Annotated in this window: 105 protein-coding genes, 1 tRNA gene and 2 riboswitches (1 of these 108 running past the window's edge); of the genes, 55 read left to right on the top strand and 51 right to left on the bottom strand. The window is 44.1% G+C overall.

Going from position 1 to position 115,343, the window contains the following annotated elements; translation table 11 throughout:
• Positions 1 to 325: 325 nt before the first annotated feature.
• From ACYVGZ_RS12435 to ACYVGZ_RS12450, 4 genes are all read right to left on the bottom strand, one after another.
• Positions 326 to 1,120 (bottom strand): ABC transporter permease, encoded by a 795-nt coding sequence (locus ACYVGZ_RS12435; RefSeq protein ID WP_460756032.1) that lies wholly within the window; start codon positions 1,118 to 1,120, stop codon positions 326 to 328.
• Complete coding sequence (locus ACYVGZ_RS12440) at positions 1,117 to 2,004, bottom strand: ABC transporter permease (protein WP_460756035.1); 888 nt, start codon at positions 2,002 to 2,004, stop codon at positions 1,117 to 1,119. The genes ACYVGZ_RS12435 and ACYVGZ_RS12440 overlap by 4 nt, the downstream gene beginning before the upstream one ends.
• Positions 2,004 to 3,080: an ABC transporter ATP-binding protein gene (locus ACYVGZ_RS12445; protein ID WP_460756038.1), complete on the bottom strand. Its 1,077-nt coding sequence runs from the start codon at positions 3,078 to 3,080 to the stop codon at positions 2,004 to 2,006. The genes ACYVGZ_RS12440 and ACYVGZ_RS12445 overlap by 1 nt, the downstream gene beginning before the upstream one ends.
• Before the next feature lie 78 nt (positions 3,081 to 3,158).
• On the bottom strand, positions 3,159 to 4,271 hold the full coding sequence (locus ACYVGZ_RS12450) for an extracellular solute-binding protein (protein WP_460756040.1): 1,113 nt from the start codon (positions 4,269 to 4,271) through the stop codon (positions 3,159 to 3,161).
• Between the two features lie 366 nt (positions 4,272 to 4,637).
• On the opposite strand from ACYVGZ_RS12450, the gene ACYVGZ_RS12455 reads away from it, so the two are divergent.
• Positions 4,638 to 6,533, top strand: coding sequence for a methyl-accepting chemotaxis protein (locus ACYVGZ_RS12455; protein WP_460756043.1), 1,896 nt, complete (start codon positions 4,638 to 4,640; stop codon positions 6,531 to 6,533).
• A 67-nt stretch (positions 6,534 to 6,600) separates the two neighbouring features.
• Here the strand turns inward: ACYVGZ_RS12455 and serA are convergent, their stop codons facing one another.
• The 11 genes from serA to tkt form a co-directional block, all read right to left on the bottom strand.
• Entirely contained in the window at positions 6,601 to 7,830 is a 1,230-nt protein-coding gene (serA, locus tag ACYVGZ_RS12460) for a phosphoglycerate dehydrogenase (RefSeq protein ID WP_460756045.1), read from the bottom strand.
• A gap of 138 nt (positions 7,831 to 7,968) precedes the next feature.
• Positions 7,969 to 9,063 carry a tRNA (uridine(54)-C5)-methyltransferase TrmA gene (gene trmA, locus ACYVGZ_RS12465; protein ID WP_460756048.1) on the bottom strand — a complete coding sequence of 365 codons (1,095 nt, stop codon included), beginning with the start codon at positions 9,061 to 9,063 and terminating at the stop codon, positions 7,969 to 7,971.
• Positions 9,064 to 9,148: 85 nt separating this feature from the next.
• Positions 9,149 to 10,123, bottom strand: coding sequence for a hypothetical protein (locus ACYVGZ_RS12470; RefSeq protein ID WP_460756050.1), 975 nt, complete (start codon positions 10,121 to 10,123; stop codon positions 9,149 to 9,151).
• Positions 10,124 to 10,129: 6 nt separating this feature from the next.
• On the bottom strand, positions 10,130 to 10,825 hold the full coding sequence (gene mtnN, locus ACYVGZ_RS12475) for a 5'-methylthioadenosine/S-adenosylhomocysteine nucleosidase (RefSeq protein ID WP_460756052.1): 696 nt from the start codon (positions 10,823 to 10,825) through the stop codon (positions 10,130 to 10,132).
• Between the two features lie 9 nt (positions 10,826 to 10,834).
• The gene (locus tag ACYVGZ_RS12480) at positions 10,835 to 13,408 is read right to left on the bottom strand and encodes a hypothetical protein (protein ID WP_460756055.1); all 2,574 of its coding nucleotides are present in this window, start codon (positions 13,406 to 13,408) and stop codon (positions 10,835 to 10,837) included.
• Positions 13,396 to 14,490, bottom strand: coding sequence for a type 1 periplasmic-binding domain-containing protein (locus tag ACYVGZ_RS12485; RefSeq protein WP_460756058.1), 1,095 nt, complete (start codon positions 14,488 to 14,490; stop codon positions 13,396 to 13,398). The genes ACYVGZ_RS12480 and ACYVGZ_RS12485 overlap by 13 nt, the downstream gene beginning before the upstream one ends.
• A 136-nt stretch (positions 14,491 to 14,626) precedes the next feature.
• Positions 14,627 to 14,711, bottom strand: a tRNA-Leu gene (locus ACYVGZ_RS12490).
• A gap of 99 nt (positions 14,712 to 14,810) precedes the next feature.
• Positions 14,811 to 15,878, bottom strand: a complete 1,068-nt coding sequence (gene fba, locus ACYVGZ_RS12495) for a class II fructose-bisphosphate aldolase (protein ID WP_460756061.1) — start codon at positions 15,876 to 15,878, stop codon at positions 14,811 to 14,813.
• A gap of 273 nt (positions 15,879 to 16,151) precedes the next feature.
• Positions 16,152 to 17,312: a phosphoglycerate kinase gene (locus ACYVGZ_RS12500; RefSeq protein ID WP_460756064.1), complete on the bottom strand. Its 1,161-nt coding sequence runs from the start codon at positions 17,310 to 17,312 to the stop codon at positions 16,152 to 16,154.
• Between the two features lie 73 nt (positions 17,313 to 17,385).
• Positions 17,386 to 18,399, bottom strand: a complete 1,014-nt coding sequence (locus tag ACYVGZ_RS12505; protein WP_460756067.1) for a type I glyceraldehyde-3-phosphate dehydrogenase — start codon at positions 18,397 to 18,399, stop codon at positions 17,386 to 17,388.
• An 89-nt stretch (positions 18,400 to 18,488) separates the two neighbouring features.
• Positions 18,489 to 20,489 carry a transketolase gene (gene tkt, locus ACYVGZ_RS12510; protein ID WP_460756069.1) on the bottom strand — a complete coding sequence of 667 codons (2,001 nt, stop codon included), beginning with the start codon at positions 20,487 to 20,489 and terminating at the stop codon, positions 18,489 to 18,491.
• Between the two features lie 216 nt (positions 20,490 to 20,705).
• Positions 20,706 to 20,781: riboswitch (SAM riboswitch) on the top strand.
• 77 nt (positions 20,782 to 20,858) lie between these two features.
• On the opposite strand from tkt, the gene metK reads away from it, so the two are divergent.
• The 5 genes from metK (at position 20,859) to ACYVGZ_RS12535 (ending at position 26,482) form a co-directional block, all read left to right on the top strand.
• Positions 20,859 to 22,022 (top strand): methionine adenosyltransferase, encoded by a 1,164-nt coding sequence (gene metK, locus ACYVGZ_RS12515; protein ID WP_460756072.1) that lies wholly within the window; start codon positions 20,859 to 20,861, stop codon positions 22,020 to 22,022.
• A gap of 88 nt (positions 22,023 to 22,110) precedes the next feature.
• On the top strand, positions 22,111 to 22,842 hold the full coding sequence (locus ACYVGZ_RS12520; RefSeq protein ID WP_460756074.1) for a 16S rRNA (uracil(1498)-N(3))-methyltransferase: 732 nt from the start codon (positions 22,111 to 22,113) through the stop codon (positions 22,840 to 22,842).
• Between the two features lie 132 nt (positions 22,843 to 22,974).
• A complete protein-coding gene (locus ACYVGZ_RS12525) occupies positions 22,975 to 24,456 on the top strand; it encodes a TolC family outer membrane protein (protein WP_460756077.1) in 1,482 nt (493 codons plus the stop codon).
• 210 nt (positions 24,457 to 24,666) lie between these two features.
• Positions 24,667 to 25,614, top strand: coding sequence for a glutathione synthase (gene gshB, locus ACYVGZ_RS12530; RefSeq protein WP_460756079.1), 948 nt, complete (start codon positions 24,667 to 24,669; stop codon positions 25,612 to 25,614).
• Between the two features lie 7 nt (positions 25,615 to 25,621).
• Complete coding sequence (locus ACYVGZ_RS12535) at positions 25,622 to 26,482, top strand: energy transducer TonB (RefSeq protein ID WP_460756082.1); 861 nt, start codon at positions 25,622 to 25,624, stop codon at positions 26,480 to 26,482.
• Positions 26,483 to 26,543: 61 nt separating this feature from the next.
• Here ACYVGZ_RS12535 and rpoH read toward each other — a convergent pair whose 3' ends face one another.
• From rpoH to ftsY, 4 genes are all read right to left on the bottom strand, one after another.
• Positions 26,544 to 27,410, bottom strand: coding sequence for an RNA polymerase sigma factor RpoH (gene rpoH / locus ACYVGZ_RS12540; protein ID WP_460756084.1), 867 nt, complete (start codon positions 27,408 to 27,410; stop codon positions 26,544 to 26,546).
• 128 nt (positions 27,411 to 27,538) lie between these two features.
• Entirely contained in the window at positions 27,539 to 28,546 is a 1,008-nt protein-coding gene (gene ftsX, locus ACYVGZ_RS12545) for a permease-like cell division protein FtsX (protein ID WP_460756087.1), read from the bottom strand.
• A complete protein-coding gene (gene ftsE / locus ACYVGZ_RS12550) occupies positions 28,547 to 29,218 on the bottom strand; it encodes a cell division ATP-binding protein FtsE (RefSeq protein WP_460756090.1) in 672 nt (223 codons plus the stop codon).
• 41 nt (positions 29,219 to 29,259) lie between these two features.
• Complete coding sequence (gene ftsY, locus ACYVGZ_RS12555) at positions 29,260 to 30,528, bottom strand: signal recognition particle-docking protein FtsY (protein ID WP_460756093.1); 1,269 nt, start codon at positions 30,526 to 30,528, stop codon at positions 29,260 to 29,262.
• Between the two features lie 176 nt (positions 30,529 to 30,704).
• On the opposite strand from ftsY, the gene ACYVGZ_RS12560 reads away from it, so the two are divergent.
• From ACYVGZ_RS12560 to ACYVGZ_RS12605, 10 genes are all read left to right on the top strand, one after another.
• Positions 30,705 to 31,997 carry an insulinase family protein gene (locus ACYVGZ_RS12560; protein WP_460756095.1) on the top strand — a complete coding sequence of 431 codons (1,293 nt, stop codon included), beginning with the start codon at positions 30,705 to 30,707 and terminating at the stop codon, positions 31,995 to 31,997.
• Positions 31,994 to 32,587, top strand: coding sequence for a 16S rRNA (guanine(966)-N(2))-methyltransferase RsmD (gene rsmD, locus ACYVGZ_RS12565; RefSeq protein WP_460756098.1), 594 nt, complete (start codon positions 31,994 to 31,996; stop codon positions 32,585 to 32,587). The genes ACYVGZ_RS12560 and rsmD overlap by 4 nt, the downstream gene beginning before the upstream one ends.
• A gap of 122 nt (positions 32,588 to 32,709) precedes the next feature.
• The gene (gene metX / locus ACYVGZ_RS12570; protein WP_460756100.1) at positions 32,710 to 33,879 is read left to right on the top strand and encodes a homoserine O-succinyltransferase MetX; all 1,170 of its coding nucleotides are present in this window, start codon (positions 32,710 to 32,712) and stop codon (positions 33,877 to 33,879) included.
• Positions 33,879 to 34,469, top strand: coding sequence for a methionine biosynthesis protein MetW (metW, locus tag ACYVGZ_RS12575; protein WP_460756103.1), 591 nt, complete (start codon positions 33,879 to 33,881; stop codon positions 34,467 to 34,469). The genes metX and metW overlap by 1 nt, the downstream gene beginning before the upstream one ends.
• A 19-nt stretch (positions 34,470 to 34,488) precedes the next feature.
• Positions 34,489 to 35,091: an RdgB/HAM1 family non-canonical purine NTP pyrophosphatase gene (gene rdgB, locus ACYVGZ_RS12580; RefSeq protein ID WP_460756105.1), complete on the top strand. Its 603-nt coding sequence runs from the start codon at positions 34,489 to 34,491 to the stop codon at positions 35,089 to 35,091.
• Positions 35,092 to 35,106: 15 nt separating this feature from the next.
• Positions 35,107 to 36,282 (top strand): radical SAM family heme chaperone HemW, encoded by a 1,176-nt coding sequence (hemW, locus tag ACYVGZ_RS12585; protein ID WP_460756108.1) that lies wholly within the window; start codon positions 35,107 to 35,109, stop codon positions 36,280 to 36,282.
• Between the two features lie 269 nt (positions 36,283 to 36,551).
• Positions 36,552 to 38,138 carry a BCCT family transporter gene (locus ACYVGZ_RS12590; protein WP_460756111.1) on the top strand — a complete coding sequence of 529 codons (1,587 nt, stop codon included), beginning with the start codon at positions 36,552 to 36,554 and terminating at the stop codon, positions 38,136 to 38,138.
• 60 nt (positions 38,139 to 38,198) lie between these two features.
• A riboswitch (yybP-ykoY riboswitch) is annotated at positions 38,199 to 38,380 on the top strand.
• A gap of 7 nt (positions 38,381 to 38,387) precedes the next feature.
• Positions 38,388 to 38,951: a TMEM165/GDT1 family protein gene (locus ACYVGZ_RS12595; RefSeq protein ID WP_460756113.1), complete on the top strand. Its 564-nt coding sequence runs from the start codon at positions 38,388 to 38,390 to the stop codon at positions 38,949 to 38,951.
• Between the two features lie 13 nt (positions 38,952 to 38,964).
• Positions 38,965 to 40,818, top strand: a complete 1,854-nt coding sequence (locus ACYVGZ_RS12600) for a DUF294 nucleotidyltransferase-like domain-containing protein (RefSeq protein ID WP_460756116.1) — start codon at positions 38,965 to 38,967, stop codon at positions 40,816 to 40,818.
• A gap of 3 nt (positions 40,819 to 40,821) precedes the next feature.
• Complete coding sequence (locus ACYVGZ_RS12605; protein ID WP_460756118.1) at positions 40,822 to 41,541, top strand: 3'-5' exonuclease; 720 nt, start codon at positions 40,822 to 40,824, stop codon at positions 41,539 to 41,541.
• A 4-nt stretch (positions 41,542 to 41,545) separates the two neighbouring features.
• Here ACYVGZ_RS12605 and ACYVGZ_RS12610 read toward each other — a convergent pair whose 3' ends face one another.
• From ACYVGZ_RS12610 to ACYVGZ_RS12640, 7 genes are all read right to left on the bottom strand, one after another.
• Positions 41,546 to 42,607: a LacI family DNA-binding transcriptional regulator gene (locus ACYVGZ_RS12610; RefSeq protein ID WP_460756120.1), complete on the bottom strand. Its 1,062-nt coding sequence runs from the start codon at positions 42,605 to 42,607 to the stop codon at positions 41,546 to 41,548.
• A gap of 112 nt (positions 42,608 to 42,719) precedes the next feature.
• Positions 42,720 to 44,342: an alpha-glucosidase gene (locus ACYVGZ_RS12615; RefSeq protein WP_460756123.1), complete on the bottom strand. Its 1,623-nt coding sequence runs from the start codon at positions 44,340 to 44,342 to the stop codon at positions 42,720 to 42,722.
• A gap of 76 nt (positions 44,343 to 44,418) precedes the next feature.
• Positions 44,419 to 45,507, bottom strand: a complete 1,089-nt coding sequence (locus ACYVGZ_RS12620) for an ABC transporter ATP-binding protein (RefSeq protein ID WP_460756126.1) — start codon at positions 45,505 to 45,507, stop codon at positions 44,419 to 44,421.
• Between the two features lie 71 nt (positions 45,508 to 45,578).
• On the bottom strand, positions 45,579 to 46,721 hold the full coding sequence (locus ACYVGZ_RS12625; RefSeq protein ID WP_460756128.1) for a carbohydrate ABC transporter permease: 1,143 nt from the start codon (positions 46,719 to 46,721) through the stop codon (positions 45,579 to 45,581).
• A gap of 1 nt (position 46,722) precedes the next feature.
• A complete protein-coding gene (locus ACYVGZ_RS12630; RefSeq protein WP_460756130.1) occupies positions 46,723 to 47,733 on the bottom strand; it encodes a carbohydrate ABC transporter permease in 1,011 nt (336 codons plus the stop codon).
• 95 nt (positions 47,734 to 47,828) lie between these two features.
• Positions 47,829 to 49,184, bottom strand: coding sequence for an ABC transporter substrate-binding protein (locus ACYVGZ_RS12635; protein WP_460756133.1), 1,356 nt, complete (start codon positions 49,182 to 49,184; stop codon positions 47,829 to 47,831).
• Positions 49,185 to 49,531: 347 nt separating this feature from the next.
• Entirely contained in the window at positions 49,532 to 50,503 is a 972-nt protein-coding gene (locus tag ACYVGZ_RS12640) for a carbohydrate kinase family protein (RefSeq protein WP_460756135.1), read from the bottom strand.
• Between the two features lie 189 nt (positions 50,504 to 50,692).
• Between ACYVGZ_RS12640 and ACYVGZ_RS12645 the strand changes: the two genes are divergently transcribed.
• The 9 genes from ACYVGZ_RS12645 to ACYVGZ_RS12685 all read left to right on the top strand — a co-directional run bounded on the left by ACYVGZ_RS12645 (position 50,693) and on the right by ACYVGZ_RS12685 (position 62,989).
• Entirely contained in the window at positions 50,693 to 51,433 is a 741-nt protein-coding gene (locus tag ACYVGZ_RS12645) for a response regulator (protein WP_460756138.1), read from the top strand.
• Positions 51,414 to 52,865: an ATP-binding protein gene (locus tag ACYVGZ_RS12650; RefSeq protein WP_460756141.1), complete on the top strand. Its 1,452-nt coding sequence runs from the start codon at positions 51,414 to 51,416 to the stop codon at positions 52,863 to 52,865. Before ACYVGZ_RS12645 ends, ACYVGZ_RS12650 begins: the two co-directional genes overlap by 20 nt.
• Positions 52,866 to 53,060: 195 nt before the next feature.
• Complete coding sequence (locus ACYVGZ_RS12655) at positions 53,061 to 54,308, top strand: ABC transporter substrate-binding protein (protein WP_460756143.1); 1,248 nt, start codon at positions 53,061 to 53,063, stop codon at positions 54,306 to 54,308.
• A 90-nt stretch (positions 54,309 to 54,398) separates the two neighbouring features.
• Entirely contained in the window at positions 54,399 to 55,328 is a 930-nt protein-coding gene (locus tag ACYVGZ_RS12660; RefSeq protein ID WP_460756146.1) for a carbohydrate ABC transporter permease, read from the top strand.
• Complete coding sequence (locus ACYVGZ_RS12665; RefSeq protein WP_460756149.1) at positions 55,321 to 56,202, top strand: carbohydrate ABC transporter permease; 882 nt, start codon at positions 55,321 to 55,323, stop codon at positions 56,200 to 56,202. Before ACYVGZ_RS12660 ends, ACYVGZ_RS12665 begins: the two co-directional genes overlap by 8 nt.
• 89 nt (positions 56,203 to 56,291) lie before the next feature.
• Positions 56,292 to 57,401, top strand: coding sequence for an ABC transporter ATP-binding protein (locus ACYVGZ_RS12670; protein WP_460756151.1), 1,110 nt, complete (start codon positions 56,292 to 56,294; stop codon positions 57,399 to 57,401).
• Positions 57,402 to 57,705: 304 nt separating this feature from the next.
• Positions 57,706 to 60,246, top strand: a complete 2,541-nt coding sequence (locus tag ACYVGZ_RS12675) for a PAS domain S-box protein (RefSeq protein ID WP_460756154.1) — start codon at positions 57,706 to 57,708, stop codon at positions 60,244 to 60,246.
• A gap of 1 nt (position 60,247) precedes the next feature.
• Positions 60,248 to 61,285 (top strand): HD domain-containing phosphohydrolase, encoded by a 1,038-nt coding sequence (locus ACYVGZ_RS12680; RefSeq protein WP_460756157.1) that lies wholly within the window; start codon positions 60,248 to 60,250, stop codon positions 61,283 to 61,285.
• Between the two features lie 120 nt (positions 61,286 to 61,405).
• Positions 61,406 to 62,989, top strand: a complete 1,584-nt coding sequence (locus ACYVGZ_RS12685; RefSeq protein WP_460756160.1) for a 5'-nucleotidase C-terminal domain-containing protein — start codon at positions 61,406 to 61,408, stop codon at positions 62,987 to 62,989.
• A 60-nt stretch (positions 62,990 to 63,049) separates the two neighbouring features.
• Here ACYVGZ_RS12685 and ACYVGZ_RS12690 read toward each other — a convergent pair whose 3' ends face one another.
• From ACYVGZ_RS12690 to rph, 4 genes are all read right to left on the bottom strand, one after another.
• Positions 63,050 to 63,559: a hypothetical protein gene (locus ACYVGZ_RS12690; protein WP_460756163.1), complete on the bottom strand. Its 510-nt coding sequence runs from the start codon at positions 63,557 to 63,559 to the stop codon at positions 63,050 to 63,052.
• A 111-nt stretch (positions 63,560 to 63,670) separates the two neighbouring features.
• Positions 63,671 to 66,064, bottom strand: coding sequence for a sensor domain-containing protein (locus ACYVGZ_RS12695; RefSeq protein ID WP_460756166.1), 2,394 nt, complete (start codon positions 66,062 to 66,064; stop codon positions 63,671 to 63,673).
• Between the two features lie 18 nt (positions 66,065 to 66,082).
• On the bottom strand, positions 66,083 to 66,844 hold the full coding sequence (locus tag ACYVGZ_RS12700) for a substrate-binding periplasmic protein (RefSeq protein WP_460756169.1): 762 nt from the start codon (positions 66,842 to 66,844) through the stop codon (positions 66,083 to 66,085).
• Positions 66,845 to 67,069: 225 nt separating this feature from the next.
• Positions 67,070 to 67,789, bottom strand: a complete 720-nt coding sequence (rph, locus tag ACYVGZ_RS12705; protein WP_460756172.1) for a ribonuclease PH — start codon at positions 67,787 to 67,789, stop codon at positions 67,070 to 67,072.
• A gap of 142 nt (positions 67,790 to 67,931) precedes the next feature.
• Here rph and ACYVGZ_RS12710 point away from each other — a divergent pair, with 142 nt between their 5' ends.
• On the top strand, positions 67,932 to 68,798 hold the full coding sequence (locus tag ACYVGZ_RS12710; RefSeq protein WP_460756175.1) for a YicC/YloC family endoribonuclease: 867 nt from the start codon (positions 67,932 to 67,934) through the stop codon (positions 68,796 to 68,798).
• A gap of 287 nt (positions 68,799 to 69,085) precedes the next feature.
• On the opposite strand, the gene ACYVGZ_RS12715 is transcribed toward ACYVGZ_RS12710, so the two are convergent.
• Complete coding sequence (locus tag ACYVGZ_RS12715) at positions 69,086 to 70,300, bottom strand: type II toxin-antitoxin system HipA family toxin (RefSeq protein ID WP_460756178.1); 1,215 nt, start codon at positions 70,298 to 70,300, stop codon at positions 69,086 to 69,088.
• The gene (locus ACYVGZ_RS12720) at positions 70,293 to 70,604 is read right to left on the bottom strand and encodes a helix-turn-helix domain-containing protein (protein ID WP_460756181.1); all 312 of its coding nucleotides are present in this window, start codon (positions 70,602 to 70,604) and stop codon (positions 70,293 to 70,295) included. The genes ACYVGZ_RS12715 and ACYVGZ_RS12720 overlap by 8 nt, the downstream gene beginning before the upstream one ends.
• A 191-nt stretch (positions 70,605 to 70,795) precedes the next feature.
• On the opposite strand from ACYVGZ_RS12720, the gene ACYVGZ_RS12725 reads away from it, so the two are divergent.
• Complete coding sequence (locus ACYVGZ_RS12725; RefSeq protein WP_460756184.1) at positions 70,796 to 71,035, top strand: hypothetical protein; 240 nt, start codon at positions 70,796 to 70,798, stop codon at positions 71,033 to 71,035.
• A gap of 148 nt (positions 71,036 to 71,183) precedes the next feature.
• Here ACYVGZ_RS12725 and ACYVGZ_RS12730 read toward each other — a convergent pair whose 3' ends face one another.
• The 6 genes from ACYVGZ_RS12730 to ACYVGZ_RS12755 form a co-directional block, all read right to left on the bottom strand.
• Positions 71,184 to 71,645, bottom strand: a complete 462-nt coding sequence (locus tag ACYVGZ_RS12730; RefSeq protein ID WP_460756187.1) for a hypothetical protein — start codon at positions 71,643 to 71,645, stop codon at positions 71,184 to 71,186.
• Positions 71,638 to 72,165: a type II toxin-antitoxin system MqsA family antitoxin gene (locus tag ACYVGZ_RS12735; RefSeq protein WP_460756190.1), complete on the bottom strand. Its 528-nt coding sequence runs from the start codon at positions 72,163 to 72,165 to the stop codon at positions 71,638 to 71,640. Before ACYVGZ_RS12735 ends, ACYVGZ_RS12730 begins: the two co-directional genes overlap by 8 nt.
• A gap of 9 nt (positions 72,166 to 72,174) precedes the next feature.
• A complete protein-coding gene (locus ACYVGZ_RS12740) occupies positions 72,175 to 72,606 on the bottom strand; it encodes a hypothetical protein (RefSeq protein WP_460756193.1) in 432 nt (143 codons plus the stop codon).
• A 50-nt stretch (positions 72,607 to 72,656) separates the two neighbouring features.
• On the bottom strand, positions 72,657 to 73,106 hold the full coding sequence (locus tag ACYVGZ_RS12745) for a hypothetical protein (protein ID WP_460756196.1): 450 nt from the start codon (positions 73,104 to 73,106) through the stop codon (positions 72,657 to 72,659).
• A 5-nt stretch (positions 73,107 to 73,111) separates the two neighbouring features.
• On the bottom strand, positions 73,112 to 76,252 hold the full coding sequence (locus tag ACYVGZ_RS12750; RefSeq protein ID WP_460756198.1) for a DUF3427 domain-containing protein: 3,141 nt from the start codon (positions 76,250 to 76,252) through the stop codon (positions 73,112 to 73,114).
• 99 nt (positions 76,253 to 76,351) lie between these two features.
• Entirely contained in the window at positions 76,352 to 76,594 is a 243-nt protein-coding gene (locus ACYVGZ_RS12755; protein ID WP_460756202.1) for an HVO_A0114 family putative DNA-binding protein, read from the bottom strand.
• A gap of 781 nt (positions 76,595 to 77,375) precedes the next feature.
• On the opposite strand from ACYVGZ_RS12755, the gene fic reads away from it, so the two are divergent.
• The 3 genes from fic to hepT all read left to right on the top strand — a co-directional run bounded on the left by fic (position 77,376) and on the right by hepT (position 79,580).
• Positions 77,376 to 78,479 (top strand): protein adenylyltransferase Fic, encoded by a 1,104-nt coding sequence (fic, locus tag ACYVGZ_RS12760; protein WP_460756204.1) that lies wholly within the window; start codon positions 77,376 to 77,378, stop codon positions 78,477 to 78,479.
• A gap of 322 nt (positions 78,480 to 78,801) precedes the next feature.
• Complete coding sequence (gene mntA / locus ACYVGZ_RS12765; protein WP_460756207.1) at positions 78,802 to 79,179, top strand: type VII toxin-antitoxin system MntA family adenylyltransferase antitoxin; 378 nt, start codon at positions 78,802 to 78,804, stop codon at positions 79,177 to 79,179.
• On the top strand, positions 79,176 to 79,580 hold the full coding sequence (hepT, locus tag ACYVGZ_RS12770) for a type VII toxin-antitoxin system HepT family RNase toxin (protein WP_460756209.1): 405 nt from the start codon (positions 79,176 to 79,178) through the stop codon (positions 79,578 to 79,580). The genes mntA and hepT overlap by 4 nt, the downstream gene beginning before the upstream one ends.
• Before the next feature lie 158 nt (positions 79,581 to 79,738).
• Here the strand turns inward: hepT and ACYVGZ_RS12775 are convergent, their stop codons facing one another.
• Entirely contained in the window at positions 79,739 to 80,596 is an 858-nt protein-coding gene (locus ACYVGZ_RS12775) for a LysR family transcriptional regulator (RefSeq protein ID WP_460756212.1), read from the bottom strand.
• 86 nt (positions 80,597 to 80,682) lie between these two features.
• Between ACYVGZ_RS12775 and ACYVGZ_RS12780 the strand changes: the two genes are divergently transcribed.
• On the top strand, positions 80,683 to 80,922 hold the full coding sequence (locus tag ACYVGZ_RS12780; RefSeq protein WP_460756214.1) for a DUF2798 domain-containing protein: 240 nt from the start codon (positions 80,683 to 80,685) through the stop codon (positions 80,920 to 80,922).
• The gene (locus tag ACYVGZ_RS12785) at positions 80,915 to 81,202 is read left to right on the top strand and encodes a putative quinol monooxygenase (protein ID WP_460756217.1); all 288 of its coding nucleotides are present in this window, start codon (positions 80,915 to 80,917) and stop codon (positions 81,200 to 81,202) included. The genes ACYVGZ_RS12780 and ACYVGZ_RS12785 overlap by 8 nt, the downstream gene beginning before the upstream one ends.
• A 47-nt stretch (positions 81,203 to 81,249) precedes the next feature.
• On the opposite strand, the gene ACYVGZ_RS12790 is transcribed toward ACYVGZ_RS12785, so the two are convergent.
• Positions 81,250 to 82,188, bottom strand: a complete 939-nt coding sequence (locus ACYVGZ_RS12790; protein WP_460756220.1) for a patatin-like phospholipase family protein — start codon at positions 82,186 to 82,188, stop codon at positions 81,250 to 81,252.
• A gap of 27 nt (positions 82,189 to 82,215) precedes the next feature.
• Positions 82,216 to 82,695 (bottom strand): hypothetical protein, encoded by a 480-nt coding sequence (locus ACYVGZ_RS12795; RefSeq protein WP_460756223.1) that lies wholly within the window; start codon positions 82,693 to 82,695, stop codon positions 82,216 to 82,218.
• Positions 82,696 to 82,836: 141 nt separating this feature from the next.
• Here ACYVGZ_RS12795 and ACYVGZ_RS12800 point away from each other — a divergent pair, with 141 nt between their 5' ends.
• The gene (locus ACYVGZ_RS12800; protein WP_460756225.1) at positions 82,837 to 83,733 is read left to right on the top strand and encodes an AraC family transcriptional regulator; all 897 of its coding nucleotides are present in this window, start codon (positions 82,837 to 82,839) and stop codon (positions 83,731 to 83,733) included.
• Between the two features lie 2 nt (positions 83,734 to 83,735).
• Here ACYVGZ_RS12800 and ACYVGZ_RS12805 read toward each other — a convergent pair whose 3' ends face one another.
• From ACYVGZ_RS12805 to ACYVGZ_RS12815, 3 genes are read right to left on the bottom strand one after another with little or no spacing between them, the layout of a single operon-like run.
• The gene (locus ACYVGZ_RS12805; protein WP_460756228.1) at positions 83,736 to 84,563 is read right to left on the bottom strand and encodes a haloacid dehalogenase type II; all 828 of its coding nucleotides are present in this window, start codon (positions 84,561 to 84,563) and stop codon (positions 83,736 to 83,738) included.
• Positions 84,564 to 84,610: 47 nt separating this feature from the next.
• Complete coding sequence (locus ACYVGZ_RS12810; protein WP_460756230.1) at positions 84,611 to 85,426, bottom strand: hypothetical protein; 816 nt, start codon at positions 85,424 to 85,426, stop codon at positions 84,611 to 84,613.
• A gap of 57 nt (positions 85,427 to 85,483) precedes the next feature.
• Positions 85,484 to 86,659, bottom strand: coding sequence for an alcohol dehydrogenase family protein (locus ACYVGZ_RS12815; protein ID WP_460756233.1), 1,176 nt, complete (start codon positions 86,657 to 86,659; stop codon positions 85,484 to 85,486).
• Positions 86,660 to 87,071: 412 nt separating this feature from the next.
• Here ACYVGZ_RS12815 and proV point away from each other — a divergent pair, with 412 nt between their 5' ends.
• The 8 genes from proV to ACYVGZ_RS12855 all read left to right on the top strand — a co-directional run bounded on the left by proV (position 87,072) and on the right by ACYVGZ_RS12855 (position 95,771).
• Positions 87,072 to 88,262 carry a glycine betaine/L-proline ABC transporter ATP-binding protein ProV gene (gene proV / locus ACYVGZ_RS12820; protein WP_460756236.1) on the top strand — a complete coding sequence of 397 codons (1,191 nt, stop codon included), beginning with the start codon at positions 87,072 to 87,074 and terminating at the stop codon, positions 88,260 to 88,262.
• Positions 88,262 to 89,332, top strand: coding sequence for a glycine betaine/L-proline ABC transporter permease ProW (gene proW, locus ACYVGZ_RS12825; protein WP_460756238.1), 1,071 nt, complete (start codon positions 88,262 to 88,264; stop codon positions 89,330 to 89,332). Before proV ends, proW begins: the two co-directional genes overlap by 1 nt.
• Positions 89,332 to 90,339, top strand: a complete 1,008-nt coding sequence (gene proX / locus ACYVGZ_RS12830; RefSeq protein ID WP_460756241.1) for a glycine betaine/L-proline ABC transporter substrate-binding protein ProX — start codon at positions 89,332 to 89,334, stop codon at positions 90,337 to 90,339. Before proW ends, proX begins: the two co-directional genes overlap by 1 nt.
• 117 nt (positions 90,340 to 90,456) lie before the next feature.
• Positions 90,457 to 92,160: a sensor domain-containing diguanylate cyclase gene (locus tag ACYVGZ_RS12835; RefSeq protein ID WP_460756244.1), complete on the top strand. Its 1,704-nt coding sequence runs from the start codon at positions 90,457 to 90,459 to the stop codon at positions 92,158 to 92,160.
• 86 nt (positions 92,161 to 92,246) lie between these two features.
• Complete coding sequence (gmk, locus tag ACYVGZ_RS12840) at positions 92,247 to 92,870, top strand: guanylate kinase (RefSeq protein ID WP_460756246.1); 624 nt, start codon at positions 92,247 to 92,249, stop codon at positions 92,868 to 92,870.
• Between the two features lie 57 nt (positions 92,871 to 92,927).
• A complete protein-coding gene (gene rpoZ, locus ACYVGZ_RS12845; RefSeq protein ID WP_460756248.1) occupies positions 92,928 to 93,152 on the top strand; it encodes a DNA-directed RNA polymerase subunit omega in 225 nt (74 codons plus the stop codon).
• Positions 93,153 to 93,212: 60 nt separating this feature from the next.
• On the top strand, positions 93,213 to 95,330 hold the full coding sequence (locus ACYVGZ_RS12850; RefSeq protein WP_460756251.1) for a RelA/SpoT family protein: 2,118 nt from the start codon (positions 93,213 to 93,215) through the stop codon (positions 95,328 to 95,330).
• 54 nt (positions 95,331 to 95,384) lie between these two features.
• Positions 95,385 to 95,771: a RidA family protein gene (locus tag ACYVGZ_RS12855; protein WP_460756254.1), complete on the top strand. Its 387-nt coding sequence runs from the start codon at positions 95,385 to 95,387 to the stop codon at positions 95,769 to 95,771.
• Positions 95,772 to 95,799: 28 nt separating this feature from the next.
• Here ACYVGZ_RS12855 and ACYVGZ_RS12860 read toward each other — a convergent pair whose 3' ends face one another.
• Positions 95,800 to 96,651: an NAD-dependent epimerase/dehydratase family protein gene (locus tag ACYVGZ_RS12860; RefSeq protein ID WP_460756257.1), complete on the bottom strand. Its 852-nt coding sequence runs from the start codon at positions 96,649 to 96,651 to the stop codon at positions 95,800 to 95,802.
• 126 nt (positions 96,652 to 96,777) lie between these two features.
• On the opposite strand from ACYVGZ_RS12860, the gene ACYVGZ_RS12865 reads away from it, so the two are divergent.
• The 3 genes from ACYVGZ_RS12865 (at position 96,778) to ACYVGZ_RS12875 (ending at position 100,422) form a co-directional block, all read left to right on the top strand.
• Positions 96,778 to 97,683, top strand: a complete 906-nt coding sequence (locus tag ACYVGZ_RS12865; RefSeq protein WP_460756259.1) for a hydrogen peroxide-inducible genes activator — start codon at positions 96,778 to 96,780, stop codon at positions 97,681 to 97,683.
• 5 nt (positions 97,684 to 97,688) lie between these two features.
• Positions 97,689 to 99,767: an ATP-dependent DNA helicase RecG gene (gene recG / locus ACYVGZ_RS12870; protein WP_460756262.1), complete on the top strand. Its 2,079-nt coding sequence runs from the start codon at positions 97,689 to 97,691 to the stop codon at positions 99,765 to 99,767.
• A 106-nt stretch (positions 99,768 to 99,873) separates the two neighbouring features.
• Entirely contained in the window at positions 99,874 to 100,422 is a 549-nt protein-coding gene (locus tag ACYVGZ_RS12875) for a hypothetical protein (RefSeq protein ID WP_460756264.1), read from the top strand.
• A gap of 7 nt (positions 100,423 to 100,429) precedes the next feature.
• On the opposite strand, the gene lrp is transcribed toward ACYVGZ_RS12875, so the two are convergent.
• Positions 100,430 to 100,906, bottom strand: coding sequence for a leucine-responsive transcriptional regulator Lrp (gene lrp, locus ACYVGZ_RS12880; RefSeq protein WP_460756267.1), 477 nt, complete (start codon positions 100,904 to 100,906; stop codon positions 100,430 to 100,432).
• A gap of 537 nt (positions 100,907 to 101,443) precedes the next feature.
• Here lrp and ACYVGZ_RS12885 point away from each other — a divergent pair.
• From ACYVGZ_RS12885 to phoR, 9 genes are all read left to right on the top strand, one after another.
• Positions 101,444 to 102,466: an amino acid ABC transporter substrate-binding protein gene (locus ACYVGZ_RS12885; protein WP_460756268.1), complete on the top strand. Its 1,023-nt coding sequence runs from the start codon at positions 101,444 to 101,446 to the stop codon at positions 102,464 to 102,466.
• A gap of 107 nt (positions 102,467 to 102,573) precedes the next feature.
• Positions 102,574 to 103,749: an amino acid ABC transporter permease gene (locus tag ACYVGZ_RS12890; protein ID WP_460756272.1), complete on the top strand. Its 1,176-nt coding sequence runs from the start codon at positions 102,574 to 102,576 to the stop codon at positions 103,747 to 103,749.
• A 10-nt stretch (positions 103,750 to 103,759) separates the two neighbouring features.
• Positions 103,760 to 104,860 carry an amino acid ABC transporter permease gene (locus ACYVGZ_RS12895; protein WP_460756274.1) on the top strand — a complete coding sequence of 367 codons (1,101 nt, stop codon included), beginning with the start codon at positions 103,760 to 103,762 and terminating at the stop codon, positions 104,858 to 104,860.
• Between the two features lie 22 nt (positions 104,861 to 104,882).
• A complete protein-coding gene (locus tag ACYVGZ_RS12900; RefSeq protein ID WP_460756278.1) occupies positions 104,883 to 105,662 on the top strand; it encodes an amino acid ABC transporter ATP-binding protein in 780 nt (259 codons plus the stop codon).
• Positions 105,663 to 105,767: 105 nt separating this feature from the next.
• A complete protein-coding gene (locus ACYVGZ_RS12905) occupies positions 105,768 to 107,030 on the top strand; it encodes an HDOD domain-containing protein (protein ID WP_460756280.1) in 1,263 nt (420 codons plus the stop codon).
• 3 nt (positions 107,031 to 107,033) lie between these two features.
• Entirely contained in the window at positions 107,034 to 107,594 is a 561-nt protein-coding gene (locus tag ACYVGZ_RS12910) for a chorismate--pyruvate lyase family protein (protein ID WP_460756283.1), read from the top strand.
• Positions 107,591 to 108,439 (top strand): 4-hydroxybenzoate octaprenyltransferase, encoded by an 849-nt coding sequence (ubiA, locus tag ACYVGZ_RS12915; protein ID WP_460756286.1) that lies wholly within the window; start codon positions 107,591 to 107,593, stop codon positions 108,437 to 108,439. The genes ACYVGZ_RS12910 and ubiA overlap by 4 nt, the downstream gene beginning before the upstream one ends.
• An 89-nt stretch (positions 108,440 to 108,528) precedes the next feature.
• Positions 108,529 to 109,224 (top strand): phosphate regulon transcriptional regulator PhoB, encoded by a 696-nt coding sequence (gene phoB / locus ACYVGZ_RS12920; protein ID WP_460756288.1) that lies wholly within the window; start codon positions 108,529 to 108,531, stop codon positions 109,222 to 109,224.
• The gene (gene phoR / locus ACYVGZ_RS12925) at positions 109,221 to 110,534 is read left to right on the top strand and encodes a phosphate regulon sensor histidine kinase PhoR (RefSeq protein WP_460756291.1); all 1,314 of its coding nucleotides are present in this window, start codon (positions 109,221 to 109,223) and stop codon (positions 110,532 to 110,534) included. Before phoB ends, phoR begins: the two co-directional genes overlap by 4 nt.
• Before the next feature lie 23 nt (positions 110,535 to 110,557).
• On the opposite strand, the gene ACYVGZ_RS12930 is transcribed toward phoR, so the two are convergent.
• A complete protein-coding gene (locus ACYVGZ_RS12930; RefSeq protein ID WP_460756293.1) occupies positions 110,558 to 111,406 on the bottom strand; it encodes a response regulator in 849 nt (282 codons plus the stop codon).
• Positions 111,406 to 112,185: a sulfate transporter CysZ gene (gene cysZ / locus ACYVGZ_RS12935; protein WP_460756296.1), complete on the bottom strand. Its 780-nt coding sequence runs from the start codon at positions 112,183 to 112,185 to the stop codon at positions 111,406 to 111,408. Before cysZ ends, ACYVGZ_RS12930 begins: the two co-directional genes overlap by 1 nt.
• Positions 112,186 to 112,351: 166 nt before the next feature.
• Here cysZ and ACYVGZ_RS12940 point away from each other — a divergent pair, with 166 nt between their 5' ends.
• Positions 112,352 to 112,867 (top strand): putative pterin-binding protein, encoded by a 516-nt coding sequence (locus ACYVGZ_RS12940; protein WP_460756298.1) that lies wholly within the window; start codon positions 112,352 to 112,354, stop codon positions 112,865 to 112,867.
• A 110-nt stretch (positions 112,868 to 112,977) separates the two neighbouring features.
• Entirely contained in the window at positions 112,978 to 113,517 is a 540-nt protein-coding gene (locus ACYVGZ_RS12945; RefSeq protein WP_460756300.1) for a hypothetical protein, read from the top strand.
• A 17-nt stretch (positions 113,518 to 113,534) separates the two neighbouring features.
• Here ACYVGZ_RS12945 and ACYVGZ_RS12950 read toward each other — a convergent pair whose 3' ends face one another.
• From ACYVGZ_RS12950 to pstB, 3 genes are all read right to left on the bottom strand, one after another.
• Positions 113,535 to 114,035: a GAF domain-containing protein gene (locus ACYVGZ_RS12950; RefSeq protein WP_460756303.1), complete on the bottom strand. Its 501-nt coding sequence runs from the start codon at positions 114,033 to 114,035 to the stop codon at positions 113,535 to 113,537.
• Positions 114,036 to 114,193: 158 nt separating this feature from the next.
• Entirely contained in the window at positions 114,194 to 114,904 is a 711-nt protein-coding gene (gene phoU / locus ACYVGZ_RS12955; RefSeq protein ID WP_460756305.1) for a phosphate signaling complex protein PhoU, read from the bottom strand.
• A gap of 15 nt (positions 114,905 to 114,919) precedes the next feature.
• Positions 114,920 to 115,343: the 3' portion of a phosphate ABC transporter ATP-binding protein PstB gene (gene pstB / locus ACYVGZ_RS12960; protein WP_460756308.1), read on the bottom strand. The gene runs 407 nt beyond the window's last position; the window shows 424 of its 831 coding nt (coding positions 408-831); its start codon lies off the right edge, out of view; the stop codon is at positions 114,920 to 114,922.

Consider the following 115,343-nt stretch of genomic DNA (forward strand, 5'->3'; position numbering starts at 1 on the left):
TCTCGTAAGACTTCAATATTTTTTGAAGCCTCCAGCGAGCGCCCACACAAATTATCTGATTATCTATTTTAAAGAGCGTTGCCGTTACACTTAAGCGACTCAATCTCTGTAAGAGTTTAAAGCCCTATCCGTGTCAGCGAGGGCGTATATTAAGGATCTACAGATTTAGTGCAAGTACTTTTTTAAAAAAAAGGGAATTAATTTATAAAACCGTCACATTTGTATGTTTCACAACCAAACATTGGAGTTTTTGCTTATTTTTCATACAGAAACCCATAAAAAAGCCCTTGGAAATAACCCCAAGGGCTTAGCTTACAAGGTGAGGTTAGTTTTCTGCTTGCTCTCTACGGCGTTTCACCTCATACACAATCGCTAATATTACGGTTATCGAGATCATGACCAAACCTAACGCATTGACCGCTGGCGTTAATCCCGTTCTCACTTTGGACGCGATATAGACTGTTAATGTCGTGTCATATCCTTTAACAAATAGCGTAGTGTTGTAATTTTCAAACGACTGTAAAAAAGCAATACCTGCTGCTGAGATAATGGCTGGCTTTAAATAAGGTAGCAATATACGTCTAAAGGCCTGCCATTGCGTCGCCCCTAAACTCAACGCGGCATTTTCCAATGTACGATCGAAACGTTGCAACCTAGCTAACACCATCAACATGACATAAGCGGCGATAAAGGTTGTTTGCGCAACAACAGTAAGAAAGATCCCCCCACTTACTGACATGCTTTTCCAAAATATTAAGGTAGAAATCCCCACAATGACACCAGGCGTTAAGAGTGGTGACATCATAAGCGCATAAATAAAGCTCTTACTACGACCTTGATAGGTTGATAAAAGCAACGCACAGCATATACCAATTGGCACAGCCAATAAGAGCACCCCTAATGCAACAAGACCACTTGTCCATAAGGCTTTCCACATAGCACCATCTTGAGCTAAGGCCTCAAACCATTTAAGTGTGGCACCTTTCCAAGGGGACACTGTAGGGAATCGGCTATCATTAAAGGTGGCTACCCCCATAATGATAAGAGGTGTGAACAAGTATAAGAAAAAGATACCTATGTAGAAGCGAACACCCAAACGCATGATAGATTCTGACTTCATTTTGCAATATCCCCCAAACCAACTTTAAAGACACGCATCACGAAGGCAATAAAACCAATACACATAATAAGTAGAATAAACGCGTAGGCTGCCCCTTGGTTCCAGTTCCCCCCTTCAAAGAACCAGTTATAAATGATTTGTGTAAACCAACGGCTACCGGGTGACCCCAATAAAGCCGGCACAGCATAACTACCCGCCGCCAACATGAAAGTCATAATGCAGCCAGTTGCTATACCTGGTTTAGCGTGCGGCACTATCACTCGAAAGTGGGTTTTTCCCCACCCAGCACCAAGATTACGCGCGGCTTTGATCTGATTTGTATCTAAGCTTTCGATCGCATTATAAATAGGAAACACCATGAAGAGGATGTATGCGTAAACCATACCTATCATAACGCCACCATCTCCAGACAAAAATCGAATCGGTCGATCTATTAAGTTCAGGCTTAGTAGTAAAGCATTTAATGGCCCTTTATAAGCCAAAATGATGTACCAGGAGAAGGTGCGAAGTATCTCATTGATCCAAAAAGGAATAATAAGTAAAAGCAAGCACAAAGCGGCTTGTCTGGGTGTTGCCACTTTCGCCAAGTAAAAGGCAATAGGGTAACTCACCAGCAACGTAAGCAAGGTCACCAGTACACTTGACCAAATTGTCTTAAAGAAGATCGCAAGGTGAATAGAGTTATTGAATAAGGTGTCATAGTTAATTAACGAGTAAACGTCTTTCGGACCACCCTGCTCTGCTGGTAACAGGTTGGGCCTAAAGGAATAATCTATCATCAAAATTTGCGGAAGAATGACCATGCCAATCAACCAAATTGAGACCATCCCAATAATGCCTACTGTTAAGCTACTACCAAATCGTTCGGCAAGTTGCTTATACATTACTCGCCCCCAGCCATTATGATGGCATCTTGCTGATTATAGGAGAAGCCGAGTTCAACGCCTGGCTTAAGGTTATCGCTATACTGATGCGCACCTAATTGAACGGAAACCATTTCGCCACTTTTCAGTTTAGTATTTAGCGTAATGTAAGCCCCCTCGAAGTTAATTTCTTCGATTGTGGCTTTCAATGTATGAGTTGATTCGTTAGCGTGCACCCGGAAATGCTCAGGTCGTATAAATAAGTCTGCAGACGTACCTATGTTGAGGTTCCCTTGTACCTTTCCAGACAAAGTGCCTAGAGCACCACAATCCAATTGAGCATAGCCGTCCTGACAGCTAACAACCTTACCTGTTAACTGATTATTTTCTCCCACAAAAGAGGCTACAAAAGCAGTTTGTGGATCGCGATACAAAGCAATAGGGTTGGCAACTTGCTGAATTCGTCCTGCAGACATAACAGCGACACGGTCAGACATGGTCAATGCTTCACCTTGGTCGTGAGTAATGTAGATAAAGGTAATACCCGTTTTGCGCTGTATTTCTTTTAATTCCGTGCGCATATGTTGGCGCAGTTTTAAATCCAATGCCGAAAGCGGCTCATCCAGAAGTAATACTTGTGGCTCTACGGCTAGTGCCCGCGCAATGGCGATACGTTGTTTTTGACCACCAGAAAGTTCAGATACTCGCTTTGTTCCACTACCGTCTAAGGCCACTAGCTCCAATAAGCGATCTGAGGTTTTTTTACGCTCAGCCTTAGACACACCACGAACTTCTAATCCAAACTCGATATTCTCCGCTACACTCATGAGCGGAAACAAGGCCAAATTTTGGAAAATCATAGAAGTAGGGCGCTTATTCGCAGACACTCCTCGCATTGACTGCCCACCAATTTTTACATCGCCTTGAGTAGGGTCTAGAAAACCACTAATCATGTTCAGAATAGTGGTTTTACCACAACCTGAAGGCCCTAAAAAACTAAAAAATTCACCCGACTCGATGTTTAGATTTGTTTGTTGAATGGCAGTAAAATCACCAAATTGCATAACAACATTATCTAAATGAACACTGCTATCCATATAACTCCCCAATAGATAAAAGAAACAAAAATCCTCGCTGGCGATTAAGCCAACGAGGATTTCTTGAACATACTCAGCTTAAGCTGATAAAAAGCGGTCTTGATATTCGTTACGAAGTGCAACGTACCAAGGTTCTTGAATAGGCCACCACCAAAGGTTAGCGAGATCTTGCTCAGTATAAGAGTCTTGGAAGAACTGTTTAGTCGCTGCTGGCAATAATGCATCTGCTCCTTTTGAAGTAGAGTTGTAACCAGTAGATTCGACAAACATAGCACCCGCTTCTGGTGTGTAGTACCAATTAATGAATTCGTAGACAGAATCCACATTGTTAGCGTTTTTAGGAATGACAAAACCTTCCATCCACGCTAAAGCACCTTCTTTTGGTGCGCCGAAAGCAACCGGCTCACCTTCGGATTTCAGTTTAAATGCCGTGCTATCCCAAGTTTGGCCAATGATTGCACCATTCGTACGGAAAGCACCTTGCGCTTCATTTTCTGTTGACCAGAACTGTGCAATAGATGCTTTATGCTCTGTCGCCACTTTTAGGATCACATCAAAATTTGCGCGCATCGCTTTCTCGTTCTTGTAAGAATCAAGCAACGGGAAAGGCAATTTACCTGCTTTTTCTAGCCATAAACCAATTCCGACTAAAGAAGAGTGACCGCGTACGGTAACACTACCAGCGTTTTCCGGTAACCACAAATCACCGTAGCTCAAATTCTTTGGATCAGCCTTAGCGTAATCTGTGTTGTAAGCAATGGCTTCAGTACCCCAATCTGCAGGAGCAAAGTAACGCTTACCACCAACAACTCCACCTACTTCTGAGCCACTGATAGCGCTATCCAAACAGCCATCCCAGTTAATACGAGATGTATCTAGAGGCTGAACAAGGTCATAATCTACATAACCAGGCACGCGGTCTACGGTAGGCATAATAATATCAAAGCCCGTGCCATCAGTAGCACGCAATGAGTTCATAAGCTCATCGTTAGTACCATAAGGGGTAAAGGTTGCGTTAATACCTGTTTTGGCTTTGAAATCAGCCAGCATTTCATCGGTAATGTAACCAGCCCACGCATAAATGCGCAGTTCTTTATTTGCAGCAATAGCACTGTTGATTGAAAAAGGTGTCGCGGCAACCGCACCGGCGACTGAGGCACTTTTCACAAACTGACGACGAGAGACATTCATGCGATAACTCCTTTGCGTACTTTTGAGTAGTAAATTAATTTTATAGTTCGATAACTCATTTTTTATTAAATAAGCTTTTAATAACAATATCAAATTTAATACAGTTAAATGACCAAATGATGACTAAAATATTTCATTCTCGTGGAGAATTTCACGCTCAACCTCCGTTTACACCAAAAAAATAGATAATGAAACGTTAAACACTCATTAAAAACCGATGATCTTTGTAACGAAACGGTAACAATAGATAGTTATCCTTGCTTCGTAATTTTATGTAACAAGGTGCTCTTTAAGTTGAAAATTTCAAGCGTTACAAGAACAACTACCATCAGTTATTTCATTATTGCAACTCTGTTGGCTGCTCTTATGACTTGGAGCTTAATAAAGTTCCGCGACGCTTTTGATCAAAGCCGGGCTTATAATCAGCTATGGCAAGATGCGGCCGTAGAGCTGAATCAACTTGTAGAAGGTTATTTAACATCCGGTGAAGCTTCGGCATTACAAGAAGCAAGCGACTTTATTAAGCACACGATCTACCCAGCTTTAAAGGATTTGCCAGCCCCCGTACAAGCCCCTATAGAAGAGCAGTTGATTTTAATAGACCAGAGTCTGCAAAGTGATGTGCGGGCCGCCGGTAAATTATCTGGAACCCCCTATGCACTCATTGAAAACAATGAGCTACAAATTCGCTTATCACTCGACACACTGACAACTAAAGTAAAAGCATTCATCACAAACCACTCAAAAGAAGAGGCTCTTGATTACCTAAGCATTCAAGCGGACCTATACAACGCTCTCTCAAATATGAGCCAAGCTAAGCACAACTACCTTAAACAGCGTGACACAAATAATGAGACTCTGCTAACTCAATCCATTCGCCAATTCATACAAAACACAGAACTCTTAAATACCCTACCTGTTCTTGATCTTGATAACACCAACACGAGCAGCACAGAAGACGATTTGTCCGCCCTTATGGGGTGGGCTGATGAGGACAATGAAACGATTGAGGACCCACTAGAAGAAACAAAAAATGAGTTAAGCGCTTGGTCTAACCGTTACTTAAAAGATATCAATGTGAGCTTGGACAACATTGAAAAAGCTGCCCTCGCTCAGCAAACGCTGCGCAGTCGAATCGTCGAGCTTGAAAGTATTATTGAGCAAGGTTCTCATACCATCCAAGATACAATCGCCAGTACACAAAAAAATACCATCATCGCTTTTGCCAGCTTTGTACTAATCATGTTGTTGGTCACTGTTACCGTGCACCAATTTTTAAGTCGAGTCGTTGTGAAGAGTGCCAACAGTTTATATACCGCCGTAAAAGATTTAGTCGATCATGAGAACACCAGCACTATAAAAGTAGGCAACCAACAGAATGAGTTGTCAGATGTCGCTCGCTACTTAAACGTATATTTAGAGCAAATGGCGGTTCAACGCCAGCAAAGGGATACCGAGCTTAAGAATATATCTAGCTCTTTAAATGGCATGCTAGACGCCTTTGGGCAAGTTCACGATTTAAGTGCCTCTTCAAAGCAAGATCTTGAATCTACCCTCATCTTAGCAAACCAAGTTGATATATTAGCCAATAAAGCCGAAGTGCGAGCAAAAGATGTTGAACGCTATGCAATGGAAACTCACAGCGCAATGCAAAACAGTGTTGAGCAAGCAGAATCCCTCAGCCTTGCCCACCAGGCAACGGCAGAGCGCTTAGACAGCAGTAAAAACTCTTTAAAGAACTTGACCAGCTCCGTATCAAATGCCGCTTCCATTGTCAGTGGCATCAGAGACATTTCAGAGCAAACAAATTTGCTGGCATTAAACGCTGCCATTGAAGCGGCCAGAGCAGGAGAACATGGTAGGGGCTTTGCGGTTGTCGCCAGTGAGGTTCGTAATTTGTCGAGCCGTACACAACAGTCTCTTGAAGAAATCACCTCGATATTCTCCTCGTTAACCGCTGCAACCAGTAAGCTTAACGATAACATTGAACTCATTGAGCAAGCATCCATTGAACAAAGGTCTTTAACTCATGACTTAGGTCAATCCGCTCAAGAGGTACTGGAGAAATCAGATCAATCCTCTCTCTTAGCTCAGAAAGCAACAGGTTATGCTGCACAGCAGAAACAGGGAATGAACGACCTTAGCGAAGCTGTAGAAAAGGTTCGCTCACAAGCCGATAAATCTGAATGTTTTATTTCGGAAATGACCCTCAGCACAGAACAAAAAATTCAGCATATCACCACAACACTTGGCATTCATTAAACCACCAAAGCACCATAAAAAAATCCAGCCGAGGCTGGATTTTTAGCAGAGCAGATAGGCAATGTACTTAGAACAAAACACGTGCCTTAATAGTGCCAGAGACTTCTTTTAACTTCTCAAGTGCAAATTCGCCAGTATCCGAATCTACGTCCATCACCATGTAGCCTAGCTTTTCAGAAGTACGTAAGTACTGACCCGTAATGTTGATATTATGCTCTGAAAAGATAGCATTAATATTCGATAGCACACCTGGTCGATTCTGGTGAATATGAAGAATGCGGTGATTATCTGCTTGTGCAGGCAATGCAACTTCAGGAAAGTTTACCGATGCAATTGTGGTACCCACATCTGAGTACTTAATCAGTTTTTCTGCTACTTCCACACCAATATTTTCTTGCGCTTCCATTGTGCTACCACCAATATGCGGAGTCAGAATAACGTTCTTAAGTCCACGTAAGGGTGAAACAAACTCTTCAGTGTTGCCTTTTGGCTCCACTGGGAATACATCCACAGCCGCACCACTTAAGTTGCCAGCTTTAATCGCCTCAGCAACAGCGTCTAGATCTGCCACCGTACCGCGTGAAGCATTAATGAAAATGGCACCTTGCTTCATTTGGGTCACTTCTTTCGCGCCAATCATCATTTTGGTCGACGCGGTTTCCGGAACATGCAAACTGATCACATCACTAGTCGACAACAACTCTTTTAAGCTCTTAATTTGGCGTGCGTTACCTAAAGGAAGCTTGGTGACAATATCATAGAAGCAGACTTCCATACCCAAAGATTCCGCCAAGACACTTAACTGAGTACCGATACTGCCATAACCTACGATACCTAAGCGCTTGCCACGTGTTTCGTAAGACCCTACCGCAGATTTCAACCAGCCACCATCGTGACAAACGGCATTTTTTTCAGGAATCCCTCTCAGTAGCAAAATCAATTGACCAATAACCAACTCGGCCACACTACGAGTATTAGAGAAAGGGGCATTAAATACGGCGATGCCTTTAGCACTGGCCGCATCTAAGTCAACTTGGTTAGTACCGATGCAAAAACAGCCAATCGCCGCAAGCTTATTGGCATGGCTCAAGACTTTTTCAGTCAACTGAGTACGCGAACGGATACCAATAAAATGCGCGTCACTAATTTTACTAATTAGCTCATCTTCAGCTAGTGCAGTTTTATGGTATTCAATGTTCGTATAACCCGCGTCATGCAATGCATCTAATGCTGATTGATGAACGCCTTCTAATAACAAAATTTTGATCTTGTCTTTATTTAGTGAGGTGATGCTCATGGCTGGTTCGACTTCTCTTTGGTGGTGAGGAAAATGTGTGACCTATCATATCACACAACAAATCTAATTCGTGCTTATGGTGCGATCAAGTCATTCATATTATTGAGAGCCATTTTCATTACTGACCGCACGGTTAAGTTACATTCGTTCTAAATACACACCCGTTTCAACATGGTGGGTATAAGGAAACTGGTCAAACATAGCGTAACGAGTTACTTTATGGGTCGACGCTAGGGACTCTAAATTCGCTTTAAGCGTAACTGGGTTACAGGAGATATAAAGGATCTTATCCACTTTTCGAATCAACTCTACTGTCGCATCGTCTAAACCCGCTCTTGGTGGATCGACCAAAACAACAGAGGGTGACAGTTCATCGACTCCTGCTTGAATCAGGCTTTTTGGCAATTCGGCGTCGCCGTTCAGGGCCGCCGATACATCTTCACTTGCCATTTTTACCACTTGGACATTCTTCATCCCGTTAATCGCAATATTCAACTGTGCGGAGTTGACGGATACCTTTGAGATTTCCGTTGCTACAACTCTGTCGAACTGACGTGCTAACGGGATAGAAAAGTTACCATTTCCACAATACATTTCCAACAAATCACCAGAATCGTTAGCAGTAACATCTAGCGCCCATTCCAGCATTTTTTCACTGATGCCAGCATTAGGTTGGGTAAAGCTATTTTCTACTTGTTGGTAATGAAATTTTTGCCCATTGACCGTTAGTGTTTCCATCACAAAATCGCGAGTCAGCACCTGCTTCTTTTTACGGCTACGACCTATAAAGTGGCACTCTGGAAACTGAGCGTACAAAGCTTTTGCCGCATCATGCCATTCTTCATCAATAGGTTTATGATAAAGCAAGCTGATTAACGCTTCGCCAGTAGTGGTCGTCAGAAAGTCGACTTGAAATAGCTTATAGCGCAACACCTGTACATTTCGAACCGCATCGAGCAACCTCGGCATAAGTTGGTTAATTTGCTCTGAGGCCGCTAAGAATTGATCCGTTCGAATGGGAGTCCTAGGATCTTCGGAGTCAAACATGGCATAGAACAGATCGTCCCCATCGTGCCAAATACGAAATTCTGCACGCATACGGTAATATGCAGGCTGGCTAGGGAACACTTCTAAGTCTGGCAAATTCAAGCCAGACATTAATTGATGAAGTTGTGACTGTTTTTCCGCAAATTGGCTTTCGTACAATTCGGGTTGAATTTGATCTGGTCTCATGGTGCTCTCTTCGCGCTGAGGTATGGTCTTGGCGCGAAATTATACGAGTTCCGCATACACAAAGCCAACGCTGGAACGGATATCCTTATTGGTTTAAATATTTCTGCCCGAGCAACACTTCTAGCGATAAGGTAATGGAAAGCTCTGAGTTAAAGTCATTATCCACCTCATGCAAAGTCTGGGGTTTCACATGGCCAACTAACCAGTTTTTAAACAGCTTGCGCTGGTAGTCTACAAAAAACAAATAACTCTCTGCTTTAATGCTCGACTTACCTTCTTGTAAAAAGCTCAACTGATAGGTAAATGCACTTTTATCGTTCAGTTGATGAAAAAAATACAGGTTTTCCCGCAAGTAAAGAGTGTTTTCTTGGTCTAACCAAGTGGACGCAAAGCTAGCACCAATATCATGCTGAGTGCTAAGGCGATGACCTGCCTTTACCTCATAACGCGCGCCAATCCCTTCAGAATAGTAAGCAAAGGCTTCTTGCCCTTGCTGCCAATACCAGCCCTCTTTATAGTCGCCTTGACGTAGACGTAAGCGAATAAAAGGGTCTAATGGAAATGCTAATAGAATCCCCGCATCCAGGTCGGCATGCCATTCTTCTTTTGCATAACGCAGGGCAGCGGCAATATTAGAGTCCAAGGCAGAGTCAACTATACCGGTATTCTCAGACGCTTCACCAGAAAGATTGTCTTGTGTGAGGGTATCACCATCAGACTCAATGATGAGCCGTAAGCGATCCTGAGTATTAGGTAACTTTAACCTTGCTTTGAAATCAAAAAAACCGCTGTATTCACCTTCTTCCTTGAAGGTTGAACCTATCCGCAAACGCGCATAGCTGTCTTCTGATAGCCCGCTCTCTTGCCCAGATAGATAGTCATCAATGTTGCCAGCCCAAGAAGCCACCTTAGAAGACGCTTTCGCATGGTAAGAATACCACCAAGCTTTAGAGTGCTCACTCTGCGCGTTAGGGTCAGGCTCAGTTAACTCTTGCGCCCAACTCGGCATGCAAAGCACACTAACATAACTTGCTAACAGAAAGCGCCCTGTGCTTATCATCTCTAATCAGCCCTGCTTTAACATCTGCTGAATCATTAGAGATGAATTCTCGGCAGCAACTTTCAAGTAGTCTTCAAAGCTCTGTGGTGACTCTTTGCCTGCGATATCAGACAAGGAGCGGACTACCACAAACGGTGTTGAGAATTTATAACAGGTTTGTGCGACTGCCGCTGCTTCCATTTCAACAGCAACCATTGCAGGAAAAGCGGAACGCACTGCGGCCACCCTTTGTGGGTCACTCATAAAGCTGTCGCCTGTACCAATGGTTCCGGCTTTTGCTTTCACTCTATTTACTGCTTGAACGGCATCAAGTGCCGACTTAAGCAAGCCATCGTCCGCCGGAAAACTGGCTGGCATATTTGGCACCTGGCCTAACTCATAACCAAAAGCTGTCACATCCACATCGTGATGAACCACTTTGTCTGAAATAACTACATCCCCGACCTCTAAGTCAGGGTCAAAGCCACCAGCAGAGCCAATATTAATCACATACTCTGGTTGATATTTAGAAAGTAACAGTGCTGTCGAAATGGCCGCATTGACCTTGCCAATACCGGATTGCAGTAACACAATTTCTTTACCTTCAAAGAGGCCACGATAAAACAGACAACCAGCAACTACTTCTTCTGTTACATCTTGCATCCAGCCTTTAATTACAGCGACTTCTTCATCCATCGCACCAATTAACCCGATCACACTCATGCTTCTCCCCTAATTTTCAGTAATACTTTCATTAACTTGATCTACCAGCCTTTTCACTTGTTCAAAAGAGTAAGGGTATTGCAGCTTAAATGCTGTCACGAATGCACAATTAGATAACGTTGACTCCTGTAAAGTAATTAGTCTTAAATCAGGAAAACGCTGTTGAACCTCAGATAAAAGGTCTTCGTCTTGTTCTTCTAAAAGGACCATTGTGGCATTCATGTAATACGACAATATCCCCTCATAGTCGCTAAGGTCATCAAAGCTTTGAGAGGGAATAGAATAATTTGTTAAATGTGCCTGTAGTACCGCTTTTTGAACTCTACTCCCCCCTATCAAAATCCACGCCACGCCTTGGTAGTGAAACGATAAGGGGATAATAGGACTTTGCTGACTCGCGTACACTAGAGCTTGATATACATGGAACTCACTTAAACCATTTTGTAGTGAGAACACACTTGGATCTTGTATTGCATTATTATAACAAGTTAACCAAATCAACGGCATACTCTTTGAACCATACTGATCTTTAATAGATCGAGTTAGCTTCGTCAGTACCTCTTCATTTTGACAAGACACAGCAAACACGGCATCAAAACGACTTGTTTTCTTAGATTGCGCGAAAAACTGCTCCGCATCCTGATAGCAGTTCACGAACACCCCTAGGCCTTGTAATAACTCAAGAAGCTGAGGTGCATATTCATTACTCTGTCCGATCAGTGCAACGCAAAAATCTCCTGGTAGATCTACTTTTGGACTTGCTTTGGCAGTTAAAGGCAAACATATGGTTACCCCTCTGTCGTTCTGCTTACGCTGCTCCCCATCCAACTTATCAAGTAATCGATTAAGTACCCAGTCTAATAAAGGCCGAGATGACAAGTCAGCTTCATGTATGCTCAATTCTAGACCTTGCTGCAAAGGGCTTACCCTCAGCTTACACCCGTCTCCCTGAGTGACCGACAACATGAGAAATAGCCTGACTAAAACTTCCAATGAGCGGCCACAAGGTATTTCTAACAACCCAGTTTCTGTTGAACAATCCAGCTCTAAGACTTGGTTGATAGTAGTAAGCTCTTGTAGAATTTTACTGTGTTCTGAACTAATCAATTCGCCTAACAGAACGTTTTTAGTCTCATCTGAGTGCTCATTTAGATCATCAAAAATGGACAATAATAGCCTAATCCAGCCCTGTAGATCGTCCACGACCGCTTCGCCAGTCAAACTCGATAAATAAGCCATTTCGTTTAGAAGCGACTGACTTTCAATCTTTTCTTGCATATAACCAGATTCAGGGCTCAGTTGCATAAGTTGCCAAGTTAAACTCTCTTTGTCCGTTATATCCTGACCTACCAGCATCAACCCCCGATAAGAGCTCTCATTAATAAATGGACGAACCTGCCATTCAAAAAGCGAGTCACTCCCATCAATACGTAACTTGAATGAAGCCTGGGGGATGCCTTTTAATACGTCACGCACCTCTTGATGAGCTTGTACAGGAAAGAAGTCAAATAAGGTTTTAGCCCTCTGATAACCTGGAAACAATCGTTTTGCTTCTTTGTTTATAATGATAACTTGTGCCACTTCACTACAGAATATCACCGCTCTCTGGTTCATTTCTAATAGTGCTTGAAAACGCCTTTTATCCGCTTCCAGAACTCTTTGGTGGACTAAATGCTGCTGTTGTAAAGGTTTTAATTCGGTGAACGGAATCTGACTTCTTCCACCAGCTCGTAAAGCACTAAGTGGTACCAGCACTTTTGCCTCAATATATTTTGCTACAACCAAATAAAGCAAAACAACGAGCACAAGCCCACTCAAAATAATTAGCAGAACATTGCTATAATTTGATAAATCCTTTTCTCTGCTTTGCCCCACTTCTAAATATAATCCTGCATCAGCTTCGATCTTTAGTGGACTCATAGAGAAAAAGTCCAACGATTCAAAACTCTGGCTTTCCGAAAAGGCTTCTAATAGTGCTTGTGTGTCAGACGGCTCCTTTAAAATACGCAAGCCATCTACTCCCGAGCTATTAATTAACTCACCAGCTAATGTAAGGTTGTCATTGAGTGATACGTAACCGTATAGAAAACCAAGGTTATGCTTTTGATCAGAAACTAATTTTTTCTTGAACACCAATAAATTGGCGTTATCAGACGTCGTCAAACTCGACCACTGATCAATCCTAGCTCCTTGGCTTAAGTTCTCTAACCCTGATCGTGTGTAAAGGCGACTACGGGGGTCCACAGAAAAATCACCGTTCTGCCACGATATATAAAAAAAATCTAAACCACCCAAAAAGAGCACGTCGTGATTTCTAAATAAGCGCTCAAGTGTCCCCATACTTTCCTGCGAACGTAAGCTGATATCTTGAGCAATGAAGTTGACTTCGTATTCAGCACGGGTGAGGTAAGTATTAAATGCCTGCTCTACCGCCTGGTGACTTACTTCCAATTCAAGTTTGGCTTTATCTTTAGCCTGTGAAGCGTCAACATATAAGGTAGTGAGAGCAAAAGCTAAAAACACAATACCCAACACCAACATATACTGTTGGAGTAACCTCTTCTTTAAGCTTATTGTTTCCATACAGGCCCCGTATCTTTATTTGCATCTCGTTGAGTCTGTAATACTAAACTAGTACGGTCTGCGCCTACCCAAAAGGTCACTTTACCTATCATCAACTTCGGAACTCTTCTCCCCAGTAGATCGAGCTTTATCCCTTCCACTAAAGCAATCGTCAGTTCATCACGCCAATAAATCCCACTAACAACAAAGCCATCGGTATTCTGCTTCGCACTCTCACTCCAGTGATTTGTTTTGCTTTTTACCTTGAAAGGCAGCTCTTGTAGAGCCATTTGAATGCCATTGGAAATATTTTGCGTACAGCTAAAAATGAACTCGCTAGGTGTAGTAATCACTTGCTTGGCTTTTAGATAGGTATGCTGAGCATCGTCTTCTACCTCAATAATGTACCTGAAGTGATGGCCTAACCCCACCATTTGATCTAGGAAAGCATTACACCTACGATGCCCCAAGTAACTTGGCGGCAGAACAAAAGCATCCATTTCGGCTTCCGAAGACAGCCGATCATGTAAGATGCGAGCTAGCCTATGGGCAACCTTAGTTTCATCAAACCCCAAATACATTAATGGAGAATGATGTTGCCAATTCTTCAGAGGCATAGATAAATTATAATAAATGACTTTAGGCTTGCCGCGCCGTAAAAAACGCTCAACAAAGCGAAATTGCAAGGGACCAGTATCAGTAATGACCAAATAATCTGGCTGAATTTCTGTAATCCGATCATAGCTACCGATAATGCTTGCTGACGAAGGTGTGGTCGATTCACTATACACATCCAACCGATAGTCTATCCTCAACTCTCTCATTCGACGCTTGAAAATGGCCAACAAAGAGCGGTTGCGCTCACTTGTTTCAGGCCCAGATAATACAATCACTATACGAATAGCCTTCTCCATCCTTCTAGCAAGAGGGACAGGTGGGCGACTGACAATGCTTTCTAATTGCTCTGTTAATAGTTTTTGCTCAGGCGAAGCCGAGAAATAGTCATCAATCTCAATAAAACCAGATTGAAAATTTGCTGCGCTCGAAATACTGCTCATCCAAATTAGACAGAAAAGAGCTAAGCGAGCAATGTGTAGTCTCATCTTTCGGGGCCAACGTTATAAAGAAAGAAACATTTTAATCAATTAGCTAGGATGAAAGAAAGCTTTGAATATTTTAGAGAAGTTTTGCTAACCTGAAGACGAAAAAAAGCCGACATAAAGTCGGCTTTTTTAAATATGGTGCGGAAGGAGAGACTCGAACTCTCACGCCGTGAAGCACTGGAACCTAAATCCAGCGTGTCTACCAATTCCACCACTCCCGCAAGGAATGGCGAGCATTATAGGCAAATCATTCTATGGGTCAAGCATTTTTTAACTTTTTTTAAAATAAAACACAATTCCCTTAAAACATTCCCCTTAGTCTAGAAATTACGACCGTTTAAGTACTCACCATGCTCGTAGCGTACCGCCATTTCTTCTAAGTCTATTGTTTGTATACGTGACGCTTGTCCAGCACATCCAAATGCTTCGTAGCGGTCAATACAAACCGCTTTCATCGCTTTAATGCTCTCAGTTAAGTACTTTCTTGGGTCAAAGTTACCCTTATGCTCTGCAAGGCTACGACGAATCGCCCCCGTTGCTGCTAAACGCAAGTCCGTATCAATATTAACTTTGCGTACCCCGTAGCGAATCGCTTTCACAATTTCTTCTACTGGCACACCGTAGGTCTCAGGAATGTCGCCACCAAACTCGTTAATAATAGACAACCAATCTTGCGGCACCGAAGAAGAGCCGTGCAATACAATGTGCGTATTCGGCAATAACTCAGCGATCTTGCTAATACGCTCTATATCTAGGATATCTCCAGTCGGTGGTCGAGTGAATTTATAAGCACCATGGCTCGTACCGATAGCCACAGCAAGCGCATCAATACCCGTTGCATTAACAAAATCCACCGCTTCTTGTGGATCTGTCAGCATCTGATCATGAGAAAGAATGCCTTCCGCACCGACACCGTCTTCTTCGCCCGCTTGGCCCGTTTCAAGAGAACCTAGGCAACCTAGTTCACCTTCTACAGATACGCCACATGCGTGAGCGAACTCAACAGTACGACGTGTCACGTCAACATTGTATTCATATGAAGCTGGCGTTTTACCGTCTGCTTCCAATGAACCATCCATCATGACCGAGGAGAAACCTAACTGAATAGAGCGCTGACAAATGGCAGGAGATGTACCATGATCTTGGTGCATTACGACTGGAATATGAGGAAAATCTTCAATTGCGGCAGCAATAAGGTGGCGTAAAAAGTGTGAGCCTGCGTACTTTCTCGCTCCCGCTGAAGCCTGCATGATAACAGGGGAGTTAACTTCATTGGCCGCTTCCATGATGGCTTTTACCTGCTCCATGTTATTTACATTGAAGGCTGGTAGACCGTAACTATGCTCGGCGGCATGATCGAGCAATTGACGCATACTAATTAAAGGCATACAAGTTTCCTCTGACTGACAATAGATCTTCTGCCGACACGACAAAAGATAAGATTAGCCTCATGCTAATCTTTAAGTTTATTTATATTTATAGCGGCGCATACAGCTATAAACTGGTGTTACGCCTTTATCGTCATACTTGGCGTTTGCCAAGAAGGTCACTCTCTAGTTTCGTTTTATATTGGCCCGACATTCCTAACATCAGGCCGATATAAGTAGGCTTCATAGCCTTTTATTATGTGGAATGATCTAACGCCATTCTCTTGGTTACTATTATTGCCCGCGGGACTCTAACATCGCAACAGCTGGAAGCACTTTTCCTTCAACAAATTCTAAAAACGCGCCACCACCAGTAGAAATATAAGACACCTGATCAGCAAGACCGTACTTATCAATTGCCGCTAGGGTGTCACCGCCGCCCGCGACAGAGAACGCATCACTCTGAGCAATAGCCTGTGCGACAACTTCAGTGCCCTTTGAGAAATTATCAAACTCAAAAACACCACATGGTCCGTTCCAAAGAATGGTCTTCGCACCTTTCAAAACCTCAGCCAGAGCTTGCGCTGACTCAGGTCCTAAGTCCATAATTTCTTCTTGATCGGTAACCTGGTCAACTGGCTTCACCGTTGCTACGGCGGTTTCAGAGAACTCAGTCCCCACTCGCACATCGGTAACTTCTGGGATATCTAGGTTTGCCATCAGCTTCTGAGCTTGTGGAATCAAGTCTTTTTCATACAGAGATTGACCCACATTGTGGCCTCGAGCTGCGACAAAGGTGTTTGAAATGCCACCGCCTACAATTAGTTGATCACACACTTTAGACAGAGCCTCTAACACAGTAAGCTTTGTCGACACTTTTGAACCGCCTACTACAGCAACCAATGGTCGTGCTGGGTTGTCCAGAGCTTTGCCTAGCGCCTCAAGCTCTGCTGCCAACAGTGGCCCTGCACAAGCAACAGGGGCAAATTTACCAACACCATGAGTTGAGGCTTGAGCTCGGTGCGCAGTGCCAAAAGCGTCCATTACATAAACATCACACAGGGCCGCCATTTTTTTAGACAATGTTTCGTCATCTTTCTTTTCGCCAACATTAAAACGAACATTTTCCAGTAACACCAACTGCCCTTGCGTAACGTCAACGCCTTCTAGCCAATCTTTTACTAACGGTACATCTTGGCCCAGCAATTCAGCTAGATGATTAGCAACAGGTAATAAAGAATACTGCTCATCATATTCCCCTTCCGTCGGGCGACCTAAATGAGACATAACCATCACTTTCGCACCCGCTTCTAACGCCAGCTTGATCGTTGGCAATGCCGCACGAATACGGGCATCGCTGGTTACCTTGCCGTCTTTCACAGGTACGTTTAAATCTTCACGAATTAACACACGCTTATTTGATAACGCCACGTCTGTCATATTAATTATGGTCATTTTGATTCCTCGTCCTATCACTAAAAAATACTTACAAGTCCTAGCAAGTTGATTCGCTAGGACAAACCTATGATCATTCTATAGATGCCCAGTATTTGGTCACATCTAACATTCTATTCGCGTAGCCCCACTCGTTATCAAACCAGCACAGCAACTTCACCATGCGTCCATCAATCACCTTGGTTTGCGTGCCGTCAATTATGACCGAGCGAGAATCGTGGTTAAAATCAACTGACGCATGGGCCTCATTAGTGAATCCCATCAAACCAAAATATTTTTCCACTGAGGCCTGTTGTAGCCAATCATTTACCTGAGCAACCGTAACCTGCTGCTCCGTTCTAAGAACTAGGTCAATCACAGAAACATTCAGGGTAGGTACCCGCACCGCATTACAAGCCATCTTGCCTTCTAATTGAGGCATCATGCGATAAATCCCTTTGGCAAGCCCTGTATCAACAGGAATTATTGAACTAAGTGCAGCCCGAGTTAATCGTAAATCTTTCGTATGATAGCCATCTATCACGGGCTGATCGTTCATCGCTGAATGAATCGTCTGAGTAGTGCCATGCTCAATACCTGCCTGGCACCTAATGGTATCTAAAACCGGTAGTAAACAATTTGTGGTACAAGACGCTGCCGACACCACCCTGTGAGCCGGCGAAATGTCTTGTTGATTAAAACCATAGACAATGGTGGCATCAACATCCGCATCGGCTGGTTGTGACAATAAGATACGCTCAATGCCCGAAGTTAAATAGTGCTCAGCACCTTGTCGGTCTGAAAAACTACCCGAACATTCCAGAATCATGTCTATCCCCAAAGAAGACCAAGATAATGCTTGTGCCTCTGGGCATGAAAAGCACAAGATTTCATCGTCTCCAATAATTAACCTGTTATCTTTGGTTGAAATGGGTTTTGGAAATCGACCGTGGGTCGTATCATAACGGGTAAGATAGCTGATGGTTTCAATATCAGACAGTTCGTTTATGGCCACCACCTGAATGTGGTCTCGATAGCCATTCTCGTAAAGTGCTCGTAACACTGAGCGACCAATACGGCCATAGCCATTTATAGCGACTCGCAACATAATCCTACTTCATCGCACTGGTGGATCTAATATCCAACCTTGGTTGTTACGTAAGAAAGGAGCCACCTAGGTGGCTCCTCTTAATCTTATTATGCAGACAGTACTTTCTCTGCCGTAGCGACAACATTTTCAACAGTAAAGCCGAAGTGCTTCAGCAAATCACCACCTGGCGCTGATTCACCAAAGCTAGACATACCAACTGTTGCGCCTTCGAAGCCAACATATTTAGTCCAGTAGTCAACATGAGCCGCCTCAATAGCAACACGTTTTCTAACAGTCGCAGGCAAGACAGAAGCTTTGTAAGCATCGTCCTGTGCATCAAAAACGCTCGTTGAAGGCATAGATACAACACGTACTTGTTTACCCGTTTCGGCAAGTGCTTGCGCTGATTCAATGGCAAGTGCCACTTCTGAACCTGTCGCGATCAGAATAAGGTCTGGCGTTCCCGCACAATCTTTAAGAATGTAGCCACCTTTCGCAATATTAGCGACTTGCGCATCATCACGTGTCTGAGCAGGCAAACCTTGACGAGAAAATACCAAGGAGGTTGGCCCTTCACGACGCTCAATTGCAGCTTTCCAAGCAACGGCTGTTTCGGTCGCATCACATGGGCGCCATACCGACATATTTGGTGTCATTCGTAAGTTAGCAAGTTGCTCAACAGGCTGGTGAGTCGGGCCATCTTCACCCTGACCAATAGAGTCGTGAGTGTAAACAAAAACGTTCTGAATACCCATTAGGGCCGACATACGAACCGCATTACGCGCATACTCCATAAACATCATGAAGGTTGCGCCGTAATTAATGAAACCGCCATGCAAAGAAGCACCGTTCATGATACCGCTCATACCGAACTCACGAACCCCGTAGAATACGTAGTTGCCTGCTGGATCTTCTTGTATGCCTTTAGAGCCAGACCATAGTGTCAGGTTGGAACCCGCTAAGTCAGCCGAACCACCCAACAACTCAGGCAACATAGCACCGAAGAAACCAATCGCATTCTGCGACGCTTTACGGCTAGCAATGTTTTCACCCTTTGCCTGACATTCTGCAATGTAAGCTTGCGCTTTCGCTTCAAAGTCAGCGGGTAGTTCACCTTTTAGGACGCGACGTTCAAATTCCGCTGCGAGTTCAGGGTAAGCCGCTTTATATGCTGCAAGTTTTTCGTTCCACTGTGCTTCTTGCTCGGCACCAGCAAGCTTTGCATCCCAACCTTCATATACGTCAGCAGGAATTTCAAAAGGAGCATGCTCCCAGCCTAGGAATTCACGTGCTGCGGCAATTTCTTCTTCGCCTAGTGGCGCACCATGGCAGTCATGGCTACCTGATTTATTTGGGGAACCAAAGCCGATAATTGTTTTACAGCAAATCAATGTTGGCTTACTAGTTTCAGCTTTTGCTGCTTCAATAGCTGCTTTAATGGCTTCAGGGTCATGGCCATCAACATCAGCAATAACGTGCCAACCATAAGACTCAAAACGCTGAGGTGTGTTATCTGTAAACCAACCTTCTACATGGCCATCAATAGAAATGCCATTATCGTCCCAAAACGCAACCAATTTACCCAACCCCAAAGTTCCCGCTAAAGAACAGGCTTCGTGAGAAATACCTTCCATCAAACAACCATCACCAAGGAAGCAGTAAGTATTATGATCAACAACTTCATGGCCTTCACGGTTGAACTGTGCTGCTAACGTTTTTTCAGCAATCGCCATACCCACAGCATTACTGATACCTGCTCCGAGCGGGCCGGTCGTGGTCTCTACCCCTTCGGTGTAGCCATACTCTGGATGACCAGGTGTTTTTGAGTGCAATTGGCGGAACTGCTTGAGCTCTTCCATTGGCAGGTTATATCCTGACAAGTGCAATAGTGAGTAAATCAACATTGAGCCATGACCGTTAGAAAGTACAAAACGGTCGCGATCAGCCCATTTAGCATTCGTTGGATTGTGCTTTAGAAAATCGTTCCACAATACTTCAGCAATATCTGCCATACCCATAGGGGCGCCTGGATGACCTGATTTTGCTTTCTGAACGGCATCCATACTCAGGGCACGAATAGCATTAGCAAGATGTTTACGAGACGGCATTGTTATTTTACTCCTAGTAGCTTTGAACTATTTAAGATCCATTTCCTACCCGAAAGCCGGTTGGCTTATTCGCTTTCAGGCAGAATCACGCCCAGTTATAGGGCAGATGCGCAAAATGGCATTAGAATCCCTCCATCCTAGCAAAAAAGAACCAGTTTGGCTCCCTATAATCACTTCTTAAACTTGAACATTACAAAGTTTTAATGCATTATTATCCACCTTAACAGCGTCGATTTGTTTCGGCTTGCGGACGCTATATAAAAGCAGCTAAACAGAAGCGATACACCTGTTTAGCTCATGTTCATGCTAAGCGGGTTTTTTTATGCCTTTTTAGCGCTTATCCATCATTTTGATAGAGGCACTAATTACATGTCAGATTACACTTTATTTACTTCGGAATCCGTTTCTGAAGGCCATCCAGACAAAATTGCAGACCAAGTTTCAGATGCCATTCTTGACGCTATTCTTGCTGAAGACCCTGAAGCTCGTGTTGCCTGTGAAACACTGGTAAAAACCGGTATGGTTTTAGTCGCAGGCGAAGTCCGAACCAACGCTTGGGTCGACATTGAAGAAATTTCCCGAGGGGTTATCCGAGAAATTGGTTACAACAGTTCAGACATGGGATTCGACTGGGAGTCTTGTGCTGTTATGAATGCCATTGGAAAGCAGTCTGCCGACATTGCTGTGGGCGTTGATGAAGCCAATGAAAAAGAGCTAGGAGCGGGTGACCAAGGCCTAATGTTTGGTTTTGCCACCAATGAAACTGACGTTCTAATGCCAGCGCCGGTAACCTATGCACATCGCCTAGTACAACGCCAAGCTGAAGTGCGTAAAAACGGCACCTTAGACTTCTTACGCCCAGACGCAAAAAGCCAAGTTACCTTCCGCTACGACGAAAATGGCAAACCCTGCGCAATAGACGCGGTTGTCCTATCTACCCAGCACAGCGCCGCAATCAAACAAGATGATTTGCGCGAAGCTGTACTGGAAGAAATCATCAAACCGGTATTACCTGAAGAGTGGCTGTCCGAGCAGACGAAATACTTTATCAACCCAACAGGCCAATTCATCATCGGCGGACCAGTGGGTGACTGTGGCCTGACTGGTCGTAAAATCATCGTAGATACTTATGGTGGCATGGCCCGCCATGGTGGTGGTGCCTTCTCTGGTAAAGACCCTTCCAAAGTTGACCGTTCTGCGGCTTATGCAGGTCGTTACGTTGCTAAAAACATTGTCGCTGCAGGGCTGGCCGATAAATGTGAAATTCAGGTGTCTTACGCCATTGGTGTTTCTGAGCCTACTTCAATCAGCATTAACACATTTGGGACAGGCAAAATCAGTGATGCTGAAATCGTTAAACTCGCTCGTGAACATTTTGACCTACGCCCTGCTGGATTAATCGAAATGCTCGACCTGAAGCGCCCGATTTACCTACCTACTGCCGCTTATGGGCACTTTGGCCGTACTGCTGATAACTTCACTTGGGAAAAAACAGATAAAGCAGATGTACTGCGTAAAGCAGCTGGCTTATAATTTTTTCTAAATGAATGGCCCTCTCTTCCGATATGGGATGAGAGGGCTTTTTTTTGCCACCCATGTAAGACCAAGCTGAGAACCCAGAATGCGTATACCAAGAATTTTTGTTGATATTGAGCTGGCAGAACATACCACCATTAACTTACCTGATTCTGCTTTTCAGCACTTATGTAAAGTATTAAGGCTCAAATCCGATCACCCCATACGCTTATTCAATGGCTCGGGGGGGCAATACAGAGCAAAGTTAGTTGACGTTGAAAAACGCTCAGCAAAAGTTCACTTAGAAGAATTTGAGCCCCTAGACAGTGAGTCCCCTATCAAAGTGACGATAGGCCAAACACTTTCTCGCGGAGAGCGAATGGATTATGCCATCCAAAAGGCAGTCGAAGCAGGTGTCTATGCCATTCAGCCTTTGTTTAGCGAACGCTGCGAAGTCAAACTTCAAGACAACCGCATTGAAAAAAGAGTTCAGCATTGGCAGCAAGTTGCTATTAGTGCAGCCGAGCAGTCTGGCCGAGGATACGTGCCAACAGTTCACTCTCCAATAAAATTAGATGACTGGCTGTCAACTTGTAACCAAACGTTAAAATTGACACTTCATCATCACAGTCCCACCCCACTAAGGGATTTTTCAGCACCTATAGATGGCCATATAGCACTACTGATCGGCCCAGAAGGTGGGCTGACTGAAGAAGAGGTGAAATGCTCGTTTAATCAGGGGTTTGCATCTATAAAACTAGGGCCTAGAGTATTGCGAACTGAGACCGCACCGATTGTTGCACTGAGTATATTGCATCATTTATGGGGCGATTTCTAAAAAAAGCATTTTGTTACAACAACTAAACAGTAGTTAATTTAAATACTGATCAACGAGATAGAAATTCGCGTTATATTATGGGATGTAATATAACTAGTTCTCATAGCAAGACTAAAAAGGACACATAAACGTATGTTTAATAGAATTTTCTTTACCCGTGTACTTTGCATAGCTGGGCTCTCTGCCACGAGCCTATCGCAAGCTATGACGCTTGAAGAAGCGACTTATATTGCCATAGAAAGCAGCCCATCTGTACGCCAGGCTATTGCACAATATAGAGAAAGCATCGAAAGCGGTGAAATCACGCGTCACGCTGGCTACTATCCAACGGTTAACGTATCTGCGGGCCTTGGTCGGGAAACGACTTATAACGAAACTTCCGATGATGTCAGCCTAACTCGTCGAGAAATGTCTCTAAGCTTGAACCAAAACTTATTCGACGGCTTTTCCACTAAATACGAGACAGAGCGCCTCAGCAATGAAGCTGAAGCAAACCGATGGAATGCTTTAATTGCCGTAGAAACGACTGCCCTAGAAGTCGCTCAAGCCTATGCGGATGTATTGCGATACCGTGAGTTGGCCGTTCTTGCTGACATGAACTTAGAAACCCATACGCGCATTTACGGACAAATTAAACTAAAAAGCGATACAGGTATTGGCCGCCAATCCGACCTTAGCCAAATTACCGCTCGCTTAGCAAAAGCCCATGCCAACAATCTTGCCGCCATTAATAATTTGCGAGATGCAGAAAGTAACTACCTCAATGTAGTGGGGGAACTGCCTCCTGAAGACTTAATTTATCCGGTTCCCGATCGTGATTTAATTCCTCAAACCCTAGACGATGCTATCAAACAAGCTTTGGCTAAAAACCCAGCAATAGAAGGAGCTAAATGGGATGTGAGAGCCACCGAGAGCTTTCGCAAAAGTTCTGAATCAAGCAACTACCCTAGCGTTAACTTTTCGCTAGAAAGGACGTGGAACAACAACGTTGATGGCACAGCAGGCAAAGATGAAGACCTATTGGCCATTGTACGGCTCAGTTACGACCTTTATAACGGCGGCAATCAAAAACGCCAAGAAGAAGTCGCTGTGCAACAGAATGTTCAAGCGAAGGAAATTCGCCGTAACACCATTCGCGACACTGAGTTCACCGTTCGCCTTGCTTGGGCTGCCTATGAAGCCACTCTTGGTCAAAAAGAACATATTCGTCAATATGTAATTTCAACCAAAGAGTCTCAAATAGCCTACGAAAAACAGTTCCGATTAGGCCGCCGTACATTACTTGACGTACTAGATAGCGAAAACGAACTATTCCAAGCACGCCAAGATTACGTGAATGCAGACTACGACGAGCTATTTTCTGAGTTCCGATTGTTCAACGCTAAAGGTGAACTGATGCGAGCATTTCGAATTTATCGCCCGCAATTACTCGGCTTTGCAGATGAATTCGAAAATGATATCCCAGTGAATGGTCCTAGCTCTGTAGAAGAACTTCAACAACTAGAAAGCAATATACCTACCTCATTTCCTGAGGAAACTGTACAGCCACCTATCAAGACGACAGAAGAAGATGAACTCTTCTTAGAAGCAGACCCAGACTCAGGCTCTTGGTAATACTTGATAGCCCCTTCTAACTTTTCCCATATGAGGCGCTTTGATTTTATCAAAGCGCCTCACTCTCACACCTAGAACAAGTTCAGGCGCATTGTCATATACAGACTAAAAAAAAGTACTTAGAATATTAATATGGGGATGTTTTTTTACATTCTTCCCCCATATCCCTGTAGCATACAAAACGACTTCCTCTTTAATAGGAACCAATATATGACAATCAAACTTGGTATCGTAATGGACCCTATCTCGTCCATTAACTACAAAAAAGACACCTCTCTTGCGATGCTATGGGCCGCCAGCGAGAAAAATTGGTCCATCACTTACATGGAACAAAAAGATCTATTTCTTGATAAAGGTAAAGCCTATGCAATGGCTCGCCCTTTAACGGTCTTTAAGAACCCTGAACATTTCTATGAACTTGGCGATGAGAACAAAGTGGCGCTGGGTGATCTCGATGTGATCCTAATGCGTAAAGACCCTCCATTCGACAGTGAATTCGTTTATAGCACCATGATTCTCGAACAAGCTGAGCGAGATGGCGCTATGGTCGTCAATGATCCTAAGAGCATTCGCGATTGCAACGAAAAACTGTTTGCCACCCAGTTTCCACAATGCTGCCCTCCTGTTTTAGTGACACGCCGTGCAGACCTATTAAAAGCCTTTCACCAAGAGCACGGTGATGTCATTTTCAAGCCCTTAGATGGCATGGGAGGAACCTCTATTTTCCGCCTAAAACCGGACGATGCTAACGTGAGTGTTATCATTGAAACACTCACAAATCTGGGTACTGAGCAGATTATGGCGCAAAAATTTATCCCTGAGATCAAACAAGGTGACAAGCGTATCTTAATCGTCAACGGTGAGCCTGTTCCATACGCTTTAGCACGCATCCCAGCTTCTGGTGAAACTCGCGGCAACCTTGCTGCAGGTGGCCGTGGTGAAGGCCGTGAACTCAGTGACAGAGACCGCTGGATATGTGAGCAAGTAATACCGTCTTTAAAAGAGAAAGGCTTAATGTTTGTGGGTTTGGACGTAATTGGCGACTATTTAACTGAGATCAATGTCACCAGTCCCACTTGCGTACGGGAACTAGACACTCAATTTGGGCTCAACATTGCGAACTCTTTGATCGAAGCGATCGAAGCCAAGCTTCAATAAGGCTCCAATGCGCTATTTAGACCGGTTTTCAATCGCTCTTTTCATTGCCATCAGCTTACATTTGCTGATGGTAATGATCATAGGGTTTGATTTTTCACCTAGCGCACCCAAACCGAAAACACTCGAAATAACCATAGTTCAACACACCTCGAAAGCGCCCACCGAGGCCGACTTTATCGCCCAAGCCAATCAACAAGCCAGCGGCACCGAGCTACGCAAACAAAAACTCACCACCACAGAGTCGGCTAAATTTTTGGCGGACCACATTCAAGAAATCACCCCGCCAGTACAACCCCAACTTGCAGCCTCTGAGCCAGCTCCAGATATTAACTTGATTGCAAGTCAAACTTCCGAGTCCACTCTGCAGGTCCTAGATGAAAAGCGCACAGAGGAGCTCACTTTAGAAGAACGCTTTCGAGGTGAAACCCAAGTTCCCAGCCACCTAACCAGTGACATAGCAACTCTTGAGGCCTTACTAGACCAACAACGCCAAGCTTATGCTAAGCGCCCCAGAGTGCGGCGCTTAACGTCTGTTTCTGCTAAAGCCGCCATTGACGCTCAATACTTAGACGATTGGCGCCGCCGCATTGAGCGTATTGGTAATATTCATTATCCCGCTGAAGCAAGAAAACAACAACTTTACGGTGAATTACGCCTAGCCGTTGTGATACTACCTAACGGGTACGTAGATGGTATTGAAGTGCTACAAACATCTGGCGTTCGTATATTAGATGATGCCGCCATGCGTATTGTGCGCCTTGCTGAGCCGTTCGATGTTTTTCCGGCAGCGCTAAAAGCCGATGTAGATAAACTAGAAATCATCAGAACTTGGCGCTTCATTCCTGGTGACCAGCTCAAGAGCCAATAGCCAGACACAAAAAAGCCTTCAAAAAGAAGGCTTTATCTAGTATTGCATAAAGTGCGTTTTATCAGTCGAACTGGCCATCACCCATGGCTATGCGTATCTTCTTCATCGCATTCTTTTCTAACTGGCGGATACGCTCCGCAGACACACCATATTCATCCGCTAATTCATGGAGAGTCGACTTTCCATCTGACAACCAACGCTGTACAAGGATATTACGGCTACGTTCATCTAAGTCTGCCATCGCTTCTTCAAGACGTTGATTTGAATCAGCTTCCCAATTGCCATTTTCTAACAATCTGGCTGGATCAGCGCTGTGATCTTCAAGGAACTGTGATGGTGCTTGGAACGCGCTATCGTCATCATCGTCTGCAGTTGCATCAAAAGCCATATCTGAAGAGCTTAAACGCCCTTCCATTTGACGCACCACTTCCGGCGTCACGCCTAAATCACTAGCAACTGATTCTACTTCATCATTACTAAACCAAGACAAAGACTTCTTCGCACTGCGCAAATTAAAAAACATTTTGCGCTGAGCTTTAGTAGTCGCCACCTTAACAATACGCCAGTTTTTCAGGATGTACTCGTGTATTTCTGCTTTGATCCAGTGCACAGCAAAAGAAACAAGGCGTACACCAACCTCAGGGTTAAAACGTTTAACGGCCTTCATAAGACCAACGTTACCTTCCTGAATAAGATCACCTTGCGCTAGGCCATAACCGGAATAGCTTTTGGCAATATGGGCAACAAAGCGTAAGTGGGACATAACCAAGGTACGCGCTGCCTCTAAGTCTTCTTTGTAATATAGACGTTCTGCCAGCGCTTTTTCTTCTTCGGCTGTCAAAATTGGAATTCTGCTTACAGCTTGCATATAGGATTCAAGATTTTGACCTGGAATCATAATGTCTGTCGGCTGAAGAGCTTTACTCATCTCTATATCCACCTTTATTGTTCATACAATGTACGACAAAATATTAACAACTAAATCTACAATAAACAGGCTTAAAATGTGGATAAAACATGACTATTGCGCCAGTTTATTCCTTGCCTGCCACTTTCTTATTCTAACTCAATGTTTGTAATATGACGATTGACTGCCACCCAAGCGCCACACACACCTACAAGAGCGCTAATAGTTAAACACAAAAAGATTTCATCTGCATTAAAAGACTGTAATTGAAAACGCCCTTGATACGACTCGATTAATCGCTCAGCAGGAGTACTTACCCACCAACTTATCAATAAAATACAGATACTTGCGAAAAACCCGCCCAATACGCCAAACCAAAAACCCATATAAAGAAATGGCCTTCTGATGTAGGCATCCGTTGCTCCTACTAGCTTCATCACCAAGACTTCATTGCGCCGGCTTTCTACCGCCATTCGAATAGTGTTACCTACAATTAGCAGCACGGCTACAATTAACAAACTCGACAACACATAGGCAAATCTCTGCCCAAAGTCCAGAATATTGGCAAGACGCTGTAACCATTGTGCATCTAATTCAGCTCTTTCCACCTCATTTTGCTCGGAAAAAGTATCCCTGAGTTGCTGTAAGCTATCTAAGGTATCTAAATTCACTTCCTGCTTAGGTACGACCCTTAACACGATTGGCAACGGATTTTCGGGTAACGAGGATAAAATCTGCTCATAACCACTTTCTTGCTCAAAGAAGCGCAAGCCTTCTTCTTTCGAGATGTACTCAACACCGGCCACCTCTTGTAAGGCTGAAATACGATGAGACAAGGCAAGTGCCTGAGTATCTTCAAGGTGCGGAAATAAGTAGAGCGTAATGACAGACTGTTGTTCCCACTGGTCAGTTACCGACTGTACATTCTTAAGCAAGACATACAGCCCGCCAGGGAGAGACAGCGAAATGGCAATCACCATCACTGTCATAATACTAGCCATAGGATAAGCTAATAAACGGAAAAAGCTTTCCATCAATGTCGCTTGGTGTAACAACAGCCACTTTTTAAAATTAAATGAAGAGCTTGGCTTCCAGTTATGACGTGTTGCCTTAACCTGATCTCTTGTGGCACCTCGTTGGCTTGCTTTAAGGGACATTTATGCAAAGCCTCCATCGTTCACCATACGGCCTTGACTCAAGGTCAACACCCTGTGGCGCATACGAGCAACCAAGGCTAAATCATGACTTGCCACCAGCACAGTCACTCCCACTCGATTAAACTCTTGAAAGAGGTTCATTATTTCTGCGGATAATTTGGGGTCTAGGTTACCGGTGGGTTCATCTGCCAATAGTAATTGCGGTTTATTGACCACAGCACGAGCAATACCGATACGTTGCTGCTCACCACCAGACAAGGCCATAGGGTTAAGCTTTTCTTTGCCTAATAGACCTACTTTGTCCAATGCGGCACGCACACGCTTCGCCATTTGCATAGGATCTGCCCCGCTCACTTGTAATGGCAAGGCCACATTATGAAAAACGCTACGATCGAATAACAGCTGATGGTTCTGAAATACAACGCCAACACGACGCCGATGCTCTGGTATGGCTCGACGGCTCAGAGTTCTCAGATCTATACCATCGACAAGGATCTGGCCTGATGTTTGTCGTTCAATCATCATCATGAGTTTCATCAGGGTACTCTTACCAGCACCAGAGTGGCCCGTTAAAAACGCCATATCACCTTGTCGCAAATGAAAGCTCACTTGAGATAAGGCTTCTTGGCCACTCTCGTATTTTTTACCAACTCGCTGAAATTCAATTTCCACGTTTAGCAGGTTTCCTTAATCTAATTGAAAGACACCTTGCACTATTGTCCACCATCAAACAAGGCGTCAACAAATTCTTGCGCTTCAAATGGTCTTAGGTCCTCGGCTTGTTCCCCTACACCTATGTAACGAATAGGCAAGCCAAACTGCTGGGCAATGGCAAAAATAATACCGCCTTTAGCGGTACCATCTAACTTGGTTAGGGTAATGCCACTCACGCCCACAGCTTCAGAGAACAACTTGGCTTGGCTTAAGGCATTCTGCCCAGTACCTGCATCCAATACTAACATGACTTCATGAGGGGCTTTCACATCAAGCTTTTGCATGACTCGCACTACTTTGGAAAGCTCATTCATTAAATTTGCTTTATTCTGTAAACGCCCAGCCGTATCAGCAATCACAATATCGACACCTTTTGCTTTAGCAGACTCAATCGCATCGAATATTACAGATGCCGAGTCCGCTCCCGTATGTTGAGCTACCACAGGGACATTATTACGCTCACCCCAAACCTGTAATTGCTCCACTGCCGCCGCTCGGAAAGTATCTCCCGCCGCCAACATGACGCTTTTCCCCATAGCCTGATACTTTTTAGCAAGTTTACCAATAGTGGTGGTTTTACCCACTCCATTTACACCGACCATTAAAATAACAAAAGGCCCTTCAGTGTTTTCTGGTTCTAATGGCTGCTGAGATTTCGCCAAGATCGCACTCATTTCGTCTTTTAGGCTACCCATTAAAGCATCGGCATCTTTCAGCTCTTTACGCTTAAGCTTGTCTGTTAGACCCTGCATGAGGGTTTGGGTCGCATCAATCCCTACATCCGCAACCAGTAATTGGGTTTCTAACTCTTCTAGTAAATCATCATCGATCTTTTTACTGCCAACCACCAATGAAGACAACCCCTCTCCCAAACCGCTGCGGGTACGAGACAACCCCGCTTTAATGCGCTCTGACCAAGATAAACTTGGAGTTTCAACGGGTTGAGGGGCTTCTGTGCTAGAAGGTGTTGCCGGTGCAATCACCTCTTCCTTGGCAACAAGGTTAGCAGGCTCAGGTGTAGAGTCTGTTTTCACTGGGGTGTCAGCAGCAGTATTTTCTGGCGAGTTTTCTTCTGCCAGAGTCGCTTTTTCTTGCTCTGCACCTAATTTTGCTGCCTTTTGTTTTTCTGTCGCTATTCTTTTGTTCAAGCGACGACGCAAAGCGATGGCGAGCAAGGACAACGCCAAACCAATCGCAATCGGAGCATAGCGTGCATACTCTCCAAGATAAGGTGTTAAAAAGGTAATAAGTTGTTGAACATATTCCATTAAATCAGTCTCTTTAAGTATATTTGTGCCGAATTTAACAATGAAATGTTATGATAGACATCTCTTTTATCGACTATTTGTCATGTGTTAGGTGATGATTTTATCATCATTCCCATTCACAGGCAGAATTAGTTTTACGGAAGATACCTTAAACCGAGCTCTGATCAAGGTGTTGTATGCCAGAACAGTCTAAACCTCTCTTTAGCCGACCCGTATTAGCAGCCATCATGCTAATCTCTACTTTAGGCATTTGGGCACTTAACTTAACCGCACCGAGTAGCAAATTACCCACTCCCGTTATAGAGCAATGGCGCACCAGCAACGACATACCCGTCACTTGGCTAAACCTTACAGAGTGGGAACACAGCAATCGTTTGGAACTGAAGTTGGTGTTTTCTGCACCGTTAGACAACCCCCTTCTAACCCAACACACTTTAGCAATGTTAATGAGCGACGCTCTTCCTCTTAGCACCTCTACAATTAATCAAAGATTTCGCCCATTAGCCGCTAAAGCCCATGCTAGCTTTAACCGTGAACAACAAGTGATTGGCCTAACCTTGAGTAACGAGCCCCAATATCTTACGCCAACGTGGCAAGTACTTGAGCAGTGGTTGACCCAACCTACATTTAAGCAACGAACCTTTGCTCAACAAACTAATCGTGCAACGGCTTCGCTCAGTAGCCAATACCAATTACAGCAAGCTCTATTCAATGACCCTCCTTTTACAATACATGACGCTGTATCTTTGGAGCAGATCCAAAAGGCTTATCAGCAACTGCAATCTCACCTTTCTCATATTGTATTGGTCGGATACCTACCAGCAGACATAGAATCCGATATTAAGCTGAAACTAAACGCGCTCTCTCGTCACTTCTCCTTACCTGTAGCAGACCAAGCGGATTCAGCTTTGGCTGCCAGAAAAGTACAAAAGCACGGTACTGGTGAGTTGTGGCAAAGCCACAGCGCCCTTGCCATTACACCGATACAAAAAGTAGAAGACTGGATCAGTTTGCAGCTTTGGGGGGGCGACCTGGTACAACAGCTAAACCAGCAAGACACTATTAGCTTTACACAACTCAATTTAGCTCTCGCGGCTAAGCAGCCTTGGGTGTGGTGGAATATCCAATATCAGCCTCCTGTTCTTGTTGCACAAGACTCAACTGAACAACATAATTTAAACGCTGAAAGCTTTGCCAAAACCGACAGCATTCCATCGGCAAACCAACAAGAACGTTTTAATGCATTGTTTTCAAGCTTTAAAGAACAGCTAGAGGGACAAGCATTAACTCCTGCATGGTGGAGTCAAATTGCTACTCAGGTGATTGCCCTCAACGCGACTTTCGACTTGAATGCGTTTGCTCAGAGTTATAAAAACTCCATCGACGAATTTAATCGTGAAGCTTATCAGAGCTCACTAGCTGAGCTACTGCAAGGCTCAAATTATCAAGAGATACAAGTTTACCAATGAGAAAAAAAGCTCCTAAATCCACAGCTCAAACAAAAAACTCGGCAAAGCTAAGAATCATTGCTGGAGAATGGCGCTCTCGACAACTACCTATACCAAATTTAGAGGGGCTGAGACCGACGCCGGATCGCGTACGCGAAACCTTATTTAACTGGATCCAACACAGGGTTCCAGGCGCTAACTGTGCAGACGTATTCTGTGGTTCAGGAGCGCTCGGTTTGGAAGCCTTATCACGGGGAGCAAAATCCGTCGTCTTTGTCGATACGGCGAAACAGGTTAGCCAACAAATGAAGGCAAATCTGTCTACCTTAGGGGCAAACAATGCTCAAGTTATTCAGCAAAGCGCATTAGAGTACCTTATGACTCCTCCCGAACACCCCATGGACATTGTTTTTTTAGACCCGCCGTTTAGGAAGCATTGGCTAGATCAAATTATTCCTCTACTAACGCCTAACTGGCTGGCTCCCAATGCCTATGTATATATAGAAATGGAGAAAGAGGCATCATTACCTGAGCTACCGAAGAACTGGCGGCTTAATAAGGAGAAATCGGCTGGGCAACTTGTTTACAGGCTCTTCCAAGTCGTCAGCTAATTGCCGCCCTAAAAAGGCGTATCTCTTGATGGTCGAAAGCGCAACCGCTAGACTAGATATATTCTTTTCCCAATTTTCATCACCTAGGGAAATTCACTCATTCATTAGGACAACCAAAGCTTATGCCTGACACAGTACCTGTCGATTCTGTTGGTGTTGTCACACCACAGATTGCACACTTTAGTGACCCGTTAGCACTATCTTGTGGGCAGACCTTGTCGTCTTATCAATTGGTCTACGAGACCTATGGAAAACTAAACGAACAAGCCTCCAACGCGATCTTAATTTGTCACGCCCTAAGTGGCGATCATCATGCGGCTGGATACCATTTAGATGAACACGGCCAACCACAAAAAAAACCTGGATGGTGGGACTCCGCTATTGGCCCAGGCAAAGCCATTGATACCAACCAGTTCTATGTGATCTGTTTAAACAACTTAGGCGGCTGCTGTGGCTCAACTGGCCCAACCAGCATCAATCCAGATACTAACAAACCTTGGGGCTCAGACTTTCCCCTAGTAACCGTTGAAGATTGGGTAGAAAGCCAAGCACGCCTGGCTGATTACCTTGGCATAGAACGCTTTGCTGTCATAATCGGTGGCAGCCTTGGTGGCATGCAAGCCTTAGAGTGGAGCATTCGTTTTCCAGACCGCCTTGCAGCAGCGGCTATTATCGCTTCAGCCCCTAAGTTATCGACGCAAAACATTGCTTTTAATGAAGTCGCTCGCCAATCCATTCGTCGCGACCCAGACTTCCTCAACGGTCAATACCTAGAACATGAAACTGTTCCAACTAATGGCTTGGGCTTAGCACGCATGTTAGGGCACATCACTTACCTATCTGATGATGCCATGGGCAAAAAGTTCGGACGCCAGATGCGTCATGAGGAATACCAATACAATTACGGTATTGAGTTCGAAGTAGAAAGCTACCTTAGATATCAAGGCGAGGCCTTTACTAAACGCTTTGATGCGAATACCTATATGTTGATGACGAAAGCGTTAGATTACTTCGACCCGGCCGCAAAATATAACGGTGATTTATCCGCCGTATTAAGCCAAGCTAAATGTGAATTTCTGCTGGTCTCTTTCTCCACTGACTGGCGCTTCGCTCCTGAGCGCAGTGAAGAAATTGTCGACGCATTGGTGAAAGCGGGAAAACATGTGAGCTACGCCAGGATCGAGGCAAATGAAGGTCATGACGCCTTTTTGTTCCCTATTCCTAGGTATATGAACGCTCTAAAAACCTTTAACACTCGCATTGGCAAATCTCTGCTTAAGGAGTCAAAGTAATGCGTACTGACCTCGAACTACTCAACGAGTGGATTCAACCCAAAAGCCGAGTGTTGGACCTGGGGTGTGGCCCTGGTGAACTTCTGGAACACCTCATTGGCAACAAACAGGTCCAAGGATATGGCCTTGAAATAGATCCTAAAAACATCAACTTATGCCTAGAAAAAGGCATTCCTGTTCTAGATCAAAACATAGATGAAGGACTAGATAACTTTGATGATCACAGCTTTGACCTAGTCGTTATGACTCACGCTTTGCAGCAGTTCAGACGGCCAGATCTTCTGCTGGATGAGATGCTACGAATTGGCAAAGAATGCATCATTACTTTTCCTAATTTTGGCCATTGGCGCAACCGCATCCACCTTGGTTTGAAAGGACACATGCCGGTCTCTGAATTTTTGCCCTATAACTGGTATGACACGCCAAACATTCACTTTTGTACCTTTAATGATTTTGAGCATTTGTGCCAAGAAAAAGGCATTAAAATTCTACGCTGGGCAGCCGTTGACGGCCATTTAAGAGACCATTGGTGGATCCGAGCAATGCCCAACCTACTGAGTGAAACAGCTATTTTCCATGTTAGCCGCTAGCCATTATAAGGAACTGCAAGTGAACCAAACTCTCGTTCTAGCCAGTAATAACGCGGGGAAAATCCGCGAGTTTAATGAGCTCCTAAGCCGTTTTGATATTAAGGTGAAACCACAAGGCGAATTTTTCTCAGACGAAGCAGAGGAAAACGGCCTAAGCTTTATTGAAAATGCCATTCTGAAAGCCAGGTTCGCCTGTGCTCGCACCGGCTTACCTGCTCTAGCAGATGATTCTGGTATTGCGGTCGACTATTTACAAGGAGCTCCCGGTATTTATTCGGCGCGTTTTGCAGGCCAACATGGAAATAATCAAGCCAACAATCAGCTACTGCTAGAAAAACTCCAAGGGGTACCAGAAGCAGATCGCACAGCCCGATTTCATTGTGTTTTAGCGTATTTACGCCATGAAAACGACCCCATTCCTCAAGTATTTCATGGTGTTTGGGAAGGCCGCATTATGACACAAATGTCGGGATCTGAAGGCTTTGGCTACGATCCTATCTTTTATGTTCCTGAACGCGACTGCAGTGCAGCAAGCTTACCTAAAGAAGTCAAAAACCGACTAAGCCATAGAGCCAAAGCACTAGAACAGCTGGTCACTCACTTCCAAACAACTGCTTTTTAATCGAACGAGTACACTTTGAGCCAACCAGCCAGCCTACCGCCACTTAGCTTATACATACACTTGCCTTGGTGCGTTAAAAAATGTCCTTACTGTGATTTTAATTCTCACCAAGCCGATCGCTTTGAAAATCAAGGTAAGCTACCAGAAGAAGCCTACTTGGCTCAGTTATTAGCCGATTTAGAAGTTGATCTTCCCTATGTAGCGAACCGCCCCATCCAAACCGCCTTTATTGGCGGTGGCACGCCTAGTCTAATGAGTGAAGACTTCTATTATCAGCTTATGTCCAAGTTGCGTGAAAAACTGACTTGGGTCGAGGACGCTGAAATCACAATGGAAGCTAATCCGGGTACCTTTGAGCAAGCTAAGTTCACGCATTTTCGTCAAGCTGGTATTAATCGTCTCTCTATTGGAGTACAAAGTTTTCAGCCAAACCTGTTGAAAACCCTAGGAAGAATCCACAACCGAGACGAAGCAATAACGGCTGTGGATAAATCTCGTTTAGCTGGCTTCGACAATATCAACATTGATCTTATGCATGGCTTACCCGGTCAAAGCCAAACAGATGCACTGGACGACTTATCCCTCGCCATCGCCCTCAACCCTGAGCACTTATCTTGGTATCAGCTCACCATTGAGCCCAACACTGAGTTTTATCGTCGCCCACCCACTTTACCGGAAGACAACACCCTATGGGCTATTCAGGATGCGGGTCAGGCTTTATTGGGAGCCAAAGGCTTTGCTCAATACGAAGTCTCAGCGAACGCCCAAGTGGGTCGCCAAGCTAAGCATAATCAGAACTATTGGCGTTTTGGCGATTATATTGGAATCGGCGCGGGCGCCCATGGCAAAATCACTCTGGAAAACGGTCAGATATTTCGAACTCGAAAGACCAGACACCCGAACCATTACTTGAGCAACCTGCCTGAAGCACTTGTTACGAAAGAAGCTATTGCTTCCGAAGACCTGCCTCTTGAATTTATGATGAACCGACTACGACTGTTTGAGTCCTTTAAGCTGCAGGATTTTGAACGATTTTGCCAACAAAATTTGCCAAATTCACTATTGGGTGCCTGTGAAACAGCACTAAAAAGAGGCCTGTTAGAGCCTACTGAGTGGCAACATGGTCGAGTAGAAACAACAGATAAAGGTAAGCTGTTCCTCAATGAATTATTAGAACTCTTTCTCGCCTAACAGTTCATACTCTTGACAATGATTTGACATCTAACTAAATAGCTGTCACCATTCACACCGATTTTAAGCCAACCTAGATGGTGTAACTCATCATCTAGCGCAATAAACACCCTCATTTTCAATATTCCTCATAATAAAAATCACTTACCGCTGTCAGATAAGCTGCTTATCATGAGTTGTTTTTGTTACGAGTTATTCAAACGAATAGAAAGTGATTGATGCATTGCAACAGCGGCTTTTCAGGATGCTTTATTTTCTAGGAGAAACTTATGAGTAACCCCATTCCAGACTCAGGTCGGGAAGAATACAGTACCTCTTACAAGGTCGGTCAAGATAACGTTCAATTTTTAGGCCTGGACGTACTGAACCCTGTCTTCACCACCAGCGCGATCATCATTTTTCTATTCATAGTAGGGAGCATCGCTTTTCCTGCTGACGCGAAAGATCTGTTGATGACAGCAAGAAGCTGGTCAATCAATAACTTTGATTGGTTTTTCTCTATTTCTGGCAATATTTTTGTGCTCTTCTGCCTGGCATTAATTCTACTCCCTGTAGGTAAAATTCGCCTTGGAGGCAGCCAAGCAAAAGCCGAACACTCCACCATTACATGGTTCTCAATGCTATTTGCTGCTGGCATGGGCATAGGCTTAATGTTTTGGAGTGTGGCTGAGCCAGTTGCTTACTACACAGGTTGGTATGGCACACCTCTCAATGTTGAGGCAAACACCCCTGCGGCCAAAGACTTAGCAATGGGTGCGACCATGTATCACTGGGGACTCCACCCTTGGGCGATTTATGCTGTTGTGGCTTTATCTTTAGCTTTTGTTGCATACAATAAAGGTTTACCTCTAACAATCCGCTCTGCTTTTTACCCTTTATTCGGTGAAAAAGTGTGGGGCATTGCTGGTCATATCATCGATGTTGTGGCCGTTATTGCGACTATTTTTGGTTTAGCAACATCATTAGGTTTTGGCGCTCAACAAGCGACCAGTGGATTAAACTTCTTATTTAATATCCCTAACACCTTAACCACACAAATCTTTGTCATTTGTGGTGTCACTGCGGTGGCTATCTTCTCGGTAGCACGTGGTCTTGAAGGCGGTGTAAAACTGTTAAGTAAGGTCAACATGATCATCGCGGCACTGCTTGCTATGTTCGTGCTCATCTTAGGCAATACCGGAGCAATTTTTGGCGCTGCCGGAACCCTGGTTGTCGGTTACCTAGACAATATTATCCCTCTGAGTAACTGGGTTGGCCGTGAAGACGAAACCTTCTACCACGGCTGGACTATTTTCTACTGGGCTTGGTGGATCTCCTGGTCACCTTTCGTCGGCATGTTCATTGCGCGCGTTTCTCATGGTCGTACCGTACGAGAGTTCATGATAGCTGTCCTATTAGTTCCAACGGTTGTAACCATCTTATGGATGGCCATCTTCGGCGGATCGGCTGTGGATCAAGTGGAAAATGGCATTGGTAGCTTGGCTGGCGGTCTAACTGATGCGTCTCTAGCCATGTTCCAAATGTTTGAACAACTGCCACTGACAGGTCTGATTTCTTTTATCGGTATTGTTTTGGTATTGGTGTTCTTTGTCACTTCTTCTGACTCGGGCTCTTTGGTTATCGACGGCATTACCGCGGGCGGTAAAACGGACGCTCCGATGACACAGCGCGTTTTTTGGGCGGTACTAGAAGGTGTTATCGCCATTGCCTTGCTTATTGGTGGCGGCTCAGATGCCCTTACGGCCATTCAGGCGGCAGCTGTCACAATCGGCTTACCTTTCACCTTACTCATGCTCGTAATGTGCATCAGTTTGTGGAAAGGTCTACGCGGCGATTTACATTTAGTCGCTAAGTAAAAGACACCAGGCAGCAATGTAATCTTTTGTTGTCATTGCTGCCTAAGTCTTTTAAAATCATTCGCCTTCTTAGGGGAGTAATCTTCCTTGCCTTTGGTAAGGATTCTTTGTCAACATAATTGAGCCTCATGCTCATGGCAAAGAAGTTTCTAGTGGAATAGAAATTGATGAGACTTAAGACAATGATCTGACCTAGGTGGGCGCAGATACGTTGTCTTTTGTTTTCAAGCCCACCTAGGAACACAACTTATGGACGCGCTTTTTCCCTCAATCACCTCTGTTGCCATCGCAGAAATGGGTGATAAGACTCAATTACTTGCCTTGTTCCTTGCGACACGGTTCTCTTCTAAAACGGCCATCGTGTTAGGAATTTTATTTGCCACTTTATTGAATCATTTAATGTCTGCTTGGCTTGGAGCAGAAGCCGCACGTTGGATTCCCGCTCAATGGAGCCAGTGGCTTATAGGCCTCAGCTTTATTGCCGTAGCCATATGGTTATTAGTTCCTGATCAAGACGACAGTGCAGACAACAAGCTCTTAAAATACAGCGCATTTTGGGCTTCATTTACGCTGTTCTTTATTGCGGAAATTGGTGATAAAACACAAATAGCTACCGTATTGCTAGGCGCTCATTATGGTTCAGTTTGGTGGGTTTTGCTCGGCTCAACCCTCGGTATGATGGCGGCCAATGTTCCTATGGTCTATGCGGGTAGTTGGGTGCTTGCCCGCATTAATGCCAAGCTAGCTAGGCAGCTTGCTTGTGCGACTTTTCTCATTATGGGTATAGTGAGTTTATTTGCCCCGTTCGCATAGCTAAGGACATAGCATGGAAATTGAACTGTCCGAGATTTTGGATGCATTATGCCAGTATTCTCCATTCGAAGAACTATCGGACGACCCGCAACTACTGGAGATGGTTAAAGAAATAGAGATTCAATACTTAAGGGCAGGTGAATGGGCCATTGCGCCAAACAGTTTGAACCAGGTGCTGTTTTTTATTCGCAGCGGTGCGATTGAAGTATTCCACAAAGAAAACAAGCTCATTCGACGCATGAATGAAGGGGAGGTATTCGGCTATGCCTCCTTGATACGTGGGGGCAAGTCAACACAATCCATGCGTACTATTGAAGACAGCTTATTGTATCGGATTCCTGCAAAGTGGTTTCTAAAGCTCTACGATGAAAATGACCATTTCTCAGATTACTTCGAGTTAGACAGAGACGTTCGATTGCGCACCGCGGTCGATGCCCAAAGCTCGGACGTTTCCCTCATGACCTGGCCCGTTAAAAGCTTACTGCGACGCCAGCCAGTGAGTGTTCAACAATCCGTGAGTATTCAAGCGGCAGCGCAAACCATGTCAGAGAAACGAGTATCCAGTCTTCTTATATTGGACGATCAGCAACTCGTCGGCATACTAACAGATAGAGATTTAAGAACTCGCGCTGTTGCTAAGGGGTTAGCATACGATACCTCTGTGGAACAGATTATGACCCCTAATCCCCTCGTGATTGATTGTGGTGATTATGCGTCCGAAGCAGTTTTAAAAATGATGGAACGAAACATACACCATCTTCCTGTGATGAAACATGACAGTCCAATTGGGGTGATCAGTGCTGGTGATATCGTCCAGAAAGAAACCCATGGTAGCGTTTTTTTGATCAGTGAAATACACAAGCAAACCAGTATGGAAGGGCTGCGCAATATCAGCCAAAAAATGCCCCATAGCTTTAGCCAACTGGTAGAAGCCGATGCCAATACACAAATGATAGGCAATGCTATGTCGCACATGGGTACGGCGTTTGTAAAACGACTTTTGCAGTTGGCTGAAATCAAATTCGGTCCGCCGCCAGTGCCCTATTGTTTTGTCGCTCTTGGCTCTCAAGCTCGGGAAGAGCAAACGATCAAAACCGACCAAGACAATGCCATCATATTGAGCAATAAATACAACGAAAGCTTACACGCTGAGTATTTTAAACAGTTAGCAGAATGGGTTTGCGCACAACTAGACCAATGTGGCTACAGTCTGTGTAGTGGTGACATCATGGCCTCCAACCCACGTTGGCGACAACCTCTTGCTGTATGGCAAGATTACTTTAGTGATTGGATACAGCAACCCAAGGCCGAGGCTTTACTCAGAGTCTCTATTTTCTTTGATTTGCGTGGTGTGTATGGCGACAAAACCCTCGCTAAACAACTTAACAGGCACATCCGAGAGCAAACTAAGCAATTTCCAAATTTTCTGACCTTTATGGCGCGTAATGCCAATCAGAGAAAGCCCCCTCTCGGCTTCTTTAGACAATTCGTTTTGGATGGCGAAGGGAAGCAATCCCGCACTTTTAACTTAAAGGAGAGAGGCATAGCGCCCATTATCGACATTGTTCGAGTACATGCTCTGGCTTGTGGTAGCCAAAAGCTGAATACTTTTGAACGCCTCGATGACATAGAAGCTGAAGGGCTATTACCTGAGGGCAGAGCACGGGATCTTTCCCTGGCCCTGGAAATGATTGGTTTAGTTAGAATCAAACACCAGAGAGATCAAATCAGTGAAGGTGTAGAGCCGAATAACCACGTCAACCCTGAGAACTTATCTGCTTTTGAAAAGCGCCACCTGCGTGATGCTTTCGACATTGTGGTGCGACAGCAAGAGTTCCTAAAATTCCGCTATGCAGGAAAACGCTAGTTTATGGCTCTTAATAACCCGTTTAAAACATCCGCTGAATCTTCTGAATTTGATTGGAAAAATGCCTATCAGCAATGGGCAGAGGAAGCACCAGAAGGCCCATTAAAGCGCTTTTATCAAGCTGGCTGCGTTGCCCCCAGCACACGTTTAAGGGACGCGCCGCTTATGGGGCTAGACATAGAGACCACGGGACTAAACAGCAAGGAAGATGAAATCATTAGCCTTGGTATTATGCCATTTGATCACACCATTATTCGCTGCCAAGGCGCTCAATATTGGATAACAAAACCCGATAATAACCTACACGCCGAATCGGTCACCATTCACGAGATCACAGATACAGAATTAGGAAACGCCCCACCTTTAGAAGGGGTACTAGAAAAGCTATTAACGGCTATGAGTGGCAAGCTCATGGTGGTTCACTGCGTAGCCATTGAACGCCAATTTTTGTTAGAAGCGGCGCTTAAAGTGTATGGCTATCCACTGTATTTCCCAGTGCTAGATACCATGGATATTGAGCGCCAAGCGTATCAGCCAAAATGGTGGCAACGCTTTTCTAAAGCACCTTCATTGCGCCTAGATGCTTGTCGGCAGAGGTATAACTTGCCTCGCTATAAAGCACATCATGCTTTAACTGATGCGCTGTCATCAGCAGAGCTTTTACAAGCGCAAATAGCTTACCACTTGAACCCACAACGACCTGTTCAGCAGTACTGGCTATAAGCCTCTAAGATAAGCTCGGACAACTTTCTCGTACCACCAAGTCGGTGTCTAACATAATATCTTTAGGCTCTCGCAAGCCTAAGAATACTTGTGCGGCAACACGCCCTTTCTCAACGGTTTGTTGGTGTATCGTAGTAATAGATGGATGGAAATTACCACTTTCAGGAATACCATCAAAACCCACTACTTTTACATCTTCAGGTACTCTTAGGCCCATTTGTAGCGCAGCTTGTACTGAGGCAATGGCAATACAGTCACTCATACACAAAAGAAGCTCTGGCCTTTTAGCCATGCTTAGCGCTTCTCTAGCAGCTTGATACGCCAACTTATGGTTGTTGACAGGGATATTCCAGATATATTCAGAGTTTGCCGACATTCCATGCTCTTTTAGTGCTTGGTTATACCCTTCAAGCCGCTGAATCGATATAGACGCCGCTCGGTCATACAACTCATCATCTCTCACTCTGCACACTCTATCCGTATCCAAAAGCGAGAGTCCCATAACCGCCACGTTAGTCGGTTGATGAGCAAGAGCATGTTTTGCGATCCGATAAGCCCCTTCTTTGTTCTCAATATTCACCGAGGTCGTACCTGGAATGAAGCTGTCTACCGTAATAATATTTTTATGAGGCATTAACCAAGGGGCGTTCAGGCATTGCTGCGGCTTGTGCCCGTAAACAATAAAACCGTCTACCATAGAGGACTGCATACGGCTTTGGGCATCTTGTTGGCTTTCGTTAGAGGATAGCAAGAGCATATTGTATTCATGCTCTTCAAACACCTCCGCCATCCCTTGTAAAAACTGGCTCGCCACTGGGTCTGTGAGGCTATAGCTCAGGTCATCTGAGAGCACGATGCCCACAATACCTGTACGACCTGTGCGCAAACTACGAGCCGCAGCATTTGGCCCAAAATAGCCCATTTTTTCACATTCGCTAAGAATATTATCTCGTAAGATAGCCGAGAGCTGGTCAGGTCGGTTAAAAGCATTAGAAATGGTTGCCGTCGAGACATTAAGCCTTTCCGCAACATCTTTAAGTGTCAGCTTTTTTATTTTCTTCTTCATAGTTGCAATCATAATGATGAATTTTGCCTTAGTTTACTGACAACAAAACAGCCAACCCATGAATGCATAAGCTAGCTGCTCTATTCTGCACAATAAGGCTTACCCTATTATTTTAGACAACTTTCGCATAAAAGGCTTGGTATGCTGGCAAGATAAGCAATTGCTCCTCTCTTTCGCACTTAAAGCCATGTCCTGTCAATTCAGACTCCACTGAGCAATTCAGAGCAGCTTCCTGCTGTTGGCCTGTCATATTAATAACCGCCAAGACTTTTTGCCCTTCAAACTCTCGCAACAAGACAATTAACTCGTCGTTTCCAAAGTCCAATTGGGTCAGGCTACCGTTAATCAGTTCGGGCTGTTGTTGACGCCATTTAATCAACTGTCTTACCTTGTGTAGCAGGGCATCCGGTTGAGCTTCCTGTTGAGCCACGCTTAACGCTAAATGGCGCTCATCGACAGGTAACCATGGTTCAACTGATGAGAAGCCACCCTGCTCCTTATTCTCCCAAACCATGGGGGTGCGGCAACCATCTCGCCCTTTAAATACAGGCCAAAGGGGAATGCCATATGGGTCTTGAATACGCTCAAAAGGCACCTCTGCTTCAGGTAAACCGAGTTCTTCTCCTTGATATAAGCAAACACTACCACGTAAAGACAAGGTCAGCGCCATAGCGATCAAAGGATAAGCAATAGGATCTTCTTCAGCTCCCCAGCGGGTGCAGGCACGCACGACATCGTGGTTAGATAACGCCCAACATGGCCAACCATCGCCAACAATCTCATTCATATTCGCTAATGTTTTACGAATATACTGAGGAGAATGAGGCGTGTTGAGGAAGTCGAAGGTATAAGCCATATGTAGTTTATCGCCCCCCGAGGTGTACTCTGCCATTCTTTGTAATGGAAAATCATCACCCAACTCACCTACCGTTGTAGAACCTGGGAACTCATCCATTAAACCACGTAGATCTTTTAAGAAATCTAAGTTTTCTGGGCGACTTAAATCGTACACGTGGCGTTGATATGTGTATGGGTTATCATGAGGTGCGCCCATGGTTTTTGGCTCACCTGGTGGTACAGGCGGGTTGTCTTCTAAGCCCTGACTATGGAAGTAAAAATTCACCGTGTCTAGGCGGAAACCATCCACACCAATCTCTAGCCAAAAGCGCATATTATCTAAATGCGCTTCGCGCACTTGTGGATTATGAAAGTTAAAGTCAGGCTGAGATTCCAAAAAATTATGCAGGTAATACTGCAAACGGCGGCTATCCCATTTCCACGCACTGCCACCAAAAATAGATAACCAATTATTTGGTGGAGAGCCGTCTGGCTTAGGATCCGCCCATACATACCAATCCGCCTTATCATTGGTTTTGTTTTGACGACTTTCCTCAAACCAAGGGTGAGCATCGGAAGAGTGGCTGATCACTTGATCGATCATGACTTTCAGCCCCAACTCGTGGGAGCGTGCAATCAATTGTTTAAAGTCGGCCAAACTGCCAAACATAGGATCGATATCACAATAGTCTGAAACATCGTATCCAAAGTCTTTCATTGGCGAAGTAAAAATAGGCGATAACCAAATGGCATCCACACCTAAAGACGCAACGTAATCGAGTTTGCTCGTTATACCAGCAATATCACCCACTCCGTCGCCATTGGCATCCATAAAACTACGTGGATATATCTGGTAAATTATGCCGCCTTTCCACCAGTTTAAGTCATTTTTTGTCATCGTAGACTCTCCAAAATAAAGCACAAAGCGGTGCTAAGCACCGCTTTTAATTAAGGCAAATAGTTATTCGGTTTTATTAAGCGTAAGACAGTTCGTTGTCATCAAATAAATGCATTTTTTCAACTGCCGCACTTAAATGCACTGTCTCACCACGTTCTGCGATTATTGTGCCTACCAGCTTTGAAATAACCATGTCTTCACAACCAGCAACTTTCACATACAACAAGGTAGACTCACCGAGCGACTCCACAAAATGCACTTTTCCTGTTAACAGAGCCTGCTCTTCACTTTCAACTAGGCTTAGGTCTTCAGGGCGTACCCCAAAGAAACCAGTCTTGCCTTGCTCTTGATCAGCCGTAGTGATTTGCGTTGTGATCAGAGTATCTGCCACAGATACTTTTGTGTTTGCCCCTGCCTGATTAATGCTGCAGGGCAAAATGTTCATAGCCGGTGAGCCAATAAACTTGGCCACAAATACGTTCGCAGGTTTTTCATAAAGTTCTAATGGAGAGCCTACTTGCTCTATATTACCAGCCGATAACAAGACAATCCGATCCGCGAGAGTCATTGCTTCTACCTGATCATGAGTCACATAGATCATGGTCGAATCTGGCATGCTTTCTTTCAAGTTGGCTATTTCCATACGGGTCGCAACACGCAACGCCGCATCTAGGTTGGATAAGGGTTCATCAAACAAGAACACCTTAGGGCGACGAACAATCGCACGACCAATCGCTACCCTCTGACGCTGACCACCAGATAACGCTTTTGGTAAGCGATCTAGGTAAGGGGTCAACTGTAGCATTTCAGCCGCTTTGCGAACCTGCTGGTCAACCTCTTCTTTACTGGTCTTGGCGATTTGTAAGCTGAACGCCATATTGTCGTACACCGTCATATGCGGGTACAAAGCATAGCTTTGAAATACCATAGCGATACCACGCAGGGAGGGCGGAATATCGTTCACTACCTGACCGTCAATTTCTAATGTGCCGCCAGAAATATCTTCAAGGCCAGAAATCATTCTCAACAAAGTGGACTTACCACAGCCAGAAGGCCCAACAAAAACAATGAACTCGCCTTGTTTAATATCTAAATTAATGTCTCGCAATACTTCAACGTTATTTGCGTAGACCTTTTTCACATGGGTTAGTTTTACGTCTGCCATGATGGACAATCCTCATTCTGAATACATCAATGCCGCGAGGAGCTAAGCTCAACTCGCATGCGTTAAAAATGTTATTTGACCGAGCCCGCTAACAAACCGCGCACTAAATAGCGCTGCAAGCTAAAGAACACACACAGCGGCACGACAATCGTGATAAATGCTGATGCCGTTAGAATTTCCCAATTACCACCACGAGACCCTAATAACTCCCTAAGCTGGCCGGTTAACACTAGGTGCTCCGCATTGTTACCTAGAAATACCATGGCAATCAGTAGATCATTCCATACCCAAAGGAATTGGAAAATAGCGAACGAAGCCAACGCAGGGAAGGAAAGCGGCAAGACAATTTTGCGGAAAATATCAAAATCGGAAGCGCCATCAACTCTAGCAGATTCAATAATCTCACCCGGTAACCCCGCAATATAATTGCGTAACAGGTAGATCGCCAATGGTAGCCCAAAGCCCGTATGGGCAAGCCAAACCCCCATGTAGGTTTTCGACCCTACACCAAAAAACTCCCCAATTAGGTTGTAGCTTTTGAGTAGTGGAATCAGTGACATTTGCAGCGGTACAACCAACAAACCTACCACAGCGGCCAATAGCAATGCACGACCAGGAAAACGCATCCACGCCAATGCATACGCTGCAAATGCAGCTACTAGTATCGGAATGACGGTAGCTGGAATAGTCACCGTGAGAGAGTTAATAAAAGATTGCCCTAGCCCCTCTGTACTTAATACTTCACGGTAGTTATCGAGAGTAAACCGAGGTGGCACTTGGGCAGTATAGAAAATACGTTTACCTCGCTTGCCTTTCCATGCCGTCGGCGAGGCCAATTCATAATCACCATTCTCAAACACGGTTAATGTTTGACCGCGTTTCATCTCGGCTTGTTCACCAGCAGCGAACGCTTCGGGTTTCAGTGAGCTAAAACCAAAACGCACAACCTTACCTGAACCACCCGTCAGAACATTGCCACGAATAATAAAAAGATCCGCTTCTTGAACCTGGCTTTCTGGCAAATTTGCTCGGGTCACCAAACGCTGTTCAGAGGTAGATAATGCTGTCCACCAGCCTGATACTGTGAGTTGCTCTTTGTCTCGGATTGAAGAAACAAACAAACCAGCCGTTGGAATAGTCCAAATGACTACCAAAAACAGCACCACGGCATGCACAAGAAAATTTAATGGCGTTCGCTTTGAAGATGCCAACATACTAACGGCCCTCCATTTCATCGTTTGCTCGTTTGATGTTCCAGACCATAATTGGAATCACCAATACCATAATCACTAAGGCCACCACAGCACCACGACCAAAGTCACCACCACCACGAAACATCCAATCAAACATTTGGTTAGCTAATACTTGAGTTCCCCATTGCCCATTCGTCATGGCCAGTACAATGTCGAACACCTTCAGAACCAGGATGGTAATAGTCGTCCAAACCACGGCAATGGTACCCCATATTTGCGGCACCATGATCTTGAAGAAGATTTGTACGCCATTGGCTCCGTCTAGTACCGCTGCTTCAATGGTTTCATCTGGAATACCACGTAATGCCGCCGACAAAATGACCATAGCGAAACCCGTTTGTACCCAGATCAAGATCACCATCAAAAAGAAATTATTCCAGAAGGGAATGGTAATCCAAGGCTGGGGCTCACCACCGAAAAACACCACAAGGGCATTCAATAAACCGATTTGCGCATCGTCACCACTACGAAAATCGTAAATGAACTTCCAGATAACCGAAGCACCAATAAATGAAATAGCCATTGGCATGAAAATTAAACTTTTGGCTATGTTTCCCCACCAAATACGATCTGTCATAGTGGCAATTATCAACCCCATAAAAGTCGACACGGTGGGCACAACGATGAGCCACAACATGTTGTTTTTAAAGGATTCAAAAAATTCATCGCTACCAAAAAGCCACACGTAATTCGATAAGCCGACAAACTCCTCGCCGGTGCGGTCTAGGAAAGACAAACGAATGGAATCAATAACCGGATAAAAAAGATAAAAAGTTAACAGTAATACGGCTGGTCCCAAAAATAACCAAGGACGAATGGCATTAATGATCCCCAAATTGCGTGCAATCACCGTTACTGGGCGATGCTTAGTTGGGAACAGTTTATCCAAAAGAAAGTTAGAACCGTAGAAGTACGCGGCACATCCCAACACGCCTAAAATCATGGTCACTAACGCAGATGCGAGCTGGCCCATAGACACTCCAAAGCAAAGATAAGTCAGCCTTATTCAGGCTTTTTAAAGTCGAGCAAAGTGAAACGGACCTAACCCTTGTTAGGTCCGTAACAAGGTTACTTCAAGGCATCCCAAGTTTTCTGAATGTCTTGCGCTACCGTTTCAGCGTCTTTACCACCTGTGTAATCCACCATGCCAGTCCAGAAGGAGCCTGCACCAATTTTACCTGGCATCAAGTCAGAACCATCAAAACGGAAGGTTGTAGCATAGCGTAAGATCTCACCTTGCTTCTTAGCCGCTTCGCTTGAGTAAAGCTCAGGATTCGCTCCTAAATGAGCCGATAAAAAGCCTGTTTGCGCCATCCATAGCTCATGAGCGATAGGGGAACGCACGAAATCTATAAATGCGCGTGCGCCTTGCGAGTCGTTGGTGATACTCACTAGAGTACCCGCACCCAATACCGGGTTACCCAACCCTTTTGATTCATAAGAAGGGAAGTAGAAGAAATCTGCATCTAGACCCAGCTCAATATCTTCTGGGAAAAAAGCGGGGATGAAAGACGCCTGGCGATGCATGTAACATTTCGGCGGCGACTGGAATAAGCCTTTTGGACTATCACGGAAGTCAGTGGAAGCAACAGCACCTGCACCGCCATCCACAAAATCGTCATTACGGGCAAACCAACCAAACTCTTTGATTGCGTTAACAATACGAGGGTCGTCAAATGGAATATCATTGCTCACCCACTGATCGTAAACATCGGCAGGTTGTGTTCTAAGTAATAAGTCTTCTACCCAATCAGTTGCCGGCCAGCCCGTCGCGGCACCCGAACCCAAGCCGATACACCAAGGAGTACCGCCGTCTGCAACAATTTCTTGCGTAAGTGCTTTAAGCTCTTCCATTGTTTCTGGCGCTTCGTAGCCAGCGTCTTCAAAGTTTTCAGGCGAATACCAGACTAACGATTTCAAATCAGCGCGATAAAACACACCATATAGGTTGTCTGTACCCTTTTCATTTTCAAAGGTAGCAAGATCTACCCAAGACTGCCCAGCCGCATAGTCTTTAACGACACCTGCTTTTACCTCATCGGAAAGAGGTGTGATGAAGCCTTTCGCTGCCATGTCTGCGGCTAAACCAGGCTGAGGAAAAATAGAGATATTTGGCGCACTGCCCGCTTGAGCATCTATCACAATTTGTTGCTCAAAAGAGTCAGAGCCTGCGTATTCTACTGTAGCTCCCGTTGCTGCCTCGAAATAGGCAATAACACGATCAAAGCTTGCTTTTTCATCCCCCATCCAAGGACCGAAGACGGAAATAGTTTCACCAGATAAGTCAAGAGATTTGAGCGCTTCGTAACTTTCCCAGTGGAACTGGTCGTTCTCACCCGGTGGAAAAATTAGCTCGTCAGCTTGAGTGGCACTAGCAGAAAGGGTCATGGCAACCGCCATAGACAATAGAGATTTTTTCATCATCGCTCCTTAGTCGGCCATTAAGTTTCTTAATGAGCCTTTGTTATTATGTTGGGTCGAAAACTGTTTAATTTTTTATCTTTAAGGATTAAGAAGAGTTTTGATTATTAACAACTGAACGGAGCTATTCAAGGTCTGTACTTCCTTAATATTATCTTAATTGAAACCCACATTTAGAAGCGCTCTTAATCCAAAAGAGCAGAGAAAGTCGTTTTTTTCCTTTTAAAACAGAAGTTTCTTAAGATCTGAGAACACCAAAAATCAATTGAGCAGTCCATAAAAAAAGGCGTCGAACAGTAAGAAAAACCTTATTTCTTACTGTTCGACGCCTTTTTATTTAAGCGTAGCTGTTAAAAAGTGGCCAAACGTTGCTGTGCTTCTTGGTAGTTAGGCAATGATGGATAAGCACCAAGCTTGGTAACAGAGTCCGCACCGCAAGCTGCGGCAAAACGCACAATAGACATTAGCTCATCTTTACTAAATGCTTTTAGAGATTCGCGCGTACCACCTTGTTCGGCTAGTTGATACAGCAAACCACCAACAAAGGCATCACCTGCTGCCGTCGTGTCTTTTACTTCTACTTTAGGTGTTTTGACTTCTGCTTCGCCATGATTGGCGGTGTAGAAACGAATCGCTTTTGCACCATCAGTCAGTACAAACAGAGACACTCCAGCCTGTAGAGATTCATTGATTAAAGCAAAAGGCTCGTCCGCGAGTACTTCAAGCTCTTCTAAACTGGCTTTCACCACATCGCCAGATTGCATCCAGTCGATCACACGCTGTTTGTCTACTTGGCAATCAGGCCACAGATTAGTACGTAGATTCACATCAATACTTACAATCCAATTTGCCTCTCTCGCCATACGCACACCCGCCAAGGTTGCTTTAGTAATGTCAGCATCCGTTAGGGTATTAGAGCAAGTATGAAAAACCCCTTGAGCCTCGCTAAACCATGTCTTCTGAAAGTCAGATTCTTTAAACAGGATGTCTGCAGAGGGGCTACGATAAAACTCAAAGCTACGCTCACCTGTGCTGTCTAAGCTCACGAAGGCCAAAGCCGTTTTCGCTTCTTTTGTCATCAGCATATTGCTGGTATTAACACCATAATCCGATAAGGAAGTCTGCAGGAAATGACCAAAAGCGTCATCTCCAACTTGACCAACAAAGTGACTATTGCCACCTAATTGCGCAACCGCTACTGCAACATTAGCAGGTGCCCCACCTGGATATTTTACAAAGCTCTCTAGCTCGCCTTTTTGAGTCGCACCATTGGATAAAAAGTCTATCAATGCTTCGCCAAATGCCATCACTTTTGTTGTCATTGTCTTATTCTCTTAGTCTGTCTAACCAAAACCTTTAATGGATTATGCAAGGCCAGTTATATTTAATCAATCTGATTTATTTAATCTCTCGTTTGCCAAAGTCTAACACTTCTCACATTGGTAACCTTCTACTTTCTTGTTAGACTCAAATCTAAATTCGCGCAAATAGGCCTTGATTGAGAAAGAAAAATGACAAAAGCCAAATGCCTTTATGTCGTCGACGACGATGATGAAATACGCTCTCTTCTCAAAACCTACTTAGAGAAACACCAGTTTCAAGTACTCAGTGCTGAGTCAGGAGAAGCGTTTTTAGCCAATTTCCAGCCCCAACAGAACGTCGATCTTGTCATTTTAGACATCATGTTACCCGGCCAAGATGGTTTTTCAGTCTGCCGGGAGCTACGTACTATATCCCAAGTGCCTGTTATTATGTTGACTGCCAATTCCGACGAAATGGACCGTATTATTGGTTTAGAAATGGGCGCAGATGACTACCTTGCCAAACCCTTCAATCCAAGAGAGCTGCTAGCTCGTATTAAAGCCATTTTTCGGCGTATGGAGCACAGTGAAGTCATTGATGCTCCAGCCAGTGCTCATCGTTGTTATCGTTTTGCGCAGTTTAAGCTAGATACCGTTTCTCGCGAGCTCCACTTTGGAAGTGAAAAAGAGTCTCTGTCTGGTGCAGACTACAACTTGCTCATGCTCTTTCTGGCCAGCCCAGGCACAGTGCTTACTCGTGAACACATTGCTGAAAATACCCGGGGCCGTGACAGTGCTCCATTAGATCGTTTTATCGATGTACACGTTAGTCGACTTAGACAACGCCTAAGAGAGGACGCGAAACAACCACAACTTATTAAAACAGTTCGAGGTCAGGGCTATATTCTGACCGCTCATGTTGAGTCGATCGATGAAGAATTTTCGCGTTAGGCTAAAGCGCTGGAGCCAATCTTTAACTGGCCAGATTCTGTTAATCATGGCTCTTGGGGTGGCCAGCGCACAGTTAATCAGCTCTACATTTTGGCTTAAACAACTGGAATCGGATGCTGAGCAGAATGTGCGTGAAGTATCCAAACACATGGCATTTCGTATTGCTGCCACCGTGAGTTATTTTGAATCCTTACCGCCTAATTATCGCCATATTGTGATAGATCAGTTACAAAACATGGGAGGTACGCGCTTCTTTGTAACACTTAACCATGAAGAAATACGCATTAACGACCTACCAGACTCAGAACTACGTAACATAGTAAAAAACGAAGTTCGGCAAACGTTGAAAAAACAACTTGGTATTACCAATGCGAAGATCACGCTGTCTAGCCCTGAAGACTTACACGTCATAAACAACAAAACACTATTAGTCGACTTACCTGAACGTTGGGGGCACCATAGCCTACTCGTTAAACCGCTCTCCCCTCCGATTATCGTGATTCAAATTCCAGTGAATGAAACCGACTGGCTTTATTTGGCCAGCTTAATGCCAGACCCCTATTTTCTTGAAGAGACCTCCCCTCTCAGCGCTGAACGACTTTTCTCAATGGCCATGTCGGTACTCACGGTATTGATGCTCAGCCTAATCGTATTACGTAGAGTGACCCGCCCCCTGGCGACCTTAGCCCAAGCAGCTGAGTCGTTTGGGCAAGGGGACAGCCAAACCATCAGTGAGGCAGGAAGTATTGAGGTTCGCAACACAGCCAAAGCTTTTAATGACATGCAAACCCGTATTCAGCGCTACTTAAATGATAGAGAGAGGTTGTTTTCTTCTATTTCCCACGACCTGAAAACGCCAATTACACGCTTACGCTTACGAGCAGAAATGCTAGACGACGATGACTCCCGCGAAGCCATGATCCGCGATTTAGAAGATCTAGACATGCTCGTGAAAGGCGCACTTCAGAGCGTAAAAGAAACCGACATACATGAGAACAGAGTACAAGTAGACATAGACCGTATGTTATTAGACATGCAAGCTGTAGCTAACTTAGAGTCACCTAAAGTGACCCTACATGGCACACTGGCTCACCCTTATATTGGTAAACCCCTTGCCATTAAGCGCTGTTTGGGCAACCTAGTTGATAATGCGCTCTACTACGGCAAAACCGCCACAATTTACATTGAAGACGATGAAGACGCCATTTGCATTCGCATATGTGATCGCGGGCCAGGTATCCCCATAGATAAAATAGATAAAGTATTCCAACCCTATGCCAGACTCACCCCTGATCACTCTGGTCACCCTGGCGGCATGGGCCTTGGGTTAAGTATTGCGCGTAATATAGCAAAAGCACAAGGGGGAGAAGTCACCCTTAGCAACCTGCCACAAGGAGGGTTAGAAGCCCGAATTTGGTTACCTAGGCACTAAACATTTTTATCATTTATAGACAAGGAAGGGCTATGCAAGACTTTGTTACATTAGGTTGCTCTATATTACCCCCTACCCCACTTTCCTTTGCTAAATTTCAATACTCGACTGTCATACTTTACGGATAACAGTCGAAATTAAATACATATTCATTGATGAGTCATTCATCAAATAACAATAAAAAAGGTCCTAACAATGAAAAAAATTGCTTTCGGTTTAACTACGGTTGCTCTTTCTCTTGCGGCTGCCTCTAGCCACGCTGGTGAAGTAGAAGTTTTGCACTGGTGGACATCAGGCGGCGAAGCAGCAGCAATTAATGTGTTAAAACAAGAGATGCAAGATGCAGGTCATACTTGGAAAGACTTTGCCGTTGCCGGTGGTGCAGGTGAGTCCGCAATGACCGTACTTAAGTCTCGTGCGATTTCAGGCAACCCTCCAGCCAGCGCCCAGATCAAAGGTCCAACCATTCAAGAATGGGGTGACTTAGGTTTCCTTACCAATCTTGACGACGTTGCAGAAGCAGGCGATTGGGATACGGTCCTCCCTCCTGTCATTAGCCAAACCATGAAGCACGACGGTCATTATGTAGCAGCACCAGTAAACGTTCACCGTGTAAACTGGATGTGGGCCAACCCTGAAGTATTCCGTAAAGCCGGTGCTTCTATCCCGACTTCTTGGGAGCAGTTCATTGTCGAAGCACAAAAAATCAAAGACGCAGGCTTCACTCCTTTGGCCCACGGTGGTCAAGCATGGCAAGACGCCACTTTATTCGAAGCCATTGCTCTAGCGAAAGGTTCTGAATTCTACAAGAAAGCCTTCATTGAGCTGGATGAAGACACCCTACGCAGCCAAGATATGGTCGATGTATTCACAACCTTTAAAAAAATGCATGACTTTGTCGACACAGGCTTTTCTGGCCGTGACTGGAACATTGCCACCTCTATGGTTATTAACGGCGAAGCCGCTATTCAAATCATGGGCGACTGGGCAAAAGGTGAGTTCACCGCAGCCAATAAACAGGCAGGGATCGATTACGTGTGTTACCCAGCACCAGGCACAAGCGGTACCTTCACCTTTAACATTGACTCTCTCGCCATGTTCGAAGTGGACGGAAAAGATGCTCAAGACGCTCAAAAAGACTTAACTCGTCTTATTCTTGAGCCAAAATTCCAAGAAACATTCAACTTGAACAAAGGGTCCATTCCTGCTCGTTTGAACATGCCTCGCGACAAGTTTGATACTTGTGCTCACTCTGCAATGGACGCTTTCTTAGCGAGCTCTTCAACAGGCGACTTAGTGCCAAGTATGGCTCACGGTATGTCTGTTAATTCTATGGTTCAAGGCGCTATTTTTGACGTTGTTACTAACTTCTTCAACAGCGACTCTATGGAACCTAACGAAGCAGTAGACAAACTTGCTCGTGCAGTAAAAGCAAGCATGTAATACCTAGTCTTAAAGACTAAAAAAGTAACACTGGGGCTGATGTAATGTATCAGCCCCTCCGTTTCTCCCTCATGTCGTGAAGCACTCATTATGAATACAAAAAACGCTCAAGCTGCGTCTGTAAAGACTCAGTCAGGACGCCCCACACGCCTATCTTTGGCAGACCTAATGCCAAAACTGGTAATGGCCCCTACGGTCGTAGTGACCCTAGTCTGTATTTATGGCTACATGGTATGGACAGCGGTACTGTCCTTTACCAATTCCCGTATGCTGCCGTCTTACAAGTTCGTAGGTTTCGACCAATATGAACGCCTGTTTAATAACGACCGTTGGCTCGTAGCCCTAACGAACCTTGGCGTTTTCGGTGGTCTATTTATCTTAATATGCCTTTTCTTAGGGGTCGTATTGGCCATTTTTTTGGATCAAAAAATACGCGCAGAAGGCGCCATCCGAACCATCTACCTCTACCCAATGGCCATCTCATTTATCGTAACGGGTACCGCATGGAAATGGTTACTTAACCCAACAAACGGATTAGAAAAGCTCATGGTTGACCTTGGCTTTGAGAACTTTAAGTTCGATTGGCTCATTAACCCAGATATGGTGGTGTACTGTTTAGTTATTGCCGCGGTTTGGCAAGCATCGGGCTTTGTTATGGCACTTTTCTTAGCGGGCCTGCGTGGTGTTGATGGCGATTTAATTAAAGCCGCTCATTTAGATGGTGCTAGCACTTTCACCACTTATCGACGCATTATTTTACCTTCTCTTAAACCTGTATTTTTCAGTGCCTTAGTCATTCTTTCGCACATTGCGATTAAGAGCTTCGACCTCGTTGCCGCCCTTACTAACGGTGGGCCTGGATACGCCTCTGATTTGCCGGCCAACTTTATGTATGCCCACACCTTTACTCGTAGTCAGATCGGCCTAGGTTCTGCGTCTGCTATGGTCATGCTAGGTTGTGTACTAGCCATTTTAATCCCTTATCTCTATTCCGAGTTGCGAGGTCAGCGCCATGAGTAACACGAATCGTCGCCCTAAAAGTGGCCTTGAAAAAATACTGCGTTTTGCCCTCTATGCAACCTTGCTAGTGGTGGCTGCACTTTACTTGATGCCCTTTATTGTTATGCTTCTCACCTCACTAAAAGACGTAGAAGAAATTCGCACTGGAACTCTACTTTCTTTGCCTGGCAGCGTAAATTTTGATGCTTGGTCTAAGGCTTGGTCTGGTGCCTGTACTGGTAGTAGCTGTGGAGGATTGTCTCCCTACTTCCTAAATTCTTTCCAAATCGTGCTACCCGCAGTGGCCATTTCCACTATTCTGGGTGCGATTAACGGCTACGTCATTTCACTTTGGAAATTTCGTGGCAGCGATTTCTTCTTTGCCGCTCTACTCATTGGCTGCTTTATACCTTTCCAAGTTATTTTGTTGCCCATGGCAAGAACGTTAGGCTGGCTAGGTATTGCTAATACAACAACAGGCTTGGTTTTCGTTCACGTGGTTTACGGTGTGGCCTTCACCACCCTATTCTTTCGTAACTTTTATCAGTCTATACCTGGTGAGCTGGTCAAAGCTGCACGCCTTGACGGTGCGGGCTTCTTCACTATTTTCTATCGAATTATCTTACCGGTTTCTACCCCAATTATTGTCGTAACTGTGATTTGGCAATTCACGCAAATCTGGAACGACTTCTTATTTGGCGTTGCTTTCTCAGGCTTTGACACCCAGCCGGTAACCGTTGCCTTAAATAACCTAGTGAACACCAGTTTTGGTGGTAAAGAGTACAACGTTGATATGGCTGCAGCCATTATTGCGGCCCTTCCAACTTTGGCCGTGTACATCTTTGCCGGTAAGTACTTTGTTCGTGGCTTAACCGCCGGAGCGGTGAAAGGCTAAACCCTATAAAACGAATGGCGTTCGCACTCTTTACCCAGCGAGCAGCCCTTAAACATACGAATATTCGTTACGAATTTGGAGCACACAACATGGCAAATTTAGTCATTGATAACGTAAAAAAGCGCTACGGTAGTACCGAGGTTTTAAAAGGTATTAACATTGCTATTGAAGCGGGTGAGTTTTTGATCTTGGTCGGCCCATCTGGGTGTGGCAAATCTACTCTCATGAATTCCATTGCTGGACTAGAAGAGGTAACGGAAGGTCACATTCTAATTGGCGACCAAGACGTGACTTACACCTCTCCAAAAGACAGAGACATCGCAATGGTGTTTCAGTCCTATGCTTTGTATCCCAACATGACGGTCGCGCAGAACATCTCTTTTGGATTAGAAATGCGTAAAGTCCCTAAAGAAGAAAGAGAAGTCGAGATTCAACGTGTTGCTGAAATGCTACAGATCAACCACCTGCTAGACAGAAAACCCGCTCAATTATCTGGTGGTCAGCGCCAACGAGTCGCTATGGGGCGCGCCCTGGCTAGACGTCCGCAACTGTATTTATTTGATGAACCGCTTTCTAACTTAGACGCCAAGCTGCGTGTTGAAATGCGCACGGAAATCAAAAAATTACACGCCAAGCTTGGCACAACCATTGTGTATGTTACCCACGACCAAATAGAAGCCATGACACTGGCCGACCGTATAGCCGTGATGAAAGATGGTGAAGTACAGCAACTAGGTACGCCGCAAGAGATTTATGACAATCCGGCTAACCTGTTCGTGGCTGGTTTTATGGGCTCTCCAGCCATGAATTTCATACCCGCTAGCGTGGTGCTTGATCAAGGTATCCCTAAACTTGAACTGGCGACCAATGAGAAAGTCATTCTGCCATTTCCAAAACCGGACAGTTTACAAGGCCGTGTTGGAGAGCAAGTACTACTCGGATTGAGACCTGAAATGATCACTGAGCCTCAACCTCACAAAGAAGGTCTAGAATTTGTTACCACAACAGGTATTGAGGTAGAAGTCACCGAACCTATGGGGGCCGATACCATGATCCTAACGCGAGTCAACGGTGCTGAGATTAACTGCCGTTCTAATCCTGCTTATGCAGCCAAGCCTGGCGATGTGATCAACATGATGTTTGATACGTCTAAAGCCGTTATTTTTGATTCTAATAACGGTCAACGTCTCGATAACTAACCCTCTAATTCTCCCTCCTAGAGCTGGTGTATCAATCGATATCGCTAGCTCTTCCCCCTAGATTTGTATGACTTTTACACTTTTTTACTTAATTCCTTATCGATTTGCATGAGACTTTCTCTTGTCAGTGTGAGAAAATGTAATTGGTTGTGTTATTTTTTTACGATTCGAAACCAAATGTGAACTTCGATCTACTGACATCCTTTACGCACTTGTTCACAATGAACTCCTCTCGTAAATGAATGCACCATGACTTTTTAATGCGGTGCTTGTACAGGCCAATGATACGGATTACTCATCGGACATGCCTACTACCCTTAGTATTTCGCAACAAGATTACGACAGCCTATTAGAAAGGCTACACCAACTCGAAAGTAATCAAAGAGCGATTGACCGTGTCCAAGCCATAATAGAGTTTGACCTTGAAGGCCATATTCTTAGAGCAAACCAGAATTTTTTGAGCATTTTTGGCTACCAAGAAAGCGAAATCATTGGTCAGCACCACAGTATGCTCATGGCACCAGATCAGGTAGATACAGACGCTTATAAAGAATTTTGGGCAATTCTTCGGACAGGCACCTTCCACTCCGGCGAGTTTTCGCGCATTAACAAGCACGGTAGACAAGTTTGGCTACAAGCTTCTTATAACCCCGTATTTGATCGCAATGGCAAGATTTTACGCTACATTAAATATGCTACCGACATTACCCATGCAAAACACCAAGCAGCGGACTTTGAAAGTATTGTTACAGGGCTACATAACGGCCTTACTTTAGTGGAGTTTGACCTTTCGGGTCGGCTCATTAACGCAAATGAAAATTTTCTTGCCCTAATGGGCTACCAACGTGAAGAGTTAATTGGGCAACACCATAGTATCTTGTGTTCACAAGAAGTCGCCCAAAGCGAAAGATACCAGCGCCATTGGGAAAAGTTAAACGCTGGCGAATACTTGACTGGAGAGTACGTTCGCCAGAACAAAAACGGACAAGAAGTGCATATTTATGCCACCTACTGCCCTATTCTTGACCCACAGGGACATCCGACTAGGGTTCTAAAATTTGTCAATGATTTGTCTGAACGTAGAACCATGGAACAAGCACTACGTGCAGCGAAAGAGTCCGCTGAAAGTGCTGCTCAAGCTAAAAACCAATTTTTAGCCAACATGAGCCATGAAATTCGCACGCCCATGAATGCAATCATAGGCTACTCTGAGCTATTACTAGAAGACGAAACGTTACAAGGTGAGCAACGCAAACACGTTTCCACTGTGCATAATTCAGCTTTCTCCCTACTACAATTGCTTAATGACATCCTAGATATGTCCAAGCTTGAGCATGGTTCTGTGCCTTTAGAGATAAAACAGTTCTCCTTACATAAACTCTGCAGCAACGTGCGAGAAACACTATTGCTAAGCGCCCAACAGAAAGGCTTAGAGTTTAATTTGGAATATGAGGCCAGCTTACCTCATTGCTTCCGCGGTGACGCTCATAGAATTCAGCAAATCCTAATTAACCTGCTCGGTAATGCGATTAAATTCACTACCCAAGGTTATGTGCACCTGGTTGTTCGAAAATTAGGTAGCAACATTGAAATTGTCATTGAAGACTCAGGTATTGGCATTTCTCAGGATGGAATAGAAAAAATCTTTTCCCCCTTTGCCCAGGCCGATGCTTCGGTAACCCGTCGCTTTGGTGGCACAGGCTTAGGGACCACTATTTCTTTGCAACTGGCTCGGTTAATGGGCGGTGAAATCACGGTAGACAGTGAAATCGGTAAAGGCAGCCGTTTTGAGCTAACGCTTCCCCTACCAGAATGCAATGAAGAGTTGGAAATTACCAAACAGCGTACGCAGTCACCCTTAAAACAAGCACTGAATATATTAGTTGCCGACGATGTACAGCAAAACCTCGACCTTATGGAGCTTAGGTTAACTCAACTTGGTCATACTATTACTACAACACTCGATGGAGAGCAAGCGTATAAAGCATTCAAATCTGCTACATATGACGTGGTATTGATGGATTTACATATGCCGCATATTGACGGCCTTTCAGCGACTAAAATGATCCGAGCTTGGGAACGCACTGAGCATATAGCAGCCACTCCCATTATTGCTTTAACCGCAAGCGTACAGGAATTAGACAAGCTCAATGCGAGTCAAGCCGGCATGAATGGCTTTTGCTCAAAACCTGTAGAGCTAGACCAGCTAATTATCGAAATAGAACGAGTATTACACGGCGAATCCATTTCAACCTCACCTCCGACAAAACAAGACTCTACCAATCATGATGCCACGATAGACTGGCAATCCGGTGCGCAACGCTGGGGGAGCGAACAAGAACTGAAAAGGCAGATTCGCTATTTTCTAAAAAACATTGTGGATGAATGCGAGCAAGCCTCTCATTTAGAGCATCACCAGCAAGTTGCTTTCGCCCATAAGCTAAAAGGCTCAACCGCGAATCTTAGTTTGAGTAAAGCCTCCAAGCTATGTCTTCAGCTTGAAAAGCAACTAAAATTACAACATGGCGCAGATCATTCAACGCTTAACCCTCTATGGCAAGAGATTATCGATAGCTTAGTGGGTATTCAAGAATGGGTAACAGAGAGCTCACAAGACACCGCTCAAAACTCACTTGAAGCTATATCAATTGACCCGATAAAAGCCAAACAGTTGATAATGAGCTTAGAGAAAGGCGAGATGAACGATGAGTTGCTAGAGGAAATCTGCCTTGAGCTACCCAACGATGAAAGCGAAAAATTACAATCCGCTGTGTTTAACTTCGAGTTCGACGAAGCAATAACACTGATCGATACGATATCAGAAGCGTCACTAAAGAAATCTTAATATGACAACAGAATCAAACATTAGCCCTAGCATGAAACCTTTCAATAAAGATGAGAAGCCCCTCATTTTGATCGTTGACGATGAGCCAACAAACCTTCATGTGCTAAAAAAGATTCTTGAACAAGATTACCGCTTGGCGTTTGCTACAAATGGTAAAAAAGCTCTGAAACTTGCTTATCAAGAGCCTCCTGAGCTGATCTTGCTAGACGTTATGATGCCTGAGATGAGTGGTTTTGAGGTATGTAAACACCTTAAATCTGAAACCTTACTTGCTCATATTCCCATTATTTTTGTGACCGCTCTAACCGATGGCGCCAACGAATCAGATGGTTTAAATGCAGGCGCAGTAGACTATATCACCAAACCTGTAAACCCATCTGTGGTTAAAGCCCGTGTTCATGTTCACCTGAATTCGAACCGTTTAGACGCAATCCACCAATCAAGATTAGAGCTTGTACAAACCTTAGGGCGCGCTGCTGAATACAAGGATAACGAAACTGGACAGCATGTTATTCGAATGAGCCACTATTCGAAGATCATTGCCAAAGCCATTGGCTTTTCAGAGCGCGCGGCGGAAGAACTTTTGCACGCTGCGCCCATGCACGATGTCGGCAAGATAGGCATTCCAGATGCCATCCTGCTCAAACCTGGCCGTTTAAATGACGAAGAATGGCAAGTCATGCGTCAACATACCACTATGGGTGCTGAGATTATTGGCAAACACTCCTCCTCTTTGCTCAAATTGGCTCGCATTATTGCGCTTACTCACCATGAAAAGTGGGATGGCTCTGGCTACCCGGAAGGATTAAAAGGGGAAGAAATTCCTGTAGAAGGGCGAATTATTGCCATTGCCGATGTATTTGATGCTCTTACCAGTGAGAGACCTTACAAAAAAGCTTGGTCAGTAGAAGACGCCGTTCAATTGATCCGCGACGAAGCGGGCAAACATTTTGACCCCGAGCTCGTTAAGGTATTCGAGACCTGCCTTGAAGAGATTTTAATTATTAAAGATAGATGGAAAGACGTACTCCCCAGCTAATAACCCGCTATTTTATTTGCCTCTTTTTTGACCTGTTTTCTTGTTTACGTTAGCGTGTTATCAAACGCTAACATTTAGCTGTCAATATTCACCCTCTGTTATTCGGCAAGGAACAAGTTAATGGCAAACATTCAAACTTATTGTGAGCGCTTACTACTCTGTCTGGGCCTACTTAGCTTGGTTGGCTGTGCAAGTGTACAAAACTACCAGCCAAACTGGGAAAGCGGCAAAGAATACAAACTCACCCTTATTCATACTAGCGATCATCACGGCCACTTCTGGCAAAGTGAACAGGGCGAATATGGCATGGCGGCTCGCGCCACCCTCATCGACAATATTCGTGAAGAGCTGCTATTAGGTGAAGGTAGCGCCCTACTGCTTTCTGCTGGTGACATTAACACAGGTCAATTCGAGTCTGATGTGCTATTTGCTGAGCCCGATTTTAAAGCAATGAAGCTAATGGGCTATGATGCTATGGCGCTTGGAGGCCATGAATTTGACCAGCCGCTCGATGTGTTACAAGAACAACACGCTTGGGCTGGCTTTCCTTTCTTAGCGGCAAATGTTTTGAATGAAAAAAATAACCAACCTCTCTTTGACGCTTACCATATATTCGAAGTTGACACCCTAAAAGTAGCGGTTGTGGGATTTATCAATAAACATGCACTACAACTTGCGCCAACAGAACACCTTGAAGGGATTGAGATTCTGCCTGCGGCTGTGGTGGCCCAAGACCTTATTCCTAAGCTTCGCCAGCAGGCAGACTTAGTCATTGCTCTTACCCAAATGGGCGCTAACAATGTTGAAGAGAGCCAAAAGCTCGCTCAAGCTGTGCCTGGTATCGACATCATGATCACGGGCCAACCCCACGGCGCGTTATCTTCACCAATAACGCAAAACAATACCTTGATTGTACAAGCTGCAGAGTGGGGCAAGCTTGTCGGTAGGTTAGACCTTGTCATCCAAAACGGTAAGGTCACAGACAGCCATCATGAGCTTATTCCTGTTAATGCCTCAGCAGAGCTTGAAGAAAAAGAGAAAACCGCTTGGCAATTGACTGGTGAAGCCTTAGAGCCATCGCCTGAAGTGCTCGAATTACTCACGCCTTACCTAGCATTAGGGCAAGAAGAAATGGGCTATGAAATAGGCTATAACGAAGCGGATTTTAGCGGACAAACCAACGCTTTAACTTATCAAGAAACCCCACTGGCGAACTTGGTTACCAGCGCCATGAAAGAAAAAGTGAAAGCCGATATTGCCATAAGCCACGCAGGGGAAATCCAAGGCGACCTACCTGAAGGCATTATTAACTATTTCAGCGTGCAAGCAGTTTTACCCTCTGCACACACCATTGTATACCTTGAACTGACCAGCAATGAACTCACAAATTACCTGTCTGCCGTTGCTACCTTACCAGCAGGTTCTGAGGCCTTCGCTCACTTTAGCGGTATTGGCTTTACCATGGAAAATGGCACAGCTAAAAAGATTAGCGTCAACGGCACAAAGCTTAGCAACGATGCTCTGTATCGTGTAGCCATTAATCGTTACATGGCACGAGGAAATATGGGGTATCCTGATATGACAAGTCACCCTAGCTACCGTGACTCTGGTTACCTAACGGCTAAAGCACTGGCCGATTATGTACAGATTCATTACCCATTAGAAGCGAACCAATACCGCATTAATAACGCAGTAAAGCGCTAACTAGAAGAACAGAGAGGCCGATAACACATGACTTATCGGCCTTTTCTATTTGAGTACAGGCTATTTTTGGTAGGTTAATGACCAAGTCAGTGGTGTGGGGAGCTTTTCAGATTCCAGCTTAACCGTGAATAACAGCTCGTTGTCACTGATTTGCTGCCAAGTGTTGGTTCGTTTACCACGCTCAGACTCCAGAATCGTGATGATACTGTCGTTTGTTTGCTGCAAGGTGCCAGAAATTTCAATCTTCTCTTCGTCTACTTTGTACACTTCGCCGGCCGCATTAAGAGGAAGCTCATCGGCGTCATTCTCATCACATTGCCATAAAAAACTCTGGCTATTTAAATCCAGCTGCCATTGTTGGCACACTTGAGTTTGCTCTCGCAACACGGGGCGAGCTAATGCTCGAATGAAAAAATTCATTTCTTTTGCCACCCTTTCAACGGCTTCTTCTAATTGGGCCTGAGTGTCGCCAGCATTTACGAGTTTCCATGAGCCAGATACATCAGCAGACCATGCATGGCTGCTGGCTAAAAGTGGCATAATAGCTAAAGCTGTGATGATTTTTTTCACATGTGTCCCCTTATTTTTATTGTTAGGTAGCAGGCATAATCGCAAATATTGTTTACTTTGTGACCTGCAAAAACACGCACAATTACTAACAATTTCGCCCAAATAAGCTTATCAACAAAAAATACAGCCAGCCGGCATTTGCTCGCTCACCTGTTCAGGGGGGATCGGCTTCGAGAAAAAATAGCCTTGGTAACGAACACAACCCACATCGAACAAGAAGTCTCGTTCTTGTTCTGTTTCAACACCTTCTGCCAGCACTTCGAACTGCATTAAGTTGGCCATAGCGACTATGGTGTTTATGATGACCTGACTCTTCGGGTCGTCGGCAACATCCCTTGTGAACGACTGGTCTATTTTTAACTGACTAACAGGAAAATGCTGTAAGTAACGCAAAGAAGAGTAGCCTGTTCCGAAATCATCAATTGAGAAGCGTACACCTAACTCCCGTAACTGATTCATCTTATCTGCGACTAGAGGGATATTCTCTACCAGCATGCTTTCTGTGATTTCAAACTCCAATAAATTAGGGTCTGCTCCAGATTCCGCAATAATATTGCGAGCTAAATTCACAAACTCGGGTTGTGCAAATTGCACGGGGCTAATATTAATCGCCAGTCTTTCGAAGTGAACAGGTAACGCGGCGTCTTGCCATTGCCTTAACTGCTGGCAAGCCTCTTGTAGCACCCAATTACCTATGTCTTTAATGACACCGGTCTCTTCTGCAACAGGTATAAATTTAGCGGGTGATACTGGGCCTAACGTTTCACTATGCCATCGTACCAAGGCTTCTAATCCGACTAAGTTGCCTTTGCTGTCTACTTGTGGCTGATACAACAACTTAAATTCTTGCCCCTCTATAGCAAGTTGCAATGCTTTTTCTAAATCAAGCCTTTCTTTAAGTTGATGTTGCATATCAGGATGATAAAACTGGTAACCGTTACGCCCCTGCTTTTTAGCTTCGTACATGGCCGTATCTGCCTGCTGTAAAACAGGTAAGCTAGTATCATCAGCAGGAAATAAGCTCACGCCGATACTTGCCGATACTCTTAGGTCTGCATTATCAATATTTAGATCGGGAGTCAGCACGGACAATAACTTCTGAGCCAGCTCTTCAGCAAAAGAACAGGCCAGCTCTTTTTTGCGAGTAAAGCTTGGAATAAGCACAACAAACTCATCGCCACCAATGCGCGCAGCAATAGCGTGCTCTGGCAGAATGGCACTTATACGGTCCGCCACTTCGACCAGCACGCTGTCGCCTACATGGTGGCCTAACGTATCATTGATATTTTTAAAGCGATCTAGATCAATGAAAAACACGCCGCCAAACTGCTTATTTGCTGTTGCTAAGGCAATCGCCTCGTTTAGTTTTTCATTAAATAAGCGGCGATTAGGCAAGCTTGTTAGGGTGTCGTAATAGGCAAGCAGGCGCGCTTGCTCTTGGGACTTTTTGCGTAACGTGATGTCTCTGAATGAGGCTAAAAAGTATTTTTGTCCATCCAACACAATAATGCTACCACACACCTCTGCTGGAAAGCTGTCTCCATTCGAACGAGTAAAGTCGGCTTCAAAAGTAGTCGTCTCACCGTGATTCGCTTTGGACCACTTTTGAAACCGCTCTTCAGTCAAATCAGACGACACCTCACATACGCCCATTTTTTGTAACTCTTCTGCCGAATGACCAAGCAAAACACAGGTTCTGTCGTTACAATCACGTATCTTGCCTTCGACATTTGCCAACAACATACACTCGCTAGACTGCTTGAGAACCGCTTTAAAGTAAGCCTCGCTAGTAGCAAGTCTTGACTCTACTTTCTTACGTTTATGCCACAAAGCAACAATGGTTCTAGCAAGAATGCCTATTTCATCATCCCGTGTGACGGCGGGGATAACCGTTTGGTCTAGCCTGCTCTTGTCTTTGTCCAGAATAGATAGGCTTTCAATAAAACGAAAAAGCGGCCTTGTTATCTGTAAATAGAATAAAAATGCCACTGCTCCACCTAATAATAAGACAGACAACAAAATACTAATCACCAAATACCAATTCCTTTCAAGGAAGTGGCTAGTAACAGAAATTTTGTCTAATTTGACTCGAAGGCTGCCCACTACCGCCCCATTAGATCGGATAAGTGGAAATGTGTAGCTTTGCTTCAGCTCGCCAAAAAAGTGCGTGAGCAACCAAGACAAAGAATTAACTTCTTTGGGCCGAGACACTTTCGACAAAGGCCTGCCAATGTCATCTAAAAGCACGGCTTCATAAAATTGATTCGAGGCCATTAAGCCAGAAAGCACCTTACGGCCTAAATTAGCATTTAATTCAAACGCTGCTTCCGTTGCGGTGTCTGCCACTACGTTTAGAAGAGCGCGAGTTTGTGAGTTAATAATGCGCTTTTCATTTTCCCAATCCGTTAGCACTTGCAGGGCACTGAGCACTACGCTAAGAACAAGTAAGAAGGATAAAGTCCATTTTGTTTGTTTATACGATATTCGTTTTCTAAAAGCTAACATGCTACCTCGACAGACCCATTAACTCTCATAACGATTCCATATCGCTTGCCATTGGCCGTTAAGGCGGATTTCCTTTAATCCTTTGTTTAACACCTCTTGCCACTTTTTAGATTCGGGAAAAGCTTTAGAGAAACACACGGCCATACCGCCCACATCGATTCCCTTGACTAGGTGAAAACTCAGCTCTTTTCTTAAGCCTAACTGGTTTGCAAGATAAAGAGCGCTTAAATATTCCGTAAAAAAGACTTCTTGAGGTCTGTTAGCAACAAGGTTCAGCCCTTGCTCCAACCCGCCAACAGTACGATAAGAAAAACCCGCTTTATCAAGGTATTGCCCCTGAGACCACCCATGAACCACATTAATACTGTTAAATTGGCCAAACTCTGTCAGATCAATGCGGTCTTCCAACACACGGCCATGGGGGGCAATAAGAGCATAGCTAGAAGAGACCACTTCATCAGAGAACCAAGCGAACGCTTCGCGTTCAGGTACATGCCGGCATGCTAAGGAACCTAATGTACGGCCTATTTTTACGTCTCTTAAAGTACGTTGCCAAGCATCATCCTTAAATTGCACTTGAACACCTTGGCTGGCATAAGCAGCCCGCACTATCTCAACATCTACCCCGTAGAAACGATGCGGGCTGCTACGCTTTGAGCTTTCGCTTAATTCACTACTATCGATGACATAAGGGGGTTGATGGAGCACATTCAAGATAATAGAGTCGGCCAGAACAGCAAAAGGAAAAACGCACAAAAATAGTGCGAAGATATGTTTCATAGTTCTTTTCACTCCCCTGTTATGAATCCTTATAACGCGCGCCAACTATTAAGATAGAGAAAGATGACAAGCCTGTGTCAGGATATACAAATTTTTAACAAAAATTAACATTTAAAAAACTAAACCGTGTATTAGCAAAAAATAGACCATCACAAACAAGGGCGCGAACTTTTAAGCAAAAAAAATCTAGCCTCGGCTAGATTTTTTTTGCTTAAAAGCAATGACTTAATTTTCAAAAAGCGCTGCTCGTTGCGCTTCAATAATCTCACTGATGCCTTTACGAGCCACAGCCAGCATACCCATCATATGTTCGTCGCTAAAGGCTTCGCCTTCTGCCGTTCCTTGGATCTCGATAAAGCCGCCCTTGTCATTCATGATCACGTTCATGTCGGTTTCAGCATTAGAATCTTCAGGGTAATCAAGGTCCAACACTGGTGTGCCTTTATAAACCCCGACAGAAATCGCCGCAATTTGAGAAACTATTGGGCTTTCTTTAATCTTTTTATTTTCTACCAGAGTTCGCATGGCATCAGCTAGGGCCACAAAACCACCTGTAATAGAGGCTGTGCGGGTACCACCGTCGGCTTGAATAACATCACAGTCGATAGTGATGGTGTTTTCGCCCAATTTTTTTAGATCTACCGCTGCACGTAGAGAGCGACCAATTAAGCGCTGAATTTCTACTGTTCGGCCACCCTGCTTACCGCGAGCGGCTTCTCGGTCCATTCGACTACCTGTAGAACGTGGCAACATACCGTATTCAGCCGTAATCCAACCTTGCCCTTTTCCTTTCAAAAAGCGTGGCACGCCTGGTACCACAGTCGCTGTACAAATCACTTTCGTGTCTCCACATTCGATCAATACTGAACCTTCTGCATGTTTAGTAAAGTTTCTTGTGATCTTAAGGGGGCGTAGTTGATTCACCGCTCTTCCGCTTGGGCGCATATTTATACTCTCTACTGTAATTAACCTTTTAAAGACGCAATTATAACGAACCCTATGGAGCATATGCCACCGTCAGCGAAGAAACTGTTACACTACAGGCAATTTGATTGATCTAATTTCATTATTTTTAATAGGTAACCCAATGACAGCAAGCATGACCGCATTTTCCCGCCAAGAAGCCACTTACGACTGGGGCACCATTAGCTGGGAAGTCCGCTCAGTCAACCAGCGTTATTTAGAGCCAAACTTTCGCTTGCCCGACAACTTCCGTGAATTGGAATTTGCCTTTCGTGATGTGCTGCGTAAAAAACTTAATCGCGGCAAATTAGAATGCCAACTGCGTTTCCAAGCGGTCGACAAAGCCGCCACCAGCCTAAACATCAACACAGACAACGCCCAAGCCCTTGCCAATGCCGTAGACACACTAGGCACTTGGTTCAAAGACCTTAACCCTGCTAACCCACTCGATATTTTAAAGTGGCCCGGCATCCTGACCGACACAGGCACAGACGCAGAGATCATGAAAAACGCCGTCAAAGAACTCTTCCAAAAGAGCGTTGATGAGTTGATTGACATGCGCCTAAGAGAAGGCGAGCAGCTAGTAACCATTATTGAACAACGCCTAGATGCCATTGACGCCATAGTTGAAGAAGTACAAAGCAAACTGCCGGAGATCATCGCTGCACAAAAAGCGAATCTACAAGAAAAGCTAGAAGCCGCTAAAGTGGATCTCGACCCAATGCGGGTAGAAGCCGAAATCGTCTTGCTGGCACAAAAAGCCGACGTAGCCGAAGAACTGGATCGCCTAGCGACGCACACCAAAGAAGTGCGCCGTCAGCTTAAACAAAAAGGCCCCATTGGCCGCCGCCTAGACTTCCTAATGCAAGAACTCAACCGCGAAGCCAACACCTTATCGTCTAAATCCATTGTCGTAGAAACAACCCAAAGCGCCGTGGAATTGAAAGTGTTGATCGAGCAGATGAGGGAGCAGATTCAGAATATTGAATAGGTTCCTAGGTAGAAAGTTACCCGTTCAAGAATGTCTTAAAGCCCTGTATTACCTTGTGAAGAATGAAGTGACCCCAATAGTTGGACTATCCAATTACTGGGAGTCTTTTTATATCTACACACAGCAGGGAGTTTAAGCTTGCGGTAGCTAAGCTGGGCTCAATCTCAAAGTTCACGAGAACTTAGTCTTCAGTTCGGGGCCTTCAAGAAACAAAACAAACCACCCATCGTAACCTTTAAGCCAGTATGACTGACGCCTCTGCATTTCAGTACGCGTCGGTTCTCATTTTAGCGTAGCGATATGCTTCGCAAATGTGTTTCGATTGCTTCAATCATCGATCGGGTAAGGGGTAAATGCGCTTTTTCTTTCGCCCATACCTCATGAAAACCAGCTACGGTTTGCTTGGCAGTATCTAATACCAATTTTTCTGGTAGCATGGCTTTAGCCGCTAAATGCGATAACTCATCCAGTGTGAAGTCACTGAATTTCTTACTACGACTCACCTTCAGCGATGCACTATCATCGGGTATATAAGGAATGGTCGAGACAAAGTCATAAGCAGGTGCAATGGATGCGGTGCGCTTGTCTTTGTAAATCAAAGACCAATTTTTCAAATGCATATCCGCATTGCCAATTAGGGTATTGAACACCAATCGACGGGTAAATTCTGCAATGTCTTCGTCTTGACCTTCGATACCGATAACCTGAGCAATATTGCGCATACTGGCTTTTTTGTATTTATCTTGAGGATAAACACCAAAAACTTGCGCAAAATCTTCAATATGTACGGTTTGATCACCTGCACGATCAAAACGCTTGATCACAAACGCACTGTCACCAAATTTGCCAATACCATCTGGGATATTAGCAATCTGGTTAATCGGGAGTAGCTGCGTTTCTGGCACATCCATTCCCAACATTCGAGCCAATTCCATCATCGAATATTCATTTTCTGGCACAGCGTCAAATCGAGACGATGGCAATTTTACAATCCAAGAGCCGCCTTGACCGGTTGCTGGAATAGTCAAACCACCGTTTGCCTGTTGTACGGCTGAAAACTTTAACTGTACACCCGCTAGTGAAAAGCGCATTGGGGCTTCAGATTTCGTGTCATCATCTATACCTTGATGCACATTTGGCGGGAGTGCTTCACCATCAGCGGATTCAACCGTGATCGCACCAGCTAAATCCTGCCCTAACACCCACAATAGAAAAAATTCTCGCGCGGGGGTCACTCCTGCACGCTCTGCTAGGTAGTTGCGCATGGTTTCTTCTGGCAAAAGGTTAGAAAAAAACGGAGTTAACTTGGTCTGGGTCGGTTTAAAGTTGGTCAGCAAGCCTCCTAGCGAATCTTTAAAACCCAGCCCTAATACAGGCCGTGATTCGTCATTAATGTACGAATCCATAAAGGCAAATAGCGTTCTGTCATTGCCCACGTTAGTGATCGTTGCGATGGGTTCACCGTAGAGTAAAACTTTGAGCGTAGAAACATAACTAGTCATCGTCGCCTTCCTCTAGCTGATATGCGGGCGAGATTTGCTCACCTTCATAGCTGATCCCTTGACTGCTTCGAATGATCGACTTGATGGCAGGAACTGACTTTTTAGGCGCAACCAATAGCTCTAGATCGAGTACTCGGGCAAGTGCAATCAGACTGGACAGCCTTAAATCAACGCCGCCAGACTCGATTTTCGAAATATGACTTTGGGGCACCCCCGAACGCGCGCTTAACTCTCTTTGGCTAAACCCCTTGCGTACTCGAGCTTCCCGTAGGCTTTCTAGTATCTGCTCTGTTACATAGCTCATTTCGATACGCCTTAATGCATCAATTAGGAATAATTATATGCAAAAACATATCAATCTAATCTCAAAAATACAAGAATGATTAGCTATTATATATCACAAAGCGCTTATCGATATGTGGTTATAGATAAATCATAACGCGCGAGCTCACTTACCATGGGCAGTTTGGACACACTTCCCCATGCATTTCGCCTTTGTCTAAAACAGGAAAGCGCGCTACCTTGCACCCCGAGCAACAAAACCGAGCTTTTTGCCTGCCCAGTTCGCCAGAGCAAATGGGTAAATCGTGCATGGGGTTATTACTGAGTGGTTTAAGAAAAGACAACGGAAAACGAAACGGCAACATGATCAGCCACCAGATTAACCTAGCGCTGCTGCACCACCTTTGTGGGCCGGAGAATAATGTGTGGTTGAAAGCGAATATGGTGCCATAACTCATTACGGCACCAAAAATTAGAAGCCTGAAAAAAGAGTAACCCCTCACAGGGCGCTGTTCAGACGGGTAGCGGGAGGGGTGTTGTTGATGCGATTTTAATATCAAAAGCGCGAAATAGCTCGATATTATTTGATGTCGCTTTTTAGTTACTGTTTGCTAAATTGCACAGTTGGTAAAACAACCCTTGGCAAACGCAGTCGTTCACATTGAGTACTTAAGAACTCGCGCCAATAAGGCCAAACATGGTAGCTAGCATTTTTCAGTGCAAATTCATCAATCGATTCCTGCTCTAGTTCTGCTGCGACTTGGTATTCTGCAATAAAGTCTGCTTCAACAAAGGCTTTAATATCAGGATCGCCATTTTCCTTAGGATTCACCCAACGAGTCCCCAAACGGATATAAATGCGTACCAGATGGCCATCGCCATCAATATCGATCAATTCACTTCGAAGAACAACATGCATTTGTTGCACTAACAATGCTTCAATTTCCGTGGATTTTGGGTCAAAGTCTTCAACACACTTAGCTTGGCACGATTTAACGTATACATCCTGTATCACTAAAGCATCAATAGCCTGTTGTAACGATTTTGATACTTTTTTAACCATAACACGCCTCTAGTTCGAGTTCGTGCGATGCAACAATTCTCGTCTTTCGAGCAGTAGATGAAAAATCCACTACAGCTACATTTTTCCAGCTTGTCTGGATATTACGCTCAACACCCGCATCCAACATTAACTTATCTAAAGCAGCCGGCACTTCCGCCGCTAAACGGAGCAGTTTATCCATTGCGTCTGATTGCATCACATCGTCTGATTCGTACTTGGAAAACGCAACAGGGCCACCACCAAACACTTTTGCAGCATCAGCCTGTTTTAAGCCCCAGCGTTTACGCAAGACCTGGAGTTCATTACCCGTTAACAAGCCTTGCACCTGCTTTTTAAAAGCAATCATTGCACGCTTGTTAAAGCGAGCTTCAGCAGTACCAGCCTGTTCACTGCCGCAGCAATCACACACTGCATACTGGCTGTCAATTTGGCCTTGCTGACCTAAATGCTCAACTGTAACCCTCTCGGTATGGAGAGTTAATTGGCCCATCTCACAAAGTGGACAAGTTTGACTATTCATCACATATCCTCAGCGCGACAAATGACAAGAAACCAGTAATAACAATTTACCTGTCTTGCCTATCGCAAATTTCACATAGTATTCGTAGCGCATTTCTTTATGCGCATACTCCACCCATTCATTTCTAAACAGCCGATAACTATCACATGCAGCCCAAGAAATAGCCTTATCAGTTTGACCAACTATACACCATTCTGATTTTAGGTAACTTCCTGAACTCAGAGCGGCACAAACTAGCTGTTTAACATCATCAATATCGAATCCCATTGTCTGAACATCTTTTCTACAACGTTCAGTCAATAGCTTAGTGTTGTCACCAGCGGTTGAGAGCAATGCCATAACCAACTCTGATGAATAAAGAGGCCCTTCTGCGATATAGATTCTGTCACTGCCAACTTCATTAGGTGGCTGCTCATCAATATAGGCGCTTACATTTATCACATTATTTACCATAATGGTAATTTAATCCAGTTAAAGTTGAACATTTAGCCTCACACCATTGCCGCTTCGTACACTTTTTCAACCTCGGCAAACTTAGTGACGCTCTCTAGGCGAGTTAAGGTTGTGAGTTTCATCGAGTTTTTCATTGGGCGGTGCGGCACGTTGGTCACTGGCGTTTGTAGTGATAGCGGTTTGCCAAGCTCAAATAAATAATACAAATCAGCAGAACCTGACTTCTTACCCGCTTGATCTTCGGTAATGGCGTAGCGTGGTAACACGGTGACTCGTTTAACCGGCCAAAGTTTGTCAATTTGCTTGGTTGAGCTTTGAGTGTCTGAGGTAGACGCCAACGCTAAATAGCGAATTTCCTCGGCAATATGCTGCTTAAATTTCTGCAAAAACGTGCTTTGCGGCAGGTGATACCACTGCGCTGTTCCTTGCTCAAATTGTTCAAAGTAGCCATTATCACGACCACGTTGCCCACCCAATGCCACTGTCATATCAACTAGCCTACCGCTAATTTAGCAGCTTGTTGCCACATAAAATTCGGCATAGGCTGCTTTAGTTTCCAGGTAATATTCATAGGTTGAGAGCCTGTGTGTGATACATATTCCACTTCACCATAATTAACAAAGCCCATGGTTCGACCATATTCGTCTTTGGTTTGCTCACGAACAAAAAGAAATAAACGTTTGGCTATTTTTTGATGCTGTACGTAGTCCAAACCTCGTCCACGATCTGGTCTTGCACTGTTTTGCGACTGCCAATGGAAGAGTCGCTCATTTATTGCGTAATCGTGGTACATGGTGGTTGGTGAGAACTGCTTTTCATTTTTATCTAAGGTGACAAACATGAGTTCTATATTTTGCTCTTGTATCACAAATACACCTTCACGAGCCGGCGGCTTCACTGCAAACGTTATTGCACCAAATGCCACTAATATTTGCTCTCTTGCATAGCGCGCATGCAACCTCAATGGAACATCAGGCAAACCATATATTGCTAGTTGCTCATGCTTGGTTTGTGAAAGCTGCCAATTAAGCACATCTATTAATTCTGATTTTAAATCAGGATAGTTCAATTGAGATAAACTACGTTCAAGTGATTCAAACCCACACTCCGCCCCTACTTTTTGCCAAAAGTCGTAATGGCACATCAAAGCCTGTCGGTCGTTCACATTCTCAATAACAAAGTTTTTTTGGCAAAGTTGTTTTAAGAAACTTAAATAGACATGATCATCACAAGTCAGGATTCTGTTGTAGATAGCTTTTCTAAGCACTTTCAGTAGACTTTCATCTGACGAACTTTCGCGGATTTCGTCTTTGGCTCTTTGAACAAGCTGCGACCAACTCCCTCGCTTATAGAGCTCATTCAAGTCGATATGAGGGTTTAGGGCTATAAAATTCGATAATGTTAATGGCAGGTTAGAATGCTGAGGATATTGACGAATCATTGCGACTAGACGCGTCAATGTTAACGAAGCTTGGCGAATGTTACTCAACACCATTTCTTGAGTGCGTTTACTTAATTCAATTCGGCAACCTAGTGGGGCATGAGGAAACCCTTGCTTTATCTCATCACCAATGGCTTGATTACTTTTCCCCACCAAGGCTCGGAATTTATTCGAAAAATCATATTCAGGGCGTGAGTTACCAACAAAATCTAACACGGTACAACACTCTTTTCCCTCAGCTAAGCGCAGACCTCGACCAAGCTGCTGCAAGAAAATCGTTAGACTTTCTGTTGGCCTTAAAAACAACAATGTATCTACCTCTGGGATATCGACTCCTTCATTAAAAATATCGACAACGCAAAGAATATTGATGCTTCCCGAACGAATAGCCTGCTGCTTTTGCTGTCTATCGTGACTATTGTCACTGGTCAATACATCCGCTTTAATGCCTTTAAGCAATAACTGTTGAGCCATGTATTGAGCGTGCTCTTTACTTACGCAGAAAGCCAATGCTTTCATTCTACTAATGTCTGTCAGTATCTCCTGCATACTCTGTAAAATTTTGTCGAAGCGCGCTTGGTTGTGGGTGTAAAGGCTAGTCAGCTGAGCAATATCATAGCGCCCTCGACTCCAAGATATGCTGCGGAGATCGGTATCATCATCGATTCCAAAATACTGGAATGGCGATAAGTGGCGACGATTGATCGCTTCTGGTAGACGAATCTCAGCTGCAATCACACCACCAAAATCAGCCAGAATATCCCCCCCATCATGGCGCTCCGGTGTAGCGGTGAGACCGAGCAATATGGAGGGTGTAAAATATTCCAGCAGAGCACGATAACTAGTAGCAGAAATATGATGTACTTCATCAATAACAATGTAGTCATAATAGTCAGCGGTTAGATTAAGCTGATCCAGCTGATTGTTTAACGTTTGAATTGAGACAAATAGTTGACGATAGTGCTCAGGTGTATGTCCACCGACCCACAACTCACCAAAAGCTCCGTTTCTCAAAACTCCCTGATAAGCCGCTCTGGCTTGTTTTAATATCTCTTCTCGATGAGCAACAAACAGGAACTTGGCTTGTGGCTTCTCTTTAATGAATCGTGCGAAATCAAAAGCTGAAATTAGCGTTTTTCCAGTGCCTGTAGCCGCAACCACTAAATTTCGAAACCTCTGATGAACGCTTCTTTCAACTGCCAGTTGTTCTAAAATGTCACTTTGATGAGGAAACGGGGATATATCAAAGAAATGCGACGGGCTGGATTCATAGTTGCCGCGTTGTTGACTCAAGGCTTTTTTTAGCTTTTCACTACAGTTCACATCACCACTAAAGTGCTCAAAATCATTGGACGCCCAGTAAGTCTCGAAAGTACTTAATGATTTATTAATAATATGAGGGATTTCTTGAGATGTGATTTTTAAATTCCACTCTAGGCCGTTGGTTAAGGCTGAGTGCGAAAGATTAGATGAACCGATATAGCCTGTATGGAAGCCCGTATCACGTAAAAATAGGTAACTCTTAGCATGTAAACGCTCGCGTTCTGTGTTGTAACTCAACTTAACTTCAGTGTTTGGCAAACTCGCCAAATACTCAACCGCTTTCGCGTCAGTCGCTCCCATATACGACGTGGTAATAATTTTTAACTCTCGACCACTAGAAGTAAATGCTTCCAACTCCTCACGAAAAATACGGATACCAGCCCATTTAATGAAAGAAACCAGCCAGTAGATTTTGTCCGCTGAAAGAATTTCCCGTTTCAGCTCGGACTCAAGTGTTAGCCCTGCATTATTTCCGCAGAAAAGCTCACTCTGAGTTACCCCTGTAAGAGGAAATATATCTTCAATATATTTCTTTAAATCAGCCGCTATAGGGTTCTCTAAATCGTATAACGCGGTCAGAATTTTCCCTTGGCTATGAAGCAAATTATCTTCAATAAAGCCATCGTCTTGAATCTGATCTTTTAACCAAAGTAATAATTGATTAGATAATTCAATCTGATGTTGTAAGCGATCATCACCTGAAGGTATCGCGTCTATTGCATGCTCAAGAATATTTGACAGGAAACGGGACAACCAGACTGAAGCCTCATTACTGCTGAGTTCACGCTCACCGATATAGAAACGCTCTCTATCAATACGACTAGAGATAAGCTTAGTGATTAACTGCTCATAAATCCCGACTTGTTGCATGACATTCCTTTTATTCTAATGGCTGGATCAATAACAACATTGATTTGTACCTCAGTTTTACCGCCAATCCATTTTGTGATCCCGCATTTCAACTAAGTTTTACTTGCCCAATGTCTTCAGTGTTCTCAACACATTACTGATTGCTCGACCGGTAAGCGTTGCCAACTCAGTTACCGATTGCGGTTGTTGCTCGGCAATTACTTTTAACAACTGCCGGTTTTCTTTCGACAGCACAATGGCCACTGATTTAAGGGTGTCGAACCAAATATCGATGGGGTAATCGGGGTCGGGCGCTTGCCCATTAATCCCAATCAAGCAGCGCGATTGTTTTGCGTTTTTCATTGCTTTACTCGCATAGCTTACTCGAATTCTTTGCTCACTAGATTCCCTAGCAAGTAGATAAAACAGCGATTGGTCAACAAAAAGACTGTACGATTATACATAACCTTACATCTTATCAACTACTGATAAGGCCGCAAGGATATTTCCCGTTTAGGTTGATATCGCTCACCGTATTCAGAAAGTACTCAAGCGATATTATCTTTGTTGAACCTCAAGTCTCGCTGGGTATTCATGTTAACTGCCGACCGTTAGACGTAAACGAGCACGCGCTTTTCTCTTCTCACTTCGGTCAAACGCTAATCCGCTGCTGACGTGCTGGGTGTACTGAGTTTGTGGGTAATTCTGTGGTTAGGTTCATCGTTACTATGTTTTCCCAAATAAGCCTCACTGATCTGTTAAGTTCTCTTAGGAGTTTGCCCTGCTATTATTAAAGAGTTAAACGGACGCAGTAGGCAAATAAATGCCCAGATCGTGCAGCTTTTTGAGGGTACAGGTCGCTACTTGCCTCAGTTTGTAGATAGTGCCCAAAACAATAAATGCTCTGTGGGCAGGGTTAGTGTGTGCTTAAGTGGCGTGAACTAAGGCTTTGCCCAGACTGCCCCAGATGCCCAAGGAATAGTGTGCTGCTTTGAAGCTCCCTACTCAAATCCCTGTATCGGTGAGTCGTTTGGATTAAGAGTTGATATGTTGAGTGTATCGACACATAAAAAACTTATGTCGAAATAAAGAAAAAAAATCGACATATAAAATTGATATGTCGATATAAAATGGAAATTTAAACATGACCTGGCAAGCAGAGCAGCCTTACAACCAATTACCCACATTACCGCCAAATCTAAATTCCATAGAAACGAAGGCCGTTCTGAAAGCCTGTATTTCTGCACGCGCCGCTGTAGCAGAATTAAAAAAGGCAGGGGAACTCATACCTAACCAAAGCATGCTAATTAACTTATTTCCCTTGCTGGAAGCAAAAGACAGTTCAGAAATTGAAAATATCGTCACCACTACCGATAAGCTTTTTCAGTATGCGCTAGAAGATAAAGGCGCTGATCATGCAACAAAGGAAGCTTTACGCTACAGAACAGCGTTATATCAAGGTTATATACAACTTGAAAGAAAGCCGCTTTGCACAGCGACTGCCATTGAAGTATGTAGTAGGTTAAAGCACTCTGAAATGGATATTCGTAAAGTACCGGAGGCTTTTATAGGCAACCAGACGACTGGAGAAATTATCTATACCCCGCCTGCGGGAGAGAGCGTTATCCGCGACTTGTTAACTAACTGGGAGCGATTTCTTCATGAAGACGATGATATAGATCCATTAATTAAGATGGCTGTTAGCCATTATCAATTTGAAGCTATACATCCATTTTATGATGGGAATGGTCGAACAGGACGTATTTTAAATGTTTTGTATCTTATTGAGTGCGGTCTTTTAACACTACCTATTTTGTACTTAAGCCGTTTCATCGTTCATAACAAACAAGACTATTATCGCCTATTGAACCAAGTGACCAAAGATCAGAATTGGGAAGATTGGCTGTTATTTATGCTAAAAGGTGTCGAGCAAACTGCCATATGGACTAGTGATAAGATCACAGCGATTAGGGCACTTATGGAAAGTACAACCGATTACATAAAAGCACAGCTTCCTAAAATATATAGCTATGAGCTAGTTCAGCTTATTTTTGAACAACCCTACTGCCGTATCAATAATCTAGTTGAACGTGACATTGCAAAACGCCAAACTGCTTCAACGTATTTAAAACAGTTAGCGGATATTGGTGTGCTGCAAGAAATAAATTCCGGTAAGGAAAAATTATTTGTACACCCGCGATTGATGACGTTAATGACAAAAGATAGTAATAGTATCAACGCATTTTGAGCGTAAAAATGGCAAAGCTATGTTGACGGAACATCGTGCTCGATAAAGCCCTTCAAAACTGCTATTTTTAAACCCTAGCAGCAGCGTAAAAACGGCACTGTTTTCCATTGCCAACCACTAAGATTTAGTAAAAGCCATAAGCAAGTGGTGGGCAGTTTGGTGGGCAAACAGGCATTTTTGAACGATTTCTTTTCGGTAAATCATTGAGTTTGTTAGGATCTAGTCCGCTGCTCAATGAGCAGATTCAGAATATTGGGTCATATTTTTAAAACCTCTTCGACTTGAGGCAAAGTCAATTGACTAAATTCAAGGTGAATCAGACATGATGCTAAAAGAGAAGCTTATACAAGAAACGCTTTTACTCCTGCCAGACGTTAGACTGATTTATCTATTTGGCTCACAGGCAAGCGGCCATGCTAACAGCAACAGCGATATTGATATCGCTATTCTTTTAGACAGAAAAGTAGCTCCTGTAAAACGCTTCGACCTGCAAGAATCTCTTGCGATAAAGTTAAATAAAGATATTGATTTAGTTGACCTTCTATCTGCTTCTACAGTTATGCAGAATCAAGTGATACAGCATGGCGAACTTATCTATGGTGACGAAACAACATGCTGCCAATTTGAAATGCAAGTACTCTCCATGTATCAACACCTTAACGATGAGAGAGCCGAAATTTTGCAGGAATATACGAAATGAATGATGCCATTATTAATAAATTTGCCACTATTGAGCGCTGTATTAAGCGAATTAAAGAGGTATATGAACAATCAAAAGATCACTTTGATAGTGACTACACAAGCCAAGATTCCGTTATCCTTAATTTACAGCGAGCTTGCGAAGCCAGCATTGATGTTGCCAATATCATTAACAAACAACACCGAACAGGTATTCCCCAAAGCGGACGTGACAGTTTTGAACTATTAAAAAAAGCCGGATTTATTTCTCCACTGCTGGCTGAAAATTTACAAAAGATGGTTGGTCTTCGCAATATTGCCGTTCACGACTACCAAACACTTAACTTAGAAATTGTTAAGCATGTGATCGAGCACCGGCTAGGTGAATTTGAAGAATTTGTTACTACCATTAAGAAAACTTAGGGTTTCGATCAACTTAATTCGGAAATGTTTTCAGTTTTTTAGAATGGCAAAGGCTTTTCTAGTAATACGAAACCCAAGCGATTAAAGCCCGCTTCTACGAAGCGGCGTGTTTTTTTACTTCTTGCAAGCATGCATTTTTCTATTTTTAACGAGTCGGCTCAACCTAAATCAATCAAGCCGCCTTGTAATGCTAGCGTTGCTTTCACACATTCTTCCACACATTTAATCAAGTCTTGCACTAAGGTGGGCGGTTTGGATTTGTTCGGCCATAATGCGTAAACAGGTCGAGTGAAGATACGCTCTGAGTCGTATTGAATTTTTCCTGGCAGCTCAGTTTGCAAGTCGGCTATTTCTGTCATGGGTAGCAAGCCAACGCCCGCCCCAGAAGCCACCAACTTGCGCACTAATGTAATATCATTGGCAAGGGTTTTATTACTGTACTGTTGCTCAATTTGTAATAAGGCAGCGCCTGGAAACTGGGTGTTTGAATAAGGCATGATTAGCCTATCTCGATTTTTACAATCCCGCCTTGAGACCAAACAAACCGCAATATCTGCGATTCTTTTTTGGTAGAAAGATGAGTCTTTTTGCTCCCCCACACGTATAGCTAAGTCAAACGACGTCTGGCTCAAAAGTACATTAGCGTTCGCCGACTCCACAACTACGTCTAGACCACTTTGCTTTCGTAAAAAAGCTTCAATAGCGGGATACAACTGCCCTGTCACTAAGTTTTGTGGGCAATGAAGCACAAAAGACATGGCTACTTTTTTGGAACTTTGGTTCACGGCTTGATGAAGGTTTAATGTGGTATCACCAAACTGTTCAAACAACTCCTTGCCAAAACTGGTCAGTTTGACCCCCCTAGAAGACCGTATCAGCAAGGACTCCCCTAATTTTTCTTCCAGCAATAAGATGCGCTTCGACAAAGTGGGCGCGGTGATTTTTAGATCATGGGCCGCTTTTGAATAACTGCCCCGACGAGCGACTTCAACAAATATTAAAAAGTCATCCAGCATGAGGTTTTCCGCAATCTTAGTTTTCCAAAGCTCGTATAGCAGACAACACGAGGGCTACGTACAGTATACAGACAGGAGGAGACCTTATGACAAGACTAATTTTCACCGTCCTTTTTTCAGGCTCAATGTCCGCCCTTGTGTCGGCATGGGTCACTTATATCAACCTAGGGATGCCAGAAGATTTTATGCACCGATGGGGCATCGCTTTTATCAATGCTTGGCCAGCTTCTTTTACTGCTGCCTACCTTTTAAGCCCTCCAATGATGGCTATTTCAAAACATTTAACCAAAAAATTCATACCCCAAAAGGAGAAAAGCAATGCTTAATATTGTGGCATTTATTACACCCAAAAAAGAGCTTTATGAAGAAAGCCGAGATAGGCTTAAAAGCATTCTATTACCCACCACTGAGGAGCCAGGGTGCCTGCGTTTCGAATTGTATGAAAGCAAAGCAACAGGCCAACTTGTTTTAGTTGAAACCTGGACAGATCAAGCAGCCCTTGATGAGCACTATGCTCAGCCTTACATTGCAGAGGTCTTTTATTTTTATCAGAATGCTTTGGAAAAAGAGCCAGAAATTCACAAACTCGATCCGATCAAAGTATAAAACAGTATAGAAATAATGTATGGCGGTGATGAACACCGCCATTTTTCTTAAAGCTCAAGCTTTTTCCAATTAAGTGAAGTTTTGTCTCCTAACAATAGCGATTGCTTTAGCTTTTGTTTTAGCTGGGGCATTTGCGCCATCATGGCATCATAACCGGCTTGAATCGCTGCACTTTTGTCTGAAAACAGCCCCGCCTCGGCAGGTTCATAGTTTGGCCGCACAAGAATATCTGCGCTCTGAATCTCGGGTTCACTCAACCGACAAGCCAGTAAACGAAAGGCGGCTAATTGCATTTTCATGGACGTCACTTCTGCTGAAGGTTGATTACCACAATATATGTCTACCGCTATCACAATGTCTGCCCCCATCGATCTGGCATACTCAACGGGAACCACATGTAAAACACCACCATCTACAAGTAAATGGTCGTTATGCTCAACCGGGATAAAAGCTCCAGGAATGGTCGACGAGGTCTGTACGGCTTGCCCTGGGTTACCATCGCGTATCAAGATAGATTTAAAGTCGGTCATGTCTGTGGCTGTAATACCAATGGGTATCGGCATTTGCGAAAGCTGTTGTTGCGGAACCGACTGATTAACCCACTCAGCAAGCTTTTGTCCATTCACAATTCCACGCCGAGAAATCACAAAATCTGTAATAGCTAGCTCATTCAAATCGTCTATGATGATTTCTAATTCTTCATAGGGCTGACCCGAGGCATACAAGGTCGCCGCAACAGAGCCTGCAGAGGACCCAGTGACCAAATCTGCTTTTATTTGATTTTCTTCTAACGCTTTTATAACTCCCAAATGCATATAGCCACGTACACCGCCCCCTCCGAAGGCAATAGCAAGAGAGTGGTTTTGCCAAGGCTCAAACTGAGCATCATTTTTGCTCACCAGCTCTAGGTCTTGGTACTGGTTACTGCGGGCACAACCATGCAATATTATTGATAGCAAAACGAGAAAAATATACTGTTTCTTCATAGACTTAAAACGATTATTTGTGGGTTATTAGTAAAAGTAATACCGAGCACCTAAGGTAGTAGAGGTAACGAATTTGTTGAGCCCAGAAAACAAGTAAGTTGGCGTGATTTCAGCAAACCAAGCCAGCTGACTATGGGTTACAACTTCTATACCTAACGGCAACCTCACGCCCCAATGCTCACCCCGCTGTTGCCAAGGCTCAATGCCACTATGACTCGCATTTTTTAGGTAGAGCAAACCAACGCCAGCATAAGCAACTGGGCCCTGGCCTATTAGCGAAGTGGTATGAGAGTGATATAAGTGAGCGTCAAACAACACTCTGTGTGTTTTTTCTAAATCAGTGTACACACCTAAACTTAGACTAAAATTCTCGAAATAAGCTTTATCTGTGTACAACCAGTCGTCTTCATCATAATACGCAAGGCCTGCACCAAAGTGCTGCTCTGCAAAGGAAAAATTTGGCAAGCACAGTAAAGCCACAAATAATCCAATTGCTTGGCGCCTCATGCGTTCCTCCGATGGTCCCAACTAAGCATTAACACAACTTTAAAGAACCCAAGCGAACAAAAACAGGTGAATAGCTCTTAATAAATTGCCTATTCGTCTCACTCTGTTGAGGCGAGATAAATTCAGTGCTATTTTTTAAATATGAGTAAAGCCAAGATAGAAACATTAATAAAAGACACCATTTCACAAGACGGGCTAGTTCAGACCCACGTTAAAGGTGTGCAGCTTTTTCGGGTAACTGAAGCCCACCGTTGCGCTCCCGCAGTGTATGAACCGTCTATCGTCGCTATTGTAAGTGGTAAGAAAGAAGCCATCTTAGACGGCCAATCTTATGTGTACGATAGTAGTCAATATATGTGCTGCTGTTTATCTATGCCGGTAGAAGCAGGTACACCGCAGGCCTCCCCTGAATCACCACTTTTAGGAGCTTATATCGCTCTCGATACAAAGTTAATGGCTGACATTGCCATTAGTATACAAAGCACACCTGGACACCAGCGAACACTCCAAAAAGACCAACTTACTCAAGGTTTATCTCTCGCACATTGGGATGATAACTTTACCGATGCTCTGCTTAGGTTGCTGGAGCTAAGCTGCCACAAAGCCGACTCTGCGGTATTAGGAAATGGTCGTCTGAAAGAGCTGTATTACACGGTTTTAAAAGGAGAAGCAGGCTTATCTGTACTGCAGTCTTTTGGCGTTGGTAATGATATCGCTAGAGTCATTGAGGCGTTTTCTGGGCGTCTAAGCGATACGCTAACCATTGAAGAAATGGCTGCTGAGGTAGGTATGAGCCGCGCGGTCTTTCATCGCAAGTTTAAGCAAGCGACCAGTATGTCACCCATACAATTCATTAAGTCTATGCGCCTAAATACCGCAGCCATGCAAATTGCAGGCGGAAAAAGTGTTAGCGAAGCGGCCTATGAAGTCGGTTATGTGAGCCCGTCCCAATTTAACCGTGAGTTTAAAAGACTTTATGGTCAACCACCAAGGCAATGGAGCCAAGCGAAGTGGCCAACTACAGCTAACCTACGGTAAGGTTAGAGCTTAAAGCCATTCTCAAGATACTCTGCCACACGCTCATTTTCTCGTTGCTCGGCTTCATCTAAGGTGAGCCCTGATTCATCTTTTATATCCTGAATACTGGATAACTGCTCTAAATCCGCTATCACACCCGTTTGCTTGCATTTGGTAAGCGTAGCTTGGTTTAAGATCTGATTGACCAGACCTAACATATCCGAAGCATGAATGTCTGGTGCTAAGTAAACGGAGTTATATTGGGTGTTTGTGCGTGCTATATAGGCGGCTTTCATTCCCACAGAGAGCGCACCATGAGTATCCCAATCATGAGTCGCCACCAGCCTAATTTGGTCTGGGGTCACTGACAAACATTCAGCCGCATAACGGTAGACGTTGGGGTCCGGTTTGAAGCTGCCAGTTTGTTCGACCGAGATAACCTGATCGAATAACGAGACTATCCCTGCATTTTTTAATTGACGCTGAATCAGATCAGAGGACGAATTGGAAAGTGCCACCGTACGGTAACCCTGTTCTCGCAGTTTGCTTAACGCGGGAATTATATCTTGGTGGGCAGGCAAGCTAGCAAAGCCTTGCAGTAAGTGTTTTTTGCCCTGCTCTGTTAACGCTACGCTAAATTGCGCAGCCACAACTTCAAGCATGCTCGCAGCAAGGGTGGCAAAGTCTGACTTAACCCCCGTTGCAACACAGACCGTCGAACTATGGAGCAACTTGGCAAACCACAACTCTAGTGCGGCGTCATGACGAAACTCTCTGACAAACTGATCTTTTAGCGAACTTAAATCGAGCACAGTCTCATTAATATCGAACACTATAATGTCTTTCGTCATGTCAGCTTCCTCACTCACTAGGGCTTAGCGCATTAGCATAACAAGTGCTACAAGTCTTGAATATAGGGCCCCATACACAAAGGAATGTATATCACCCATGCTATCAGTAACACGTGTAACACATCGTTTTCAGAAAACCAGCGGCCTTTTGACCATAGTTTGTTCGTGATGCCCATTTTGTAATATACCCAATATGCCAACATGGTAATCACCAAACCAAACCAGCAGCCAAGTAAGGTTAAGTCCAGCATTTGGCCTGTTTGCAAATAGCGCCAGCCGTTCAAGCCGATAAAAAAGACCACAATTGGTGTTGAAACTTGCACCATGAATTCAAAGGTAATCAAGCTTTTTAGGGGCTTGAATGCTCCGTATAAGGTGACCAGAACGTATACCACACTTAGCGCGATGGCCACATTGATACTGGCATCGAGCAAGCCACCACTCAAGGTGCTAAACGCCACTGCCACCAGCATAAGGTTCATGCTGATTTGTTGTAGCATTAAATAAATCACTTCCCACCAGTTTGTCCAAATGGGTTGCGTGCGCCCTTGGCATTTAAACTGAAACCCCAGTGCTTGGTAGCTGGTGCCAGCAACAAGTGCCCCAACGCCCCACAACAATAAGGACCATCCCCAAAAATAACGGGAAAGTTGTCCATCCTGAGTCACAAAGAAGTACACTCCCGCCAATATGGTCAGCAGCCCTAATAAATATACCCAGAAGGTCGAACTCGGCTGTGTGATTACAATGAATTTATCCCCATATTGAAATCGACGGCAAGGCTGAATTTCAAACCAGCGTTGCTCATTCATATTGGGGTCGTCATGAGGAATAGACTCTAAGCGGCGAAAAAGAGAGGTCATGGAAGGTATTCTCGTTAGTAAGAAAGGTACCCCATACCAAAGGCATGGGGTACGGCATTATTTATTCAGTTGTTCTAGATAGTGTTGCTGATCTTCATTGAGAGCGGGTGGCAATAGAACAAACTTCCCTACATGTTTCTTATGGGTAAACTCCTCTTGAGCTTGCGCAATGTCCTCTAGAGGGAAAGTTTTAGCGAGTAATGGCTTAATTTCACCTTGTTCTATGTATTTTACTAAGTCTGGGAAAACAGGCTCATCCCAAGCAGTACTGCCATACAGTGTCAGGTCTTTTAAATAAAAGCTGCGCATATCTAAATTCACTAGCGGCCCAGCGATGGCACCTGAAGAGGCATAGCGACCACCACGTTTTAACACCTCAATAATTTGACTAAATGCAGCCCCTGCAACGTTGTCGATGGCAACGTCAACTGACTTTTCACCCAAGGCTTCAATCAAGTCTTCGTCTCTAGCAACTAGGTGGTCAGCACCTATGGCTTTTACTTGATCGAATTTATCACGTCCGCATATGGCTGTTACAGTTGCGCCGCGACGTTTAGCAAGCTGTACAAGTGCTGAACCTACGCCACCTGATGCCCCTGCCACCAAAACATGATCGTTGGCCGATACTTGAGTTCGATGCAGCATGGTTTCAGCTGTGCCGTAAGCACATGGAATCGTGCCTAGCTCAGCATCTGACCAGTCACACTCAACGGGAAAGACTTCACTGGCTGGAATTTTTACGAACTGAGCAAAAGCGCCATCGTAGTCTGAGGCCATCCAAACGTTTTCCATAGAGTCCCAACCCTGGGTGCGTGAACAAGCGCGAATAAGTGCTCGTTTACCCATTAATGCCTTGTCTGAAGCAGCACCGACTGCAACGACTCGGCCACAGCAATCTGTGCCCTGAATAAAAGGAAAAGGCGTAGCGGCATTCCAACCACCATCTGATTTTTGACGGTCACGCTCTTCTTCGTCGCCATCTAGGTCTCCAGTTCCTGTGGTTACGGAAGCAGAATACCACCCCATGCGAGTGTTTATTTCGGTGTTGTTTACACCGGCTGCTAAGACCTGCATAAGAACTTCCCCTTCTTTCAATGTTGGGATAGCCACGTCCTTATATTCTAATTTCTCGTAACCACCATTACCGGTTGTCACAACAGCTTTCATCGCTACCTTACCTGCGCTCAGGTCGAATCGTTGTTTGTCATTTAAAGAATCTATTGTGATGGTCATGATATATGCCTTGCAGAAAATTAAGTGAGTGGGCAAATGATAAGGTAAGGTAGAAAAACCCGCTTATATGAAAATGATGACTATTAATAGTAAAGAAGCTTACTTCGCATTTCAAATGTAATACAAATTAATTCTCCTTGATCTAAGGTCAATCAGTAATAAAAAAACATTTCTCTTCTAAATTTATTGTTCGTTATTATTTACAAACCAACAAAATAAGCTAACACATATAACAAAATACAACACCTCAAAGAAAATTAAAAAATTTAATTTGTTTATATATTTCAATTAATTAAAGATTAATCCCTCCACGAAAAAGAAAAACAAAGTCTCATATCCCTTGAAGAGAATGTAAAAATTATTTACAGTACTAATGATTACAACTCAAACTAAATATATAAAGGCAAGCATTATGGCTCCCATACTGGAAGTTAAGGGACTGTACAAGGTCTTTGGCGACAACCCAGATCGAGTATTTGGCATGATCGATCAAGGGCATGACAAGGATCGTATTTTTGAAAAAACAGGCCTAACTGTAGGTGTAAACGACGTATCGCTTTCCATTAACGAAGGTGAAATTTTTGTCATTATGGGGCTTTCCGGCTCAGGCAAGTCCACATTAGTCCGTTTGTTAAACCGACTCATCGAGCCGACACGAGGCAGCGTTTACTTTAATGGTACTGATATTGCTCATATCTCAGAAAACGAATTACGAGAAGTGCGCCGCCACAATATCTCCATGGTGTTCCAGAATTTCGCTCTCATGCCCCATATGACGGTCATTGAAAATGCTGCATTTGGACTGGAGCTAGCAGGCATTAGCCTATTAGAACGCCGCAAAAGTGCTTTGGCGGCACTAGAGCGCGTTGGCTTAGACGCCTATGCAGACTCCTTTCCAGACGAACTCTCTGGAGGCATGAAGCAGCGAGTAGGTTTAGCCAGAGCCCTAGCTTGCGATCCAGATATCTTATTGATGGATGAGGCTTTTTCTGCCCTTGATCCGTTAATTCGAACAGAAATGCAAGACGAATTAATTCGCCTCCAAAACGATGATAAGCGCACTATAGTGTTTATATCCCACGATTTAGATGAAGCCATGCGAATCGGTGACCGCATTGCCATTATGCAAAACGGCGATGTCGTACAAGTAGGCACCCCCGACGAAATTTTGCACCATCCAGCAAACGATTATGTAGAAGCCTTCTTTAAAGGCGTGAATGTATCAAGCATTTTGACGGTTAAAGACATTGCCCGTAAAAAACCTACTGCCGTGTTTAAAAAGTCTGAACTAGATGGCCCAGCTTCTGCTATGCAGATACTCACAGACCAAGATCGTCAATATGGCATTGTCATTGATAAGTCTTCCCGCTTTTCTGGTGTTGTCTCTCTCGACTCCCTACGCCTTGCCCATAAGGAAAATCGCTCACTGATGAGCGCCCAATTAGAGCAAGTCATCACACTGCACCCCGAACAAAGTATTAATGATGTATTAGGCACCGTTGCTGGAGTGAGTTATGACGTACCCGTTGTTGATGATGCGGGCACCTATTTTGGTGTTGTTACCAAGTCTCGTCTTTTACACACATTAGATAAGGATTCATAATGTCTACAGAGCAAAGTAATAATGATCCTTGGTCACAAACGAGCAACTCTACTAGTGACCCCTGGGGTTCTACAGAAAGCAGCTCTCAAACAGATTGGCTAAGCTCCGACACGGTTAAGGAAGCACCGTTTGACCTACTCGACCCATTTCAAAATGCTGTCTTACCTTTCGACAATTGGGTAGAAACCAGCCTCACTTGGCTCGTTGACCATGGGCGCCCTCTCTTTCAGGCTATTCGTATTCCAATTGATCTGATCTTAAGCTCATTTGAGGCGGCTTTGGTTAGCACGCCTGCGCCTTTTATGTTGCTGGTCCTATTTTTCCTCGCTTGGCAGTTTTCTAACATACGCTTAGCTATCGCTACCGTTGCTTCGTTTGTTTTCATTGGCCTTATAGGCGCTTGGTCCCAAGCAATGACAACTTTATCTTTAGTACTAACCTCGGTGTTTTTCTGTTTGCTAATAGGTTTGCCAGTTGGTATCTGGCTGGCTCGCAGCGATACCGCCGCAAAGTTTGTCCGACCTATATTAGATGCTATGCAAACCACCCCAGCCTTTGTTTATTTAGTGCCTATTGTCATGCTATTTGGCATAGGTAATGTGCCAGGGGTTGTTGTGACCATTATTTTCGCACTGCCGCCCGTTATTCGTTTAACCATTTTGGGCATTCAACAAGTTCCTGAAGAGCTGATTGAAGCAGGCCATTCTTTTGGCGCCAATAAGAAGCAGATGCTCTACCGTATCCAGCTCCCCCTTGCATTACCCACCATTATGGCTGGGGTAAACCAAACTCTCATGCTGTCCCTGTCAATGGTTGTTATTGCTTCCATGATCGCTGTCGGAGGATTAGGACAAATGGTGCTCAGAGGTATTGGTAGGCTAGATATGGGTCTCGCTGCAGTAGGTGGTGTGGGTATTGTTATTTTGGCCATTTTGTTAGATCGCATTACACAGGTTTTGGGGGCAAACGCAGGTAATACAAAACTACGTTGGTATCAAACAGGACCTATTCATTACTTAATGAAGTTAAAAAAACGCCCCTCTCAAACATCAACCAAGGAGAACTCATAATGAACTACTCGTGGAAGAAAACCTTAACAGCAGGTGTCTTAGCGGCTTCTGTCTATACTGGACAAACAATTGCAGTGGAGCTACCTGGCAAGGGAGTTAGTGTTCAGCCATTACAATCTACCGTTGCTGAGGAAACGTTTCAGACTCTTATTGTCAACCGCGCTCTTGAAGCGCTAGGCTACGACGTCCAACCAACCAAAGAGGTTGACTACAATGTGGCCTATACCTCTATTTCTAAAGGAGACGCAACTTTCCTAGCAGTAGGTTGGTTTCCATTACATGCCGATAAGTACACCATGGCAGGTGGGGATGAAAAATTTTATCGCAAAGGTCAATATGTTAGCGGTGCAGCACAAGGCTACTTGATCGATAAGAAAACAGCTGAAGAATATGACATCACTAATATGTCACAACTGAAAGACCCTAAAATAGCAAAACTATTTGATGCCAATGGAGATGGCAAAGCCGACTTAACGGGTTGTAACCCGGGCTGGGGCTGTGAGCTTGTTGTGGAAGAACAACTCGACGCTTTTGAGCTACGTGACACAGTGACACACAACCAAGGTAACTATGCCGCTATTATTGCGGATACCATCTCTCGCTATAAAAAGGGTGAGTCTATTCTGTATTACACTTGGACCCCTTACTGGGTAAGTGGTGTGCTGGTTCCTGGAAAAGATGTTGTTTGGCTTGAGGTTCCTTTCTCAGCACTTCCAGGGGAGCGTAAAGACATTGATACGACTCTTGCAAATGGTAAAAACTATGGCTTTGAAATGAACGCAATGAGTATTGTGGCTAATAAAAAGTTCGCTGCTGAAAACCCTGCAGCCGCAAAACTCTTTGAAATCATGAAGCTGAATATCAATGACGTGAGTGCTCAAAACATGATGATGAGTCAGGGTAAGAATAGCTCAGCAGACATTGAAGCCCACGTGAATGGTTGGATCAAGGCCAACCAGAAGCAATTTGATGCTTGGGTGGCTGAAGCCAAGCACGCCGCTCATTAAAAGCAAATGATGACAACATGGCCTAAGTGGCCATGTTGTGCGACCTTTTCTACTTGCAATTGATGTTCTTTGTTATAAGCTCATTTTTATTAGAGACTTTTCTCAAGGAATTCCATCATGACAGTAAAGCGCTATTCACTTAGCTGCTTTTTATTACTTTTTTGCTTCATCTCAGTATCTTCATACGGTGAGGATCTTAAGGCCATAGATGTTGCCACGGCTTCTCCACGTTTAACTCACTTTCAGATCGATTACTATATTGATGAGTCTGAGTTCTTAGGCTTTCCAAGTATACGCAATAAAGAGTTTATTTCTGCGACTAATCAATTAGCACTTGGTCGTAAAGCCCCTGTTACCTGGATCAAAATACATTTTACGAACTCGAGTTCGGAAAAAGTTACTCGCTACTTACATTTTCCCTATGCCTTTCATAATCATGAACTTGCTCTTATCGAAGCCAAAGAAGGTATTGAAATAGATCGTAAGGAGATCGACTTTGAGCGCTTAGGCGACCAACCTTGGATGTATCGAGGCGGTGCTATTTTTGATATTGAACTTGCCCCAAAGGAAAGTAAAACTGTTTATATAAAATCCGTTGCTTACGCCAGCCAATGGTTTACTCTTCAGCTTTACTCGACCGAAGAGTCAAAGCGAGCGTTAGTGGGAAAGTACACCGACATTTCTCTTATCATGGGGATGATGCTTGCTCTTACTTTCTATAATCTAACTCTTTACTTTTCATCCCGACTTAAAGAACACCTTTATTACGCTTGTTATTTAATATCTGGCGGCATTTGGATTGGGCTTACTTTTGGTTTTTTCGCAGACATACTCAACATTTATGGCCCTTTTATGATCAAGGGCTTTATCAGCCTGATTGCCATGCCAATTTTCTTACTGCATTTTATGATGCATATTTTTGGTACCAAGAAGCGCTATCCTAAAGAACATGCCGCTTTAATGATAATGAGTGCGTTACTGACCCTTGATTTCATTTATGGTGTTTTTGACATACTTGGAGCCATTAAATTTGCAACTAGCCTAGCTGGACTCATGATGCTGGTCAGCTTAGGAGTTAGCCTTTCCATGCTAAAACACAAGCATCCAATAGCGCCTTATTTTTTGTTCGGCCACAGCCTATTCATAATATTTAGTGTTGTTTCTGTTCTCTTTTTTAATGGTGTTTTAGAGTTTAACTATGTAACAAGCCACGCGATGAGCATAGGGATTTTATTAGAAGCATTGATACTGGCACTGATTATTGCTTACCGCATTCGTATTTTGGAAAAACTCAAACGCACACAGCACCAACTTCAAGAGCTGGCTTCAACAGACCCTTTGACCAAACTCTTCAACCGACGCGCATTTAAAGAAACTGTCGAACAGTTAATGACTCAGCCTAAGTATTTAAACCGACCTCTTTGTGTGGCCATTATGGACATAGACTTCTTTAAAAAAGTAAATGATACATATGGGCACCATGTTGGCGACGAAGTGATTATTAAAGTGGCAGAGGAGCTCAAGTTGCACTGCCGTTTAGAGGATATTCCAGCTCGCTATGGTGGCGAAGAATTTGTACTGTTTATACCCAAAACCAATATCGAAGAAGCCACAGCCTTTATTGAGCGTATTCGCCAATCTATTGCTGAGAAAGCCGTCACCACTGAACACGGTCAAACGGTTCATTTCACCATAAGCATTGGTTTAGCCGAGCTAGACAGGTCAAAACCAGACATTGATAGTGCCATTATTCAAGCAGACCAAGCCCTTTACCAAGCAAAGGAAAACGGCCGCAACCAATGTCGTATATATTCAGCTTAGCGCCTTATTAAGGCAGGCTTTTATGCTATAGTAGTGCCAACTTTATTTTCCTTTACTCTTCACATTCTGCGGATACATCAGTATTTATGAATAGACACACTGGCAATTTATTTATTCTGTCTGCTCCATCAGGAGCTGGTAAGTCAAGTTTATACAAAGCGCTTTTGAAGCAGGACGAGAAAGTAAGAATCTCCGTTTCTCATACCACCAGAGCACCACGTACTGGTGAAGAACATGGTCGTGAATACTATTTCACAGACCCCGAGAGCTTTCTCGATATGATTGCGGAAGACGCCTTTTTTGAGCACGCACAAGTTTTTGATAACTATTACGGCACATCAAAAGAGTCTATTTTTTCTATGTTGGAGCAAGGGCTCGATGTCATTTTAGAAATCGATTGGCAAGGCGCTCGCCAAGTTCGAGAACTTTATCCAGACGCCATTAGTTTATTTATTCTTCCCCCATCTCGCCAGTCTTTAGAAGACAGATTAAAAGGCCGCGGTACAGACAGCGAAGATGTTATTCAAAGGCGAATGAATAAAGCTGTGAGCGAAATGTCCCACTATCACGAATATGATTTCGTCATTGTAAATGATGACTTTGACGAGGCATTGGCGCAAATGGCGGCTATTTTCACAGGAATGCGCAGTAAAACTCCTGTGATGCAACAAAAAAACACCAATCTCATTAATGATCTCTTGTCAGAATGAGAGGCCGTTAAGTAGAATTACACTTTGCACAACAGATAATCCAAAATTGAGGTCAAAATGGCTCGAGTTACCGTAGAAGATTGCTTAGAAAATGTAGAAAATCGTTTTGAACTGGTTATGGTTGCTTCAAAACGCGCCCGTCAACTTGCAACAGGCGGTGAGGAAGCAAAAGTTCCTTACGAAAACGACAAAGTGACTGTGGTTGCTTTACGTGAAATTGCTGAAGACCTAATCAACGCTGGCAATGTAGATCAACAAAAACAGCCTGTTCACGAGTTTTAATTTATGCAGTCGCTCACAACCCTCCCTTTATCCCCCTTTGATAATGTCTTGAGGTGAGCGATGTATAGTATTGAAGACTTAGCACAAACCCTGAGTAGCTACCTACCCAATGAGCAAGTTGCTCAGGTCAAGCGTGCCTATTACTACGCAGAACAAGCCCATGACGGTCAAATGCGCAAAAGCGGTGAGCCTTATGTGACTCACCCGCTGGCTGCTGCTGAGATTTTAGCGGAACTGCGCATGGATTGTGACGGTTTAACCGCCGCCCTGTTACACGATGTGATTGAAGACACGGGCATTAGCCGTGAAGCTCTCACGAAGCAGTTCGGTGAAGGGGTCGCAGGGCTTGTCGATGGCGTCAGTAAGTTGACTCATTTAGAGTTTAATAGCCAGTTAGAGAAGCAAGCACACAACTTCCAAAAAATGGCCATGGCAATGGCCGATGACATTCGCGTCATCTTGGTAAAGCTAGCTGACCGCCTACACAATATGCGTACGCTAGACTCCATGCCAGCCCATAAAAAACGCCGCATAGCGAGAGAAACGCTCGATATTTACGCGCCTATTGCCAACCGCTTGGGCATGTACAATGTTCGCATTGATTTAGAGTCCTTAGCATTTCAAGCTTACTACCCTATGCGTGCTCGCATGCTGCAAAAAGCCATCCATAAAAAATATGGCCAACAGCGTAAAAAACAGACTCAAAAGCTTGAAGACACCATCCGAGCTGAGCTGGCCGCAGACTATATTGAAGCTGCGATTAGTGTGCGCGAAAAACACATCTATAGCATTTATCAGAAAATGGACAAGAAGCGTCGTTCTCTCGATGAAATCATGGATGTTATGGGAGTACGTATTGTCACCGACAAACACGACAGCTGTTACCGCATCCTTGGCGTAATTCATTCTCTTTTCAAACCAATTGAAGGTCGCTTTAAAGACTATATTGCTGTCCCTAAATCCAATGGCTATCAGTCTTTACATACCACGGTATTAGGAACCAATGGCATCCCCATGGAGGTACAAATTCGTACTGAAGAAATGGATCTGGTTGCTAACAATGGCATCGCCGCTCATTGGTCCTATAAAGTAAATGGCAACTCTAATGCGCCGAACAGCCATGATCGTGCAACTAAATGGGTACAAAGCCTACTCGATATGCAGCAAAAAGCTCGCAACCCGATGGAATTTGTTGATGAAGTAAAAAGCGATTTATTTCCAGATGAAGTGTATGTGTTTACACCTAATGGGGAAATTATTGAACTGCCTTCTGGAGCAACCCCTGTCGACTTTGCGTATGGCGTGCATACTGAAATCGGGAATACTTGTATTTCTTGTCGAATTAACCGTCGCCTAGCTCCTTTGAGCACTCAGTTAGAAAGCGGCCAAACTGTTGAAATTATTACAGCCAAAAGCGCCCAGCCTAATGTAGCTTGGTTAAGTTTTGCTATTACCGGTAAAGCTCGTACCAATATTAGACACTACCTCAAAGACAAGCAGCGTGAAAACGCCATTACAATTGGTCATAGGCTACTCACTCGCTCTTTAAATGCCTTCAAGAGCAATATTGATGACCTTAGTCATGAGCAAATTGCTCATGTTTTAACAAATCATCAAATGGAACACCTAGATGATTTATTAGAATCCATAGGTAAAGGTCGCCATGTAGGGTACTTAGTGGCCCGCGAGCTGTTCCCCAACTACGATGAAGAAACCTTAGTTACGCCTAAGTCTTTCAAGGTCAATGGCTCAGAAGGCATGCTAATTAGCTATGCGAAATGTTGTTCACCTATACCTGGCGACCCTATAGTCGGCTATGTACAGGTGGATAAGGGCATTATTATCCACCATTTGAACTGCCCTAATATCCAAGATCACTTATCTAACCCTGAGCGTTTCATCCGTATGTCTTGGGGCAAAGAAATTGAAGAAGATCTCGACATTAGCTTGATTGTTAGCTACATAAACGAACGTGGCGCCGTTGCTAAAATCGCCAGCTCTATTAGTGATACGGACTTTCAGGTGTCGAATCTAGATATTATAGAACGAGGCCGGGTGAGTCGCTTGAGACTTAACATTACTGTGGCTAGCCGAGTTGGGTTAGCCGATGTTATGCGAAGGATCAAAGCCGTGCGATGTGTTGAGAAAGTTTCTAGAGAAACCGTTGTTGGGCGTTAGTTTTTACACTTGCGCCTGTTGTTTTAGATTACTCACTTCGGAGTCAACTTAACTATGTCTAAGCAAGTTATCCATACAGAAAATGCACCAGCCGCTATTGGCCCATATTCTCAAGCCGTACGTGCAGGCAATACCGTTTACTTATCAGGTCAAATTCCTCTGGTTCCAGCTACTATGGAAATAGTTAGTGATGATGTTGCAGAACAAACGACTCAGGTTTTTAAAAACCTACAAGCCGTTTGTGAAGCGGCTGGAGGTTCATTAGAGAACATTGTTAAACTCAACATTTTCATGACAGATTTAGGCAATTTCGCCACTGTGAATGAAGTAATGACACAGTTTTTCAAAGAGCCATACCCTGCTCGCGCAGCAATGGGCGTACGTGCTCTACCAAAAGATGTGGCTGTTGAAATCGAAGGCATTATGGTGCTGGAAGACTGAGTCTCAAGTCGCTACTAAAAGAAAGAGGCTACCTAGCCTCTTTCTTTATACGCAAATATTCACTCACTAAGCTTTGATAACCACTTGTGTAACTAGGATAAACAGGCTGCCACCCCTGTTGAGACAAGAAACTTGCTTGTAACCTTTTACCACTGGTTGGCAAATAGCTCTGATCGCCTAGATTCGCTTCCACCTGCAGTTTTTTAGATAGCCATAGCTTTACTTCCCACATGGTTACAGGCGTGCTATCCGTTACAATAATATGCTCTGGTAATTCGGTCTTATTCTCCCACAAGCTAGTTAGCAGTGACAACGCTGAGACGACGTCGTCCCGATGAACCCGGTTGGTCCAACTGTTTTCTCCCCATTCAACTTGGCTGCAAATTTTGTCTAACAAACGAAACCGACCAGGACCATAAATACCTGAGCAACGCACCGCTATGCTTGGAAAATGTGATGATAATAGAAGTTCAGTCGCCAACAATACCTTCGCCGTGTCACTGATGGCTTGGGCTGTGGTGCTTTCATCTACCCACTCCCCCTGGTGTTGCCCGTATACACTGGTGCTCGACACAAACACCATTTGAGGCAGTTTGGCTTCTTTTGCATACCTGTTCACCATCGCTTGCGCGCTCTGTAAATAGGTTTGTTCATAGCTTGCTTGATTGCGACCTTGAGGCGTTAAAATCAGGTAAACAATGTCGACATCGGGTAAGCAGCCATAGTCCAGCTCGGTTAGCTCTCCGGTAATGCCCACTACTCCCTGAGGAAAGTGTGTTCCCGTTTTTCGAATACCGACCACTTGATGCCCTGCACAGACCAACTCACTGGCCAGTCGAGAGCCTATGTCACCACAACCCGCAATAAGAATGTTTGCCATGTTTACCTCAATTTAGGACATGTTTGAATGGAAATAAGAAAAAAACATGATCGAGTATACTTTATCAAATTTTCTATTATCATAGTTATTAGCAATGGATATTTTACAATTTGAGCTGGGGCACTTATGACATTAACCGAACTAAAATACATAGTAATGCTGGCAGAAGAGAAACACTTCGGACGAGCAGCAGAGCGTAGTTATGTCTCTCAACCCACACTGAGTGTGGCTGTCAAAAAGCTTGAAGATGAACTTGGCGCGGCTATTTTTGAGCGCAGCAAAAGTGCGGTCTATATTACACCTCTAGGCACGCAAATTGTTAACCAAGCTAAGCGCGTGCTGGAACAAGCAAATATGATTAAAGAGCTAGCAGCGGCTGGCCAAAATCAGCTAAACGGCCCTTTGAAAGTTGGTGCTATTTTTACCATCGCGCCCTATTTATTTCCCTTTATGATCCCTGAGCTACACCGTATTACCTCAGGTATGCCATTACTGATCGAAGAGGACCTTACAGAGAACTTACGCCCTAAGCTGCGCAATGGTGATCTAGACGCCATCATTGTTGCTTTACCATTTCATGAACCGGATGTAGTCACTCAACCCATTTATGAAGAAGAGTTTGTAGTGCTAATGCAGAAAGGGCACCCTTGGAGCAAGCTTGACGACATTTCTACCGACCAGCTCAGCACAGATAATCTATTATTATTAGGCAAAGGCCACTGCTTCAGTGAACAAGTATTGGAAGCCTGTCCTTTAATTAATGAAAATGAGTTTAACGATGGCCGTACCATTGTTAACGGCAGTTCTTTGGAGACGATTCGCTACATGGTTGCCTCTGGTTTAGGTGTCACAGTATTACCTAAGTCTGCTGTTACAAACATCGACCGAACCTTACTGGATGTTAAACCCTTTAGCAGCCCTGCTCCCAAACGAACCGTGGCCTTGGCATGGCGTGCCAGCTTCCCTCGCCCTAAAGCAATAGAAGCCGTAAGCCAATCTATTCGCGATGCCTGTAAGCGGCTGGAACTGTAAGTGCAATGCCAATGTCACTGGATTGCCAAGATATTAAGGAACTCAAAGGTGTAGGTGTTGCCATGGCCGAAAAACTGGCCAAACTCCACCTACACACTTTACAAGATTTGCTGTTCCACCTGCCGGTTCGCTATCAAGACCGAACCCGAGTAGTGCCGATAGGCCAATTACGTTTTGGCGATGAGGTAGTCGTTGAAGGTGACATTACCAGTTGCGATGTAAAAATGGGCAAGCGTCGTAGCCTTGTATGTCGAATAAAAGATCCAACGGGGGTTCTGCACTTAAGGTTTTTCCATTTTTCAGCGGCACAAAAAAAGCAATTAGCGGCAGGTAAGAAACTGCGTTGTTTTGGCGAGGTCCGACGCGGCCCTATGGGATTTGAAATGTTTCACCCTGAATATCGTCAAACCAGCGACTCTGATGAAACTGAGTCGGATACTCTAACCCCTATTTATCCTTTAACAGAGGGTATCACGCAAACCAAAATTCGAGACCTATGTTCTCAGGCCCTTGAACAACTCAATGAATTTAACTTACCGGAATGGTTACCTGACAGCCTGCGCCAGGAGTTCAGTTTGCCTTCTCTCAAAGCCTCTATTGAGTTCCTCCACCACCCAGCGAGAGAGGCAAACCTTGCGCAATTACAATCGGGCTCTCACCCCGCTCAATATCGATTATCTTTCGAAGAATTAATGGCTCATCAATTATCATTGATTGGCAAGCGTTTACAAGCCAAACAAGATAAAGCCATAAAAGTTGAGAGTGCAGGGCAATTAAGCCAAGCTTTATTGGCAGGGCTTCCATTCTCCCCGACCCAAGCACAAGAGCGCGTGTTTCAAGATATTTTAAAAGACCTTGGTACTGGGCAACCTATGCTCCGCCTAATACAAGGGGACGTTGGTTCAGGTAAAACACTGGTTGCAGCACTGGCCGCAGCGAGTGTAGTACAGGCAGGTTATCAGGTAGCTATTATGGCGCCAACGGAAATTCTTGCAGAGCAACACCACACCAATTTTCGCCAATGGTTTGAGCCACTTAATATAAAGGTCGCCTGGATGATTGGCAAACTCAAAGGCAAACAACGGGCAGAGCAACTTGCTAATATTCAATCTGGAGATGCGCAGATCGTCGTTGGCACTCATGCGCTTTTCCAAGAGAGTGTAGAGTTTAATAAATTAGCTTTAGTGATCATTGATGAACAGCATCGGTTTGGCGTTCATCAGCGTATGGCCTTACGTGAAAAAGGACTTCTACAAGGCTTCCAGCCACATCAGTTAATCATGACCGCCACCCCTATACCGAGAACACTGGCGATGTCCGCTTATGCCGATTTAGATTGTTCAATCATTGATGAACTCCCTCCAGGCAGAACCCCAGTAAATACTATTGTCGTTTCAAATCAGAGGCGCCAAGAAGTGATTGAACGTGTGAAAGCCGCCTGTCAGGAGGGTAAACAAGCCTATTGGGTATGTACCCTTATTGAAGAGTCTGAAGCCTTACAGTGCCAAGCCGCAGAAGACACCGCAGAGTTACTGCAAACCGAGTTACAACACCTTAAAGTCGGATTAGTACATGGTCGCCTCAAAGCGAAAGAAAAAGCCGATATTATGGCGCAATTCAAAGCCGCTGAAATTCACCTTCTGGTAGCAACCACTGTGATTGAAGTGGGTGTGGATGTGCCAAACTCTAGCCTAATGGTTATCGAAAACCCAGAACGTTTAGGTTTAGCTCAGTTGCATCAACTTAGAGGGCGTGTCGGCCGTGGCACCACAGCGAGCCATTGCGTGCTCTTGTATAACGCGCCACTCGGCCAGCAAGGTAAAACTCGACTAGCCACCATGAGAGACACCAGCGATGGTTTTAAAATCGCTGAGAAAGATTTAGAGCTACGCGGACCAGGTGAATTACTAGGTACTCGTCAAACTGGCTTGTGGGAGTTCAAAGTGGCTGACTTACAAAGAGATAAGAGCTTACTTGACGACGTTCAAAAGGCGGCCACCTACTTACACCAGTCTTACCCAGAGCATGTATCGCCGCTCCTCGCTCGCTGGCTTCCGCAACATAGCCAGTACCTGAATGTTTAAGAATTATTCACCAGATTGTCACAAATAGTTCATTTTTTTCTTGCGAAAACTGGGGTTCTCGTCAAATATTCATCGAGTTCTCAGTTTCATTTTTATGAGGAATAATATGAATACACGCATTGAAACGGTGCCACACCACTCAAAAATTTCAATGCAAGGATGCACTTATAGTATTGAAGAAAAAAACGTTTTCATCACGATTGATAAAATTCGCAGTACGCGTACCACAGGCAACCTAAGTGGCCATCTACGATTACAATTGTTCGCTTTATTCGAAAAAGCAGATAGTGAAGAGCTCTGCCATTGCTTGGTCGCAACAACAGAAATTGGTGAGTTACTTGGTCAGCAAAGTCTTGAGCATTGCCAATATGCGTTAAGTCTGTCTGAACAGCCCCCTGGCGCAGGTCGTTTTAGCCTGCAACTAAGTGAGTGGAATGGACAAGACTATATTGTTTGCGATGCCACTTACTTTGAAGCACCTTACGAAGAAAATTGCGTTGTGGAGCCTAGAAAGCCCATTAAAGACAAGACCAAAAGCGCTTCGATAAAAAAGAAGGCAAGTAATTTAGCCTTACACTATACAAAGCAGCAAGAATCCGAAAACAAGTTCCAACAATTCAATCGTTTTCTTCGTAGCTTACTAAGCCGCTCTTAGGCCTTAGCTACGGAATACTCACCACCGTCGTGTTTTTAACTTCTTCCATAGCTACATAAGTACGGGACTCTCTGACATGAGGTAAGGTCAGTAGGGTCTCGCCCAGTAAGCGGCGATACGCATCCATATTGGACACACGCGCTTTAAGCAAATATTCGAAATCACCCGCAATTAGGTGACACTCTAGAATTTCAGGCACTTCAGATACACTCGCTTTAAATTCTTGGAAACCTTCAGGTGAGGTTGTTTTAAGGCGAATCTCTACAAACACCAGCAAGCCAGCCTCTACTTTTTTAGGGTCAACTAGGGCGCAGTAACCTGTGATATAACCATTTCGTTCTAGTCTTCTGACACGTTCTAAGCAAGGGGTAGCACTTAACCCTACTCGGCTCGCCAACTCAACATTTGATAAACGTCCGTTCAGCTGTAGCTCGCGAAGAATTTTTTTGTCTAAGCGATCAAGTGGCTTGGTAGAGCTTTCCATTAGGCGCGGCCTCCTCATAAAACTGGCAGGTAAAGGTCGATTCTAGCATGCAAATTGCATTTCGTGGGTAACCCTTTTAAGTATAGTTTACGACAAATATGAGAACTTTCAGCACCAACGCCCTAAACAAGTGCGTAATTTACAAAATGTAATCAAAAAAACTAACGATTCGACAAAAAATCACTATAACAGTGCATTTAAAAAAATGCGCTTAGCTCTAACCCTTGCGGCATATGCTTTTTGTCAATATTTGGAATCTTTAAAAGCGACATAAGATTGCAATATTTTTGCTTTAAATGTGTAAAAAAACCGCACCAAGGCCATATTTTATGAAACTTTCTACTTGACTATGACACTAAAGAATAATTCTATTAGGTCATGCGGTGACTATTTAGAAGAATACACTGCATAACTACAATAAAAATAGAATAACAAAATGTTGGCAACGTTTTTGCTTATATAAAACACTAGAGTTTGCACTCTTTCTAACTAAAACAAGCAAGATAACAACATAACAATCGCCTGGGAGGCTTATAAATGAAATCTAACGTAGGTAAATTAGTTTCTACCGCAGCAGTTGCTGCAACGCTTAGTACTGCCGCTGCTGCCGCAACTCTTGATGATGTTAAAGCAAAAGGCTTCATCCAATGTGGTGTGAGTCAGGGTGTTCCAGGTTTCTCTAACGCCGATGATTCTGGTAACTGGACAGGCATCGACGTAGACGCATGTCGCGCAGCTGCAGCTGCTATTTTTGGCGATGCTCAGGCCGTTAAATTTACTCCTCTATCTGCTAAAGAGCGTTTCACTGCCCTACAATCTGGTGAAATCGACGTTCTTTCTCGTAACACTACTTGGACTTACACTCGTGACTCTTCTTTGGGCCTAGACTTTACAACCGTTAACTTCTACGACGGTCAAGGTTTCATGGTTCGTAAAGATCTAGGTGTAGAGTCTGCTCTTGACCTTGACGGTGCGACTGTTTGTACTGAGCAAGGTACAACGACTGAATTGAACATGGCTGACTTCTTCCGTAAACATCAATTGTCTTACGTTCCAGTTATCGTTCAGAAAGCTGACGAAGCTCTAGCTGCATACGCATCTGGTCGTTGTGATGTATTCACAACAGATAAGTCAGGTCTAGCTGCTCACCGTTCTAAACTATCCGATCCTTCTGCTCACGTAATTCTTTCTGAAACTATTTCTAAAGAGCCTCTAGGCCCTGTTGTTCGCCATGGCGACAACCAGTGGAAAGATATCGTAACTTGGGCAATGTTCGTACAGGTTAACGCTGAAGAAATGGGTATTTCTTCTGACAACGTTGCGAAAATCAAGAGCGAAACAACGGATCCAGGCATCAAACGTCTTCTAGGTGTTGAAGGTGACATGGGTGCTCAACTTGGTCTACCAGCTGACTGGGCTTACAACGTTATTTCTCTAGTAGGTAACTACGGTGAAGTATTTGAACGTAACGTTGGACCTTCTACTCCGGTTGGCCTACCACGCGGTATCAACAACTTATGGACTGAAGGCGGCGTAATGTACGCGCCACCAGTACGTTAATCTTTCCTAGCTATATACCTTTAGGGTACTTCTCGGTGGCACTTTGCCACCGAGACATCTCCCGCCTTTTCTACCACATCTGACGAGCATTTTTTGCCTGAATTAAGATGAGCGATAAAAATACTTCTAGCAATACAAGTCTATTGAATGATGCTGGCACTCGTGCCCTTATCTTTCAAATTATACTCTTGGCTGTTGTTGCATTTGTGGGTTACTACTTGTTCAGTAACCTTCAAGCGAACTTAGCCAACCGAGGCATTTCCACGGGTTTTTCTTTCTTTAATGAACCTGCTGGATTTCCCGTCCTTATTCACCTTATTGAATACACAGAAGCAGACACTTATGGACGAGCTTTTGTCGTTGCCCTAATAAACACCTTTGTTATTTCTCTCTTGGGCATTATTTTAGCCACTGTGATCGGCGTGATCATGGGTTTGGCTAGGCTATCAAAAAACTGGCTAGTAGCCCGTTTAGCCACTGTGTACATAGAAACCTTACGTAACGTTCCTCTGCTACTGCAAATGTTCTTTTGGTATTTTGCTGTACTAGCTGCGTTACCTGCACCACGAAATAGCTTTGAGTTAGGTGACTTTCTCCTAAATAAACGAGGCATCTACTCTCCTAACCCGATTACTCAAGACGGTTTTGGGGTCGTGATTGCAGGGTTTATTTTGTCCATTGTCGCTTCTATCGGCATCATCATCTGGGCGAAAAAACGACAAACGAAAACCGGTGTTTGGTTCCCTGCTTACTGGGCTTCTTTAGGCACTATTATCCTTGTTACCTTCCTTGCATTGGCTGTGTCTGGTTTCCCGATTGAATTTGACCTTCCTCAGAAAAGTCGCTTTAACGTCACTGGCGGTATGGTGCTTCCTCCTGAGTTTGTCGCTGTATTGGTTGCGTTATCAACTTATACAGGTTCATTTATTGCCGAGATCGTTCGTGCGGGTATTTTGTCTGTAAACTGGGGACAAACTGAGGCCGCTCGCTCCTTGGGCTTGAAAGACAATCTGACTCAGCGCCTTATTGTCCTACCTCAAGCTCTACGCGTTATTATTCCGCCACTCACTAGCCAATACCTAAACCTTGCGAAGAACTCTTCGCTGGGTGCTGCTATTGCTTACCCTGAGCTGGTTGCGGTTGTTATGGGTACGACTCTGAACCAAACAGGTCAGGCCATTGAAACCATTGGTTTGTGTATGTTGGTTTACGGTACGTTAAGTTTGTCCATTTCAGTATTCATGAACTGGTACAACAAAAAAATGTCATTAATGGAGCGCTAGGAGGCTGTTTATGGCTATTGAATTTAAACCATCACCCAGCCTGCCACCACCAGTTAACTCGGTGGGTGCTGTTGCTTGGCTTAGACAGAACTTATTGTCTTCACCGTTAAATATCTTTTTAACGCTGTTTAGCTTGTATGTTCTTTATTTATTGGTGCCACCTGTTGTTCAGTGGGGCATTGTAAACGCGACTTGGGAAGGCGCATCGAAAGCTGACTGTGGCCCTGATGGCGCATGCTGGGCCTTTATTGGGGCTCGTTTTGACCAATTCATGTACGGCTTATACCCGAGTGAAGAAACCTGGCGTATTAACCTAGCTTCTATCATGTTGGTTGTCATGCTAGGCGCCTATGCAATTAAAGCGGTTAACAAGCTTTACTTGTCTATTGCGATCATAGTGGTTTACCCAGTTGTTGCTTACATCTTGTTTGCTGGCGGCCTATTTGGTTTGGAAGTTGTAGAAACCTCTCTATGGGGTGGTCTATTCCTTACTATGTTGCTGGGTATTATTGGTATTGTCGCGTCATTCCCTTTGGGTGTGCTATTAGCTTTAGGTCGTCGTTCAGACATGCCTGTCGCTAAGTCTGTATGTGTCGTATTTATCGAGACTATCCGTGCTGTTCCTTTGATTACCATCCTGTTTATGGCATCCGTTATGATTCCACTGTTCCTGCCAGAAGGTATGAACTTTAATAAACTGTTGCGTGTACTTATTGGTATTACCTTGTTCTCTGCAGCATACATGGCAGAGGTAATTCGTGGTGGTCTACAAGCGATTCCAAAAGGGCAATACGAAGCCGCTGATGCTATGGGGCTAACCTACTGGCAGTCAATGGTATTGGTTATCCTACCACAGGCTTTGAAGCTAGTTATTCCTGGTATCGTAAACACTTTCATCGGTCTATTTAAAGATACGACTCTGGTTTATATCGTTGGTATGTTCGACTTTTTGGGTATTATCCAATTAGCCAACCACGATGCCAACTGGCTTGGAACAACAGTAGAAGGTTATGCCTTTGCCGGCTTTGTTTATTGGGCTATTTGTTTCGGTATGTCTCGTTACAGTATGGCAATCGAACGTAAATTAGAAACCGGTCATAAGCGCAATTAGTTAAGAATTTGAGGTCAATACAATGACAGAAAGAAATATGGCACTTGCCCAACTTGAGCCGGGTGAAGAAGCAATTATCCAATTTAACGATGTGAACAAATGGTACGGGGATTTCCACGTCCTAAAAAACATCAACTTCAGCATCAAAAAAGGCGAGCGTATCGTTGTTTGTGGGCCTTCTGGTTCAGGTAAGTCAACAATGACACGCTGTATCAACCGCCTTGAGGAGCACCAGAAGGGCTCAATTATTGTTGATGGCATTGAGATGAACGACAACCTTAAGAACATCGAAGCCATCCGTAAGGATGTCGGTATGGTGTTCCAGCACTTTAATCTGTTCCCTCACTTGACCATTTTAGAGAACCTAACCTTAGCGCCGATTTGGGTACGTAAAACACCTAAAAAGGAAGCAGAAGAAATGGCAATGCACTACTTGGAGCGTGTAAAAATCGCCAACCAAGCACTGAAATACCCAGGTCAGCTATCAGGTGGTCAGCAGCAACGCGTTGCCATTGCGCGTGGCTTGTGTATGAAACCACGTATTATGCTATTTGATGAGCCAACATCTGCTCTTGACCCTGAAATGATCAAGGAAGTATTGGACGTTATGGTGCAGCTTGCCGATGAAGGCATGACCATGGTGTGTGTAACACACGAAATGGGCTTTGCTAAAACGGTTGCAGACCGTGTTGTTTTCATGGATGCAGGAGAGATCGTTGAAGCTAACGAACCTACTGAGTTCTTCGATAACCCACAACATGATCGTACCCAATTGTTCTTAAGTCAGATTCTTAATCACTGATTTCATTGCAATTCGTGGTATATTAAAAGCCTCATCACTGGTGTGATGAGGCTTTTTTGTTTGACCGTTTGAGATGTACCAAGGATATAGGCTGTTTTACTTATTATGGATAAAAATAATCAGAGCCCTGATCCTTTAACTCTTTGTGTTTTACACTTTGCTGATCACAATGGGCGTGTACAGATTATTTTTCCGCGTCATCGTATTCTTGATATTGGCCAGGTGTCTAAAATCACTAACCGACATTTTAAGCCTATCTATCCTGTTTCACCACAGAACCAAGATCGCTTTAACCTGTCCCGTCAAACAATCGTAGACAGCTATATTTTCAATTATGACACGGCCCGTGTTTTATCCCCTTATGGGGAAGATTATGTCGAGCTAGAAACGAAGGAAATTCAGAAAAGCTTTGCAGGCCCTCTGAATTATTTTGAGCCAATATCCATAAATACCGAGCAAGTCCCTAAGATTGTCAAAGACCACAGACAAGATGAAGAGCAAATGAAGCTCGCCTTAGGTCGCTTTCAGTCAATACGCATTAAACAAAGGCTCCATGAAACGTTGGAAATGCCAGCCTTGTCTAACAGCGCCCAACGTATCATTCAGTTGTCTACGAAAGACAAAGCAGATGCTGAAGAGTTGTGTGACATCATCAGCCTAGACCCAAGTTTAGCAGCTCAGGTCATGGCATGGGCCTCCTCCCCTTATTACGGCACTCGTAATGATGTGTCTTCCATTAAAGATGCCATTGTACGAGTCGTTGGTTATGACCTAGTGCTTAACCTCTCCCTGGGTTTATCACTTAGCAATTGTGTTTCACCCCCTAAGCATGGCCCTAGGCCCTACCAAGATTTTTGGCTTAATGCTGTGTCCCAAGCTTTTCTAATGGAATGCTTAGCGAGGGAAATGCCAACTTCTAACTCTCATTTCATCGGCCATGCTTACTTAGTAGGACTACTGCACAACTTTGGTTATTTAGTCATGGGGACCGTACTATCACCCTATTTTAATCTCCTGTCTCGCAGCCAAGAGGCAAATCGACACCAGCCTACTGAGCTCATAGAAATGCACACATTGCATTTTACTCAAGAACAAATTGCCTCTTGGCAGTTACAGCATTGGGGGCTGCCGGAAGATGTTTGTTTGGCGATTCGTTATAGTAAAGACCAGGCTTACCAAGGCGAACACGAGCAACTGGCAAGGCTCATGTTTGTTGCGCAAACGTTATATAAGGGTGAAACAATAACCGAAGAACAATTAAAGCCACTCGGACTTGAGCAAGAAAGAGTGCAAGCGTGTTACCATCAGCTAATGACATCTAAAACACTTTTACGCCAATTAGCAAAACTCATTAAAAAGCCATCGTAACGCATGTTTGTACTCAATCACTCTGCTGCTAAACAATTTGATTATCGCTGGCATCCAAGCCAACGAATTAATAAGCAACAAGTGCCTAAGCAACTCTGGCCTTGGTTGACGACCCATAGCTCCCTAACGGCAAAACTCCAAAGTGTTGGTGAACTTACCGTACAAGTCATTGAAGATGATTGGGGGCCGGCCACACCGCGAGAAAGAAAACGTTTAAAACTAAGATCGCGTCAGGCAACCCGTATTCGTACTGTGGTACTCATTTGCAATGATCTGCCTGTGATCTACGCACGCTCAGTTGTGCCCGTGAGTGCTTTATGCGGTCATTGGCGACAAGTAAAACACTTAAAAAATACGCCGTTAGGTGGTTATTTATTCCGTCACCGAGGGCTGAAGCGAAGCGCTGTAGAGATAGCTAATTTGCCTAAGTCTCTATTCCCAGGGCAAGAGCAATCTTTATGGGCAAGGCGTTCAGTGTTTCAGCAATACGGACAAGGTATTCTTGTCTGTGAAGTATTCTTCCAAGAGATCACTCAATTACCACAACCTTTTAAAACACTATGAGCAAACTTAAAGACTACGCAGACCTTACCCGATTCAACCGCCCTATTGGCTCACTCCTACTTATGTGGCCGACTCTTTGGGCCTTATGGTTAGCAGCCGACGGATGGCCTGATTGGCATCTGATTGTTATTTTTGTGCTTGGGGTATTCGCAATGCGCTCGGCGGGGTGTGTTATTAATGATTATGCTGATCGTAAAGTGGATGGATTTGTTGAACGCACCAAGAATCGCCCCCTTCCGTCTGGTCGTGTGAGTGAAAAAGAAGCACTTATCGTTTTTGCTAGTTTGGCTCTATTAAGCTTTATTTTGGTTCTTTTTACCGACTTTAGAACCATAATGCTGTCTTTTATAGGGTTAGGCTTAGCGGCTTTGTATCCCTTTATGAAGCGCTATACGCATTTGCCGCAACTGTTTTTAGGGTTAGCTTTCTCTTGGGCTATTCCAATGGCTTACAGTGCTCAAGGTGGCGACCTAAGCGACCCTAAACTGTGGATGCTATTTCTAGCAAACTGTTTATGGACCATCGCCTACGACACTTATTACGCTATGACAGACAGACCCGATGACTTAAAAGTCGGCATCAAATCCACAGCGATTTTATTTGGCCAGTACGACCTATTAATCATCCTCATTTTGCAAGGTCTTACCCTATCCTTATTAACTTGGATAGGTGTGTTAGGGTCTTTGCCATGGCCTTTCTTTGTATCGCTTTTACTTTGCTGTGGTTTGTTTATCCAACAACATCTACAAACCAAAACGCGTGATAGGCAAGCTTGTTTCCATGCTTTTCTTGCTAATAACCGAGTGGGCTTGTGTGTCTTTGTGGGCTTACTACTAAGCTATTAAGTTGAATTTATGGCAGTGATGTGACATTTTAACCAAATTGTCACATTTTCGAGCTTTAATAAACCGTTCCTGAGATGAGGGTGAATCCTGTGACCGGTAAAAAAGTACTAATTATTGATGATGAGTCTTCCATTCGCGAAATGATCGCTGTCGCCTTAGAAATGGCAGGATACGAATATTTGGAAGCAGAAAACAGCCAACAGGCCCACGAAATTATTGTGGATCATAGACCTGATTTGATTCTAGTAGACTGGATGATGCCTGGTGGTAGCGGTATTGAATTAACACGACGTTTAAAGAAAGACCCAACGACCGCTGAAATCCCTGTCATCATGTTGACCGCAAAAAGTGAAGAAGACAATAAGATTCAAGGCCTTGAAGTCGGTGCTGATGATTATATTACTAAGCCATTCTCACCAAGAGAGCTGGTTGCTCGCCTTAAAGCGGTTCTTCGCCGCGCAACACCACAAGGTATCGATGAACCAATTGAAATAGAAGGTCTATTACTAGACCCTATTAGTCAGCGCGTTACCATTGGTAGCCGCCCATTAGAAATGGGGCCTACAGAGTATCGTTTGCTTAAATTTTTAATGACACACCAAGAAAGAGCTTACTCTCGAGCGCAATTATTAGATCAAGTTTGGGGCGGCAATGTCTACGTTGAAGAACGTACGGTTGATGTACACATTCGTCGTTTACGTAAAGCCATTGGTAGTTCCCATGACAGTTTAATTCAAACGGTTCGTGGCACTGGCTATCGATTCTCTGCGAAAAGAACTCCATGAAGAATATTTGGAAAGTCGCCGTAGCCCGATGGCTAATCGGGCTAGCTGCCTGTATTGCCATTGGCCTTGTAATTGGCCAACTGCTTGCTACCTTGCTCATCTATACGCTTGGAAGCTTATACTGGCAAATGTATCAGGTATACACTTTCCACCACTGGTTACGCCACTCAGGCAAAAAAGCGCCCCCTGAATCTGACGGTATTTGGGGGGAAGTTTTTGACGCAGTCTATCGCTTACAGAAAAAGCAACGCAAGTCGAAACGCCGCATGCGCCAAGCTTTAACTCGAATCGAAAGTTCTACTGCCGCCCTAAAAGAAGGGGTTATTATGGCTGACAGCCAAGGTAACCTTGAATGGTGGAATAATTCTGCAGCGCACTTTTTTGGGCTCATGCGCCCAGTAGATCGAGGACAACCGATTACCAACATTGTACGAGACCCAGACTTTTTCCGTTACTTTAGCCAAAAGCGTTTCGGCGAACCTCTAGTGATCAAATCCCCCGCTAAAGAAGGCACTTATCTTGAAGTACAAACGACCCTCTATGATAAAAATGATCACCTAATCTTTATCCGAGACGTCACCCGCCTGCATTTATTAGAGCAGATGCGTAAAGACTTTGTAGCCAATGCCTCACATGAGTTGAAGACACCTTTGACAGTCATAAAAGGGTACTTAGAAACCTTGGACATGTTCAAAGATGCTTTACCAGGCAGCCTACAGAAAGGCATAGTCAATATGTCTGAGCAGTCAGACCGTATGGAGCACTTGATTGAAGATCTTCTGTTACTATCTCGCCTAGAAGGCAATGATAAGCGAGAGCCAGACCAGTGGATCAAAATCACTGATATTACCAGTGCGGTTGAAAAAGCGGCTTCTTCTCTGCTTTCGAACGAACATAAACTGATTTTTGATATTCCCGAAGAAGCACGCATTTATGGGTCTTATAACGAGTTGTACAGTGCATTCTCAAACTTAGTACTCAATGCCGTCAAATATTCACCAGATGGTGGTGATGTGAACGTGACTTGGGATTATGGTGAGTATAGTGGCGTATTCTCAGTGCAAGATGAAGGCTTAGGGGTCGAACCTAGGTACATTCCTAGACTCACAGAACGCTTCTTTCGAGTCGATAAAGGCAGAGGGTCTAAGAACGGTGGTACAGGTTTGGGGTTAGCGATTGTTAAACACGTACTAGTTCATCATGAAGCCAAACTACAAATCCGCAGCCAACCCGGTTTTGGCAGTACCTTTAGTTGCCATTTTCCAAGTAGCCGAATTCGTAATGACCAAATTGCTATGCCAGCTTCATAAGCCAGCATAGCAATAATACGTTTTCATAAGCGACCAAATAACTTGGTAATAAATTCTGTTTTTTCTGCGTCTTGGTCTATCAAGCTAAGCGTCACCGTTAAAAACGTTGAATCTGCTTTCTTTTCCGTAGTGGCTACGGATTGCACGAAATAGTTTAAACGGTTTACTGTGCCTTCATTTTCCAAATCCAGCACTGCTTGACCTAACACTTGAGGGATCACATCATCGCTCTTAATCAACATGGTGGCCTCTTGTAAGGCAAGCTTTATTACCATGCAACGAAACTGTTTGGTTTCAAAACGCACTAACGTGGGTATTTTTACCTCTTTAACCTTCACATGCGGAGAGGTAACTTTAGCCGCTGTGGATTGGCCTTTAGACACTTTCTCCCCTGCATTTAGTAAAACATCTATCGATCCTGAGGCTACACCATCGTTGGCTCGTGGTGCTCCTGATCGGGCTTTCTGAGACGTCAGTTTAGACTCAATGCCATGCTTTTGAGCAGCAGACATTACTTTATTCACTAGCTGTTCACTGGAGAAAGGTTTACCCAAATAATCAGTGACCCCTGACTTTACTGCTTCAACAACATGGTCTTTGTCTCCACGACTGGTAATCATTAAAAATGGCATGGCATCTTTTTGGTATTGTGGTTGTTCACGGCACCATTTTAAAAGCTCAACGCCCGTCATTTCAGGCATTTCCCAATCACACAGCACCATGTCGAACTTGCTTTTGCTCAATAGTTGCTGAGCTTTACGACCATTAATTGCATCTTCAATCACACAAGCGGGGAACTGTTTTCTGAGCGTTCGTCTGATGAGGTCTCGAGTAAAGGAAGCATCATCTACGACTAAAATTTTTAATGACATTACTGCGCCTCATTAGAATCAATTAAAAGTGAAGAGTAGTCTCCAAACTGGCTGCGATATACATCTATCCATAACAGGGTAGCTGCCACCACCGCTATTGGCATGATTACCAAGTTCAAAACGGGGATGGTAATACCTACCATAACAATGGCACCAAACATCCAGCACATAAGCGGCTTACTACGTAGCGCCATTCTCATGTCGTGAAATGCTACCTTGTTATTGTCAAACGCATAATCCATATATTGGATGGCTAACATCCAAGTAGAGAAAAGCAACAGTAATACAGGCGCAATGATGTTCACAATGGGAATAAAAGACAAAATAATTAAACCCAAAAAACGCGGTAAAAAATAGAGAATTTTTTGTAACTCACGCTGTAAGCTGCGCCCTATAATGGCCAAAATGACTTTACTGTTCAGTTGCTCGTCAAATACTTTGCCGGTTTTTTTCTCTTCTACTTTTTCCGCCAAAAACGCCATAAAGGGAGCTGCTAGAATATTAACCCCTATAGAGAAACTATAAAAAAGCAATACCGCGACTACAGCGCCAAAAATGGCATAGAACAGCCAGTTTAAAAAAGACAGCCATTCAGGAAGATAATCCATCAATACCGTGGTCAGATGATGGAAATAGCTCAGGGCTAATAAATAGACAACGCCCATCAAAATAATATTAGCCAATAGAGGAGCAAGAACAAATAAGCGCAACTGTGGCGACAAAATTAAAGGGATCGCTTTAAAAAAAGCCTCTATGGTTTTAAAGGGTTGGGTAATCACAAGGTTTCTCGTTCAAATTTAATAATTTACTTAGCAATTTTCACAAAAATGCTGACAACAAGCCACTGAATACCGACTTTTTTATAGTTAATTTACGAGCTGGTTTACAAGTAAGGAAAACCTCTATTAAATTACTCTCACGTAAACATTCTTATCATGGCTAATTATGGTGCTCAAAACGACTCTTACTCGAATCATCTGGCTCTTTAGTCTTACCGCCAGTTTATCCGCGGCGGCACTGGAATCACCTACCTCTCATGTTGTACTAACCATTTCAGGTGATATAAAACATACTAACTCAGCTGCTGGTGCAGAGTTTGATTTAGCTATGCTGCATACCCTGCCCCGAAAAAGCATAGTAACCCATGACCCATGGTCTGATGGCGTACACACCTATTCAGGCTTTGACCTATATGAATTACTTCGCTCGCTAGACAATCACGGTAATATGTTAAGGTTGACTGCTCTTAACTATTATATCGTAGAGATTCCTGTAGAGGATTTCATCACGAAAGGTGCTATCATAGCGACTCATAAAGATGGCCTGCAAATGTCTGTTAGAAACCTTGGGCCTACCATGGTAATTTACCCTTTTGACGACGACCAAAGCTTACGAAATGAGCTGTATTATGGCCGTTCTATCTGGCAAATCCAAAACATTACAAGCTTCACTATAGATTAAACAACGTGCCTATTAGACTTACTCTTAACTTTTTTTATAAGAATTACCTTCTCACTTTACTGCTTCTAATGACTATTACTGTATCTGGCGTAAGTATTAGGCTAATGCACATGAGCAGTGAAACAGAGTCTTATAATGAAAGTACTGCTTCGGAGAGCATCCTTTGGAACAGTGTTCAGCTGCAAATGCAGGCCTATCGATATGTCGACTTTTTACGAGAACTTGAATGGCAAGACAGGCCGTTAAATGGAGCAGGTTATTATCAATACGATTTACTCATGAGCCGTGTCGATATCCTTAGACAAGGTGAGGTCGGGGCAGTGATTCGTAGTTACCCTGAAGGTAAAGCATTTCGACTATTAAATATAATTAATGCTGAACTAGAGCTGTTAAGCTTGAACGTTGCAAGGCTTGAAAACCATAAATCTGATAATGGCCAGATTCTCCAAGATCGAATCCAATCACTTTATGGCCCAATCAATGAATTTGTACTAGAAGTACACCAAGCCAATAGACATAAGAGCAGCCATGTTTACCTTGCTTTAAAAAAAGGTCTGAGTGAAATTAAAGCGCTTACTTTTATAGTGAGTATTCTGTCGACACTGACCCTGACTCTCATCCTCGTAAAGCTAGCTAGACGAGCCAGCTAGCTCTCGTTGCATATCAATTAACGAGACCAGCTCATATTAGTGCTTGCAACAAAAATGGCCACTAGCTTTTCCATACCCTGCTCATCGATTGCGCTAAAGCGCTGAATATTTGGGCTATCCATATCGAATACACCGACCAGTTCTTGATCAACTACTATCGGTATAACCAACTCAGACGCTGAGGCGGCATCGCAGGCAATATGCCCCTCGAAAGCATGTACATCATCAACACGCTGAGTCAGTTGAGTGGCAGCTGCAGAGCCGCATACTCCGCGACCAAATGGAATACGAGTACAAGCGACTTTGCCGACAAACGGGCCTAACACGAGCTCTTCACCCTGCGCGAAATAAATCCCGGACCAATTTAAGTCGGGAATCATCTGCATCACAAACGCAGAAAATTGAGCACTGTTGGCAATTAAATCCTGTTCGCCAGACAATAATCCAGTTAGTTGGTCAGCCAACTCTTGATAATCTGCCAAGCTTGAAACAGCCTGCTTTTCCTGTAATTCAAACATCTTTTCTCTCTAGTTATCTTTCTGGGAAATATCTCAGCATGATATACGAGACTCATTTGCAACGTCATTGAAAAATTCTAACTTACACGCTTGTTTCGCAAATCACAGGCAAAAAAAAGCACCGGCTAAAGCCAGTGCTTTTCACTACATAGGTCTATCTAGTGGCCAATTTTGCCCGCTAGGTCATTGACCGAAACATGGCGCACGTTGACACCTTTCACCATGAAAATCAGATGTTGGCAGGAATGACGAGCGTGATCGCCAATACGTTCCAATGATCGTAATACCCAAATCACGTTCATGACCTTAGAAATACTACGTGGGTCTTCCATCATATAGGTGATCAAAGAACGCATTGCCGCATTAAACTCTTGGTCAACATTACGGTCACGCTTAGCAACCTGGATAGCAGCGTCGATATCTAAACGTGCGTAGGCATCCAGTGTGTCATGAATCATTTTGGAGACCATTTGCCCAATGCGATTAATCTCCACATAGCCTCGTGGAGACTCACCTTCATCTGCTAGATTAACGGTTAAACGAGCAATTTTCTTGGCTTCATCACCCATACGCTCAAGCTCACCTACCGCTTTGCTGATGGACACAATCATGCGTAAGTCAGAAGCCGCTGGCTGACGTATCGCAAGAATGCGGTTACATTCATCGTCAATCAGGCCGTCTAGCTGGTTTACCATAGTATCTTGCTCAGTTACTTGCTCCGCAAGATCCACATTGGCATCCATTAAAGCTTGCACTGCGTTTTGTACCTGTTGCTCAACAACACCGCCCATGGTTAGAAAGTGCTGACGTAACGCTTCTAGCTCTTTGTTAAACTGCTGGGAGATATGATCTGATGCTAATTCTTTCATTGTTTTTCCCTCAACCTAGCCGTAGCGACCTGTAATGTAGTCTTCTGTTTGTTGTTTACTTGGATTGGTAAATAGAGTGTTGGTGTCACCAAACTCAATTAAGTCACCCATATACATAAAGGCAGTATAGTCAGATACACGCGCCGCCTGTTGCATATTGTGCGTTACGATGGCGATGGTGAAGTCTTTCTTCAATTCGTGAATCAACTCTTCAATTTTCAAAGTAGAGATTGGGTCCAAGGCAGAAGCAGGCTCATCAAGCAATAAGACTTCAGGCTTAACAGCCACGGTGCGGGCAATAACCAAACGTTGTTGCTGACCACCAGACATACCTAATGCGCTCTCGTGTAAACGATCTTTTACTTCGTCCCAAAGCGCCGCAGAGCGTAGTGCCCACTCTACTGTTTCGTCGATCACACGCTTTTTGTTAATACCTTGA

This window comes from Marinomonas epiphytica, assembly GCF_054780655.1.

Bases quoted from the DNA above. Each gene is read 5' to 3' on its own strand.
- ACYVGZ_RS12435 (WP_460756032.1), bottom strand. From the start codon at position 1,120: ATGAAGTCAGAATCTATCATGCGTTTGGGTGTTCGCTTCTACATAGGT.
- ACYVGZ_RS12440 (WP_460756035.1), bottom strand. From the start codon at position 2,004: ATGTATAAGCAACTTGCCGAACGATTTGGTAGTAGCTTAACAGTAGGC.
- ACYVGZ_RS12445 (WP_460756038.1), bottom strand. From the start codon at position 3,080: ATGGATAGCAGTGTTCATTTAGATAATGTTGTTATGCAATTTGGTGAT.
- ACYVGZ_RS12450 (WP_460756040.1), bottom strand. From the start codon at position 4,271: ATGAATGTCTCTCGTCGTCAGTTTGTGAAAAGTGCCTCAGTCGCCGGT.
- ACYVGZ_RS12455 (WP_460756043.1), top strand. From the start codon at position 4,638: ATGACTTGGAGCTTAATAAAGTTCCGCGACGCTTTTGATCAAAGCCGG.
- serA (WP_460756045.1), bottom strand. From the start codon at position 7,830: ATGAGCATCACCTCACTAAATAAAGACAAGATCAAAATTTTGTTATTA.
- trmA (WP_460756048.1), bottom strand. From the start codon at position 9,063: ATGAGACCAGATCAAATTCAACCCGAATTGTACGAAAGCCAATTTGCG.
- ACYVGZ_RS12470 (WP_460756050.1), bottom strand. From the start codon at position 10,123: ATGATAAGCACAGGGCGCTTTCTGTTAGCAAGTTATGTTAGTGTGCTT.
- mtnN (WP_460756052.1), bottom strand. From the start codon at position 10,825: ATGAGTGTGATCGGGTTAATTGGTGCGATGGATGAAGAAGTCGCTGTA.
- ACYVGZ_RS12480 (WP_460756055.1), bottom strand. From the start codon at position 13,408: ATGGAAACAATAAGCTTAAAGAAGAGGTTACTCCAACAGTATATGTTG.
- ACYVGZ_RS12485 (WP_460756058.1), bottom strand. From the start codon at position 14,490: ATGAGACTACACATTGCTCGCTTAGCTCTTTTCTGTCTAATTTGGATG.
- fba (WP_460756061.1), bottom strand. From the start codon at position 15,878: ATGCCTTTAATTAGTATGCGTCAATTGCTCGATCATGCCGCCGAGCAT.
- ACYVGZ_RS12500 (WP_460756064.1), bottom strand. From the start codon at position 17,312: ATGACCATAATTAATATGACAGACGTGGCGTTATCAAATAAGCGTGTG.
- ACYVGZ_RS12505 (WP_460756067.1), bottom strand. From the start codon at position 18,399: ATGTTGCGAGTCGCTATAAATGGCTATGGCCGTATTGGTCGCTCAGTG.
- tkt (WP_460756069.1), bottom strand. From the start codon at position 20,489: ATGCCGTCTCGTAAACATCTTGCTAATGCTATTCGTGCCCTGAGTATG.
- metK (WP_460756072.1), top strand. From the start codon at position 20,859: ATGTCAGATTACACTTTATTTACTTCGGAATCCGTTTCTGAAGGCCAT.
- ACYVGZ_RS12520 (WP_460756074.1), top strand. From the start codon at position 22,111: ATGCGTATACCAAGAATTTTTGTTGATATTGAGCTGGCAGAACATACC.
- ACYVGZ_RS12525 (WP_460756077.1), top strand. From the start codon at position 22,975: ATGTTTAATAGAATTTTCTTTACCCGTGTACTTTGCATAGCTGGGCTC.
- gshB (WP_460756079.1), top strand. From the start codon at position 24,667: ATGACAATCAAACTTGGTATCGTAATGGACCCTATCTCGTCCATTAAC.
- ACYVGZ_RS12535 (WP_460756082.1), top strand. From the start codon at position 25,622: ATGCGCTATTTAGACCGGTTTTCAATCGCTCTTTTCATTGCCATCAGC.
- rpoH (WP_460756084.1), bottom strand. From the start codon at position 27,410: ATGAGTAAAGCTCTTCAGCCGACAGACATTATGATTCCAGGTCAAAAT.
- ftsX (WP_460756087.1), bottom strand. From the start codon at position 28,546: ATGTCCCTTAAAGCAAGCCAACGAGGTGCCACAAGAGATCAGGTTAAG.
- ftsY (WP_460756093.1), bottom strand. From the start codon at position 30,528: ATGGAATATGTTCAACAACTTATTACCTTTTTAACACCTTATCTTGGA.
- ACYVGZ_RS12560 (WP_460756095.1), top strand. From the start codon at position 30,705: ATGCCAGAACAGTCTAAACCTCTCTTTAGCCGACCCGTATTAGCAGCC.
- rsmD (WP_460756098.1), top strand. From the start codon at position 31,994: ATGAGAAAAAAAGCTCCTAAATCCACAGCTCAAACAAAAAACTCGGCA.
- metX (WP_460756100.1), top strand. From the start codon at position 32,710: ATGCCTGACACAGTACCTGTCGATTCTGTTGGTGTTGTCACACCACAG.
- metW (WP_460756103.1), top strand. From the start codon at position 33,879: ATGCGTACTGACCTCGAACTACTCAACGAGTGGATTCAACCCAAAAGC.
- ACYVGZ_RS12590 (WP_460756111.1), top strand. From the start codon at position 36,552: ATGAGTAACCCCATTCCAGACTCAGGTCGGGAAGAATACAGTACCTCT.
- ACYVGZ_RS12595 (WP_460756113.1), top strand. From the start codon at position 38,388: ATGGACGCGCTTTTTCCCTCAATCACCTCTGTTGCCATCGCAGAAATG.
- ACYVGZ_RS12600 (WP_460756116.1), top strand. From the start codon at position 38,965: ATGGAAATTGAACTGTCCGAGATTTTGGATGCATTATGCCAGTATTCT.
- ACYVGZ_RS12605 (WP_460756118.1), top strand. From the start codon at position 40,822: ATGGCTCTTAATAACCCGTTTAAAACATCCGCTGAATCTTCTGAATTT.
- ACYVGZ_RS12610 (WP_460756120.1), bottom strand. From the start codon at position 42,607: ATGAAGAAGAAAATAAAAAAGCTGACACTTAAAGATGTTGCGGAAAGG.
- ACYVGZ_RS12615 (WP_460756123.1), bottom strand. From the start codon at position 44,342: ATGACAAAAAATGACTTAAACTGGTGGAAAGGCGGCATAATTTACCAG.
- ACYVGZ_RS12620 (WP_460756126.1), bottom strand. From the start codon at position 45,507: ATGGCAGACGTAAAACTAACCCATGTGAAAAAGGTCTACGCAAATAAC.
- ACYVGZ_RS12625 (WP_460756128.1), bottom strand. From the start codon at position 46,721: ATGTTGGCATCTTCAAAGCGAACGCCATTAAATTTTCTTGTGCATGCC.
- ACYVGZ_RS12630 (WP_460756130.1), bottom strand. From the start codon at position 47,733: ATGGGCCAGCTCGCATCTGCGTTAGTGACCATGATTTTAGGCGTGTTG.
- ACYVGZ_RS12635 (WP_460756133.1), bottom strand. From the start codon at position 49,184: ATGATGAAAAAATCTCTATTGTCTATGGCGGTTGCCATGACCCTTTCT.
- ACYVGZ_RS12640 (WP_460756135.1), bottom strand. From the start codon at position 50,503: ATGACAACAAAAGTGATGGCATTTGGCGAAGCATTGATAGACTTTTTA.
- ACYVGZ_RS12645 (WP_460756138.1), top strand. From the start codon at position 50,693: ATGACAAAAGCCAAATGCCTTTATGTCGTCGACGACGATGATGAAATA.
- ACYVGZ_RS12650 (WP_460756141.1), top strand. From the start codon at position 51,414: ATGAAGAATTTTCGCGTTAGGCTAAAGCGCTGGAGCCAATCTTTAACT.
- ACYVGZ_RS12655 (WP_460756143.1), top strand. From the start codon at position 53,061: ATGAAAAAAATTGCTTTCGGTTTAACTACGGTTGCTCTTTCTCTTGCG.
- ACYVGZ_RS12660 (WP_460756146.1), top strand. From the start codon at position 54,399: ATGAATACAAAAAACGCTCAAGCTGCGTCTGTAAAGACTCAGTCAGGA.
- ACYVGZ_RS12665 (WP_460756149.1), top strand. From the start codon at position 55,321: ATGAGTAACACGAATCGTCGCCCTAAAAGTGGCCTTGAAAAAATACTG.
- ACYVGZ_RS12670 (WP_460756151.1), top strand. From the start codon at position 56,292: ATGGCAAATTTAGTCATTGATAACGTAAAAAAGCGCTACGGTAGTACC.
- ACYVGZ_RS12675 (WP_460756154.1), top strand. From the start codon at position 57,706: ATGCCTACTACCCTTAGTATTTCGCAACAAGATTACGACAGCCTATTA.
- ACYVGZ_RS12680 (WP_460756157.1), top strand. From the start codon at position 60,248: ATGACAACAGAATCAAACATTAGCCCTAGCATGAAACCTTTCAATAAA.
- ACYVGZ_RS12685 (WP_460756160.1), top strand. From the start codon at position 61,406: ATGGCAAACATTCAAACTTATTGTGAGCGCTTACTACTCTGTCTGGGC.
- ACYVGZ_RS12695 (WP_460756166.1), bottom strand. From the start codon at position 66,064: ATGTTAGCTTTTAGAAAACGAATATCGTATAAACAAACAAAATGGACT.
- ACYVGZ_RS12700 (WP_460756169.1), bottom strand. From the start codon at position 66,844: ATGAAACATATCTTCGCACTATTTTTGTGCGTTTTTCCTTTTGCTGTT.
- rph (WP_460756172.1), bottom strand. From the start codon at position 67,789: ATGCGCCCAAGCGGAAGAGCGGTGAATCAACTACGCCCCCTTAAGATC.
- ACYVGZ_RS12710 (WP_460756175.1), top strand. From the start codon at position 67,932: ATGACAGCAAGCATGACCGCATTTTCCCGCCAAGAAGCCACTTACGAC.
- ACYVGZ_RS12715 (WP_460756178.1), bottom strand. From the start codon at position 70,300: ATGACTAGTTATGTTTCTACGCTCAAAGTTTTACTCTACGGTGAACCC.
- ACYVGZ_RS12720 (WP_460756181.1), bottom strand. From the start codon at position 70,604: ATGAGCTATGTAACAGAGCAGATACTAGAAAGCCTACGGGAAGCTCGA.
- ACYVGZ_RS12730 (WP_460756187.1), bottom strand. From the start codon at position 71,645: ATGGTTAAAAAAGTATCAAAATCGTTACAACAGGCTATTGATGCTTTA.
- ACYVGZ_RS12735 (WP_460756190.1), bottom strand. From the start codon at position 72,165: ATGAATAGTCAAACTTGTCCACTTTGTGAGATGGGCCAATTAACTCTC.
- ACYVGZ_RS12745 (WP_460756196.1), bottom strand. From the start codon at position 73,106: ATGACAGTGGCATTGGGTGGGCAACGTGGTCGTGATAATGGCTACTTT.
- ACYVGZ_RS12750 (WP_460756198.1), bottom strand. From the start codon at position 76,252: ATGCAACAAGTCGGGATTTATGAGCAGTTAATCACTAAGCTTATCTCT.
- ACYVGZ_RS12755 (WP_460756202.1), bottom strand. From the start codon at position 76,594: ATGAAAAACGCAAAACAATCGCGCTGCTTGATTGGGATTAATGGGCAA.
- fic (WP_460756204.1), top strand. From the start codon at position 77,376: ATGACCTGGCAAGCAGAGCAGCCTTACAACCAATTACCCACATTACCG.
- mntA (WP_460756207.1), top strand. From the start codon at position 78,802: ATGATGCTAAAAGAGAAGCTTATACAAGAAACGCTTTTACTCCTGCCA.
- hepT (WP_460756209.1), top strand. From the start codon at position 79,176: ATGAATGATGCCATTATTAATAAATTTGCCACTATTGAGCGCTGTATT.
- ACYVGZ_RS12775 (WP_460756212.1), bottom strand. From the start codon at position 80,596: ATGCTGGATGACTTTTTAATATTTGTTGAAGTCGCTCGTCGGGGCAGT.
- ACYVGZ_RS12780 (WP_460756214.1), top strand. From the start codon at position 80,683: ATGACAAGACTAATTTTCACCGTCCTTTTTTCAGGCTCAATGTCCGCC.
- ACYVGZ_RS12785 (WP_460756217.1), top strand. From the start codon at position 80,915: ATGCTTAATATTGTGGCATTTATTACACCCAAAAAAGAGCTTTATGAA.
- ACYVGZ_RS12790 (WP_460756220.1), bottom strand. From the start codon at position 82,188: ATGAAGAAACAGTATATTTTTCTCGTTTTGCTATCAATAATATTGCAT.
- ACYVGZ_RS12795 (WP_460756223.1), bottom strand. From the start codon at position 82,695: ATGAGGCGCCAAGCAATTGGATTATTTGTGGCTTTACTGTGCTTGCCA.
- ACYVGZ_RS12800 (WP_460756225.1), top strand. From the start codon at position 82,837: ATGAGTAAAGCCAAGATAGAAACATTAATAAAAGACACCATTTCACAA.
- ACYVGZ_RS12805 (WP_460756228.1), bottom strand. From the start codon at position 84,563: ATGACGAAAGACATTATAGTGTTCGATATTAATGAGACTGTGCTCGAT.
- ACYVGZ_RS12810 (WP_460756230.1), bottom strand. From the start codon at position 85,426: ATGACCTCTCTTTTTCGCCGCTTAGAGTCTATTCCTCATGACGACCCC.
- ACYVGZ_RS12815 (WP_460756233.1), bottom strand. From the start codon at position 86,659: ATGACCATCACAATAGATTCTTTAAATGACAAACAACGATTCGACCTG.
- proV (WP_460756236.1), top strand. From the start codon at position 87,072: ATGGCTCCCATACTGGAAGTTAAGGGACTGTACAAGGTCTTTGGCGAC.
- proW (WP_460756238.1), top strand. From the start codon at position 88,262: ATGTCTACAGAGCAAAGTAATAATGATCCTTGGTCACAAACGAGCAAC.
- proX (WP_460756241.1), top strand. From the start codon at position 89,332: ATGAACTACTCGTGGAAGAAAACCTTAACAGCAGGTGTCTTAGCGGCT.
- ACYVGZ_RS12835 (WP_460756244.1), top strand. From the start codon at position 90,457: ATGACAGTAAAGCGCTATTCACTTAGCTGCTTTTTATTACTTTTTTGC.
- gmk (WP_460756246.1), top strand. From the start codon at position 92,247: ATGAATAGACACACTGGCAATTTATTTATTCTGTCTGCTCCATCAGGA.
- rpoZ (WP_460756248.1), top strand. From the start codon at position 92,928: ATGGCTCGAGTTACCGTAGAAGATTGCTTAGAAAATGTAGAAAATCGT.
- ACYVGZ_RS12850 (WP_460756251.1), top strand. From the start codon at position 93,213: ATGTATAGTATTGAAGACTTAGCACAAACCCTGAGTAGCTACCTACCC.
- ACYVGZ_RS12855 (WP_460756254.1), top strand. From the start codon at position 95,385: ATGTCTAAGCAAGTTATCCATACAGAAAATGCACCAGCCGCTATTGGC.
- ACYVGZ_RS12860 (WP_460756257.1), bottom strand. From the start codon at position 96,651: ATGGCAAACATTCTTATTGCGGGTTGTGGTGACATAGGCTCTCGACTG.
- ACYVGZ_RS12865 (WP_460756259.1), top strand. From the start codon at position 96,778: ATGACATTAACCGAACTAAAATACATAGTAATGCTGGCAGAAGAGAAA.
- recG (WP_460756262.1), top strand. From the start codon at position 97,689: ATGCCAATGTCACTGGATTGCCAAGATATTAAGGAACTCAAAGGTGTA.
- ACYVGZ_RS12875 (WP_460756264.1), top strand. From the start codon at position 99,874: ATGAATACACGCATTGAAACGGTGCCACACCACTCAAAAATTTCAATG.
- lrp (WP_460756267.1), bottom strand. From the start codon at position 100,906: ATGGAAAGCTCTACCAAGCCACTTGATCGCTTAGACAAAAAAATTCTT.
- ACYVGZ_RS12885 (WP_460756268.1), top strand. From the start codon at position 101,444: ATGAAATCTAACGTAGGTAAATTAGTTTCTACCGCAGCAGTTGCTGCA.
- ACYVGZ_RS12890 (WP_460756272.1), top strand. From the start codon at position 102,574: ATGAGCGATAAAAATACTTCTAGCAATACAAGTCTATTGAATGATGCT.
- ACYVGZ_RS12895 (WP_460756274.1), top strand. From the start codon at position 103,760: ATGGCTATTGAATTTAAACCATCACCCAGCCTGCCACCACCAGTTAAC.
- ACYVGZ_RS12900 (WP_460756278.1), top strand. From the start codon at position 104,883: ATGACAGAAAGAAATATGGCACTTGCCCAACTTGAGCCGGGTGAAGAA.
- ACYVGZ_RS12905 (WP_460756280.1), top strand. From the start codon at position 105,768: ATGGATAAAAATAATCAGAGCCCTGATCCTTTAACTCTTTGTGTTTTA.
- ACYVGZ_RS12910 (WP_460756283.1), top strand. From the start codon at position 107,034: ATGTTTGTACTCAATCACTCTGCTGCTAAACAATTTGATTATCGCTGG.
- ubiA (WP_460756286.1), top strand. From the start codon at position 107,591: ATGAGCAAACTTAAAGACTACGCAGACCTTACCCGATTCAACCGCCCT.
- phoR (WP_460756291.1), top strand. From the start codon at position 109,221: ATGAAGAATATTTGGAAAGTCGCCGTAGCCCGATGGCTAATCGGGCTA.
- ACYVGZ_RS12930 (WP_460756293.1), bottom strand. From the start codon at position 111,406: ATGTCATTAAAAATTTTAGTCGTAGATGATGCTTCCTTTACTCGAGAC.
- ACYVGZ_RS12940 (WP_460756298.1), top strand. From the start codon at position 112,352: ATGGTGCTCAAAACGACTCTTACTCGAATCATCTGGCTCTTTAGTCTT.
- ACYVGZ_RS12945 (WP_460756300.1), top strand. From the start codon at position 112,978: ATGAGCAGTGAAACAGAGTCTTATAATGAAAGTACTGCTTCGGAGAGC.
- ACYVGZ_RS12950 (WP_460756303.1), bottom strand. From the start codon at position 114,035: ATGTTTGAATTACAGGAAAAGCAGGCTGTTTCAAGCTTGGCAGATTAT.
- phoU (WP_460756305.1), bottom strand. From the start codon at position 114,904: ATGAAAGAATTAGCATCAGATCATATCTCCCAGCAGTTTAACAAAGAG.